This window comes from Terrisporobacter othiniensis, assembly GCF_000808015.1.
In the GTDB taxonomy this organism is placed as follows: domain Bacteria; phylum Bacillota; class Clostridia; order Peptostreptococcales; family Peptostreptococcaceae; genus Terrisporobacter; species Terrisporobacter muris.
Window position 1 is genome coordinate 57,672 of record NZ_JWHR01000064.1, and the last position, 115,343, is coordinate 173,014.

The 115,343-nt window shown below is 29.1% G+C and carries 113 protein-coding genes, 1 pseudogene and 1 riboswitch (2 of these 115 cut by a window edge); of the genes and pseudogenes, 10 read left to right on the top strand and 104 right to left on the bottom strand.

Features of this window, described 5'->3' with window-relative positions; translation table 11 throughout:
- From QX51_RS06235 to QX51_RS06270, 8 genes are all read right to left on the bottom strand, one after another.
- On the bottom strand, window positions 1–268 hold the 5' end (the start) of the coding sequence (locus QX51_RS06235) for a DUF6179 domain-containing protein (protein WP_039679042.1). It extends 1,043 nt beyond the left edge of the window; the window shows 268 of its 1,311 coding nt (coding positions 1–268); the start codon lies at window positions 266–268; its stop codon lies beyond the left edge, outside the window.
- Window positions 261–716: a DUF6323 family protein gene (locus tag QX51_RS06240; RefSeq protein ID WP_039679043.1), complete on the bottom strand. Its 456-nt coding sequence runs from the start codon at window positions 714–716 to the stop codon at window positions 261–263. Before QX51_RS06240 ends, QX51_RS06235 begins: the two co-directional genes overlap by 8 nt.
- Before the next feature lie 227 nt (window positions 717–943).
- Window positions 944–1,792 (bottom strand): L,D-transpeptidase family protein, encoded by an 849-nt coding sequence (locus tag QX51_RS19885; protein WP_074079747.1) that lies wholly within the window; start codon window positions 1,790–1,792, stop codon window positions 944–946.
- 229 nt (window positions 1,793–2,021) lie between these two features.
- Entirely contained in the window at window positions 2,022–3,647 is a 1,626-nt protein-coding gene (locus tag QX51_RS06250) for an amidohydrolase (RefSeq protein WP_039679044.1), read from the bottom strand.
- Window positions 3,648–3,803: 156 nt separating this feature from the next.
- The gene (locus QX51_RS06255) at window positions 3,804–4,889 is read right to left on the bottom strand and encodes a PucR family transcriptional regulator (protein ID WP_039679045.1); all 1,086 of its coding nucleotides are present in this window, start codon (window positions 4,887–4,889) and stop codon (window positions 3,804–3,806) included.
- A 124-nt stretch (window positions 4,890–5,013) separates the two neighbouring features.
- A complete protein-coding gene (locus QX51_RS06260; protein ID WP_039679046.1) occupies window positions 5,014–5,451 on the bottom strand; it encodes a hypothetical protein in 438 nt (145 codons plus the stop codon).
- Between the two features lie 150 nt (window positions 5,452–5,601).
- The gene (locus QX51_RS06265; RefSeq protein ID WP_039679047.1) at window positions 5,602–6,645 is read right to left on the bottom strand and encodes an acyltransferase family protein; all 1,044 of its coding nucleotides are present in this window, start codon (window positions 6,643–6,645) and stop codon (window positions 5,602–5,604) included.
- Window positions 6,646–6,911: 266 nt separating this feature from the next.
- Window positions 6,912–7,172: a PqqD family protein gene (locus QX51_RS06270; protein ID WP_039679048.1), complete on the bottom strand. Its 261-nt coding sequence runs from the start codon at window positions 7,170–7,172 to the stop codon at window positions 6,912–6,914.
- A gap of 331 nt (window positions 7,173–7,503) precedes the next feature.
- On the opposite strand from QX51_RS06270, the gene QX51_RS06275 reads away from it, so the two are divergent.
- Complete coding sequence (locus tag QX51_RS06275) at window positions 7,504–7,737, top strand: hypothetical protein (RefSeq protein ID WP_052232911.1); 234 nt, start codon at window positions 7,504–7,506, stop codon at window positions 7,735–7,737.
- Window positions 7,738–8,257: 520 nt separating this feature from the next.
- On the opposite strand, the gene QX51_RS06280 is transcribed toward QX51_RS06275, so the two are convergent.
- From QX51_RS06280 to QX51_RS06290, 3 genes are all read right to left on the bottom strand, one after another.
- Complete coding sequence (locus QX51_RS06280) at window positions 8,258–8,518, bottom strand: PqqD family protein (RefSeq protein ID WP_039679049.1); 261 nt, start codon at window positions 8,516–8,518, stop codon at window positions 8,258–8,260.
- 462 nt (window positions 8,519–8,980) lie between these two features.
- Complete coding sequence (locus QX51_RS06285; protein ID WP_039679050.1) at window positions 8,981–9,814, bottom strand: hypothetical protein; 834 nt, start codon at window positions 9,812–9,814, stop codon at window positions 8,981–8,983.
- Window positions 9,815–10,002: 188 nt separating this feature from the next.
- Entirely contained in the window at window positions 10,003–10,479 is a 477-nt protein-coding gene (locus tag QX51_RS06290; protein WP_039679051.1) for a S26 family signal peptidase, read from the bottom strand.
- Between the two features lie 255 nt (window positions 10,480–10,734).
- Here QX51_RS06290 and QX51_RS06295 point away from each other — a divergent pair, with 255 nt between their 5' ends.
- A complete protein-coding gene (locus tag QX51_RS06295) occupies window positions 10,735–11,751 on the top strand; it encodes an LCP family protein (RefSeq protein WP_039679052.1) in 1,017 nt (338 codons plus the stop codon).
- Between the two features lie 72 nt (window positions 11,752–11,823).
- Here the strand turns inward: QX51_RS06295 and QX51_RS06300 are convergent, their stop codons facing one another.
- On the bottom strand, window positions 11,824–12,918 hold the full coding sequence (locus QX51_RS06300) for a DUF5050 domain-containing protein (RefSeq protein WP_039679053.1): 1,095 nt from the start codon (window positions 12,916–12,918) through the stop codon (window positions 11,824–11,826).
- 168 nt (window positions 12,919–13,086) lie between these two features.
- A riboswitch (SAM riboswitch) is annotated at window positions 13,087–13,186 on the top strand.
- A 152-nt stretch (window positions 13,187–13,338) separates the two neighbouring features.
- On the opposite strand from QX51_RS06300, the gene QX51_RS06305 reads away from it, so the two are divergent.
- From QX51_RS06305 to QX51_RS06315, 3 genes are all read left to right on the top strand, one after another.
- Entirely contained in the window at window positions 13,339–13,887 is a 549-nt protein-coding gene (locus QX51_RS06305; RefSeq protein ID WP_039679054.1) for an ECF-type riboflavin transporter substrate-binding protein, read from the top strand.
- Window positions 13,888–14,141: 254 nt separating this feature from the next.
- Window positions 14,142–15,827: an ABC transporter ATP-binding protein gene (locus tag QX51_RS06310; RefSeq protein ID WP_039679055.1), complete on the top strand. Its 1,686-nt coding sequence runs from the start codon at window positions 14,142–14,144 to the stop codon at window positions 15,825–15,827.
- A gap of 10 nt (window positions 15,828–15,837) precedes the next feature.
- On the top strand, window positions 15,838–16,665 hold the full coding sequence (locus QX51_RS06315; RefSeq protein WP_039679056.1) for an energy-coupling factor transporter transmembrane component T family protein: 828 nt from the start codon (window positions 15,838–15,840) through the stop codon (window positions 16,663–16,665).
- 84 nt (window positions 16,666–16,749) lie between these two features.
- Here QX51_RS06315 and QX51_RS19405 read toward each other — a convergent pair whose 3' ends face one another.
- A complete protein-coding gene (locus QX51_RS19405) occupies window positions 16,750–17,286 on the bottom strand; it encodes a VanZ family protein (RefSeq protein WP_052232912.1) in 537 nt (178 codons plus the stop codon).
- A gap of 243 nt (window positions 17,287–17,529) precedes the next feature.
- Here QX51_RS19405 and QX51_RS06325 point away from each other — a divergent pair, with 243 nt between their 5' ends.
- The gene (locus QX51_RS06325) at window positions 17,530–18,528 is read left to right on the top strand and encodes an LCP family protein (RefSeq protein WP_039679057.1); all 999 of its coding nucleotides are present in this window, start codon (window positions 17,530–17,532) and stop codon (window positions 18,526–18,528) included.
- An 88-nt stretch (window positions 18,529–18,616) separates the two neighbouring features.
- Here the strand turns inward: QX51_RS06325 and galU (QX51_RS06330) are convergent, their stop codons facing one another.
- From galU (QX51_RS06330) to QX51_RS06520, 42 genes are all read right to left on the bottom strand, one after another.
- A complete protein-coding gene (gene galU / locus QX51_RS06330; RefSeq protein ID WP_039679058.1) occupies window positions 18,617–19,504 on the bottom strand; it encodes a UTP--glucose-1-phosphate uridylyltransferase GalU in 888 nt (295 codons plus the stop codon).
- Window positions 19,505–19,777: 273 nt separating this feature from the next.
- Entirely contained in the window at window positions 19,778–20,812 is a 1,035-nt protein-coding gene (locus tag QX51_RS06335; RefSeq protein ID WP_039679059.1) for an SDR family NAD(P)-dependent oxidoreductase, read from the bottom strand.
- A 52-nt stretch (window positions 20,813–20,864) separates the two neighbouring features.
- Window positions 20,865–22,316: a flippase gene (locus QX51_RS06340; protein ID WP_039679060.1), complete on the bottom strand. Its 1,452-nt coding sequence runs from the start codon at window positions 22,314–22,316 to the stop codon at window positions 20,865–20,867.
- A gap of 13 nt (window positions 22,317–22,329) precedes the next feature.
- The gene (locus QX51_RS06345) at window positions 22,330–23,238 is read right to left on the bottom strand and encodes a glycosyltransferase family 2 protein (protein WP_052232913.1); all 909 of its coding nucleotides are present in this window, start codon (window positions 23,236–23,238) and stop codon (window positions 22,330–22,332) included.
- 1 nt (window position 23,239) lies between these two features.
- Complete coding sequence (locus QX51_RS06350; protein ID WP_039679061.1) at window positions 23,240–24,148, bottom strand: ATP-grasp fold amidoligase family protein; 909 nt, start codon at window positions 24,146–24,148, stop codon at window positions 23,240–23,242.
- Window positions 24,149–24,196: 48 nt separating this feature from the next.
- Complete coding sequence (locus tag QX51_RS06355; RefSeq protein ID WP_039679062.1) at window positions 24,197–25,435, bottom strand: hypothetical protein; 1,239 nt, start codon at window positions 25,433–25,435, stop codon at window positions 24,197–24,199.
- A 1-nt stretch (window position 25,436) separates the two neighbouring features.
- Entirely contained in the window at window positions 25,437–26,591 is a 1,155-nt protein-coding gene (locus QX51_RS06360) for a glycosyltransferase family 4 protein (protein ID WP_039679063.1), read from the bottom strand.
- A 16-nt stretch (window positions 26,592–26,607) separates the two neighbouring features.
- Entirely contained in the window at window positions 26,608–27,087 is a 480-nt protein-coding gene (gene pssE / locus QX51_RS06365; protein ID WP_039679064.1) for a PssE/Cps14G family polysaccharide biosynthesis glycosyltransferase, read from the bottom strand.
- 10 nt (window positions 27,088–27,097) lie between these two features.
- Entirely contained in the window at window positions 27,098–27,571 is a 474-nt protein-coding gene (gene pssD, locus QX51_RS06370; protein ID WP_039679065.1) for a PssD/Cps14F family polysaccharide biosynthesis glycosyltransferase, read from the bottom strand.
- A gap of 466 nt (window positions 27,572–28,037) precedes the next feature.
- Window positions 28,038–28,700, bottom strand: a complete 663-nt coding sequence (locus QX51_RS06375; protein ID WP_039679066.1) for a sugar transferase — start codon at window positions 28,698–28,700, stop codon at window positions 28,038–28,040.
- 265 nt (window positions 28,701–28,965) lie between these two features.
- Window positions 28,966–30,003, bottom strand: coding sequence for an acyltransferase (locus QX51_RS06380; protein WP_039679067.1), 1,038 nt, complete (start codon window positions 30,001–30,003; stop codon window positions 28,966–28,968).
- Window positions 30,004–30,332: 329 nt separating this feature from the next.
- Window positions 30,333–31,499: a nucleotide sugar dehydrogenase gene (locus tag QX51_RS06385; RefSeq protein WP_039679068.1), complete on the bottom strand. Its 1,167-nt coding sequence runs from the start codon at window positions 31,497–31,499 to the stop codon at window positions 30,333–30,335.
- A gap of 510 nt (window positions 31,500–32,009) precedes the next feature.
- Window positions 32,010–32,903 carry a DUF368 domain-containing protein gene (locus QX51_RS06390; protein ID WP_302466947.1) on the bottom strand — a complete coding sequence of 298 codons (894 nt, stop codon included), beginning with the start codon at window positions 32,901–32,903 and terminating at the stop codon, window positions 32,010–32,012.
- A gap of 118 nt (window positions 32,904–33,021) precedes the next feature.
- A complete protein-coding gene (gene galU, locus QX51_RS06395) occupies window positions 33,022–33,939 on the bottom strand; it encodes a UTP--glucose-1-phosphate uridylyltransferase GalU (protein ID WP_039679069.1) in 918 nt (305 codons plus the stop codon).
- Window positions 33,940–33,954: 15 nt separating this feature from the next.
- A complete protein-coding gene (locus tag QX51_RS20590; protein ID WP_161791906.1) occupies window positions 33,955–34,149 on the bottom strand; it encodes a hypothetical protein in 195 nt (64 codons plus the stop codon).
- A gap of 44 nt (window positions 34,150–34,193) precedes the next feature.
- Window positions 34,194–35,147 carry a peptidoglycan recognition protein family protein gene (locus QX51_RS19410; protein WP_052232914.1) on the bottom strand — a complete coding sequence of 318 codons (954 nt, stop codon included), beginning with the start codon at window positions 35,145–35,147 and terminating at the stop codon, window positions 34,194–34,196.
- 84 nt (window positions 35,148–35,231) lie between these two features.
- The gene (locus QX51_RS19890) at window positions 35,232–35,375 is read right to left on the bottom strand and encodes a YvrJ family protein (RefSeq protein WP_082007800.1); all 144 of its coding nucleotides are present in this window, start codon (window positions 35,373–35,375) and stop codon (window positions 35,232–35,234) included.
- Window positions 35,376–35,390: 15 nt separating this feature from the next.
- Complete coding sequence (locus QX51_RS06405) at window positions 35,391–35,615, bottom strand: DUF2922 domain-containing protein (RefSeq protein WP_039679070.1); 225 nt, start codon at window positions 35,613–35,615, stop codon at window positions 35,391–35,393.
- Between the two features lie 159 nt (window positions 35,616–35,774).
- A complete protein-coding gene (locus tag QX51_RS06410; protein ID WP_039679071.1) occupies window positions 35,775–35,996 on the bottom strand; it encodes a DUF1659 domain-containing protein in 222 nt (73 codons plus the stop codon).
- Window positions 35,997–36,136: 140 nt separating this feature from the next.
- Window positions 36,137–36,391, bottom strand: a complete 255-nt coding sequence (locus QX51_RS06415) for a Mor transcription activator family protein (RefSeq protein WP_039679072.1) — start codon at window positions 36,389–36,391, stop codon at window positions 36,137–36,139.
- Between the two features lie 18 nt (window positions 36,392–36,409).
- Complete coding sequence (locus QX51_RS06420) at window positions 36,410–37,159, bottom strand: ATP-binding protein (RefSeq protein WP_074079772.1); 750 nt, start codon at window positions 37,157–37,159, stop codon at window positions 36,410–36,412.
- Entirely contained in the window at window positions 37,107–37,583 is a 477-nt protein-coding gene (locus tag QX51_RS20595) for a hypothetical protein (RefSeq protein WP_039679074.1), read from the bottom strand. The genes QX51_RS06420 and QX51_RS20595 overlap by 53 nt, the downstream gene beginning before the upstream one ends.
- Window positions 37,584–37,789: 206 nt before the next feature.
- Window positions 37,790–38,173 carry a hypothetical protein gene (locus tag QX51_RS06430; RefSeq protein WP_039679075.1) on the bottom strand — a complete coding sequence of 128 codons (384 nt, stop codon included), beginning with the start codon at window positions 38,171–38,173 and terminating at the stop codon, window positions 37,790–37,792.
- 2 nt (window positions 38,174–38,175) lie between these two features.
- Entirely contained in the window at window positions 38,176–38,625 is a 450-nt protein-coding gene (locus QX51_RS06435; protein WP_039679076.1) for a phage antirepressor KilAC domain-containing protein, read from the bottom strand.
- Between the two features lie 151 nt (window positions 38,626–38,776).
- Entirely contained in the window at window positions 38,777–39,895 is a 1,119-nt protein-coding gene (locus QX51_RS06440) for a hypothetical protein (RefSeq protein ID WP_039679077.1), read from the bottom strand.
- A 41-nt stretch (window positions 39,896–39,936) separates the two neighbouring features.
- Window positions 39,937–40,098 (bottom strand): hypothetical protein, encoded by a 162-nt coding sequence (locus tag QX51_RS20600; protein WP_161791907.1) that lies wholly within the window; start codon window positions 40,096–40,098, stop codon window positions 39,937–39,939.
- 28 nt (window positions 40,099–40,126) lie between these two features.
- Window positions 40,127–41,179, bottom strand: coding sequence for a hypothetical protein (locus QX51_RS06445; protein ID WP_039679078.1), 1,053 nt, complete (start codon window positions 41,177–41,179; stop codon window positions 40,127–40,129).
- A gap of 317 nt (window positions 41,180–41,496) precedes the next feature.
- Window positions 41,497–42,063 carry a COG2426 family protein gene (locus tag QX51_RS06450; RefSeq protein ID WP_052232915.1) on the bottom strand — a complete coding sequence of 189 codons (567 nt, stop codon included), beginning with the start codon at window positions 42,061–42,063 and terminating at the stop codon, window positions 41,497–41,499.
- A 67-nt stretch (window positions 42,064–42,130) separates the two neighbouring features.
- Window positions 42,131–43,099: a UTP--glucose-1-phosphate uridylyltransferase GalU gene (galU, locus tag QX51_RS06455; protein ID WP_039679079.1), complete on the bottom strand. Its 969-nt coding sequence runs from the start codon at window positions 43,097–43,099 to the stop codon at window positions 42,131–42,133.
- A 41-nt stretch (window positions 43,100–43,140) separates the two neighbouring features.
- Window positions 43,141–43,527, bottom strand: coding sequence for an NAD-dependent epimerase/dehydratase family protein (locus QX51_RS06460; protein WP_330376047.1), 387 nt, complete (start codon window positions 43,525–43,527; stop codon window positions 43,141–43,143).
- Between the two features lie 441 nt (window positions 43,528–43,968).
- Complete coding sequence (locus tag QX51_RS06465; protein ID WP_141660811.1) at window positions 43,969–44,655, bottom strand: hypothetical protein; 687 nt, start codon at window positions 44,653–44,655, stop codon at window positions 43,969–43,971.
- Window positions 44,656–44,703: 48 nt separating this feature from the next.
- Window positions 44,704–46,278: an AAA family ATPase gene (locus QX51_RS06470; protein ID WP_039679081.1), complete on the bottom strand. Its 1,575-nt coding sequence runs from the start codon at window positions 46,276–46,278 to the stop codon at window positions 44,704–44,706.
- 55 nt (window positions 46,279–46,333) lie between these two features.
- On the bottom strand, window positions 46,334–46,735 hold the full coding sequence (locus tag QX51_RS06475) for a GtrA family protein (protein WP_052232917.1): 402 nt from the start codon (window positions 46,733–46,735) through the stop codon (window positions 46,334–46,336).
- Window positions 46,736–46,908: 173 nt separating this feature from the next.
- The gene (locus QX51_RS06480; RefSeq protein ID WP_039679082.1) at window positions 46,909–47,376 is read right to left on the bottom strand and encodes a VanZ family protein; all 468 of its coding nucleotides are present in this window, start codon (window positions 47,374–47,376) and stop codon (window positions 46,909–46,911) included.
- Between the two features lie 106 nt (window positions 47,377–47,482).
- A complete protein-coding gene (locus QX51_RS06485) occupies window positions 47,483–47,863 on the bottom strand; it encodes a hypothetical protein (RefSeq protein ID WP_039679083.1) in 381 nt (126 codons plus the stop codon).
- A gap of 347 nt (window positions 47,864–48,210) precedes the next feature.
- Window positions 48,211–50,577 carry a fibronectin type III domain-containing protein gene (locus tag QX51_RS06490; protein ID WP_039679084.1) on the bottom strand — a complete coding sequence of 789 codons (2,367 nt, stop codon included), beginning with the start codon at window positions 50,575–50,577 and terminating at the stop codon, window positions 48,211–48,213.
- A gap of 206 nt (window positions 50,578–50,783) precedes the next feature.
- The gene (locus tag QX51_RS06495) at window positions 50,784–51,488 is read right to left on the bottom strand and encodes a LytR/AlgR family response regulator transcription factor (protein ID WP_039679085.1); all 705 of its coding nucleotides are present in this window, start codon (window positions 51,486–51,488) and stop codon (window positions 50,784–50,786) included.
- Window positions 51,489–51,724: 236 nt separating this feature from the next.
- Complete coding sequence (gene ortB / locus QX51_RS06500) at window positions 51,725–53,158, bottom strand: 2-amino-4-oxopentanoate thiolase subunit OrtB (RefSeq protein ID WP_039679086.1); 1,434 nt, start codon at window positions 53,156–53,158, stop codon at window positions 51,725–51,727.
- A 99-nt stretch (window positions 53,159–53,257) separates the two neighbouring features.
- A complete protein-coding gene (gene ortA, locus QX51_RS06505) occupies window positions 53,258–53,566 on the bottom strand; it encodes a 2-amino-4-oxopentanoate thiolase subunit OrtA (RefSeq protein WP_139045009.1) in 309 nt (102 codons plus the stop codon).
- A 102-nt stretch (window positions 53,567–53,668) separates the two neighbouring features.
- Entirely contained in the window at window positions 53,669–55,096 is a 1,428-nt protein-coding gene (locus tag QX51_RS06510; RefSeq protein ID WP_039679087.1) for a Na+/H+ antiporter NhaC family protein, read from the bottom strand.
- A gap of 449 nt (window positions 55,097–55,545) precedes the next feature.
- A complete protein-coding gene (locus QX51_RS06515; protein WP_039679088.1) occupies window positions 55,546–56,904 on the bottom strand; it encodes a sigma-54-dependent transcriptional regulator in 1,359 nt (452 codons plus the stop codon).
- Window positions 56,905–58,941, bottom strand: coding sequence for an ATP-binding protein (locus tag QX51_RS06520; RefSeq protein ID WP_161791908.1), 2,037 nt, complete (start codon window positions 58,939–58,941; stop codon window positions 56,905–56,907). It lies immediately after the preceding gene.
- A gap of 152 nt (window positions 58,942–59,093) precedes the next feature.
- On the opposite strand from QX51_RS06520, the gene QX51_RS06525 reads away from it, so the two are divergent.
- On the top strand, window positions 59,094–60,380 hold the full coding sequence (locus QX51_RS06525; RefSeq protein ID WP_039679090.1) for a hypothetical protein: 1,287 nt from the start codon (window positions 59,094–59,096) through the stop codon (window positions 60,378–60,380).
- A 120-nt stretch (window positions 60,381–60,500) separates the two neighbouring features.
- On the opposite strand, the gene QX51_RS06530 is transcribed toward QX51_RS06525, so the two are convergent.
- From QX51_RS06530 to QX51_RS06540, 3 genes are all read right to left on the bottom strand, one after another.
- Complete coding sequence (locus QX51_RS06530; RefSeq protein WP_039679091.1) at window positions 60,501–61,835, bottom strand: amidohydrolase; 1,335 nt, start codon at window positions 61,833–61,835, stop codon at window positions 60,501–60,503.
- A gap of 45 nt (window positions 61,836–61,880) precedes the next feature.
- On the bottom strand, window positions 61,881–62,987 hold the full coding sequence (locus QX51_RS06535) for a M20/M25/M40 family metallo-hydrolase (protein ID WP_039679092.1): 1,107 nt from the start codon (window positions 62,985–62,987) through the stop codon (window positions 61,881–61,883).
- A 71-nt stretch (window positions 62,988–63,058) separates the two neighbouring features.
- Window positions 63,059–64,624 carry an AbgT family transporter gene (locus QX51_RS06540; RefSeq protein WP_039679093.1) on the bottom strand — a complete coding sequence of 522 codons (1,566 nt, stop codon included), beginning with the start codon at window positions 64,622–64,624 and terminating at the stop codon, window positions 63,059–63,061.
- A gap of 353 nt (window positions 64,625–64,977) precedes the next feature.
- On the opposite strand from QX51_RS06540, the gene QX51_RS06545 reads away from it, so the two are divergent.
- Complete coding sequence (locus QX51_RS06545) at window positions 64,978–65,745, top strand: LCP family glycopolymer transferase (protein WP_039679094.1); 768 nt, start codon at window positions 64,978–64,980, stop codon at window positions 65,743–65,745.
- Between the two features lie 68 nt (window positions 65,746–65,813).
- Here QX51_RS06545 and brnQ read toward each other — a convergent pair whose 3' ends face one another.
- The 5 genes from brnQ to QX51_RS06570 form a co-directional block, all read right to left on the bottom strand.
- Window positions 65,814–67,127 carry a branched-chain amino acid transport system II carrier protein gene (brnQ, locus tag QX51_RS06550; RefSeq protein WP_039679095.1) on the bottom strand — a complete coding sequence of 438 codons (1,314 nt, stop codon included), beginning with the start codon at window positions 67,125–67,127 and terminating at the stop codon, window positions 65,814–65,816.
- Window positions 67,128–67,354: 227 nt separating this feature from the next.
- A complete protein-coding gene (locus QX51_RS06555; protein ID WP_039679096.1) occupies window positions 67,355–68,713 on the bottom strand; it encodes a protein kinase domain-containing protein in 1,359 nt (452 codons plus the stop codon).
- A 481-nt stretch (window positions 68,714–69,194) separates the two neighbouring features.
- On the bottom strand, window positions 69,195–70,574 hold the full coding sequence (locus QX51_RS06560) for an alanine/glycine:cation symporter family protein (RefSeq protein ID WP_039679097.1): 1,380 nt from the start codon (window positions 70,572–70,574) through the stop codon (window positions 69,195–69,197).
- 27 nt (window positions 70,575–70,601) lie between these two features.
- Window positions 70,602–71,588 (bottom strand): PHP domain-containing protein, encoded by a 987-nt coding sequence (locus QX51_RS06565; protein WP_039679098.1) that lies wholly within the window; start codon window positions 71,586–71,588, stop codon window positions 70,602–70,604.
- 136 nt (window positions 71,589–71,724) lie between these two features.
- On the bottom strand, window positions 71,725–73,014 hold the full coding sequence (locus QX51_RS06570; RefSeq protein WP_039679099.1) for an MFS transporter: 1,290 nt from the start codon (window positions 73,012–73,014) through the stop codon (window positions 71,725–71,727).
- A gap of 282 nt (window positions 73,015–73,296) precedes the next feature.
- Here QX51_RS06570 and QX51_RS06575 point away from each other — a divergent pair, with 282 nt between their 5' ends.
- Together QX51_RS06575 and QX51_RS06580 are read left to right on the top strand one after the other, a co-directional pair.
- Entirely contained in the window at window positions 73,297–74,103 is an 807-nt protein-coding gene (locus QX51_RS06575; protein ID WP_052232918.1) for a DeoR/GlpR family DNA-binding transcription regulator, read from the top strand.
- 209 nt (window positions 74,104–74,312) lie between these two features.
- A complete protein-coding gene (locus tag QX51_RS06580) occupies window positions 74,313–75,320 on the top strand; it encodes an LCP family protein (protein WP_039679100.1) in 1,008 nt (335 codons plus the stop codon).
- 65 nt (window positions 75,321–75,385) lie between these two features.
- On the opposite strand, the gene QX51_RS06585 is transcribed toward QX51_RS06580, so the two are convergent.
- The 41 genes and pseudogenes from QX51_RS06585 to QX51_RS06780 form a co-directional block, all read right to left on the bottom strand.
- The gene (locus QX51_RS06585; RefSeq protein WP_039679101.1) at window positions 75,386–75,850 is read right to left on the bottom strand and encodes a S24/S26 family peptidase; all 465 of its coding nucleotides are present in this window, start codon (window positions 75,848–75,850) and stop codon (window positions 75,386–75,388) included.
- 23 nt (window positions 75,851–75,873) lie between these two features.
- Entirely contained in the window at window positions 75,874–77,103 is a 1,230-nt protein-coding gene (locus tag QX51_RS06590) for a nucleotidyltransferase domain-containing protein (protein WP_039679102.1), read from the bottom strand.
- A 137-nt stretch (window positions 77,104–77,240) separates the two neighbouring features.
- Window positions 77,241–77,501 carry a PqqD family protein gene (locus tag QX51_RS06595; protein WP_039679103.1) on the bottom strand — a complete coding sequence of 87 codons (261 nt, stop codon included), beginning with the start codon at window positions 77,499–77,501 and terminating at the stop codon, window positions 77,241–77,243.
- Between the two features lie 31 nt (window positions 77,502–77,532).
- Window positions 77,533–78,651 (bottom strand): radical SAM/SPASM domain-containing protein, encoded by a 1,119-nt coding sequence (locus QX51_RS06600; protein ID WP_052232919.1) that lies wholly within the window; start codon window positions 78,649–78,651, stop codon window positions 77,533–77,535.
- A complete protein-coding gene (locus QX51_RS06605) occupies window positions 78,651–79,523 on the bottom strand; it encodes a hypothetical protein (protein WP_039679104.1) in 873 nt (290 codons plus the stop codon). The genes QX51_RS06600 and QX51_RS06605 overlap by 1 nt, the downstream gene beginning before the upstream one ends.
- 90 nt (window positions 79,524–79,613) lie before the next feature.
- A complete protein-coding gene (locus QX51_RS06610) occupies window positions 79,614–79,871 on the bottom strand; it encodes a hypothetical protein (RefSeq protein ID WP_039679105.1) in 258 nt (85 codons plus the stop codon).
- 31 nt (window positions 79,872–79,902) lie between these two features.
- A complete protein-coding gene (locus QX51_RS06615) occupies window positions 79,903–84,072 on the bottom strand; it encodes a VWA domain-containing protein (RefSeq protein WP_039679106.1) in 4,170 nt (1,389 codons plus the stop codon).
- A 160-nt stretch (window positions 84,073–84,232) separates the two neighbouring features.
- Window positions 84,233–85,033, bottom strand: a complete 801-nt coding sequence (locus tag QX51_RS06620) for a hypothetical protein (protein ID WP_039679107.1) — start codon at window positions 85,031–85,033, stop codon at window positions 84,233–84,235.
- 223 nt (window positions 85,034–85,256) lie between these two features.
- Window positions 85,257–87,017, bottom strand: a complete 1,761-nt coding sequence (locus tag QX51_RS06625) for an ABC transporter ATP-binding protein (protein WP_039679108.1) — start codon at window positions 87,015–87,017, stop codon at window positions 85,257–85,259.
- A 202-nt stretch (window positions 87,018–87,219) separates the two neighbouring features.
- The gene (murJ, locus tag QX51_RS06630) at window positions 87,220–88,764 is read right to left on the bottom strand and encodes a murein biosynthesis integral membrane protein MurJ (RefSeq protein WP_039679109.1); all 1,545 of its coding nucleotides are present in this window, start codon (window positions 88,762–88,764) and stop codon (window positions 87,220–87,222) included.
- 396 nt (window positions 88,765–89,160) lie between these two features.
- Window positions 89,161–89,787: a DUF6198 family protein gene (locus QX51_RS06635; protein ID WP_039679110.1), complete on the bottom strand. Its 627-nt coding sequence runs from the start codon at window positions 89,785–89,787 to the stop codon at window positions 89,161–89,163.
- Window positions 89,788–90,145: 358 nt separating this feature from the next.
- Entirely contained in the window at window positions 90,146–91,021 is an 876-nt protein-coding gene (locus tag QX51_RS06640; protein WP_052232933.1) for a metallophosphoesterase, read from the bottom strand.
- Between the two features lie 112 nt (window positions 91,022–91,133).
- Window positions 91,134–91,220 (bottom strand): annotated as a pseudogene (locus QX51_RS21775) (peptidoglycan-binding domain-containing protein); the annotation flags it as partial.
- A 15-nt stretch (window positions 91,221–91,235) separates the two neighbouring features.
- The gene (locus QX51_RS06645) at window positions 91,236–91,511 is read right to left on the bottom strand and encodes a hypothetical protein (protein WP_039679111.1); all 276 of its coding nucleotides are present in this window, start codon (window positions 91,509–91,511) and stop codon (window positions 91,236–91,238) included.
- A 33-nt stretch (window positions 91,512–91,544) separates the two neighbouring features.
- Complete coding sequence (locus QX51_RS06650; protein ID WP_039679112.1) at window positions 91,545–91,730, bottom strand: hypothetical protein; 186 nt, start codon at window positions 91,728–91,730, stop codon at window positions 91,545–91,547.
- A 6-nt stretch (window positions 91,731–91,736) separates the two neighbouring features.
- Complete coding sequence (locus QX51_RS06655; RefSeq protein ID WP_039679113.1) at window positions 91,737–92,174, bottom strand: hypothetical protein; 438 nt, start codon at window positions 92,172–92,174, stop codon at window positions 91,737–91,739.
- Between the two features lie 296 nt (window positions 92,175–92,470).
- A complete protein-coding gene (locus tag QX51_RS06660; protein ID WP_039679114.1) occupies window positions 92,471–92,740 on the bottom strand; it encodes a hypothetical protein in 270 nt (89 codons plus the stop codon).
- A gap of 281 nt (window positions 92,741–93,021) precedes the next feature.
- Window positions 93,022–94,008, bottom strand: coding sequence for a glycosyltransferase family 2 protein (locus QX51_RS06665; protein WP_039679115.1), 987 nt, complete (start codon window positions 94,006–94,008; stop codon window positions 93,022–93,024).
- 28 nt (window positions 94,009–94,036) lie between these two features.
- Entirely contained in the window at window positions 94,037–95,359 is a 1,323-nt protein-coding gene (locus QX51_RS06670; protein WP_052232920.1) for an ABC transporter ATP-binding protein, read from the bottom strand.
- 18 nt (window positions 95,360–95,377) lie between these two features.
- Window positions 95,378–96,223, bottom strand: a complete 846-nt coding sequence (locus QX51_RS06675; protein WP_039679116.1) for an ABC transporter permease — start codon at window positions 96,221–96,223, stop codon at window positions 95,378–95,380.
- Window positions 96,224–96,285: 62 nt separating this feature from the next.
- Window positions 96,286–97,221: an SP_1767 family glycosyltransferase gene (locus tag QX51_RS06680; protein ID WP_052232921.1), complete on the bottom strand. Its 936-nt coding sequence runs from the start codon at window positions 97,219–97,221 to the stop codon at window positions 96,286–96,288.
- Window positions 97,222–97,231: 10 nt separating this feature from the next.
- Window positions 97,232–98,248 carry a glycosyltransferase family 2 protein gene (locus QX51_RS19415; RefSeq protein ID WP_052232922.1) on the bottom strand — a complete coding sequence of 339 codons (1,017 nt, stop codon included), beginning with the start codon at window positions 98,246–98,248 and terminating at the stop codon, window positions 97,232–97,234.
- 16 nt (window positions 98,249–98,264) lie between these two features.
- Window positions 98,265–98,747 (bottom strand): hypothetical protein, encoded by a 483-nt coding sequence (locus QX51_RS06690; protein ID WP_152607218.1) that lies wholly within the window; start codon window positions 98,745–98,747, stop codon window positions 98,265–98,267.
- A 79-nt stretch (window positions 98,748–98,826) separates the two neighbouring features.
- Complete coding sequence (locus tag QX51_RS06695) at window positions 98,827–99,141, bottom strand: glycosyltransferase family 2 protein (RefSeq protein WP_039679118.1); 315 nt, start codon at window positions 99,139–99,141, stop codon at window positions 98,827–98,829.
- A gap of 23 nt (window positions 99,142–99,164) precedes the next feature.
- Window positions 99,165–100,115 carry a glycosyltransferase family 2 protein gene (locus QX51_RS06700; protein WP_052232923.1) on the bottom strand — a complete coding sequence of 317 codons (951 nt, stop codon included), beginning with the start codon at window positions 100,113–100,115 and terminating at the stop codon, window positions 99,165–99,167.
- 16 nt (window positions 100,116–100,131) lie between these two features.
- Entirely contained in the window at window positions 100,132–101,298 is a 1,167-nt protein-coding gene (locus QX51_RS06705) for a polysaccharide pyruvyl transferase family protein (RefSeq protein ID WP_039679119.1), read from the bottom strand.
- Between the two features lie 4 nt (window positions 101,299–101,302).
- Window positions 101,303–101,617 carry a hypothetical protein gene (locus QX51_RS06710; RefSeq protein WP_152607219.1) on the bottom strand — a complete coding sequence of 105 codons (315 nt, stop codon included), beginning with the start codon at window positions 101,615–101,617 and terminating at the stop codon, window positions 101,303–101,305.
- Window positions 101,618–101,706: 89 nt separating this feature from the next.
- On the bottom strand, window positions 101,707–102,126 hold the full coding sequence (locus QX51_RS06715; RefSeq protein WP_052232924.1) for a glycosyltransferase family 2 protein: 420 nt from the start codon (window positions 102,124–102,126) through the stop codon (window positions 101,707–101,709).
- A gap of 24 nt (window positions 102,127–102,150) precedes the next feature.
- Window positions 102,151–103,158, bottom strand: a complete 1,008-nt coding sequence (locus QX51_RS06720; RefSeq protein ID WP_039679121.1) for a glycosyltransferase family 2 protein — start codon at window positions 103,156–103,158, stop codon at window positions 102,151–102,153.
- Between the two features lie 2 nt (window positions 103,159–103,160).
- Entirely contained in the window at window positions 103,161–103,910 is a 750-nt protein-coding gene (locus tag QX51_RS06725; RefSeq protein WP_039679122.1) for a glycosyltransferase family 32 protein, read from the bottom strand.
- A gap of 2 nt (window positions 103,911–103,912) precedes the next feature.
- Window positions 103,913–105,100, bottom strand: a complete 1,188-nt coding sequence (locus tag QX51_RS06730) for a glycosyltransferase (protein WP_039679123.1) — start codon at window positions 105,098–105,100, stop codon at window positions 103,913–103,915.
- A gap of 183 nt (window positions 105,101–105,283) precedes the next feature.
- Entirely contained in the window at window positions 105,284–106,408 is a 1,125-nt protein-coding gene (locus QX51_RS06735) for an EpsG family protein (protein WP_039679124.1), read from the bottom strand.
- 3 nt (window positions 106,409–106,411) lie between these two features.
- Window positions 106,412–107,296, bottom strand: a complete 885-nt coding sequence (locus QX51_RS20325; protein ID WP_039679125.1) for a glycosyltransferase family 2 protein — start codon at window positions 107,294–107,296, stop codon at window positions 106,412–106,414.
- A complete protein-coding gene (locus tag QX51_RS20330) occupies window positions 107,297–108,391 on the bottom strand; it encodes a glycosyltransferase family 1 protein (RefSeq protein ID WP_039679126.1) in 1,095 nt (364 codons plus the stop codon).
- Window positions 108,388–109,476, bottom strand: coding sequence for a glycosyltransferase family 4 protein (locus QX51_RS06750; RefSeq protein WP_039679127.1), 1,089 nt, complete (start codon window positions 109,474–109,476; stop codon window positions 108,388–108,390). The genes QX51_RS20330 and QX51_RS06750 overlap by 4 nt, the downstream gene beginning before the upstream one ends.
- A 26-nt stretch (window positions 109,477–109,502) precedes the next feature.
- Window positions 109,503–110,120, bottom strand: coding sequence for a sugar transferase (locus QX51_RS06755; RefSeq protein WP_242842698.1), 618 nt, complete (start codon window positions 110,118–110,120; stop codon window positions 109,503–109,505).
- Window positions 110,104–112,011 carry a polysaccharide biosynthesis protein gene (locus QX51_RS06760; RefSeq protein WP_052232926.1) on the bottom strand — a complete coding sequence of 636 codons (1,908 nt, stop codon included), beginning with the start codon at window positions 112,009–112,011 and terminating at the stop codon, window positions 110,104–110,106. Before QX51_RS06760 ends, QX51_RS06755 begins: the two co-directional genes overlap by 17 nt.
- A 48-nt stretch (window positions 112,012–112,059) precedes the next feature.
- Window positions 112,060–112,752, bottom strand: a complete 693-nt coding sequence (locus QX51_RS06765) for a CpsD/CapB family tyrosine-protein kinase (RefSeq protein ID WP_039679128.1) — start codon at window positions 112,750–112,752, stop codon at window positions 112,060–112,062.
- An 11-nt stretch (window positions 112,753–112,763) separates the two neighbouring features.
- Complete coding sequence (locus QX51_RS06770) at window positions 112,764–113,501, bottom strand: YveK family protein (protein WP_039679129.1); 738 nt, start codon at window positions 113,499–113,501, stop codon at window positions 112,764–112,766.
- On the bottom strand, window positions 113,485–114,288 hold the full coding sequence (locus QX51_RS06775; protein ID WP_039679130.1) for a WYL domain-containing protein: 804 nt from the start codon (window positions 114,286–114,288) through the stop codon (window positions 113,485–113,487). Before QX51_RS06775 ends, QX51_RS06770 begins: the two co-directional genes overlap by 17 nt.
- 158 nt (window positions 114,289–114,446) lie before the next feature.
- A protein-coding gene (locus tag QX51_RS06780; protein WP_242842699.1) for a BCCT family transporter crosses the window boundary here: on the bottom strand, window positions 114,447–115,343 show its 3' portion. 681 nt of this gene lie beyond the right edge of the window; the window shows 897 of its 1,578 coding nt (coding positions 682–1,578); its start codon lies beyond the right edge, outside the window — the gene reads right to left on this strand; it ends in the stop codon at window positions 114,447–114,449.

The following is a 115,343-nucleotide window of genomic DNA, read 5'->3' on the forward strand; positions in this document are numbered from 1 at the left end:
CAAAAGTATTCATATAAGCATCTATTGTATACCATATTCCAATTATAAGTTTTTCTGCTTTTTCAACTGTAACTGAGCTACTTTCTCCTTTTGTATACTTTAATATTAAATCTTTTAAAATTTCTCCTATCTTAATTTGTGCATTATATAGAAAAGCTTTAGGCAAAATTTTACATCTTACACATTCATTTATTAAAGATATAGTATATTGATATTTTGAAAGATTACCAGAGTTAAAGTCTTTACTAATAAATTGTAAGTTATTCATCTTCACCCATCCTTCCAAGTCGGAAATCTAATGCATATTTTTCCGCTAAGTTTTGCACATTGTCAATTCTTCCACTAGTTTCTTCATAAAATTCACCAATAATATCTATAATTTCATTATCACTTATTTTATCTAAAGTTTCATTTTTTAGGTAATAAAAAATATCTTGTAAATCATTAATTATTTCAACATAATCATCTTTATCCGTATATTGTGATATATATATTTTATTTATAATCTTTTTTGTTGCATCCATATTAAGATCTATTCTGCCATAAGTTTTTAAGCTATACCCTCTTGATTTAATTATCTCTTCCACATTTTCAGAGGTTAAAATTAATCCATAAACTGATGATTCTTCATTGATTTTTAAGATTTCATTTTTTACTATATTCATAGATTTATCTTGTAATGAACTTAAAATAATATTTTTTGTCAATTTTATCATCTCCTTTTTTTACAAAACCACTTGACTTTTGTCTCACTTTATGTTATTATAATATTGGTATGCATTTTATCGTTCATAAAATCTAACTTTTAGTATATTACATTTATATTTTTTTGTCAATAAATCAAAAGTAGTTTATCTACTCTTTTTTTATGCAAAAATATATAAAATATAAATTATTTACAATTAAAATAAGGCAAGATTATAATCACCTTGCCCTTCTTATATTAATAAATCACGACTGTAGTTGTATCTAACACATTATCATAAATCCATTGAGCATTTTCTACTGCCAATCTGATACATCCATGACTTAAAGCTTCACCCAATCTATCGTCAATTATCTCAGTTCCTTCAGCATTAAAAAGAATTGAATGATAATAGTAGCTGCCTCTAATTCTTGTAGCATATTTTACTCTATAAGTATCAGAGCCAAAATATGGCTTTCTACCTGTTATATAAAAAGTCCCTGTAATAGTTGGTGTACTAGGCTTACCTACAGTACAACTCCACTTATAAATCAACTCCCACTGATTATTTTGACCTTTTTTAAATACATAAGTTAATCTATTTTTCAAATTAGTAGTTATTAAATTTATAGTTGGACTTTTAATATTATTATCATTCACAAACTTAACCATATCTGTATCAAAATAAGTAAAATCATATCCACCTGGTTCCATGCCATCATTACTTAAAAACACATTAAATATATATCCCTCTTTATCATTATAAATAACTCTACTCCAATCTCCATTTACATCTAAAACTTGTACCCTTGATTTGGCTGGAACTATCGCTACTGGATTTGATGCTGAGTCTGGATAAGATCTTAATATGGCATCTGTCCAAGTATATTGTGTTTTTGATAAATATTCGTTATAAACAAACCCTCTTTGACCATTATAAACTACTTCATACCAATCTTCTTCTGCATCAATAACTTGAACTTTTGAACCTGCTGGTATAACTGTTATAACATTACCTTGTGTAGACTTTTCGTCTCTTAAGTTAAGATTAGCAAGCGTATATTTTACACTATCATTTGGATTCACTTGTCTTTTATTTCTATGCATATACCCACCCCATAATAAATAGTTTTACAATATTTTATGAATTCTTAATAGTAATTGTTCTTTTATTAGTATATAAAAAATTCGCTTCGCTCATGTCGCCAACGGCTTCGCCCGTTGCTCAAGTAATAAAGTTGGAAATTATATGTTATCCACAGAACAGATAACATATAATTTCCTTACAATTAAAAAAACTCCTAGATGTGGACTTACCACTTCTAGGAGTTTAAAATTATATAGCAAAGATAGTTTTACCTTCTTTAATTGTTTCTACAACTTTTATAGTATCTAATTCTTTTGCTGGTATTTCTAATGGGTTTTTATCAAGTATTACCATATCTGCTAACTTACCAACTTCTAAAGATCCTTTTACATCTTCTTCAAAGTATTGATAAGCTCCATTTATAGTAACAGCTTTTATAGCTTCCATTACTGATATTCTTTGGTGTTCACCTAAAACTCTTCCACTTTCTGTTGTTCTGTTTACAGCAGTGTGTATACCTATTATTTGGTTAGGTAATTTTACTGGTGGATCTTGATGTAGTGTGAATTTTATACCTTTTTCTAATGCCCATCCTATTGGAGATATATTTTGAGCTCTTTCTGGTCCGAACACTTTATCGTGGTGTAAATCTCCCCAGAATCTAACGTGATCGTTGAAGAATGTAGGCACAGCATTTAATGCTTTAACTCTATCTAATTGATCATATCTTAAAGCTTGGCAGTGAACCATAACTGGTCTTAATTCAGTTCCGTGTCCTGTTATTTCAACAGCTTTTTCGTAACATCTTAAGAATTGTTCACAAGCTTCATCTCCGTTAACATGTACGTGAACTTGAAGATTCATGTTTATACAATCAACAAAATAATTAGTTACTACTTCATCAGTTTGAGTTCCATATCCACAGTAGTCAGCAGGTTGTCCCTCTGGAACTACATGATATGGCTTACTTAACCAAGCAGTAAATCCTTGTGGAGAACCGTCTAACCAAGTTTTAGCTCCACCTAATTTATAGTGATTGAAGTATTCTCTCTTTGGAGTTCCTTCATTTTTCATTAAGTTTTTAGTTGATGGTTGAGTAGCAAGCCCTACTATATCTATGAATAACATATTGTTTTGAGCACAAGCCCCTAACATGTGATTGTAGTGATTAGCTTCTTCTACAGATGCATCTTGAGTAGTTGTAACTCCAAGTGAAGCATATATTTTTTGAGCTCTAACTATAGCTTTTAATACATCTTCAAATCCTGGACTTGGTACTACTTTTTTCTTTTCACTATCTAATATAGCATTTTCTTCTAATACACCATTTGGCTCTTTTGAATCAGGAGATACAGTTCTTACAACTCCACCTTCTGGTACTATGTAATCATCTCCGCAGTATCCGTAAAGCTCTAAAGCTCTTGAGTTTACAGCCGCTAAGTGTCCTGAAGCATGAGAAACTGTTATTGGTATTTCTTTGCTTACAGTATCTAAATCAAATTTAGTTGGATGTTCTCCACCTTCAAATTTAGTATTATCATAACCAAACCCTATTAGCCATTTTCCTTCTTCTACTGGGTTTTCTTTTAATTCTTTTCTTAATCTTTCTAATAACTCTTCTTTAGAAGTTACATCTCCTAACATAACTATCATTAAAGTTTGAGCTATAGCAACTATATGACCATGTGGATCTATAAATCCTGGTAATACCGTTTTCTTATTTAAGTCAATTCTCTCTGCCTCTTTATCTAATGCTAAAATTTCATCATTAGTTCCAACAGCTTTTATTTTGCCATCTTCAATTAAGATAGCTTCTGCAACAGTTTCATTTTGGTCTACTGTTATTACATTTCCATTAAAATATATTTTTTTCATACGTCAATCTCCCTTTTAGAAATTTGTCTTAATTTCAATAAATTAAACATACTTTAAAATTATTATCACATGAATAAAAACAGCAGACCATGTTTATTTTTACATAAAATTTTATGCATTTGCACAATTGACTTTTATAATACAACACGTCACGAATTATAATAAATATTTAATAATAGTACATAAGTAAATTTTACTTTTATCGCTTATATCATCTAAATTTATATCTAAAATCTCTTCTATTTTATTTACCTTATAATTGAGTGTATTCCTATGAATAAATAAAGCACTAGCTGTTTCATTCATTTTACAATTATTTTCATAATAAGAAGTTATAACTTTTAAATAATCAGTATTGTTCATATTATCATATGCTTCTAATACCCCCAAATTATTTTCATAAAATTTCTTTAAATTTTCTTTACTGTCCATATCTAAAAATAATCTATATACATCTATATCACTAAATCTAATATTTGATTTTTCATTTCTAAGGATCTTATTAATTTGAAGTATTTTTTTACTTGCTTCATATCCATTATGAAAAGTTTCTAATGTGCAATCTTTTTTATCCATTCCCAGATAAAACTCTAATTCTATAAATTCTTTCATTAGCTTAATATAAAAATTTCTCCTTACATAATTCAGCTCTACATCTATAAAATTAGTAACTTGTATCATTTCAGCATTTAAATCAATATTATCAATATCCTTTGAGTTTACTTCAATTATAGTTACATAGTAGTTCCAGTTTGGCTTATACCCAACTTTACTAAATACAGGCATAAATAGATCTTTATGATCAGGTAAAAATATAGCATCTTTTATAGCATTAGATAGCTCTATATAATTTTTTTCTGACTCAATAATACGAGCAGACAAATACCTCATAGTATCTCTCATCTCTACTCCCCAAGAAACAGAAAAAACAGGATAATCATTTTCATTACAGTAATTTATTATTTCTTCATCAACTTCATCAATATACTTTCCTATATATATGATAATTCCACTAGCTAACATCTCATGAGTTTTTTTAACAAGATTAAATAAATCGTCCTTTGATGTCATTGCTAATCCGGTAGTAAAAAGTAATTCTCCACCTTGTAAAAAACTAGCTACTTCTACACTCTCAACTAATTGAGTCCATCTCACTTTGTTTTTTAATCCGTTTTCTCCTGCTAGGAGTTTTACTTCATGCTTTTTTATTTCATTATATAGATATTTCAATCCTACTGACATTTCCTTCTCCTCTGATTCTTAATTTTTACTAATCAACTTGTATTATATTACAAAATATGAAAACAATAAAGTTTTGTCATTTTAATAGGCTTGATACCAAACCATTAGTACCAAGCCCTTTTAATTATTTATTATTTACTTTTTTCATATTTCTTTTCATATCTTGTATATTTTCTTTTACTGATGCTTTAAGTTTTTCTCCCTTTTCTTTGGTAATTACTTTTTCACTTACCATTTTATCAATTTTTTCACATTCAGCATTATAAATCTGTTCTTTAATTTCATCCTTTTTAGCTTCTCTATCTTTGATCATATAAGAGTCAATTCTTTTAACATCATCTTCTGTAAGCACTCCACTTTCTTTTAATTGACTGATACTTTCTTTTAGTACCCTTCCGCCTCTTGGACAAGGGCACTTAGGAGATGAATTATCCTCACTATATGTAGATGTAGTTGTTGTGCCTTCAATAGCATCAGCTTTCAAACTACCCCCACATAAAGCTCCAAGTATTATAGATAATGTAAATATTGTTAAAGCTATAGTCTTATTATTTTTTTTCATTTCTTACCTCCTTTTTGTTTACAAAAGTACTTTTGATTATACTTACTTTTCCCAAAAAGCTTAATTAAACCTTAATAATCTAATTTTTTTGAAAAAAATACCTACATAATTTTAATTTATGTAGGTATTTTGTAAATTTATAATACGAGTTTATCTACCACCAGTTAGTACTCCGTAAACTTTTCTCATATATTTTCTCATAAATATTGCAACACATGAACATATTGTTATTGTTATTATAGGTGCCACAAAAAATATTATTAAACTACTCATAGAGCTTATTGGCATTACCTTAAACCATATTTTTTTAATAATAGATTGCAACGGAATATGGAAGAAATAAATGAATATCCCGTATTTTGCTAATCTCATTTCTTTTCCTAAATCAAACTTATTCTTAAATCTTTCTCCTACTACATCATATAAAAACCATGCAAACGGAACACCACATAAGATTATTATATTTTCTGCAAGTAGCAATACATAATCATAGTATGGAATTTGAGGCATATATATTAAAACAGTTTTTAGCACTATAGCTAGAATATATCCTAATCCAAATAAATATCCTTTATCCTTATATTTCTTAAAGTATAAATCAAAATTACCTATGGCAAAACAAGCACCTACGGCAAACATTAATATAGGATAGTAAATTACATCAAAAAACCAGAATACTGTTATTACTAGTAAAGCTTTATCCTTTAATTTATCTATTATATAGTAGATTATTGGTGAAATTACTACATTTATCATTAATGCTCTAATATACCAAAACTGATATGGCAAAGGATAAATATAAGTATTTTTAAATAATTCTACTGCATTATAATCAGCTATTATTCTATCTGAGAACATGGCTCTACCAAAAGCAGTAAGTTCTACTAAGTATAATATGATAAGCCATCCTGTACACCATATAAAATAAGGTATAAATAAGCTTTTAAATCTTTTTTTGTATTTTGATATAAATGCCTCTGTTGATGGTTTAAATTTATAAAAGAATAGATATCCTGAAATTACAAAGAACATAGGTACAGCTATTCTTACGATTCCTTGTCCTATAACATTTTGTACTAATGTATTTACATTAAGTACAGATGAGTTTTCCAAGTTGTTAGAATGAAGAATAACAACAAAGAAAGTCATAAATAAAGACATATTTTTAAGTTTATTACTAAGGTATTTGTCCATAAGTTCCCCTCTTTCTGCATTTTAACATTTATTTTGCTAATTTTCTAATTGTCTACACTTTAAAATACCATAATTTCTTTTTTTTATCAATAAAACTAATATTACATTTATGTTATATTTCTAAATATTTCATATTATATATCTAAAAAATTTTCTTTCATAACTTAATCATAAAAAATATATATTAAAGTATAAAATTCTTATCATTAAAAAAAGTTGTACTATTTATTTATAGACAACTTTCTTTTATCTTATTCTTATATGAGTTATATTATATTCACATCCTTTAAGTATTTTATAAAGTCATCTACATCACTTCTGGCTTCATTCAACCCTAGACCATATTTATCCATAATCATAAAAACGATTTCTTCTTCATTTTCAACATTTTCAAGATTGTTCCAAATAAAACTTCCTATATTATTTACCTTTATTATTCCTTTAAAAGATGATGCTGTCTCACCTATTGGAACTAAAGCATTTTCTCCACAAATAGTTCTCATACAAAATTCTTTTTTTATTTTCATAACGACTTCCCCCTTAAAGCTATTATTCATATTAAAGTAATAGCTTTGTTAAAAATATATTGATATTCTATAAATATTATATTAATTTTAAACCCATGTCAATGTAAATATAAAAACATTTTCCCAGCTATAAAATTCATTATTTTTACTACTTAATTCTTTTTAGCCAAAATCATATAAATAATTAAAGAAATCTTACCATAATACTTTAATTATCATTGGTCAAAAATGTAACTTATCCAATTCCAAAAAGTTAGAATATTTTAAATATTTTCACTTAAATTATATATAATAAGAGGAGGTAAATATGACATGCACACTTTAGAAACCTTTGTACAAAATTTATGTGGTGAATTCAACAACAATGAACAGTTTAAGGCAAACCGACAGTAACATAATAACTTACCCTAAGGCCTGTCATATAAATGGCATATGTAATACTAAAATCAAAAACTTACCTAAAGATTTTAAAGAATATTTTGTAATAAAAGAGAGCTATTATGAGCAAGGTGGTAGAATAAATGCACTACCACATTTATTTCTATTTACTCTAAACAAAAAATAAAGTAGTTTTAGATTCCTACGAAATCCCAAAATCAATCTCCAACAAAGATTTTAGAAATAATAATCAAAATTTTATATTTTATAAATCAAATAGCTATAGTTTAATTTATTACATGAAAAAAGAAGGTGATAATAGGAGTCACCTTCTTTTTTCAAAACACATGTTATCTATATATTTAATCTATTTTATCTATTTTATCTATTTTATTTTATTACTACAAAGTAACAACTTGTATGTCGGTTACGATTTGTTATATTATAAGAATACCACCTTTAACTAATTATTTCAATAATATTTTTTTATTTTATTATAATTATATATATGAATACACATTAAATTTTTCACATTTTCTTACAATTATATTCGTACTAAAACAAAAAAATGATGCAATACATCCCTCTTAGCATTTATATGGGTAAGAGTTTACTATAATAATATCCTTTTACCTTTTTATTTCTACACAAATAAAGACAGGATTTCACATCCTGTCTTTTTTATATGTTATTTATGATTTATTCGCCTATATTATCTCTGCTTCTTCTAACTGCTTTAAAAAATCCCCCAAATCTTTTCTAGCATCTGATTTTTTTACCATGTACGTTTTTGTTATTAAAGATAAAATTTCTTCTTCACTTTTACATTCCCCTAAATTTTTCCAAACTAAAGCTTCTACTTCACTTAGACTAATTAGTCTGTTGCAACCTTTTTCTGATGTATTTTTGGGCATAAGAATATATTCGCCAGCAAATTTACGTAGATTAAAATCTTTTTTAATTTCCATAATTCCTCCCCCTTATATTCAAAGTTTTCCATCATCACATTATATGTCTTTTGTTAAATAAAATTTGCATAAATCTTTTCAGAAAAGTAGCCACCAATTAAATTCTACTTTAGTGCTACTTTAATGTCAACAAGCGAATCATACTTTTTTAATACATTTCTTTACAAAATAAAGCATTGTATTAAAATAATTTATTTGTTTTTGTTATTTATCAATTAATTTTATAACAAAATAAAGAAAGTAGTCACATTTTGCGACTACTTTCTCTATTTTGTGGAAAACTTCTAGAATTAATTAATATTAACAAATATTGAGATGTAAAAAATTAATTTTTGAGAAACAGAGTTGCCTGAAGCGGAGCGAAGGCATCTCATTTGAGTAACGGATTTATCCGAAGTGGTAACGAGGATATATCGTTGACGATATGCTTCTCAATTTTAGCGACATAGCGAAGCGAATTTTTTATTCTTTTACGGATTCTACTTTTAAAATTTCACTATTTGTATTGGAAAAATGTATCGTATTCGTACTAACACTTTTTCCAGCTTCAACTTTTTCAAACTTAGCACGATAAGTTATTCCACCTAGATAACAATTCCCCGGCGAAATAGTTTTATAATATACATACACTGTATTTAAATTTTTATCACTTAAATTTTCTACAGTAATTTTTTTATTTTCAGTAGTTATAGCTACTTGAGATTCCATAGTTGATAGATTACTCACCATATTATTTTTTGAGTCTAAGTATACATATTTATCCTGTGAATTAAATTCTATCTTACCACTAGATTCCATTGCAAGAGTACATGCACCTGGTTTCAAATTAGTAATTTTAAATTTTATAGTATCAGTTTTACCTGTTATTTTCATAGTTATTTCACCATAATCAATAACCTCTTGCGAAGTATTCTTTACTATTATAGCTAATACATTCTCTTTATTTACATCACTACCATCTTCTATAAACTTCCCAGAATATTCACCAATACTTACAATCTCCATGTTTTTATATGGAATAGAATAAGGAATACTCATTCCACCTACAGTTGTATTTTGTCCATTATCTTCACTTACTTCACCTTCACCTGAAGTATAACCTTCTATTTTATCAATATCCAGTTTATTTATATCAACTACTAATTTTTCTTCTTCAGCAATCGGATCTACTTTCTCTTCTACTTTTACATTAGTTTTTTCAGCTGCTTTATCTTTTTCTACATAGTATCCTATGACGCCTAAGCCCGTTAGACATATTAAGATAGCAGATATTATAATTATTAATATCTTCTTCAAAATAACCTCTCCTCATCTCCCATTTTTTCATAATAATTGTCTTTATAATAGCATTTATTTTAATTAAATTCCCTTTGTTTTATATAATAATTTTATTGTATCTTATATTAGTAAGTTTTTCAAACAAAAAATAAGCTTCATTTTGTAATATTACTAAAAAAAAGTTGCTAAACACAGCAACTCTTTATCTATGTTAACAACTTAGATTTTACATAAACTACACCCTCGTATATTTTCAACAAAATCCCTCTTATAGGAAGTAAAACCATCCACACTTTGAAAACATTTTCCCAAAAATAAGAATAACAATCTAACACTCTTCCTTTTCTAATTATCTTTCGAGCTACCGCCACCACATTACAAGGCCTAACCCATCCATCAAACTGTAAGTTTCCATCACCAATAGTTAAGTATCCCAAGTCTGATATGTCATGAATTCTATGAAGTAAGTATTTGCCATGCTTTGACTTGAATAATATAATTTCACCTTTATTTAATTTAGTAAAATTTCTTTTTTCAAGTATTACTTTATCCCTATTTTCTACTATTAACGGTGACATAGACTTACCTTTAACTGTGACTATTGCTTCATTTACTTTGCTTAATAATTCTTCAATATTAGGATATAAATCCTGGTTAGAAAATTTATTTATATTTCTAATCATAAGACTTCCTCCTTTACTTAAATATCAGCGATACCCTTATAATATAATTCTACTAATAGATTCCAAATCCTTTATTATAAATATGATTTCTAAAATATTGTTAATAATTACAAGCATTAACAATTCATAATACTTTTAAACCTTCCACATTATTTTATAAATACGCATAGTTTTTATTTTATAGAGTCTAGTTTTACAATATTTGTTATAATACAATTATGAATTTCAATTAAACATAGAAAAGGGGGAGAATTTTTGACGCAAAAAAATAAAAAATTCAAATTTGCAAAAGTAGTAATTATATTATTAGCATTATTAATAGCCATTCCAGTTTTTACATTCTACTCTTTTTACAATAAGTTAAATACAACAAGTGCAAGTGTTGAAGATACTTATGAATCTAAATATGAAAAAGTAGATGGTATAACAAACATATTATTATTGGGTACTGATGGAAGAGAAAAGGAGCTAGCTTATCGCTCTGACTGTATGATGATTGCCACTATTGATTCCAACAATAAAAATATAAAATTAACTTCTCTTGCTCGTGATACTTATGTAGATATTCCAGGTAAAGGGAAAGGTAAACTAAATGCAGCTTATTTTTGGGGTAAAGAAAAATTATTATTCCAAACTATTGAAGAAAACTTTGAAATAAAATTGGATAAATTTATTCAAGTTGACTTTGATAATTTGATGAACATTGTGTTTATATTAGGTGGAGTGGAAGTAGACGTTAAAGAACATGAGGTCGATATAACTAATAAATATATTGTACCTTCATATCAGCAATGTACTTATTCTAATAAAGGGGACATGAAGCTTTTAAGTTCACCTGGCAAACAAGTGCTAAATGGATATCAAGCTATTGCTTATACTAGAATAAGAATTACAGATAGTGCTATACATAGAGATCAAAGACAACGAACAGTTATTCTTTCTATGATAGATACTGTAAAAGATATGGATTTTTCTAAATATCCTCATTTATTAAATACATTACTTCCATATGTATCTACAAACCTTACTCCACAAGATATAATAAACATAGCTTTTACAGCATATAATTTTAAACCACTAACTATAAAACAAGGACAATTCCCAATAATCGATAACGTCCATGTTAAAGGCGGTAAATATAAAAACGCCGGATGGGTTTGGCTATATGATTTAAACTCAAGACAAGTTTTACAAGACTTTATAAATAATGATATTGATATGGATAAGCACGAATATTTAAAAGATAATAGTAATGTACAACTTAATTATTAAATTTAAAAGATAATACAAAATGCTGTAGCATAGGTTTAGTCACTTATGCTACAGCATTTATTTATAAAAAAGTTACATCTTAACCATAGATGCACCTGTTAAAGTCGTTCTATATATATTATCACTAAGCACTCCTTCAAATGGATCATATGAATCAATTACAACTCTTCCAAAATACATTCTACTATTCGAAGTATTTATACTGTAATACCATTGATTTTTACTTGCTTTTTTTATAGTCTTTCGGCTGCTTCCATCTAACTTCATTGAGCATATACTACCATTTGTATTGATATAATACATTTTATTATTATATAAATTTATGCCTTTAGTAAAATGCTTTGATAAACGTTTGTTATTTTTTCCAGTAGAAGATATTTTGTATACTTGGCAAGTATCGTCATTTTCATCATAAAGATTTTTATCATTATAAATTGTATAGTATATATTTCCTTTATAATAAACCATATCATCTATACAAGACTCTTCTTTTTTGCCTGATTTATATTTATAAACTGTTGTTCTAGACTTAGTTTTTTTGTTTATTTTGTAGATTATAGAAGTCTCATCCCCTATAGCTGATATGTATATATAACCTCCAGATAATGACATGTCACCTATATATCTAGATGTTGTAGTATATAAAGTTGATACAGTTTTCTTAGTTGATAAGTTATAACGACATAAAGATGACACTTCATCATAATTACTATTCGTTGTTTCCTTTATGTAGTATAAGTAATTATCTTGTACAATAAATGAATTATATCCGTAGTTTCCTATTAATTTAGTTTTTCCTGTACCATCAGTTTTAACTCTATATATTCCATAGTTGTTACCTGAATCATATACTCCCACATAATATATATAATTTCCAACTACATTTATGTATGGCTCTTCTGCTGCATTATTTACTATTTGTTTTTTTGTACTTCCATTTTTATAAGTTCTGTAAATATAATAATAGTTTGACTCTTCAGTTTTTTTGTATGTCTTACTGCTTCTTACATAAGAGTAGTTCCCTCTGGTCGCTGAGTAACCTCCGTTACTTATGTTTGAATTGCTGTTACCATATACTGAGGCTGCATCAACATTCTTTGTAAAACCACAAGTAATTATTGTGCATACTACTAATACGGCAGATAAAATTTTCTTTAATTTACTCATATATTCCCTCCATAATCCTTATATAAGTTTAATATATCCCAATATAACCTTTTTCCTCTATATTTCTTATTAAGTTGTAATCTATTTGTAAATTATCTAATTATATTTTTGAACTTGACAAATTTCGACTTTTTTTATAAAATATACGCTGGAACTTAAATAAAATATTCCTTATCAAGAGAGGTGGAGGGACTGGCCCTATGAAACCCAGCAACCGGTCGAAAGACAAAGGTGCTAATTCCTACAGAAGAATTCTGGAAGATAAGATTACGTATATAATCTCTTTCTTACCGGAAAGAGATTTTTTTATATAAAATTTTAATCAAAACTCATATTTTAGTTAAATTATTTCTGATTTAAAATCAAATTATAAGGTAATAAAATAAATAGAATTAAAGGAAATGGAGAAATACAAGTAATATGATCAAAATAGATACAAAAACAATAGTGACAATCGGCGTTGCTGCTGCTCTTTATGGAGCCTTAGGATTTGTTGGAATTCCCATTGGTCCCAATACACAATTAAAACCTGCCATAGCACTACTTGCAATCTTTTCTGCTCTATTTGGTCCATTAGTTGGATTTTCAATGGGCTTTTTAGGTCATATGCTGACTGACATGATTGCTGGTTGGGGAATCTGGTGGGGCTGGGTAGCAAGCTCTGGTATTATGGGTCTTTTTATGGGCCTAGTTTTCAGATGCAAGAAATTTAGCATAAAAGATGGTTTATGCAATAAGTTCCACGTTTCATATCTTGTAATTACAGGTATGATTGGTATTATCTTAGCATTTATATTTGCTGCTGGTTTCGACGTAGTTGTTATGGGTGAACCTTTAGACAAAATGAAAATTCAAGCTGCTCTTGCCATATTTACAAATGGAATAGTATTTTTGGGTATTGGAGTTCCAACTATACTAGGTTTTGTTAGAGCAAATAAAAAAAATAGTGGATTAAAGATTGAGGACTAAAGTCTCAATCTTTAATCCACTATGGCGCCAACGATATGGCTTTGCTCGCGCTTCAGCCATCTCCGTTGCTTAAAATTTTTATAACATAGCGCCAACGATATGGCTTTGCTTACGCTTCAGCCATCTCCGTTGCTTAAAATTTTTATAACATAGCGCCAACGATATGGCTTTGCTTACGCTTCAGCCATCTCCGTTGCTTAAAATATCAATCTAAAAATCGAGGACTAAATAAAGTAAAAAATAAGGAGAATATAATGATAAGTTTTAAAAACTTTAGTTTTAAATACAACAATGTAGTTGATAAAACTTTAAAAAATATAGATATAACTATAAATAAAGGTGAAAAAGTCTTAATAGTAGGACCAAGCGGTTCTGGAAAATCTACTCTTTCTCATTGTATAAACGGACTTATTCCTTTTTCATACAGTGGTGAAATTGAAGGCGAACTTATAATAGATAATATTAAACCTTATGAAAAAAGTTTATCGGATGTAAGTAAAAAAGTCGGTACAATAATGCAAGATCAAGACTCTCAATTTATAGGCCTTTCTGTTGGGGAAGATGTTGCATTTAACTTTGAAAATGACGCCATACCAGTTAAAGAAATGAAAGTTAAAGTTGTAAATGCACTCGAATTAGTAAACATGGTTGATTTTATTAATCACAGTCCTTATGAATTATCCGGAGGACAAAAACAAAGAGTCTCATTAGCTGGAGTTCTTGGCAATGATGCTGAAATACTTCTTTTCGATGAGCCTTTAGCTAACTTAGATCCAGCTAGCGGAAAAGAAGTCATGGAGTTAGTTAATAGTATTCATGAAAAAACAAACAAAACTATTATAATAGTTGAACATAGAATTGAAGATGTTCTAGAACAAGCTTTTGATAAAGTTATTGTTATAGACAGAGGTGAAGTTAAAGCTATTGGTGCTCCTGATGATATCTTAAAGTCAGACATATTGTCAAAAAGCGGACTTAAAGAACCTCTTTATGTATCTGCTATGAAATATGCCAATTGCAATCTAGATAAAATAAATAACTTAAGAGACTTCAATAACTTGGACGAAGACTCTAAAGAAAAAATTAAAAATTGGTTCAACAATGAATCTACAAATATTTCTATGAAGAACAATAATAAGGAAGAAAAAATTCTAGAGGTGAGGAACTTAACATTCTCTCATGATAAAAATAAAAATACTTTAGAAAATGTATCTTTCCACCTTAATAAAGGTGAAATTCTAGCTGTTCTAGGAAACAATGGTGCAGGAAAATCTACTTTATGCAGAGTTATAACAGGAATATTAAAATCTAAAGAAGGTAATATCTTCTTAAAAGACGAGTGTATAGACTCTTGGAGCATAAGTAAAAAAGGTTCTTCCATAGGATATGTGATGCAAAATCCAAATCAAATGATATCTCAACATATGATAAAGGACGAAATTGCCTTAGGATTAAAATGCAGAGGGTATTCAAAAGAAGAAATAGATACAAAAGTTGAAGAAGTTCTAAAAATTTGCGGTCTATACCCTTATAGAAACTGGCCAGTTACAGCACTTAGCTACGGTCAAAAGAAAAGAGTAACTATAGCATCTATTTTAGCAATAAATCCAGATGTCATAATTCTTGATGAGCCAACTGCTGGACAAGATCACAAACACTATACTGAGTTTATGGAGTTTATAAAAACTTTAGCAAACAAAGGAATTTCTATAATCCTTATAACTCATGATATGCAATTAACACTAGAGTATTGTGATAGAGCCATGGTACTTTCTGCTGGTAAAAAAATAGCAGACAATAAACCATCATGTATTTTAACTGATGAAAATATTATAAAACAAGCAAACTTAAAAGAAACGTCATTATCAACTTTAGCAAAAGCTATTGGTATAGAAACTCCAGATGATTTTGTACAGTTCTTTATAGATTATGAAAGATAGGTGAAAGACAATGAGTAGAGCCCAAACTCTATATATTGAGGGTGACTCTATTTTCCATAGATTAAGTGGTGTAAGTAAAATATTATTATTCCTTACTTGGACAATGATAACAGTAATGTTTCTTGATATAAGAGTGTTCTTAGTTATGGGAATAATTAGTACAATCATGCTTTATTTTGCACAAATACCATCAAAAACATTAAAACCACTACTATGGATAATGGTTGTTTTCAATATAATAAACGTAATTTTTATACTACTAATAACGCCACAGTATGGAAGTGAATTAGTAGGAACAAACACAAAACTAATCAACATAGGATATGCATATATAAACAAAGAGACTCTATTCTATGTTTTAACTATATCATTAAAATATGCAGTACTAATGCCAATAACTGCTATTTTTATATTCACAACACATCCAAGTGAATTTGCCAGCAGTTTGAACAAAATAGGTATACCATATAAAATTGCTTATGCTGTAAATATAGCATTTAGATATATCCCTGATGTACAACGTGAGTACAGAGATATTCTAGATGCTCAACAAGCAAGGGGACTAGCATTCCACAAAGGCGAAGGTAGCATCGGCGAGATTTTAAGAAATTACACTACAATATTCGTACCATTAGTTTCTTCTTCTATTAAAAGAATTGAAACTGTTTCAAATGCTATGGAACTAAGATCTTTTGGTAAGAAAAGAAAAAGAACTTGGTATAGTTATGAAAAGCTAAAGGGCGTGGACTTTGCTTTTATAGCAGGATGTATTATAGTTTTTGCTATGGCAATTTATCTAAAAAACAATATAATAACTGGATTTTATTATCCTTTATAAAAATAACCTGGGTTCATATAGTATGATTACCCAGGTTATTTTTATAACATTATAATTTATTATCTATTTAACTAAAATTAGCATTTAATTTTCAAACTTTTCAAGACTATCATCTGCTTCTCTAAATCTTTTAAATATACATTTAAACCCTTTTCCAAATAAAAATATAAATGATAGTATTAAAATCGACAGTAATGCTCCTGATGAATCTATAAATACATCTGTTAAACTACCTTCTCTGCCTAAAATTTGTAGTTGTCTTCTTTCATCATATACTGCATATAAAAGTGTAAGGGTAAATGAAATACATGCCGAAAATATTACTTGTCTTGATAGTATGTATATTACTATCATCATAAAGCCACCTATTATAGCATACATGGCAAAATGAGCTGCTTTTCTTACTAAAATATTTTTACTATGACCTTTTAATGCATTCTTTATTCCATCTTTTATTTTTATTAGAGTTTCATTTTCTAGAGTTACTCTATCTCTTATTTCTTCCACTATATTAACTACAGTATTAGACTGTATTGAAGAAGACTCTCCATCTTGGCTAGAAAAATAATACATAGTTCCCATACTTACTATTAACAGCAGTATACATATGACTTTTTTCATCTATGTCCTCCTTATTAATCTGCATTATACACTTTTCTACATATACTAATATATTCTAACATACTCATTTTTTTCTTACAATGTTTATCACATACATTTTATTACAAAAGTATAACTTTTATTTTTTTATTATTTACGGTATAATTATACATATGTTTACACATTTAGATAATAATCTTATTTTTTACATGTGTAGATAAACAAATTAAATATTAACTAGCAAGGTCAAGAAGGGAAAAAGAAATGTCAAAACTAAAAAAAACTATAATAGCACTTTTATGTCTATTAGTGGCGGTTCCTCTGTTTGTATTTGGATTTATTTACTTTAAATTAGGTTCAATACATGAAAGCACTGATTATATTTCAAAAATAGATGAAGTTAAAGGTGTAACTAATATTCTCTTAACTGGTATTGATGCTAGACCTGGAGAGACAGCATCAAGAACTGATTCTATGATGATTCTTACTATAGACAATAATAACAAAAGTGTTAAACTAACTTCACTAGCTCGTGATACTTATGTACAATTACCAGGACGTGCTCCAGGAAAACTCAATACTGCCTATTTCTGGGGTAAAGAATCTATGCTTTTCGAAACTATAGAAAATGAATTTGGTATTGGACTTGACAAAATAATTCAAGTTGATTTCAATGCTTTAATGAGTATTGTTGATGTACTTGGAGGTGTAGAGGTTAATGTGCCTGCTAACAACTTAGCTGAAATTAATAAATATGCAAAAAAATGTTATGGTGTATATACTTCATCAAGTAAAGGTGAGTTCCAACAAATAACATCGCCAGGAAAACAAACTTTAAATGGTTATCAAGCATTAGGTTTTTCACGTGTTAGAAAAGTAGACAGTGCAATAGATAGAGATGAAAGACAGCAGGAAGTACTTATGGCAATAACTGATAAAGCTAAATCAATGCCTATAACAAAATATCCCCAGCTATTAAATACTATACTTCCTTATGTAAAAACTAACTTAAGCAGTTCGGAACTATTAAATTTAGGTATAACTGCATTAGGAATAATAAATAGTAGTGATGATATTAAAACCGCAGAATTCCCAATCATCGATGATGTTCATGTAAAGGGTGGTATCTATAAAAATGCTGGATGGGTTTGGCTATATGATAAAAACTCAACAGTTGTACTTCAGGACTTTATATATAAAGATATAGATATGGAAGATAATGAATATTTAAATGATAATAGTAAAATACAACTTAACTACTAAATCTATGAATTTTACTCACCAACAAAAACTAAATAATCAAATAAAAAAGTAGGAAATATAATATAATTTTCCTACTTTTTTGTTTAATCTATTTAATTGATATAGAATAGTCAGATTTACTTCTTAAAAACTCTATAAAGTCATTCCTAAGTTCTGGTCTTTTTAGTGCAAAATCAACTGTAGCTTCTAAAAATCCTAATTTATCTCCAACATCATATCTTCTTCCTTCAAAGTTATATGCATATATAGCCTCTTTTGTAGCTAAAGTTTGAAGTGCATCAGTAAGTTGAATTTCCCCACCTTTTCCTGGTTCTTGATTTTCTAATATATTAAATATTTCAGGTGTTATTATATATCTTCCTAATATAGCTATGTTCGACGGAGCCTCTTCAACCGATGGCTTTTCAACCATATCTTTAACTTTATAAACTCTATCTTCTATATGTTTAACATCAAGTATTCCATACTTGTCTACATTTTCTCTTGCAACTTCTTGAACTCCTAAAATTGAAGTTTTATACTCATCATAAGCCTGTATCATTTGCTTTAAACACGGAGTTTCAGCATCCACTATATCATCTCCTAGTAAAACCGCAAATGGCTCATTCCCTATAAAACTTTTAGCACAATGTACTGCATGTCCAAGTCCCTTAGGCTCTTTTTGTCTTATATAATGTATATTAACCATGTTTGATATTTCTTGAACCATACTTAGCATTTCTTTTTTTCCTTTTTGTTCAAGCTCTAACTCTAATTCTACAGATCTGTCAAAGTGGTCTTCTATAGATTTTTTATTCCTACCTGTAACTATTAATATTTCTTCTATTCCAGACTCGATAGCTTCTTCTATAATATATTGAAGCGTTGGCTTATCAACTATTGGTAACATTTCCTTTGCTTGTGATTTAGTAGCAGGTAAAAATCTAGTTCCTAATCCTGCTGCCGGTATAATTGCTTTTCTAACTGTTTTGTTCATCTTTTTCTCCCATTTTACTACTATCTAATTTTAATCACTATAAATTCCATATTATAGTATATCTTAATCTTCTATATCTGTACATACTTTCTCTGAAATAAAAAATTTGCTTCACTCATGCCCAATGATGTATTTTTACTTCACTTTAGATGCATCTGGAACTCCATTTAAATAGATTAAAATTTATAATTTGTCTACAAATAATATAAATTATAAATTCCTTTAATGTAAAAAAGCCATTCCTATATAATATAGGAATAGGCTTCTATACAATTAACTACAATAATATTCTTTATACCATCTGGCAAATTTTCTTAAGCCATCTTCCAAAGAAGTAGACGGTTTAAAATTAAAATCTTGAACTAAATCATCTACATCAGCATATGTTTGATAAACATCTCCTGGTTGCATTGGTAAAAACTCTCTTTCCCCTTCTTTTTCTATTATACCTTCCTCAATCAAACATTTTTCTAAAGTTTCTACAAAGTATAACAATGATTCTGGTTGATTATTACCTATATTATAAACTTTATATTTAGCACCATCTTCAGTTTCATCTGGTATTTTCCCCATTACATTTATTACACCTTCTACTATATCATCAATGTACGTAAAGTCACGTCGCATATCCCCATAATTAAATATTTGAATCTTTTCACCTTTAACTAATTTATTCGTAAATCCAAAGTAAGCCATATCTGGTCTTCCCATCGGCCCATAAACAGTGAAAAATCTAAGTCCTGTACAAGGTATTTTGTATAATTTTGAATATGCATGCGCCATTAACTCATTAGATTTTTTAGTAGCTGCATAAAGTGACACAGGGTTATCTACTTTATCATCTGTCGAATACGGTACTTTTTTATTTGCACCATACACAGATGACGACGATGCATAAACTAAATGTTCTACTGGATGTCTACCTTCATCATAAGAGTGTCTACATGCTTCTAATATATTGAAAAATCCAGTCATATTTGAGTCCATATATGCCTTAGGATTTATTATGGAATAACGAACACCAGCTTGAGCGCCTAGATTAACCACTATATCTGGTTCATAGTTTAGGAATATATCATTTATAAATTTATCATCTGCTAAATCACCTTTAACAAATGTATATTCTTTATAATTTTCTAATTGAGTTAATCTGTCTTTTTTTAGTTGAACTTCATAATAATCATTCATATTATCTATGCCAACTACCTTCATTCCTTTTTCTAATAATTCTTTTGATAAGAAGTAACCGATAAATCCAGCTCCTCCTGTTACTAGTATTGTTTTTTTGATATTTAATAAATTATTCATTTTTTCACCTATACTTTTACAATTAATATAATTAGTAATAATATACCTATTTTTATCTTTGAAGAAGCATTCTTTTTTTGATTTTTTTTGTAGTACTCATTATTATTTCATCTTTAGTAATTAGTAAATATAAAGCTCCTAATAATAAGTATGTTACTCCTCCTACTACAACTTCTACTATCAAAGTTAATATTGAAGCTCCCATATAATTTCCTATCATACGAACTACTAAATACATTATACCACCTGGTATTGTAAATAGTATAAAACTTCTAATATATGATACAATAGGTAATTTTTTCCTCACATAAAAAGCTTGTACTACACATACAGATATCTCTGCAAATACTGTTCCAATCACGGTTCCCATAGCTTGTAACCTACTAATTAATAATAAGTTTATTATAACATTCACTATAGCACCTGTAAAAACAGATACTATATATATTTTATCTTCGCAACTAGGTATCAAATATTGTGTTCTTATTATGTTTGCAAATGCTATAAAAGGAACTGTAATGGCTAGTACAGTAATTAAAGGTCCGCAGACTAAAAATTCATCACCAAAAAATACTGGAACAAACTCATGAGATATACTCGCTATTCCAAATCCTAAAGCAAAAGCTATAAACATTATATACTTCATTGATATCTTTATATACTTTTGTGTTTCCTTATTATCTCCCTTAGCAATCATATTCGACATTCTAGGTAACATTACAGTTCCAAATGCAGTTATAATCGTCATGGGTATATTAATAATCTTTTCTGAGTTTTCATAAAAACCAACTTGAGTCTTTGTTGCAAGACTACCAAGCATTATTTTATCCATAACTTTATATAAACTTACTGCAATAGCTGGTATAAATAATACCGCCATTGGCTTTAGATGTATTTCAACTTCTTTCCATGTAGGTTTTACAAAAGATACATATCTTCTTAGGAAGAACCACACTATAGATTGACTTATAAATGACCCTAATGCCATTATAGTTACATATATCCAAAGATCATTTTTTGATTTTACAAAAGTAAATATTAAAACTACTGTAAGTATTTTTATGATTGTATTTCTTGTTACGGTAAGCTTAAACTTCTCTATTCCAAAATAAAACCAGTTTATATCAAATAGTGCTCCAAGTACGTAAGTCCCTTGGATAAATACATACAGTCTATTTTCTTTTACTATGAATAATGCATAAAATATATAAGCAAATATTACAAATACTGATATCAATGCATGTAAACAAAATATACTACTAAATGTTCTATTTAAATCCTCTCTATTGTCCCTTGATTTAGCAATCATACGATTACCATAATTTTTTATTCCTAGCATAGCAAATAAAACAAAGTAATTTGCTATAGAATAGGTATATGAATATATACCTATTTTTTCAGCGCCTAAAACTCTTGATATATACGGTGATGTTACAAGAGGTAACAAAATAATTAATAATTCATAGGCACTTTGATATATAAAATTCATCTTTAATTTACTCATAACTACTCCTAATTTATCTTTGAATAACTATATTACACAAGGATTGTAAGCACTTTAAATTGAACTTGACTTTTGTTAACATATAAAATGGATCTATTTTTAGTCCTTGTAAATAAGCTGTTTTAGCCTTAGTGAAATCCCTATTATTAATATATCTAGGCACTAAATTTGAAACTTTATGAGCTTTTAATCTTTTATTATTTTCATAATACTCAGCATAAATACTATTTACCATTTCTATTCCTTGTATTTTTTTTGAACTATCACTAGATATCCTGTCACCTTCATGAATGTAATAATGAAGTAATTCTTCATCTACAAAGTCCACTTTAAATTCTTTAGCTATTCTTAACCACATTTCATAATCTTGAGCTGCTAGTAGCTTGGTATTAAACATTCCTACTTTGTCAAAGCAATTTTTTTTAATCAATGCTACTGATGTTGGTCCTATAAAGTTACTCCATAATAATTTTTCAAAAACATTCCCTCTATATAACTGATGTTTTTCCATTTTATCCTTTTTAGCTACTTTATCATGTATTAGCTTTTTACAGTAGACAAAATCACAATTAGATTCAATCATTTTTTGTACTTGTTTCTCTAACTTAGTATCATACCACTCATCATCATCATCTAAGAAGGCTATATATTCTCCGTTAGACGCTTTTATACCAGTATTTCTTGCTGCACAAGCACCTTTATTGGTTTCATGTTCAATATATTTAATTCTGTCATCCCCTAAAGAAATTACCATGTTTTTAACATTATCTCTATCTGCAAAATCATTAGGACTATCATCCACTATAAATAGTTCAAAATTATCATAAGTTTGAGTCAATATACTATTAATTGCTCTTTGTACCATTGTAGATTCTCTTTTATAAGTAGTAATAATAATACTAACTAATCCCTTATTCTGCATATTATTTTACCTCCATTTTAGGTAATTCTATCCAACTACCTAACATCTCATCCATTTCAAGTTTTTTTATTCCACACCAAGGATAGTAGGTAATTTCTCCAAAATATATTTTCCCATTAATATTATAAAAATCTACTCTTACAAATGGATCCTCCTTAGATAATAGCTTACTTAACTCCAGCATCTTTTCATGTTGTTCAGGCCTTTTAACCGGTGAATGGTTTATTAGATCTTCCTTATCAATAATAGCAGTCATATTCCAATCATTATCATAAAAATCAACTTGAGCTATCCCTTCTTCATCTCTCATTTGACAAAATAATACTAATTTTGGTTCCCCATTAAAGCAAAAGTATTTATAATCTGGAAGGTCATTTAGCGTTTCATCTACCATAAATTCTTCACAAATAATTCTAGGTTTAACATTTTTATATGGCCATTCTCTTCCAAACCAAAACCAACTTTTTTTCATCCATTTATTAAGTTTAGCTTTTGATTTTTCTATATCCAATTTATTTTTATCTTTACAAACAATATTACAATGAGAGCCATGAGTACATTTTAATACAAATTTTTCAGGTAATTCATCCCAATTAATTTCATCCACACTATTATATACTCCTATAAGTGGTATTAAATATTCTTCACCTAATTTTTCAGTTATATATTCTCTAACCTTATACTTATCTACTCTATAAGCAAATTCATTTTTTCTATAATATAACTTTAGCCACTGTAATTTTTCTGTAAAAGTCTTTGGGTTTTTCAAATCTAGTTTTTTACCTAACTCTGTTCTATATAAAATTTTTAAATACATTTTATCACTCATCCAATTAAATAAACCTCTATCCCCTAAAGGCCTAAATAATCTCCATGGTGAAACAATATATTTCTTTATTTTGCTAGACATTTCATATTCTCCTTTTTATACTTCTCTTAATTTATATTTCAAGGTTGTTTAATTGCTTATTTTTTTATCTGAATATATAGCTATAGCAAATAATAAAAATAATACATTATACGGTAGATTAAATATATATACTTCTGTTATTCCAAATAATATATAAATAAATATACATATTAATGCTTTAATATTTTTTTCTTTGAAAGCTTTTTTTGCAACTAAATAATATCCTATAACAAAAACAATTAATATTATTATTCCATATCTAACAGCTATATGACCATAAGCATTATCCAGTGCTGTAGTATCATATAAGGCTGTTTTTTTAGAAGCATATGTTGATATAATTTCTATTTTTTGACCTATTATAGAATACCCTTGATTAATGTAATAATCATGAAGCAACTTTATCCTTCCACTAAGCAGTTTATTTATTAAAAAGTAAATCTTATTATTAGGATCATATAGTACACCTAGTGCTATACTTACAACCGAACTCATTATAATAGATATTTGAGTTCCAATATATATAGCTTTATTCAATATATCAATTCTTTTTATAGGTTTATGCTCAAGGTATTTATAAATAGCTACCATAATTATAAGAATAAAAATTAATAAAGAACTTGTTCTACTATCACATACCTTAAGAATAAACAAACCTAATAGTAATAGTATTAAATAATCTTTGTAGTTGAACTTTTCCCATCTAATCCATACACTAATAATAATTAATTGTAAAATTTGACCTGCAAATGCATTTGGATGTGTGAATCCTAAACTATATCTTATATCTCCGTCACGTCTAGTAAAAATTCTATTTTCTATAACTCCACTTAAAGCTAACATTACAATAATAGAAATACACAAAATTTGTATAAATAAGGTTAACTTAATAACTTTATTTATATCAATATCTTTGGCAGCTACAATAAATATAAAAGCTGTTAGCAACAATTTAACACCACTAAAATACGCTGATATAAAAATAAGGGTTCCTATTAAAACAATTTTTAATATCTCATTTTTTTTATAATTTTGGTAACAGATTACCTTTATAAATAAAAGTGCATATAATGGATAAATTATAATTTTAGCCAACAAATCAGGATCTACTCCGAAAAAGCTTTTTAATGTAGTAAATTTAAAGAAAAAGTTCACTACCATAAAAGTTATATATGAGAAGTAAAAAAGATGTTCAGGAGATATATTAACTTCGTTATCTAAAAACGGCATTGTTTTGTTTAATAATTTATTAAACAATTTCAAAGGGTCTTTTATAAACTCTTTCATTCTATATATCCTTTCTTTCACTTATAAATTTAATAATATTTTCAGCTCTTTTTTCTAACGTCAAAGTCTTAGCCTTCTCTATACTACCCTTAGCTAGACTATCTCTTAGTTTTTTATCCTCATGTAGCTTTTCAATAGCCTGTTGTATTTCTTCCACACTTTCAGGATTTATTTTGATAGAACATGTTTCATCTAATATTTCATTGTTGAAAGGTTTATCAGATGATATAACTGGCGTACCACAAGCTAAGGCTTCTATTATAGCATTACAACACCCTTCATTTAATGTTGGAAGCACAAAAACATCAACAGCACTGTAGAAGTATGGTAATTCTTCGTTATTTATGGGTTTTGCAAATAAACACTTACTGCTAGTCGGAACTAGCTTACCCTTTCCTGCACATGCAAAATTTACATTTCTTGTGTTTTCAACTGCTTTTTCCAGCCTTAATACTCCTTTACGATCGTCAAAGCTTCCTACAAAACCTACTATAAAGTCATCTTCTTCAAATCCAAACTTTTCACGAGATTCTTTTTTATCTCTTGGATAGAATCTTTCTTTTCTATATCCATTTGGAAACACTTTTATCAAACTTTCTGTAACTATTCTTTCATCCAATAATAAATCTTTATTTCTTCCTGATACAGCTACTACTCCTGCTAAAGATTCTAACTCTTTTGCCACCTCACTAGCACCAAAATTCTCTATCGACCAATTTGTAGATTCTCCATGTGCCATAAAAGATGGTATATTCAACTCTCTGCCCATTCTAGCCGCAGTAATTCCTGCTGGCGTTACGAAATGACCATACACTACATCTGGTTTTTCCTCCATTTTAGAAATAACTTTTCTTACAGATTTAGTAAATAAGTTTGTAGTAAGAGGTGCTGGACTCTTTCCCAAAATCCTATGAGATTGACCGAAGCCAATAAATTTAGGGAAATAAACTTCTACTTCATTATTATTTTCAGTCATTTCTATTTTTTTATATGGAATCCTTGAATATTTAAAATTCAAGTTTACTGATAGAGGACATATTACAGACATTTTAATTCCTTTATCTGCCATTGCCCATACTAATTGTTGAACAAATACTAAACCACTTGGATCAACTTCATTGGGATATTTATTAACTATAACACAAATATTTTTCATCCTTAATAACCTTTCTCTAAATCTCTTCAATAAACTCTATCAACGAATTAATAATCGTATTAGTATTTGATATATACTTATTAAAGTTCATATTATCAATATTTTTCACTGCTTCTTCCAGTTGGTCGCAATCTTCACATGAACATATTAAATTCATGCTATCAAATTGTTTCATTAACTGTAGTTGATGGTTGTCTACATGTTCTCCGTACTTTGCAAGACGAGCAACAGCAATAACCTTTTTGTTTTGCTTTAATGCACCTACAATAGCACCTGTTCCTCCATGAGTTATGACTTTATCACATGAATTCATAGTACTAATAAATTCTTCTCTTCCTAAAAATTTTTTACATTTAAAGTTTCTAGGCGTATAGTCACTGTAACCTATTTGTGCAAAAACTTCTTCTCTTATAATGCCTGCTTCTATTAACCTATCTATTTCTTTTAATAGTCGATTAAATTGAAACTTCTGTGAACCTAGAGTTACAAATATCATTATTTTCCTCCTAATAAATGCTTCCTTTAAAAATTGCATCGGGATATACATCTAGCATTTGTTCCCACTGAACATAGAATCTGTCTGCAAACTTATATATAAGTTTACCTGTTTCAGTTCCTGAGGTAACTTTTGCAAATGACTCAATATAAATTAATTTTTTCTTAAATAATTTAGCTATCAAACACATAGGTATCATAGCTAATACCCCTGTGCAAATCACCACATCTGGTTTTTCTTTTATATATATTTGTATAGTTTTAAATAAATTTATAACCATTCTCGGTATAAAAGACAATTCTTTTCTATTAACTTGCTTTAAATAATATACTCTTTGACCTTGTACATCACAACAATAATCTGTTCTTTCTGTAAGTATAAAACTATCATATTTTTCTATTAATGGCCTTAGCATTAATAATTGCTCATAATGTCCTCCTGAAGATGCAGCAAAACAAATCTTTTTTTTACTACTTTTTTTCATAAAGTATAAATCCTCCAATATTTTCATACGCTTCTAACTTCTAGATTGCTCTATAACAATATAACCATTTTATATTATATAACAAATTTTATTAATTTTGTTATTTTTGTTAATTCCATATTATTTTTTATTTATTTTCATTAATTAATATATTTTTATTTTTATATCTTGAATAAAATATTATTAATACAATTACTATTAAAATAATTATTGTTAAATTTCCTAAAGAAATATTTCATATAAAATAAACATATATATGGTTCAATTACATAGCTATTCCTAAAGGTATGGCACCTTTCAATTCTATTATAAGTACCACTGATAATAACATTAACTTAAAATATTCCAATCGTTCATTTTCCCTTAAACACGAATAAAACCATCAGATAATAGTTAATTATTATACTGATGGTTTTTAATTTTTTCACCGTCTACATTAAACAGTTTTAGTTATTTATTAAACTAACTAAGATGCTGTCTCGTCACCTAACAAAACTTTGAATGTTTTAAATATCAGCTTCAAATCAAGGATTAAATTTCTGTTTTCTATATACTGCAAATCCATTTCTACCCACTCATCAAATCCGATAGTGTTTCTACCGCTAACTTGCCATATACAAGTTAACCCTGGCTTTACAAGTAATCTCTGAATTTGATACTGGTTATATTGTTCTACTTCAGATGGTATAGGAGGTCTTGGTCCTACAAAACTCATATCTCCCTTTAGAATATTAAAAAGTTGTGGCAACTCATCTATACTTGTTTTTCGTATGAATTTACCAACTTTGGTTATTCTCGGATCATTTTTTATTTTAAATACCGGTCCATCCATCTCATTAAATTCTTGTAAATTTACTAATAAGTCCTCAGCATTAGTCACCATACTTCTAAATTTATACATGGAAAATAATTCTCCATTTTTTCCACATCTAGTTTGTGCAAATATTACTTTGTCTTTAGGATTCTCTATCTTAATAAGTAGAGCTACTATAAAAAATAATGGCGATAATATAACTAACCCAACAAAAGATGCTATAAAATCAAAAGTTCTTTTCCAAAGTAAATAAAAAAAGCTTTCATATGGTTTGATTTTTTTACTAATTTTATGATTTATTATACTTTTTTCCACTAAATTACCTCATTCCCCCGTAATTCTATTTTTATACTCCATCGATATAAATATATATAAAAATCTTTTTACCTAATATCTCTCACTATAATTGGTATCATTCAATAAAGTATATTAATTATACTATCACGGTATATTTTTTTATACAAGTATAAAATTACACATTTTGACTAATACATATAACTTTTTCTATATATACTCAAAAATCAACAATTTAAATAGCTGTGTACAAGTACTTCAAACTTTGTAACACAGCTTATTTATATTATAATATTTTTTTCAATAAAGGTATTTTTTTCAAAGTCAAAATAATTATACTTCCAATAATAATTATTAAAGTAACAGTTACTAAGCATGCTGGCATGGTTTTAATAAATGGCTTTAATAAATATATAAATTTGTATAAAAACAATCTACGTAAAAATTCCTCAATTAAGTATATACCAAATGTACATCCACCAATAGTGCATAATAAATTACTAGTTTTTTCATTCACTGTAATTTTATCAAATATGAGTTTCACAAACAAATAAGTGAAAATAGTTGGAACTGCTATGAAAGCACCTAACCACTTTTGTGTTTTAAAATCACCTGTCATACTTATTTCACTCCACGTAAAATATGCACTAATTATAACACATAATATAGAGAATAAAAAAACAACTATTAACACATTTTTTCTTTTATAATCTTCAAAATAATTTTCACAATAATAACCTACTATAGGGAAAAATATACTATCTTTTAAAAACGTACAAGTTAATCTAGCGTTTATGGATAAACCCACTTGCTTTTCAATAATACTTGTAATAAAGGTAAACAATATCCATATTCCAAATAAATATTTATAATCTGTCTTATCCATATTTTTTACCATTTTTCTTAATAAAGGTAGAACTACTAAAAACGAAATATATGAATATAAATACCAATATGGAGTAACTATTGGTGACTTATAAATTATTTTCAAAAATTCTATTATATTAAAATTGCCTATATTAATACGTATAGAATATATATATTGTAAAAAAGAAAATAACAATAATACAATCAATATTCTATATATACGCTTTTTATACAGATCTGATATAGACTCTTCTTTACCTAACAATAATGCTCCTGATATCATAAAGAAAATAGGAACTGCAATTTTACATATTATAGCCATAAATAAATATATTATGTATAGTATTCCACTATTTGTTTTTAAATAAGCCTGAAACCCAAAAGTACCAGTATGATTAAATATTACTAAAAAAATTGCAATTATTCGTAAGGCCTCTATATGTAATTTTTTTGTCAAAGTATTCCCCCCTAATCAGTGATGTTTTCACAACATTCATAAATATACTTTTTAACATTTTATTATAGTAAATATACCATAACCATCTTTAACGCTGGTATTTTATAATGAAGCTAAATTTCCCATTCAAAAAGCCTATGCAAATTACATAGACTTTAAAATTTGTATTTAATTTTAAAACTTGTTCTTTACCATGGATATAAGTCAACTTATTGCTTACATCATAATTTAATATTGACAGTTATAATCAAAATAGTTTTTTAAATCTTATTCTATTTAATTAATTATTTATCTGAAACCATTCTTATATTTATCCTTTATTAATACATTTAATCTCTTTTGAATAAATCTCTAGTATAAACCTTTTCTTCCACATCATATAAATCTTCTGATAATCTATTTGAAACTATGACATCTGATATAGATTTAAATTCATCAAAATCTCTTATCACTCTAGAATTAAAGAATGTTTCTTCTTGTAATACTGGCTCATATACTACTACTTCAATACCTTTAGCCTTAATTCTCTTCATTATACCTTGTATAGAAGATGCTCTAAAGTTGTCAGAACCAGTCTTCATTGTTAATCTATTTATTCCTACTACTTTAGGATTTCTTTTTATTATTTGATCTGCTATATGATCTTTTCTAGTTCTATTCGCATCAACTATAGCACCTATTATGTTATTAGGTACATCTTTATAATTTGCTCTTAACTGTTTAGTATCTTTAGGCAAGCAATATCCGCCATACCCGAATGATGGATTGTTATAATGTCCACCTATTCTTGGATCTAAGCCTACCCCTTCTATTATTTGTTTTGTATCTAATCCTCTAAGTTCCGCATATGTATCTAACTCATTGAAGTATGCTACTCTAAGAGCTAAATACGTATTCGAGAATAGTTTTACAGCTTCTGCTTCTGTAGAATGTGTAAACAGTACTGGTATTTCTTCTTTTATAGCACCTTGTTTTAAAAGAGACGCAAATTTTTCTGCTCTTTCTGATTGCTCCCCAACAATTATTCTTGAAGGATATAAATTATCATATAGCGCTTTACCTTCTCTTAGAAACTCTGGTGAGAATATTATATTCTCAGTTTCAAACATTGCTCTTACTTTTTCTGTATATCCAACTGGTACTGTTGACTTTATTACCATAGTAGCATCTGGATTTATAGATAATACATTGGCTATAACAGCTTCTACAGTTCTTGTATTGAAATAATTCTTTTCCGGATCATAATCTGTTGGAGTTGAAATTATAACAAACTCAGCGTCCTTATATGCTTTAAATGCATCTGTTGTTGCAACTAAGTTCAACTCCTTATTTGCCAAATAATCTTCTATCTCTGCATCTACAATTGGAGATATTTTATTATTAATCATGTCTACTTTTTCTTGTATTATATCTACTGCAACTACTTCATTATGTTGTGCTAATAGTATAGCATTTGATAGTCCTACATACCCTGTTCCTGCTATTGCTATTTTCATTGTCTTTTCCCTCGCTATATTTCTTATATTTTATCTTTTTATTATACAATTACTTACACTAATTTGCAAATTTTTCTTGTATTATTCTTATATTTTTTACCTTTTATACATTATGTAACTTTATATATTTTTCATTAATATATCCTATTTTATTATTATACTTAATCTTATATAGCTTACCACTTTTTAATATATTAACATAAAATTCTTTAGGTATTCTTCACACTGTACTACTATTAATACTTGAGACAAAAAAAGCTGTCACACAACATTTTTTATTGCTTGTGAGACAGACTTTTTCTCTTAATTAATAAACTCTATACTATTATAATAAATTCGGTGTACTATATACTTCAAAAATCACTTACGATTTTCACTTATAATAATATACCCTATAAAGTAAGTATATTTTTTCTACTTTGGTATGATAATTTTATAAAATCCATTTGAACTAATCTATACTACTTTTCCTATTTACCTATTATCAATATGCTCACATCGAATTTCCTTTTAAATACACTCTGTCTTCGCCTCATCTTCTGATACTACGCTTTTATTTTTAAGTACAATCTTAAGCATTTCCAAAGCTGGAACTAATGTACATCCTATAGTAAAAAATGCTATACTAAAACTCCCTATACTCATTGGAACTTGTGGTATTTCCAATGATGCCGGTCCCATAATAACTGCATATGTAGATCCTATCATAAGACCTATGATGCAATATATAGTCTGTGACCTAAACTTCCTAAGTAACGCTCTTACACTTCTTACAGTTACTAAAACACCAACTAAAATTCCTACCCCAAATATAATTATACCTGGTAAATATTCAAAATTTAATTTAAGTATTCCTTTTATCCCGTTAAGTATTGGTGTATAAAGGCCAAATATTAATAATATGGTAGAACCTGATATTCCTGGTAAAACCATAGCTGATATGGCTATCATGCCAGATATAAATATATATGCTCCAAAACCTACACTTAAATTCTCCAACTTAATAGAAAAACTCAAACCACTACCTGTCATTGGATTAAAGTAAGTTATTGCACAAACTAAAATTATTCCTATTATTAAAAAGAGCATATTTTTTTTATTACCTTCTAGTATTTTTCTTTCCGATTTAATTATTAGCGGAATAGATGCTATTATAAATCCTAAAAATAATGAGCTTATTTCATATATATTTTTTTCAAATATAGATGTTATAAATAGAACTGATAATATAAAACCAGTTACCCATCCAACTCCTATTTTAGATAAAAACTTAAAAGCTTTTATTCTATCTGTTTTACCTCTAGATATCAAATTATTTAAAGAATTTACAAAATCATCATAAAACCCTAGTATAAATGCTACTGTACCTCCTGATACTCCAGGAACACTGTCTGCCAGTGCCATACAGAAACCTCTGATAAAATTTAATATATATATAAGATTCACCCCTCACATTCTATAAGTATTTTAACTAAACGCAACTTTACCCTTGGTCTTATGAATTTTTGTGGTAAGGTCAAAATTATTCTGTAGTCATAGCCACTTCTAATTCCACAGCTCTATCATCTCTCTCTTCTGATTTACGTTTTAAGAATGATATGAAATCATCTCTAAGCTCAGGTCTTTTCAATGCAAAATCTACAGTTGCTTGTAAAAATCCTAATTTATCTCCAACGTCATATCTTCTTCCTTGGAAGTTGTATGCGTAGATAGCTTCCTTAGTAGCAAGTGTTTTAAGAGCATCAGTAAGTTGGATTTCCCCACCCTTTCCTGGCGCTTGATTTTCTAATATATTAAATATTTCTGGAGTTATTATATATCTCCCTAATATTGCTATGTTAGATGGTGCTTCATCAACTGCTGGCTTTTCTACCATATCTTTCACTTTGTATACCCTGTCTTCTATGTGTTTAACATCGAGTATACCATACTTGTCCACATTTTCTCTAGCAACTTCTTGAACACCTAAAATAGAAGTTTTATACTCATCATAAGCACTTATCATTTGCTTTAAACAAGGTGTCTCAGAATCTACTATGTCATCCCCTAGTAATACTGCAAAAGGCTCATTTCCTATAAAGCTTTTTGCACAATAAACAGCATGTCCTAGACCTTTTGGTTCTTTTTGTCTAATATAGCAAATATTTACCATATTCGATATATCTTGAACCATATTTAGCATTTCTATTTTACCTTTTTTCTCAAGTTCTAACTCAAGCTCTACACTACGGTCAAAATGATCTTCTATAGATTTCTTATTACGACCAGTAACTATTAGTATTTCTTCTATACCTGACTCAATTGCTTCTTCTATTATATATTGTAAAGTTGGTTTATCTACTATTGGTAACATTTCCTTAGCTTGTGCCTTAGTTGCAGGTAAAAATCTAGTCCCTAGACCTGCTGCTGGTATTATTGCTTTTCTTATTCTCTTTCTCATACTGCCCCCCAAAATTTATTTTCCATAAGTTTTGCATATAGTTTCATCAATTATTCTATCATAAAAATTTATAACTGCATATATAGAAAAATGTGCAGCTTTTCTTACAACAACACCTTTCTTGTATTTAGTATGAGCTATGGCCAAACTGCATCTACAGGACAACAAGTTGGAATAATAGATACTACTAATTAAGTTTCTGGAAAACATCTTTACTTTATTATTTCTATATTGTTTAACTAATTTTCACAGACTCAATCATTAACAATAGCCCTATGAGTATCAACCCCAGCATATCCATCTGCACTTAGCCCCCTTGATTTTTGGTAAGATATTACTGCAGCCTTTGTTTTACTTCCAAAACTTCCATCAACCTCAACCCTATGTCCTCTATTAATCAATGCCTTTTGCAGCCAAACTACGTGATCACCCTTGCATCCTATTTTCAAATAATATTTCTTAACAGCAGATTTAGTAGCCTTTCCATAAATACCATCTACAGGCAAGTTACATTTATATACATTATTAAGAGTAGTTTGCAGATATCTAACTATATATTTTCCTTCATTAGATTGCTCTTTTGATATACTTCTGTTTGACATGTAATTTTTTATAAGAGGATAAAAATTATTAACAAAGGCACTTTTTGAATTTCCAAATCCCATGAAGTTTGTTCCTGGACAAGTTTTTCTAGATTTGCTTGCATAGTAATCCCCTAGATATGTTCCACCACTTGTAAACCATGCATGTGGTCTAATTGTAGAAGTGGAAGGAATTAGATTTAACTTTTCACATAGTATGCCATACACTGCTATGACAGCTTCTTTTTGCGTTGCCTTCATTATATCTTTATTTTTATCAAAATCTCCATAAATTTCAATACAAATTTTACTAGTATTCCAACCTGTTATACCTACTGGAGTTTTATTAATATCCCTTCCTGTTGTTATCTTTCCATTGGGAAAAATATTAAAATGCTGTGCTATACATGCCCACCCTATACTTTTGCCATAAGAATTAAGATTTATAGTTCTTGTTAATTCATCTTCTGTATTTCCATTTGATTTATAGAAACAATCATAATTAGGTAGTGCCATATGATGAACTTGCAATCCATTTACTTTGCGTGCTATTTTTAGATTTTTTATATAACTTTCAAATTCACTTATAGTATCAAATCGTGTAAAGCTACCTCTTGTTTCACTCATATTCAACAACCCCTTACTTTTTTATTTTTTACAAAATAAACACCCTAGATGATTTACTCTAGGGTGCCTATTTTTAGTTAAAAATTATCTTATATTAAGAATATTTTTTGATAATTCATTTATACTATCTGTCAAACCTTGCATCTTAGATTCTATGCGAATCAATAAATACATTGATATGGCAATTGGAAGCCCCAGGTTCGCAATCATAGTAGCTATATTCTCCATATACACACTTCCTAACTATACTTCTAAGTCGTACTCAGTAGTTGTAGAGTCAACTACTTTAGCAGATACACATTGAGCTATGTCATATCCCTTTGGTTGGAATATGTTTTTGTCCTTAATTAAGTTCATAGCATCTATGATCTCTTGCTCTTGTAGATCTTCTCTAGGATTATCCACAGTTATAGTGAAACTATTACCTAAAGTATTTTTAAAAGTCATTAAAAGCCTTTTCTCTTTCATAACCTAACCTCCTAATACATATATTTTTAAGCAACGGAGTTACCTAAAATGGTAATGAAGGTAACTCGTTGGCGCCATGAGCATAGCGAATTTTAAGCAACGGATATACCTGAAATGATAATGAAGGCATATCGTTGGCGCTATGAGTATAGCGAATTTTTACTCTGACAACGATGAGTTATCCAATCTATTTGTGCCAGCTAAAGTATGTTCTTGTAACCCTGCAAGAGCAAGGACCACAGACATAATATTATCATTTGAAGCACCAGATTTTATGCTTGAATAAGTCTTTGTTTTTATAACTCTATCTCCATTTAGATCTGTTCCATGGTCAAATTTAACTTTTATAGATGAAGCATTGGGAGTTGAAACTACTGCCATAATATTACCTCCTTTTAATATAGTTAAGTAAGCTAGCTAACCTTCTTAACTACATAGTATACGAAAATCTTTGTATGCGTTAGTAACGCATGTATAGAACATTTTCCTAAAACATTTGTCTAAAATATTTACCCATACATTTAGATTTTACTTCTAGCTATTCGGTGAATTTGGCTTACAGATAGTTCATAAACTTGAGATAGCTCTTTGGCATTAAATCCATCATAGGCTATACTGATTTTTCTATTTCTCTCTTGTATTTTTAATGATTTGTATGTAGGTATGTAAAGTGTATCACCTCCGTATACTTTAACAATTTCTATAAAATCTTCCATACCTACAATCTCCACCATAGGCCTCAAAATCGCTGATACATCTTCCTTTTTTATTTCCATAACAACCTTCCCCCTTTATCATTGATCATAAATTCTATAATTCAACTTATGCCCCCTAAGTTCAATCCCATAGTCTTTGGTCATTTCTAGAATCCTACTACCTATTGCCTCATCAATTTCCAACAGCTCACTGCCACACTTTTCTGTACTAATAATCATGGCTAAATTATTGAAATATCTATAGTTCACTATCTCAAATATTATATTTATATCGCTAGATGTGATATTTCCTTTAAACAAATCATCAATCAACAGGACCTTACATTCCTTATATCTGTTCATGATTTTTTCATATACATCCATATTCATAACATTTTGCTTGATTTTCATAATGCTATCTCTATATCCCATATAAATCACACCTACACCATTTTTCATAAGTGCATTGGCTATGGCAAAACTAAGGTGAGACTTACCACCACCTACACTGCCCATAAAAATAACACTGTTCTTGCGACTATCTTTAATACTTTCAAAGTCCTTCACATACTGTCTAGCTATGTTATAAGAATTAAGAACTTGCATATTCCTAGCATAATCAAAATTGTCAAAAGTCTTATTAGCAAACTCTTTACTTATGCCACTTTTTGCAAGTATTCTTTCAGCTTCTCTTATATCCTTACAACTACAAGGAACTGCTCCATCATCTGTAAGTATATATGTGACGTCTTTACACTTTGTACACTTGTACTTTTCTGTACAATCTTCTTCGCTATTAGCTATAGAGCTCTTTAACTTTTCTAAGTTGCTCTTCGCTTGGTTTTTCATAGAGAGAATCATCTTCTCCTTTAACTGGGCTGGCAAATTTGACCTTTGAATATACTCCAAATCCATATTTCTTCCCCTCTCCCTTTTTACTCATATCCGCTCTCTTGTTACCTTTTTTATTTTCTCTTATTTCTCCTTTTCCTTCTCTTTCCCCTCGTTCTTCCCTTTCTTTTCTTTTTTTTCTTTCTTCTCTTTCTTTTATCTCTTTTAAAAATAAATTCTTAATCTCTTCCCTAGTAATATCAGCCAAAATAATCTTCAACAGCGAAGCATCCTCTACTCTTTTTAATTCTGAGGAAATACAATCAATAATAGGCTTTCCCCCCAGCTTATTCATATTGTACTTTGCCCAGTGAACAATGGCTATTTCATGGGTATTTTTATTGTATTTTATCATATGGTATTCATTTTCAAGCTTATCCATTAACATATCCACCTGGTTAGTACTAATCCCTGTAAAAAAAGATATCTCCTTCATAAGAATCTTATATATACCTATCTGAGTTGTATTTCCATTAGTTAAAAAAAAATAAATAACAACTTCTCCTCTATACTAAATCGCTCCATAATTTTATCATCTTTCCAAAAGGATAAATAAACATGCCTATAAATAGCCATCTAAAAAACCTCCTATCTAATTTTAAACATTCTGCTGCTACTAATTTTTGAGTACTTCTTATAAATCTCTGGCTCCTCCTCTTTCAAACTCTTAGTATCAAGAGAAGTCCTCACTGATTTTTTCCAAGTGATTTTTCTATTTTTCACATAAGCTATTTCATTCTCCTTCATAAGAGTCATTATGCTATGTTCTATTATGTCCTTTTCACTTTTCAACTTAGAAATAGAATCCACTATCTCATCATATCTAGACAAACTCTCATGCAAATCATCACTTAATACTACAGCTTCACTTACTGTATCCATATAAGCCTCTCTTATAAATTTCCCATACTCAGCACTTCCTACAGGTGCCCCTATCTTATTTCCTTTGTTTTTCCCAAACACTTTTTTCATCCCTACATCTCCTCAATATTAAATTCTCTAAGTATTTTTTCCATAAAATATGCCACACCCTGTGGTGTAAGGTATATGGTCTCCTTAACATCAGTGCCATCTTTACTATTTCTCACATAACGTTTCACTTCAAACAGTCCCTTAGCTATATACTCATCCTTAGCATAGTTTCTATCATTTTCCCTGTAAGTATATCCCCTATTATTGAACCAGCTATGTACCTTGTTTCTGCCATAGGGTACACCTCTACTTTTTATCATTTTTGCAAAATCACCAATCTTCACCACTGTGCTACTAACATTAGCTTCATCTGTTCCTATTTCTTCATTGTCATCAGCACTTTCCATCTTGTTTTCTAGAAGTTTTAGATATTTCTCTTGAAAAGTCAAAAGCTCTTTTTGAGACTGAATATTTTTTAGTAAATACTCTAAATTACTCTTGTAGAAGTTCATGATAATCCTCCTTATTTTAATCTAAGTTTTAAGACTTATTTCTTAAACTTATATCTAAAGTATATATTTTTAAAAATTGAAACTTTGCCAAACTCCAATTTTTTTATATTATTCATTAAAAAAGCTGTGACAAATGCCACAGCTTAGTGTTTTAAATACATAGGCTTATAAATCCCTTTAATAATAAATTTTTCATAGCCTCTTCTATATGATTTTCTGATAAACTTTGATATTTTCTGCATAAATATTGGTGGATTTTTTTAATGCTACCATCTAGATTTGCATCTTCTTTTTCTGCTAAATAAGAAAATACATCTCTTTCTAAATCATCATCTATCATAGATTTAAACTCTTGCATATAAGTTAATATTTGAGCATCACTTTTCATAATCATCCTGAGAGATAGTTTAGTTTTGGATAAAATAGTTCTGTATTCACAAAGATTAGTAGGTAGCAAAAACATATTCATAACATCCCTAAAACAGCTTCTATCTACACAGTAATAAGTAAGTTCCCCCATATTAAACTTCTTGTTTTCTTTATAATATAATAAAAATTCCATAATCCTATTTTCTCTATTAGTATCTAATTCCTTATTACAATTAACAGTATGCTCAAATGCCACGGCTATATTGTAATCTTTCATGTTTTTTATATAGTTTTCCATCCACTCATGTTCTTGTAAAAGCATATCATAAGCAATTAATTTTTCCATATTTTTATCATCTCCAAAAGATACATACTCCCTCATGGAGAAAATCATCCTGAGACCAACATTCCAATCTCTATTTTCTACTAGGATTTTTGTCCTGCAGATATGTGTCTTTATAATCTCCTCATTGTTTAAATTATAAAGATTGTCGTATATATTATTTATATTTTCAGCTACTTTTTCCATATCAAAAGCTTCTATCATATGTGAGTTATTCTTTAATGATTGATTAAAGTTAGATCTATACATTTGAGTTATGTCATAAATTTTTCTGTCAATTAACATTTGATTAGTAAGTGTCTCAATTGCCTTTAGGGCTTCTGTTTTCTTTCTCTGTATTATATATGTGGATAAATTGACTTTCCTATCTGGATAGTATTGATTAAAAACATCCATAGCTCTTTGTAGTGAACCTAGCTTAATACTGATTTCTCTAAGTATGTCATCCTTAGGTAAAAATAAATTTTCTTCTGTAGTTCTTATGATTGTTGCCATTTTAGTAATGCTGTTGATTACATCCTTCGGTAAGTTATTATATTTTTGGTTTCCCCTTATCATATGTAGTACCATATCCCCCTATGGTTTTTTCTTTTTATTTTTTACTTTTCATTTTCATTTTCATTTTGTTCACTTATGGTGTACGATTCCATAACGTTACGTAATCTAAGCATATTTTTTGATAGAGTATATATATCTATTTCTTTAAGGTTAGAGTCACGAAATAAATATAATAATAGTAGCTTATCTTTATTTTTAGCCATATATTTTTAAATCCCCTTTATATTATATTTATTTAATATAAATATATCCCTTTATAAGTAAGGCAAATAAAGCAATCTTATCATTTTCATAAAATACTTTTCTCCTTATATTATCAAAACCATAAGATAAACCACCTATGGAAGCTATTTGATACTTACGACTGAAATCATTTTCATTTTCAATCTTAAGAATTTGCTCAAATACACGCCACTCATCCCCTGTGAGTGTGCTTTTTATTTCTTCTACAGATTTTTCATAGTGACTGTCTATATCATCTTCACATGTGATTTTCAAATCATGCCTGTATATATTAAGCGTCTTATCATATTCATAATTTGTAGTTTTATTATTTATATCCATAATAACTTTTAGAAATTCCTTAGTATTGCTTAAAACTGTACCATAATTAAAAAAGCTATTCTTGCACTTTATATATTCACAAGTGTTAAAGATTTCTTCCATATTAGAATGCATCCATCTTCTATCATTTAAATAGTATGTAATATTATTTATGGTCATATTATTTTTATTATAAAAATGCTCAAACTTTAGACGTTTATATATGTCATCATCCTCAAATTTTTTCCCAAGGAAATTCTCATTAAAATCTATTATTGCTTTAGGTTCATATATATCTACATCTTTAATTTTTGGATAAATAAATATGTCCCTCCTAAAAGTTTCCTTAAACAACTTATTCACATTAATTTTAGATATAGATACATCATCCTTCTTCATACATAAATAACAAAATCTATACTTATTTACTATGTCTAAAAGTATAGTTCTTCTAAAAATATAGTATGTATCATATTTATCCTCCTTATATATAAAATTACTTCTTCGTAGCAAATTTTCTTTGTTTTTCCTCCTTTTTATATAAGCACGTATAGTTTCCTTATACCCTTTGTCAGATATATAAAAGTTTTCTATCATCTTGTTTAATATTTTTTCAGAGTAACCCATTTCTCTAAAAATTCCTAGTATATTTTCTGTTGAATATGATAATTTATCTTCTATTATATCTAAACATTTATCAAACTCTTCTATTCTATGTACTCTTCTTTTAAATTTTGACATGTATTCTCCCTTCTAGCTATATTATAACATCTTATGTAGTGCAATTTTTCTCCCTTTTTTTGAATAGATAAGTATAAATTTGGAAGTTTTTGGTATTAATTATCTGGTGTAAATAAAATACCCCCTAGAGAAAAATCTCTAAGGGGTTCTTATAAGTGTTTTATATTATTCAGCGCTTACTACCACTTCTTCTATTACGCCTTTATATCCATTAGGATTATTACTTTTCCATCTCCATGCGTCTTATTAATCTAAAATACTCTATCTTCATTTCTCCATAAGCTCTAAATTATGACTCTGTAAAACCTATATTCACTTTATGCTTCTACTCTCTCATTGTCATTAAAACTAGCATTCAACTTATTATTTCTTTTCTTCTTAATAATAGCAAAAATCCCAGCTATGACAACAACTAAACCTATTAATAAAGTCCCTATATTAATTCCATCTGATAAATGTAGAGAGACAGTCATCATAATCACACCTGCTATGGCATTTCCTATAAATATACCTAAAAGTGCATCTTTTATTCTCATCTTAAAAATAGATGCTAAAGCAGCTCCAGACCATGACCCTGTTGTAGGAAGGGGCACACCAACAAAAATTATAAGCCCTATTATACTAGCTGCTTTTAACTTCTTAGCCCTACCTTCGATTTTTCTATCTACCCATCTAATTACTTTATTAAAATATTTTCTATGTCTAAAAAAATCTATAGCTTGTCTAAATAATAAAACTACTGGTACTGCCACTATGGAAGAGCCTATTACACAAGTTATATATAGATAAACTGGGTTTAAATCCATTGCTATTCCTAATGGTACTGCCCCTCTTAGCTCTATTATTGGTACCATAGATAAAATAAACAATTTAATATAATCCATTAATTATAATTCCTCTCTTTAAATATATAAATAATACCCAGGATTTTATATCTGGGTATTATTAAATCTATTCAACAGTAACTGCCACTTCTTCTAAAACCTTCTCTATTTCATTTTCATTACTTTCTTTACTGTCCTTATTAACCTTCTCTTCTTTACTTATTGTACCAGCTTTACTTTTTAAAAAATCTATAAAATCATCTCTAAGTTCAGGTCTTTTTAGCGCAAAATCAACAGTAGCTTCTAAGAAACCTAGCTTATCACCTACATCATATCTTCTTCCTTCGAAGTTGTATGCATATATAGCTTCCTTAGTAGCTAATGTTTGAAGAGCATCTGTAAGTTGGATTTCTCCACCTTTTCCTGGCTCTTGATTTTCTAATATGTTAAATATTTCTGGAGTTATTATGTATCTTCCAAGTATAGCTATATTAGATGGCGCTTCCTCTACAGATGGTTTTTCTACCATATCTTTTACTTTATATACTCTGTCTTCTATATGTTTAACATCAAGTATTCCGTACTTGTTTACATTTTCTCTATCAACTTCTTGAACTCCTAGTATAGAAGTTTTGTATTCATCATAAGCATTTATCATTTGCTTTAAACATGGAACTTCTGCATCTACTATATCATCTCCAAGTAAAACTGCAAAAGGCTCATCCCCTATGAAACTTTTTGCACAGTGAACAGCGTGTCCCAGTCCTTTTGGTTCTTTTTGTCTGATGTAGTGAATATTTACCATGTTAGATATGTTTTGAACCATATCTAGCATTTCTTTTTTGCCTTTGTTTTCAAGTTCTAATTCTAACTCTACACTACGATCAAAATGATCTTCTATGCATTTTTTGTTACGCCCTGTTACTATTAGTATTTCTTCTATGCCTGATGCTATTGCTTCTTCTATTATGTATTGTAGCGTTGGCTTGTCCACTATTGGTAACATTTCTTTTGCTTGGGCTTTTGTTGCAGGTAAGAATCTAGTCCCTAATCCTGCTGCTGGTATTATTGCTTTTCTTACTGTATTTCTTTTCATTTTCTCCCCCATAAATATCTGCTTATTATTTATATATTTTATTATAGTATACTATTATTTAAAATATATTTTTTATTAATTTCCTTTTCTATACATTGGCAATATTCTTCTATATTATTTTCATCTACCTTCTCTTTAGATAATGTTGCTCTTAAACCATACTTATTATTATATACTTTAACTAATAAATCTCCAGCCAATCTAGATGCCAAATATGAAGGTATCTTTTTGTTACATAATTCACCATATGCTTCAATAGTAGAAACTTGATGATATCTACTTACATTACATTCTACACTCGCATCAAGCAATATTTGAGTGCCTATTATATTAGTTATCGTAAAAATATTTTGTAAATCTACATATTTTTCTATATCAGATTCATTCGCACAGTTTATAACAACATCAAACATTTCTTTTTCGAAAATCTATTCCAGGGAGGACTTATTATTTTCATATCTCATTGTATCCATTGCTGCAAAGGTTATTTTTTTTAAGAAATAATATGAATATTGTTACATTTTTAATTTCTTTGCACTATAATTATTTTAGGCTCGAATGATAACTATATGATATAGTCCATTCTTTAAGTTACATATTATTTAATATTAAAGGACAACCTCCCCAAGGTTGTCCACTTTTCATGTCTATTTCGAACAAGGTTGTTGCCTTAATCGATAACAAAACCATTCGCAAACACGTTGTTCAAATACACTTTCCTAATTCATTTTGAGCAACGGACTTATCTGAAATTTCATGGCGCCCACACAGTGGCTTAAAGCAGTAGCAAAATGATTCGCTAACACGTTGCTCAAAGATAAGTCGTTGGCGACATGAATTAAAAAAGTGACTTAAGCTAAGCCACTTTCTTAATTCATTTTAAAATAAAGATGAAAATTACAATATCTATTCAAAGAGTTACAATCTTCTTTGATAAACTGCCAAGTCTCCTTATAATCTCCAGGAGTAGTAAAGTCATTCTCGCTTAAGAAGTCCACAAAGCCATTTTCCTGACCCACATATTTATCCACAAAATCATAAGAATATGCACGTTTTTTCTCATAAGCTGTATTTTGGCAATTGTGAAGCACATGTTCCAGGTTACATGAGAAAAAATAAACTTTGTAGCCAATTCGCCCAATATGGCTAGTTTGATAAAGTTTATTTAAAATCCCGCTTTTTCTTTGGTTTCGCTCCACAATCAAATCTCTTTTATTTGTAACAATGGAATTATGTGTGTAGAAAGTTTTTTCCTGATTCATATCTTCCTTAACAAAATCTTCCTTAATAAAAGCCCCATCTGTATCAACTAAGTGAATTATTTCTTTTATATCTGTTTTTTTTAAACCATTATTCTGTGCTAAAAATTTCTTTACTTGGCTGTCAATCTTTCTAATAATATTTTGACAGTTTGAATTAAAATCAGCTGTAATATCTTGATTTATTACGTGAAATTGAACACTGCTGTCTTGTACTAATTTTGAAAGAATTAAACTCAGAGACATTTCATCGGTGATTCCTTCTACTATAAATAGTACTATTTTCTTCGTCTTCATCATCTGCTGCTATCCCTGCCATGTCTATTCGCCTCATCTCTTTTCATCTTAACTATTACCATTTCCAAGCATCCATGCCTTTCTAAAAGCGTAGTTTATCTCATATTTATTAGTCTCATCGTACAAGTCTTCTTTCTGTCCACCAAGCATAATACCTCTATAATAAAAATCACGAAGGTTGTTACCAACCTTTGCATTGTTTAAACTTATGTATCTATTGTTTTCGTTTGTCGTCGTAAACACAACAAGCTCTTTATTCAATTTTTCCAAAGCTCTCAGATTATGAGATGTAAAAATCAACTGTCCTTTGGCACTTTTACTTAAAATTTCAAGAATTTCTCCTAATAAATATTCAAAAATACCTGCATCCAACTCATCCACAGCAACTAAAATATTTTCATTATTATACATTCCTATTAAAACACTTAAAATAGAAATAATTTTCTTGATTCCGTCAGATTCGTACTTTAAAGGGATCTTTCTTCCATTTCTCACTGACAAAAGCTCCACCTTAAATGCTTCTTTTGAATTATTTAAAGTTTCCTTACCATAATTTTTTATTTCTATCTTTAATTTTGGAACTAAAGTATTCAACACCACGTTAATTTGTTCCAAAATTTTCTTCACTGTCTCCAGTTTATCCATATCAATAACAGATAAACCAAATAAGTTTAGTCCAATATTACCTCTCATATTTACCTTCTTGTTTTCCAACATAAAACTAAGAGGTATCATCCTATTACTTGTTATGGCTCCCAACTCATCATTTTGTATAACAAAGATGTTAAATATTGCAAAGTTTCTTAAAATAGCTAGAATTTTACTATTCTCTGGGCTAGTTTTTGCAAAAGATGTTAGCAAAAGTGAGAAGGTCTTTGGACTAAAAATAAAGGATGTGGAATTTTCCTGAGAAAGTCCTTTCGCAATACCAAGCCCCACCTTTTTATCAGTAGAATTTGCTGCTTCTCTGTAATTCTTTATGGGTCTAAAAGTATAGTCCTCATCATCCATATCATAATCCACGATGGTAATGCTCTTTCTCCACTGATTTTCTTCCCATTTTGAATAGCTCAACTTCTCCCTAAAAACTTCAACAGTTATATCCTTGTCATCATGTACACTTATAATTCTGTGTTCATCCATTCCTAAAACTTTGTCCTTCTCTAAGTTCATTTCACTGTTATTATTAATATCCGTAACTTTATTGTATTCAACGTTATTGCCAATATTTTCACTTAAATCTAGCATTTCATTATATTCCATACTTAAATCATCTGGAAAAGCTCCACTTTTATAAGTTTTTCTTAACTCAAATTTATAAAAGACCCTATAAGTTTCACCTTTATCAATTATCCTAAATTCAAATCCAAGGGCTGCTGAGTTCTTCTCACAAGAAATAAAGTTACAAAAATTAGGATTTAACTTTTGTCCAGAAATCACCATTCTAAAAAGATAAAGGGCGTTTATTACAGAAGTTTTACCTGAGCCATTTTGACCATAAATACCCAAAATATTAGATATCTTTCCTGTCTCTCTATCTTCTTTAAAGTCAATCTTTCCATACTTTACATTTTTAAAGTTTTCCAACTCCAACCCCTTCAACTTCACAATCCTATCTTCCATAAAATCACCTCCACAGTACAACAAAACACCCAATCTCCAGGATGGGTGTTTTGTTTCATTTTTTTATTACATATTTCATAACAAAAAAAGTAATTGGAGTGGCAACTATTGCTGTAATCACTGGTGCCACCTTACTACTCATATTTAGCCTATCCACCAACAAAATTATTCCTAAATATTGAATAATAAAGTTAGGTATATAAGTTAGTGGAAAAATTAAAAACTTCTTCACACTAGGCTTTTGTTTATATGTAAAATAAGTATTCAAAAAATAAGATCCTAGGATACTAACTACATAACCCAAAACAAATGAAATTCTATATGCAAATTTAAATATATCCATAAAAACCAAGTAAGATAAATAGTAATCAGCAGTATTAATACACCCAACAATGGCATATTTCACAAATTCAACTAAATTACCTCTATCTTTAATATTTATAAAAGTTCTATCCATAAAACTGTCTCCTTCTTTTAATGATTTGACTATTCTTTATGGTTATCTTTTATTTTGCAGTTTTTATGCTAATTTCATTCTTAATTATTTGATATATCATTATATTTCAATACTTTTTTAATATTTTTGTGAATTATATCATTAATTCTTTGTTTATTATTATATTTTAATACTTATTTTGTTAATTTTTTTCTTCCTTTTAAAATTTTTATACACAATAACACTAATACAATACCTACAAAACTTCCAGATGAGTCTATCATCACATCTCTCACTTGTCCTGCTCTTCCTGGTACAAAAAGTTGATGAATTTCATCTGAAATGGCATAAACTACACATAGTAAAAATGCAAACTGAGGCTTTTTATTTATTTTTTCAAATTGTAAAAATGTAAGTATTGATAAAATACCCAGTATCATATATCCAATAAAATGAGCACTTTTTCTCGTTATAAATTGAAGATTTTCCACTACGTTTTCCTGAACTTCTTCTGGTTGCTCATTAAAATTCGGCACTGCCGATAAAATCATTTTAATAGTGCCTCCACTTGTATTTGATGATACTTCTGAATTTTGTGATGACATTGAAAATATAAATGCCATCCAAATTACAAGCAACACGGCGAAAATACTTTTTTTCACTGTTATTCTCTCCTTTCTCAAATTATATTATAGTCCATTTTTATATTTTTGTACAAAAATAGGACCATCTCTTTTGAGATAGTCCTTTATCAAGAATATGAAAATCTTATTTTCTCTTCTTCTTTTTTTTCTTTTTCTTCTTTTTATGTATACCTTTTTTATCTGGTTCTTCTGTTTTCACAATTTTGCAAGACTTACGTATGTTGTAGTACATAAATGCACCTATTATAAATAACACTGCTATGCTTGCTTTGTCTAATGCATTCCCCACCTTGTTTCCCATGGTAAAATATCTGGCAACTAGTAATATAATTGAGACAAATCCATACGCCATAATGTGAGTTCCTGCTACTTTTGCCACTTTCTTATTATCATATTTTTTCTCATTAACAAAAATTATGTAGCGCCCTAGGTTGTATCTTAGTGTTGCATAACCTAGGCCAATGGCAAGTATGCCTATAATTAAATCCGTATATAATCCCGTCATATTATCCCCTCCTTGTCCAAATACATTATATCATTTGTTGGAGGTAAATCATAACAATATGATTATATAAATATATATTAAAAAATTCGCTTCGCTCATATCGCCAACGATATGCCTTCGCTAGCGCTTCAGGCAAATCCGTTGCTCAAAAATTACCTTGTTCAAAACTTCATTTGGTCACCTCGTCGACTATATACCCTCGTTATCAATTCGGATACATCCGTTGCTCAAAATTTCCTTTGGTAATATCGTCAACGATATATCCTCGTTACCACTTTAAGCCACTATGTGGGCGCCATGAAATTTCGGATATATCCGTTGCTCAAATTCCCTTTGTTTAAAATTTTCTACTTAACTTTTATGTTTTTTACGTTACTGTAGTAGCTATATATGTTGCCACAGTCGGCAGTTCTGTAGGCTCTCACTTTGTAATAATATATTTTTCCTGTTTTCAAACCTTCATCTATAGTATTTAAAGTGGAACCACTTGTGACAGTTTCTATTCTTTTATAACCACCTGTTTTACTGTCTGCTCTGTATAATGCGTATCCATAAGCTCCAGTGATTTTCTTCCAGCTAATTTTTACCTTCCCTGTTTTAGTTGTATTTCCTGTATTCTTCGATGAAGTTGAAGATACTGTAATAACTGGTGTGTTACATTTTGTGCTGGCTTTTAATTTTGTAGAATATGAACCATAGTCCCTACTATTCCCAACTTTTCTGTAGGCTCTAACTTTATAATAGTATGTTTTTCCTGTTGATACATTTTTATCTGTAAAATTATTATTAGTTCCTCCACTAAGTTCTCCTATTTTTTTGTATGTTCCATCTTTACTAGTTGCTCTATATACTCTGTATCCACTGGCATAACTAGCTTTGTCCCAACTCAATTTAATTAAAGTTTTATAAGATGAATTCTGTTTTAGATTTTTTACCTGTGATGGATATTTAGTTTTTCCATAAAAAACATTTGAGTAATCGCCATAAAGATTTTCATCACCCACTGTTTTATATGCTCTTATTTTATAGTAATATGTTTTACCACTAATTAGTCCTCCATCTGTATATGTATTTGAAGATTTATTGGAAACTGTGGCTACTTTAGTATATTTTCCATCTTTTGATGTAGATCTGTAAATTCTATAACCTGTTACACCGTATTCTTTGTCCCATCTAATTTTCAAAGAATCAGTGGTATTACTTAAAATTCTTACCCCAGAAACTTTACTTGGATAAATTTTAAATGTTGCCATTTTTTGACCAGTATAACTGCCTATGCCTACTATATTTATAGTTCCTTTTCCACTTGATATATTTTCTCCATAATCTAAAGAATAATCTTTGCCTTCTTCAAGAATTTTATTATCATATGTAGCTGTAATACTTGGTTTTAAATTTCCACTGTAGGATATGAATTTTTCTCCATTTCCTATTTTTGTAATTTTACAATCATTAATATCATATCTAACTTTCACACTACAACTTGCCTTTTTACCCTTTTTAGTTGTAGCTGTAATTGTTGTATGACCTAAACTTATACCTGTTACTTTTCCTTTTGAATCTACTTTTGCCACGTTTTCATTACTACTGCTAAAAAACTGAATTTCATCATTATCATCCAGTTGAATTCCATATAATTTAAATGACTTTCCCATACCTATTGTTTTTTGTAGCTTATTTAAAGAGAATTTTTCACCATAATAATCAACATCTTTGTAAGAAGTCTTTGACATTGGATAAGCTAAATTAAACTCCTTTGTAGTAAATTGTGAATCTCTTTTGTGGTCTTCGAATTCTACATTATTTCTCAGGAAATATGTATAATAAACATAATTATCATCGCTGTTGGAAGCATCCCAAGTATTATCTATGTTGTACCACTTCGTCCCTATTTTTCCAATGTTCCATGCATGATAGTCACTGCCTGCATAACCTGTGATACATCTTACACCTAATCCCAAATCTTTCATCATTTTATATGTTAAAGCTGCATACCCATTGCATACCACATTTTTTGAAACAATACCGTCATAGGCAGAGAATTTCGTTAAATCATAATCATATACTATATTTTCAGTAATAAAATCATGTACAGACTTAGCTTTAGTATATTCATCTGCATTGTAAACATCTAACTCATCTAGTACTTTTTTTACTTCGTAGTCCACACGTTGTTCTTGTTTATAAGTAGAGAGATATTCCATTTGAAAAATAAATTTAGTTTCAGTGGACTTACTGTCATTCCAGTCTACATAAAAATTACTCCAGTGTCTAAAAAGATAGTCTCCCTCACTGGAATTAGCGTTGGCATTATCTTCTACTGCCATGGCAAATAAGTCTGCATATAAAGTGCTATAATTCTTCTGCTTTATTGTAAATTCAATAGTTCCACTTCTCTTTACCATCTCTCTTCTTAAATAATTTGCAGCATCTTTCTTTGTATAAAAAACATTAGTTGAGTATGGTGTTACTGAAGATTTTGGCGAGTAGGTTTTTACATTCACTCCTTGGTACAAAGGATTTACTACTTTTCCATCTTCCTCTTCTATAACCTGAAGTTCATCTTTTGAACTTCCAATAGAAATAACTTTTGGACTTGTTTCATAAGCAGAACTTAAATTTTCTGCAAAAATATTAAAATCTCCTATTGAGATTAAGTTAAAAATCAGTAAGGAGCATAAAAATAAACTTATTGTTTTCTTTAAACCTTTCATATCATATCCCCCAGAATAATATATTTTTAAAATTGGAGTAAAATTTCCTCATTCTTAATTATTCTGCTATTTGACCAAAATTCCTTTTTATGTCTATTTTTTTGCACAACAAAAAGGAACACTAATTTTCAATTAATGCCCCTATTTCCCATTTACAGTTTCCTACAACAATTACAAAGTTAATTATGTAAGAAAATATCCCAATCTCATATACTATCTCCCAAATAATTCAAAAATTTTTCCTTTGTATCTTTATATTTAGACTGACTAACAGGAACTTTATCACCGCTTTTTAAAATGAATTTATTTGTAGTTAGAATATTTACTTTCTCCATGTTTACAATATAACTTTGATGACATCTTATAAATTTCTCTGGTAAAATATTTTCTATTTCGTTTAATTTTTTGTATATAGTTTTTTTGATTTTATCACAATGGATTATAACAGTTCTTAAATGGCTTTCCATATAATTCACATCATTTAAATTAATTGAGACAACCTCTTTCTTTATCTTTATATTTAAAATTTCTTCTTTATTGACCTTTATAACTTCCATAGCTTTATTTAAAGCTTTTTTTAGTTTTTCTTCATTTATAGGTTTTGTAAGATAATCCAAAGTTTCAACTTCAAATATATCCTCCACGTAAGATGCATTCCCTGTTATAAATATGATCTTTATATTATTAAATTTTTGTTGAATTTTTTTCGCAATATCAATGCCCAAATGATCTTTTAAATCTATATCTATAAAAATAATATCTGGATTACTTATATCACTATTTATATATTCTATTAAATCATACCCGTTTTCAAAAGTTGTAATTTGACAATTGTCCTCTAATACAATTTCTATTTTTTGCTTTAAATATTGCAAGATATTTTTATCATCGTCACATATGGCAATATCCAATTTAATCCCCCCCTTATACAAAAATAATCACTACCCCTAGGATATTTTTTCTTTACTTGTATTAATATTCTCTTAAAGTTTTTTATTCCCTTTTTTTAGTAAAAATACTATAATTTTCATCAATAAATAACATGAGAGTAGTAAAAAGCTCTCAATAAGCCTATTATCTGAGAGCTTTTTATAATATTGGTTTATGGGTTTTTACAGAGAGTATATAGTTAATTGGGTATTGATACCTAAACTGTAACTTTATTTATAACTTTTACGCCTAGTTCTTCCAAACGTCTCACAACAAAATCTCGGTCTTTATTTACTTCCTCCATCAAATAAGCTATATCTTCTTCATCAATTTCTTTCAGCTTATTATTAACAACTGCATTTTTTATAAAATTATTTTTTAATCTATCTATATCTAAATCATTAGATTGAATATCACCTATGTTCCAAGGAATTACTATATTCTTGCCTGGAATGTTTTCAACAGGATTTCCTCTTCTTACTTCTATACCATTTTGTTTTGCAAAAGTAAGCTGTGGCATTGGGTGTTTTCCAGCTCCTGTGTATTCTGTTTCTTGTACTACTATTATTTGATCCTTATCCATTTCTTTTGCTATGGAAATTGCTGCTGCAAGAGAAGTATTTCCTGCCGGTCCTCTTTCTATTCCTTCCACTTGAGCTAATGCTTCTGTTACATAGAAAACTTCTCCTTGCGTAACGGTTACATATCTGTCCATATATCTAAGAACCCTCGCTGCATTTCTTGGTACGTCAGATCTATCTGGCCAAGTAGCAAATGGGACACCAAATCCTGTATGACCTGTTGTGAAAGATTTTTTGTTAAATGCATGATCAGATGCCATGTGTAATCCACTTAAATCAACAGATGCTCCTACTATTTTAGTATCTTTTGCTCCAGCTAAATTTAAACCTCTTGCTGTACCTGTAAGATTTCCTCCACCTGCATGTGTTGCCACTACTACATCTGGATATTTACCTTCCATTTCCATCATTTGATTAGCTAATTCGTATCCTAAACTTTCCACACCTGCTATCCCAAATGGAGTATATAAAGAAGCATTGAAGTATCCTGTTTCTTCTAATAATTTTAAGAATGTATAAAATAGCTCTGGTCCAACTGTTAATTGTATAACTTCTGCACCTAGTGCTTCACATTTTCTTGTTTTTTCTAGTATTTCTGGTTGTCCTACTTTTTTAGAATCAAATACTTCTTGAACTATTATACATTTTAGTCCAAGTTGAGCTGCTTGTGATGCTACAGCTGCACCGTAATTTCCACTAGTTGCTGCTATTACACCTTTGTATCCCATTTTTTTAGCATGATAAACAGATATAGCTGCTCTTCTTGCTTTAAATGATCCTGATGCATTTGCTGCTTCGTCTTTTACAAATATCCTAGCTCCCTTACCTTCTTTTGAATATTTTCTAACTAAAGCAGTTATATTTTTAAGTTCAACTAAAGGTGTCCCTCCTACTTTTGTTTCTTTTTGTATTTTTATTATATCTTCTATTGAGTATCCAACTGATGCCATCATTTTTTCATAGTCAAAAGCTATCTTTCCATGTTCAAAAACACTATAATCAAGTCCTACTGCTTGCTTCATTATGTCATTTTTTCTACCCATTACGGCTAAGTAAGACATATCCTTCATATCTACATCCCCTTCTCATTAATTAAATCTTTCTTAGAAAATTTAATAGATTTAATATCTTTATATTTATTAAATAAACTTTTCTTTATATTTTTAATTTTATTTGTTTAGCTCTTCAATCTCTTTTCTAAGTTCCATTCCTACTTGAATTAATTCCTTTACTGGTTCACCAAAATCATGCACATGTCTAGGATTAATTGCGCATAATTGTCCTCTAACATTTCTTCCTATTATAGTTTCTATCTCTATTTCATCACCTATAGTTGCTTCTTCTGTCATCATCAATCCTCTTATCCATTGAACTAAAGGCACTTCTTTTGTATCATCTGGTACTTGAGGTGCTCTTTCTTCTGGCTTCAAAAGTACTTCTTGAATCTCTACCCAATCACCTTTTTTTGCTAAAATCATTTTCTACTATCTCCCTTCTCAATTTAGACATCCTATATTTCATAAACTCAAAGCCTATAATTTGTCAGAATAGACCCTGAGTTTAATTAGCATCTTAAATTTTTAAGCTTCTGCTTCAGCTAAAGTCTTTACTTCTTCACCTTTACTATTTACATACATTCTTCCCCAGCCACTTATCATGGCAAATAACATTACTACAAGCAATGCCCAACAGTAAATTATCCATGGAGACATTTGAGTTGTTGTAAGTGCAGGCACCATACTACCAAATTGTTCACTAGCTTGAACTGACAAGTTTTTAGTAAGTAATAAAGCTGGTGTCCAAGGTAGGGAGTAAACTAATGTACAAGCTGTTGCATCTAATAAGTTCGCCCTTCTATATGGAGATATTTTATATTTTTCCCCTAAAGGCTTAGCAAAAGATGTTCCTATGGCAAGGATTGGTGGTGCATTTAATCCCATTATTCCTGACATTGCAAGCGCCAATCCTCCTATACTCATTTCAACTCCACGAGCAGTATGTACAAATTTCTCTGTCACACCTATTAAGGCTTGATCTCCTCCACCTTTTTGCATAATTCTAACACATGCTAAAACTAAAAGAGCCAGTATACAAATATCAACCATTCCACCAATTCCATCTACTAGTAAACCTTGAACTGTACCTTCTTGTATAAATAACAAGTCTGATGGGCTTATCATTCCAAGTCCACATCCAAATATTGCAGCTGCTATTGTTCCTATAGTTGTTGCTGCTATTATATGATAGCCTTTAATTGCCAAAGTAATTGTTATAGCTGCTGGTATTAACATAAACAATCCTTTTGGATTCATATATTGAGAAACTAACTCATAAGGAATATCTTGAGCTACTCCCCCACCACCAAATAACATAATTACTACTAAAGTAGCTGCTCCAGCCACCAAGGAATATTTTAATCTTGATTTTACAACTCCACCCACATCTGCTCCTTGGGTTGCTGCTGAACATATTGTTGTATCAGAAAGTGGTGCCAAGTTATCTCCAAAAGCTCCTCCACCAACTATGGCACCTGCCATAACAACTGGGTTTGCTCCAAGTAAAACACCTGCTGGATATAATACAGACATCCCTGCAACTATTGTTCCAAATCCTGTTCCTGCTGCTGTTGCGAATAATGCACTTGCTATAAATGTAATTGCCACGAAAATTCTTCCACTAGCTCCAATGTTATATGCAAGCCAAATTATCCCTTCAACTAAACCAGATGCTCTTAGAACTGATGCAAAAACACCTGCAAATATCCAACATGCTATTGGTGTTACTGCTATTGGATCTGCCATACCTTCTATTACTGTATCACAGTAAGTTTGTTTATCCTTGGCAAAGAAATATGTTGCCATGATTCCTAATAATGCGCCAATCCACATCCCCCTTATATCTGGGGCGTTAAGTAGTGATATATAAATTGCTATGATTATAAATACTCCAAAAGGTAAAAAGGATGTCCATCCTCCTCCATAAAACTTAAGCTCCTTTTTCTCTTCCATATATAAAACCCTCCATTTTATAATTGATTATTATATCTGTCTTTATATTTAAGCAAGTTATATGCCAAGTTTTGGTTTTTCTTGGAAAATAATGTATTTTTGAATAAAATTGAAGGATTATTCTATAAAATGCTTATAGTTGACTAGTTTTTATTTTGATAAAGTATAAAGTACTTACAATAAAAAATTCGCTTCGCTCATATCGCCAACGAGATGCCTTTGCTCCGCTTCAGGCAACTCCGTTGCTCAAAATTTACTTTTTTACTATTTCTCAAACGTATCTCTATTACTTAGATATAGGAGTTTTCCACAAGCGTAAGAGTATTATAATATGCTAGTAAGTAAAAAAGGAAAAACACTTCCAGCAAGTCTCACATTTTATCAAATAAATGTGCAACTTTTTTCCACCTAGAAATATTTTTCCTACTAAGTATGTAATTTTTTTCACACTATAAATCTTCTTTTACGTTATACTCCACTATTTTATTAAAAAGTTGTCTTCTACTAATTTCTAAATATTCAGCACTTTTTGTAATATTACCATTAAATCTATCTAGTACCTTTTTTATATAATTTGCTTCTGCTTCTTGTTTTATTTCTTTTAAAGGTTTAATATCTTCCAATTTCAAAAAGTTGCTACATTCATCCTCTTTATTATCTAAAACATTTGTGGATACAAGTTCCTTTCGAATAATTCCATTGTCTGATAAAACCACAAGTCTGTCTAAAATATTTTTCAACTCTCTTATGTTTCCCTTATACTCATAATTCAAAAGATAATTCATCACATCCCCTTCCACCTTTACAATTTTTTTATTGTATTTGGCAGAAGATTTTTTCAGAAAGAAGTTAATTAACATTGGTAAATCTTCTTTTCTTTCTTTCAATGATGGTAAATGAATAGAAATAGTATTTATTCTATAAAATAAATCTTCTCTAAATTCTTTGTTTTCTATGGCCTCTCTAATGTCCTTATTAGTAGCACAAATTAATCTAAAATCCACATCTATAGGTTTATTGCTCCCAATTTTTTCTATAGTTCTATTCTCCAAAACTCTAAGCAGCTTTACTTGAGTATTTAAATCAATTTCTCCCACTTCGTCTAAAAACAAAGTTGCACCATGTGCTTCTTCGAAACGACCTATTCTTCTATTCGTTGCTCCTGTAAAAGATCCTTTTTCATGACCAAATAATTCAGATTCTAGCAAAGAACTTGATAAAGATTGACAATTTACTGCCACAAATTTTTCATTCTTTCTTTTACTATTTTCATAAATAAACCTAGCCATTACTTCTTTTCCTGTTCCTGATTCTCCTGTTATAAGCACATTTACATCGGCACTGGCTGCTTTTTGAGCAATTTTTATGATTTTTCTAAAATTATAGTTTTTAGTATCTAGTAAAAACTTATCATTTACTTTTTCAACTTTCTCAACACTTTCACACTCTACTTTAATTTTTTCAATTTCCCTTAAAAGCTCTCCTGGGTTATTTCCTTTTATAAAATATCCAAAAGCTCCCTTTTTCATTGCCTCCACAGCATTTTTTATAGTTCCAAAACCAGTAATTAACATAACATAAGTATCCACATAATTATTTTTTATTTCTTCCAACAAATGAATTCCATCCATTCCATTCATTTTTAAATCTGTTAAAACTAGTTGAAATTTCTCTTTTTCTAGTATTTCTAAAGCTTCTTCTCCACTATTGGCCACTTTAGTTTCATATCCTTCACTTTGCAAAATCATATTTATAACTTCTTGATATTGTACTTCATCATCTACCACAAGTATTTTAAATTTATACATCTAAATCAAATCCCCCTTTATAGGTATTTCAATTCTAAATGTTGTCCCCTTATTTATTTCACTTCTAGTTATTTTAATACTTCCACCAAGTTTTTCCACCTCATTATAGACTATAAAAAGTCCTAATCCCGTTCCCTTTCCTGGATTTTTAGTTGTGAAAAATGGATTAAATATATTATCTAAATTATGTTTTTCAATACCAATCCCCATATCAGTAATATCAATTTGTATAACAGGATCTTTATTAATACAAGTAACTTCTATAATTCCACCATTTGGCATGGAGTCAACAGCATTAGTAATTAAATTTATAAAAATATGTTTTAAGCTTTCTTCATTAGTATTAATAAATATATTTTCACAAGATAAAGTTGCTTCTATATTCATCTCTTTCATTGATTTTTTTTCAAGTTGTAAAATGGAAAGCAAAAACTCTCTTATATTAATTTCTTTAAATTCATCTCCTGAAATAGCAGAGAAATTAAGAAGATTGTCTATAATACCACTGGCTCTTTCTACTGATAATTCAATATTATCTATACTTTTCTGATAGATTTCCTCATTTTGCCTAGCATTTTTCCCTTTTAGAAGATAACAGTAATTTCTAATAACGCCTAGAGGATTTCTTATTTCATGGGCAATACCAGCAGCAAGTTGACCAATAGCCGCCATTTTTTCTGATTGTAACAATTGCTTTTCTGTGGCCTTTCTATTTGTAATATCCTCTACTGTGATTAGCATATCATAAGCTTTATTTTCTTCATCTTTATTATTTTTTAACTGATCTATATCCTTTATATTTCTTACATGAATTGTATAAATTCTATTATTATAATTAAATTCAAAAGGTATTTCTTTGTTATTTTTCACATCAATAGTCTCCCAAACATATTTAAACATATCATCTATTTCATATACCCTCTTGCTAGAAGACTCTTCCTTTGTAAAATTACAATATTCATAAAAAGCTCTATTTCCATTTAAAATACGCCCTCTACTATCTACAATAACAATATTCCTATTAAAAACATCAAATGCTGCCTGTAGCTCATTTTTACTTCTATTAAGTTCCTTTGTTCTATCAGTAACTGCATTTTTCAAAGATCTATTAATCAAACAAAATAAATATGTGAATAAGATAAAAATAAAAATTATACTTAGTACGATCTTAGCTGAATAAGTTTCCTTTTCTCCTGTATAAGTCATGGTTGCAGAAATACCGAACCATTTTTGTTGCATTTTTTCCATTATGTTATTTTTATTTAAAGAGTAAATTCCCTTATTTATAATATTAACTAACATTTCATGACTTTTAGGAACTGCCAAAACCACATCATTTTCATATATTGCTTTTTCTACTATTTTTAAATCATCTTTATAATTATTTTCCTGAATAAAATAACTACAAACTGGTTCATCACCAACTACAGCATCAGCCTCTCCATTTTTTAATAATTTCAAAGCCTCATTTATATCTGCTACATAAATATACTTAGCATTTGTCACATTGTCTTCTAAAAATTCATTTGTATAGTCTCCTAACTGAACTGCTATTGTTTTATCTTTCAAATCCCCAATATTTGCTATATCTTTATTACCCTCATTAGTTACAATAACTCCTCTTAACTTATAAATCGGATTACTAAATAAATAATTTTTTGACCTTTGTATACTTGGAAACATATCACATATATCTGTATTTTCGTTTTTTAACTCTGCTAGTGCCTTATGCCAAACTAAAGGCCTTACCTCAATTTGCAAGCCACTTTCTATGGATAAAGAGTTTAAATAATCAATAAAAATCCCTTTATACTGATTATCTGTATCCACATATCTAAGAGGTGGTGCATTTTTATCTGCTCCATAAATTATATCTCCATGATTTTTCAACCATTGTTGTTCCTCTTTTGTTAATGGCTTTGATATAGTAAAATATTCAACTAAATTTACACCATATTGAGTTTCTACTATATAATTAATTAGATTTAATATGAAAATTAATATCAAAACTCCTAGCATATAAATCTTTTTCTTCATAATAACCCCTTTTTCTTCTTTTTTATACTCAATATAATTATATAGTTTATACTCAATATAATTATATAGCATTTTTTCAAACCATCTAATAATAGTTTTCAATATATGGTAAAATAATATATGGACGTAAATTATTATTAGGAGTGAAGTCAATGATAATAGGAATAATTGGTCCTTTATTTTCAAGTACAAAAATAAAAGACTGCTTAAAAGAGATAGATCCACACATGGAAATTAAAATATATATTAGAGAAAAAGTTGAAGACACTTTAGAAGTAATTGCTGATTGTGAAAATGAATGTGATGCCATTTTATTTACTGGATGTGCTGTAAGTGAATATGTAAAAGAGCATTACGATATAAAAAAACCTTATGATTTTGTATCCAGGGGTGGTACAAGTATTGTAAAAGCCTTATGGGAAATAAAGTTAGATAATGCTAACTTTGACAAGATAAGTATAGACGTTATAGAAAATGAAGTATTAGAAGATATAATAAAAGATTTTTCCATTGAGCCTACTAACTTATATAGTAATCCATTTAGTGAACAAAGAAATGAAAACCAAGCTATTCAATGGCATAAAGATTTGTATAATCAAGGTAAGACTGATGTAATGATTACTGGTTTTAGTGATGTTTATAGCGAGCTAAAAAAAGAAGGCTATCCTGTATATAGATTGGAACCTACTATCCCTTTAATTAAAGTGGCCTACAAACAACTAAAAAGTAAATATGCCTTAAATAAAGCTCAATATTCTCAAATTGCAGTGGAAATCTTAAGTTTTTCAGATAATAAAAATGATATAGAATACTACTATTCTAATATGATAAAAAAATCAGATATGGATAAATTTATTATAAATTATGTTAGAAGTATCCAAGGTTCATTATTTCCATTTGGCCGTAATGAGTATATAGTATTTGCCAATAAAGGTGCTATTTACGATAAAGAAAACTACAACAAGTTATTGGAATTATCTAAGGATATTAAAAATATTGGTTTTTATCTTAACATAGGTCTTGGAATAGGTACAACTTCTTATCAAGCTGAAACAAATGCAAGAAAAGCTCTGATTAAATCTATAGATTCCAAATCATCTCATATATATATGGTAGACGAGAATGATACTATGATTGGACCTTTAGGTAAAGAAAAAGAGTTAAACTACTCTCTTAAAGTATCTGATGAAAAACTAATACAAATATCTGAAGCTACTGGACTTAGCTGTGAATCTATTGTTAAAATCATGGCTTTAAATGAAACTAGAAAAAGCAATATATATGATTCAAAAGAGCTGGCTGATTTGTTAGATTTAAGCGAAAGAAGTGCCAGAAGAATTCTACAGAAAATAATATCTTGTGATTTGGGACGAGTTATTGCCAAGGAAACTAGCCATGGCAAAGGAAGGCCTAAAAATCTTACAGAGATTTTATTTTAATTCTAAATCTATAAAATAAAAAAGGGCTTTGCACAATTCATTTATGTGAGAGCCCTTTTAATATTCTATCTTTCATTATTTAATATATAATACTTAAACCACTCTATATTTATGGGGTAATTAGTTCATATAATCAAAAGTGTAAGTATTTGTATTTTGTTCCATAAAGTCTAGATAACTATCCTTTGTGAATTTTGGGGTAAAACCTTTGATTATATTTTTTGCTGTTTTTGCATCATCATAAAGTAAATCTATTAATGTCATTGCCATGGCCTTAGCTGGAATTATATAAGCTAACTCTTCGTCATCCATTTTGTAATCCTGAGTATGAAGAGCTCCACTTACACCACCTATCCAAGGGTGAACAACTGGCATTAATTGTGATAAATCACCAAAATCAGTAGAACCAGCAGTTACGACAACATCTGTTATTGTACTATCATCTCCACCCATTAATTCTACGAAATTCTTTTTGAAAACTGAGTCCATAGTATTGTCAGAATCTAATGGTAAAAATCCTATGGAGTCTTCTATTGTAACTTTACCTCCAAGAGCTAAAGCTGCTGCGTGTAAAGATCTATTTACTTTTTCATTTGCATCCATCATAGCTTCTACTGTAGCTGCTCTAACCATAAACTCCATAGTTACTCTAGAAGGAACAACATTTACAACATCTCCACCATGATTTATTATTGAACTGATTCTTACTTTATCTTCATCTTTAAAAGTATCTCTTTGAGAATCTATATTATTTGTTGCAAGTGTTGCCATTTTTAAAGCATTTACTCCTAAATGTGGAGATATACCTGCATGAGCAGACTTACCTACAAAAGTTGCTGATTTTGCAATAAAACCATTTGTGTATGATTTTATTATGCAGTTTTTGTTATCTTCAAAATTTTGAGCATGGAACATCATTGCCATGTCCACATTGTCAAAATATCCTCTATATAAAAGTTCTTGTTTTCCACCTACATATTTGATTTCATTTTTGTCCTGTAATGTTTTTCTAAACTCTAAATCTATACATTCTTCTGCTGGAACTGCCATAAAGTCTATTTGACCATCTAAATGTTCTAAAACACCAGAGTTTACAATACCTAAAGCACATCCTAACATTCCAGCCACTTGTATGTTATGACCACAACAGTGCATGTTTCCTATTTCACTAGCATCTTTGTGTTCAGGGCACATTACAGAGTCTAACTCTCCCATAACAGCTATCTTAGGACCATTTTTATCTTTATTTAAAGAAGTCATACATCCTGTTACTGCTATGTTTTCCTTAATATCTACACCTAAGCTTTTGAAAAATTCGCTTGCTGTTTTTGTAGATTCAACTTCTTTGAATCCAAGCTCTGGAGTAGAATAAATCTTTCTCCCAGCTTCTATTATTTTATCTTTATTTTTGTCTATTTCTTCTAAACAACGTTGTTTTAATTCATTTATGTTCATTATATTTCTCCATGTCTTTCTAAAAATTTTATGGCAATATAAACCCTATAAAGCCATCATATGATATACCATTTGTGCAGCTTGGTACATTTCATCTGTATTAACATATTCATTAACTGTATGAACTTCATACATTCCAACACTTAATATTGCACATCTATATCCTAAATTAGCTATAATGTTGGCATCACTTCCTCCACCTATTATCATAGGATTTGGCTCTATACCAACTTTTCTTATTGCTTCTTCACTTAATTTAAATACATAGCTATCCTTGCTTAACTCAAAACTTGGATATGCATTTTCATTTATAAACTCACAAGTTGCATTGAATTTTTCTGCTGCATCCACACAACATTTTTTCATATGTTCTATTTCTTCTGCTAATCTTTCTGGTACATGAGATCTTATTTCCGCAGTGAAAGTAACTTCATCTGTAACTATATTTGTAGCTCCTCCACCTTCTATTCTACCTATGTTTGAAGTAGTAAGTTCGTCAAGTCTACCTATATGCATATTGCTTATAGCATGAGAAGCAACTACTATTGCATTTATACCCTTTTCAGGCTCTATACCTGCATGGGCTTTTTTTCCATGGAAAGTAACTTTTATAGTTTCTTGAGCTGGTGCTTTGTAAGCTATTACACCTGTTGCTCCACCTGCATCTAAAATTACCACATCTTTGCATGGTAGATTTTCTGATTTAAAGTTTTTCGCTCCATTTAATCCTGATTCTTCACAAGCTGTGAATAATAAGTATATATCCCTGTGAGGAACTTTATCTTCTAACACACACTCAAGTGCCTCTAATATAGCTGCTATTCCTGCTTTATCATCTGCTCCTAAAGTAGTAGTTCCATCAGTTTTTATTAAATTTCCATCTATTACAGGCTTTACTCCTAAGCATGGCATAACTTGGTCCATGTGAGCAGCAAAACATATAGGATTTTCGCTATCTTGTCCTTTTATATGAGCTATTACATTTCCTGTATTTCCGCCAAATCCTTCTCCTGCATCGTCTATTTTAGCTTCTATTCCTCTTTCATTAAGGTAGTTTACAAGGAATTTAGCCATTTCTAGCTCTTTACAAGAAGGACTATCTACTTTAACCATTTCTATAAAATTGTTAATTAATCTATCTTTATTTAACATAATCTTCTCTCCTAATCTATTTAAAACAAGGGCATGTGAAAAAACACAGCCCTTTTTAAAATTTATTCAAATTACATTGCATATGTAGGTAATGCTCCTGGTCCAAGTGGTAATCCAAACATCATGAATATTGCTAATAATACTGACCAAACTACTAAGAAACTTAGAGAGAACGGTATCATATTTGACATTATTGTACCCATACCTGCATTTTTGTCGTACTTTCTTGCAAAGGCTAATACAACTGGGAAGTATGCAAATAATGGAGATATTGGGTTAGTTATACCATCACCTATTCTGAATGCCATTTGAGTTAATGCAGGAGAGTATCCTAACATCATAAACATTGGTACAAATATCGGTGCCATTATAGCCCATTTTGCTGATGCACTACCTATGAATAAGTTAATTATACAACATAGTATTATAAATCCTATTATTAGTGGTACTCCACTTATATTTGCATTTTGTAAGAATTCAGCTCCTTTTACTGATAAAACTATACCTAGATTACTAAGTTCAAATAATTTTAAGAATTGAGATGCTGCAAAAGCAAGTATTATGTAACTTCCCATGTCAGCCATAGATTTACCCATTAAAGAAACTATATCTTTATCATTTTTTATAAGTCCAGTAACTTTACCATAAACTATACCTGGTATGAAGAATAATAATGCCATTATTGGAACCATACCCTTCATAAATGGTGCGTTATTTGATAATAAATCTCCTGTTTCAGGGTCTGCTAAGAATGAATTAGTTCCACCTATTGATAATGCTACTAAAACTGCTACACATGCTAATAATGCAAATCCTGCTAATTTTAAACCTTTTCTTTGTTCTTTTGTTAAATCTGAATTTACATCTAGGTTAGCTTCACCTTTGTACTCCCCAAATCTTGGTGCTATAAACTTTTCAGTTATTATTGTACCTAGTATTGCTAATATGAATGTTGAAGCTATCATAAAGTATAAGTTCATTGTTGCATTTCCAGTGTAATTTGGATCCATCATTTGAGCTGCTGGTATAGTGAAACTTGCCACTAATACGTCAACAACACTTATTATAACGTTTGCTGAGAATCCTAAAGTAACTGCTGCATATCCTGCGAAAAGTCCTATAAGTGGATGTCTACCAACCCCTAAGAATGCTATTGCAGCAAGTGGTGGTAATAATATAGTTCCTGCATCTGATGCAAGGTTAGCAAGCATACCTAGTATCATTACTACTAAAGTAACTGATTTTCCAGATATTTTACTAGCACATGCTTTTATAGCAGCTTCCATAAGTCCAACTTTGTCACACATACCTGCACCTATCATAACTACTAAAACTAATCCAAGTGGTGCAAATCCTTGGAAGTTAGATACTACACTAGCTAAAAGTAATTGTAATTGTTCTTTGCTAAGTAAGTTTACTACTGCTATTGTTTCTCCTGTTCCTGGGTGAACAACTGATAATCCATTTCCAGTATTAGCAATTATACTTGAAGCTATTAAAACTACTATACTGAATCCTAAGAATATTGTAACTGGATCAGGTAGTTTATTTCCCATAACTTCAATTTTGTTTAGAAATCTGTTAAAAAAACTATCTTTTTCTTCTTTTACTTGTGGTGATTTTAAATTTGCTTCCATAATCAAACTCCTTCATAATTCTTTTTTGTCATGTCCATAACTTGTCCTTAAATATAAAATAACCGTTTTCCTTTTTGAAGTCAATACATTTTTATACATTTTTCTACATTTTTTTAATTTATATATAAAATTTTAATATTTAGAAGTGTTTTTGCTATTAACTTAATTTTTCGTGTTAGTTATTGATAAAAATAGAGATAATTCTTTAAGCTAAAACTATATATAAATTTTGTCTGAGCGACATGAAATTTTAGGCAAGGATTTTGAGCAAATAAATATCTAAAAAGTGTTATATAATTTGAGATTTTTTCCCATAATCCTATTACAACTATTTGTAAGAGGAGGAAATTACCTTGTCAAAACTTTTAAAAAAAATAAAATTTATCATTATATCAACGAGTTTAATTTTTGTAATAATAGGAGTTGTAGCTTATGCAGATTTATTTTCACAGAAAAAATCTAATAGCTTACCTTCTTCCACAGAGGTAAAAGAGGATATTGCTAATAATAACTCAAATATAAGTTCATCTAAAGATGAAGTTTCAAAAGATACTACAAACATCCTACTTCTAGATGATAAATCTGACTCTATGGTAGTTGCTTCAGTAGATACTACCAATAAAAATATTCAATTAACACCAGTTACAAACACAGGCTACTTTGACAGAAGTAATATGGAAGATTTGCTAAATAATATTGAAAAGAATATAAATATGAATTTAGATAAGTTTTTGCAAGTGGATACATCAGAATTAATGGATGTGGTTTCAGTTTTAGGTGATATTAATGTTAATATAAAATCAGAAGATATGAAGCTTATTAATAACCTAATCCCCAAATTTTATGCAGAGTTCCAAGATAGTTCCAAAGGTGAAATGAAATTGATAACTTCACCTGGTGAACAAAATATAAACGAATATCAAGCAATGGCTTATGTTAGTGCTGTTTCCAAAGATAGTAATAAACAAAAGGAGGCTATTCTTTCTTTAGTTAAAAATATAAAGGATTTAGGTTTTAGCAAATATTTTGAGATTTATAATAAGATAAAACCTTATGTGGAAACTAATTTAACTATCCCTGATATGTTAAAAATTGCTTCTACTGATTATGAGTTTAAATAAAAATTTATCTAAATAGCCTGAGAATATAATCCTATTCTTAGGCTATTAAATTTATTGTATAGTATTTATTACTGTGCACTATCTAGAAGATCACACTCTGGCTCATTCTTCTGAGGTATAAAATTACCTAATAAAGCTCCGATTATAGCTGGAACAATCCAGTTAAATCCTAAGTCATAGAATGGTAATTTTTCTATTAACGAAATATTAATTCCCATTCCATCTACAACAGTAAGTATGCTCACTAATAATGCCATATATGTTGCCCCTTTGAATGAATTATCATTCTTAATTTTATGTCCGAATAAAGTCATTATTATTAGAACTATAGTAGCAGGATAAATAATTGATAATATTGGTTCTGCAAATGATATTATAGTACTTACTCCAAAATTAGATACAAATGCGCTAAATACACAAACAGCTATTACTACAGCTTCATACTTTATCATTCCTTTAGAAATTTTAGTAAAGTATTGAGCTGTTGCAGAAGTAAGACCTATGGCTGTTGTCAAACATGCTAGTCCTACAATTATTGCAAGTATTACTTTTCCTGGTTGACCTAGTAACTGCTCTGTTATACTAACTATTAGTGATGTTTGATTTATCTCACTTGGACTAAAACCTTTGAATTGATGTGCCACAGATGAGCCTAAATATGTAAGACCTCCATAAACTATGAATAATGCTACACCTGCCACAATTCCTGCTTTTAATGTTAATTTTACTTTTTCAGATTCATCATTATATCCTTTTTGAGAAAGTGATATTATAACAACTGCAGATAATGCTATGGCTCCAAGAGGATCCATTGTTTGATATCCTTGAGATATACCTTCTGCAAAAACTTGATTTATAACTGCTGGTTCATTTAAATTTCCAAGTGGATGTATTACACCCATTATTATTAAAAATATTAAAGCAATTAATAAAGCTGGAGTTAAATATTGTCCTATAATATCTACAACTTTGGATGGTTTTATTGTAAGTATTAATGTCAATCCAAAAAATAATATGGAGAATATAACAGGATTAAAACCCGCAAAAATTGGTTCCATCCCCATTTCAAATGTTGTTGCTCCTGTTCTAGGTATTGCTAAAAGTGGACCAAGGCAAATCATTATTGCTGTCGCTAATACGAATGATAACGTTTTACCACTTCTAATTAAGACTTTGTTGATATCACCTTGGCACTTAGCTGATGCTAATATGGCTAGTAATGCTAATCCAACATCTGCCAAAACAAAACCTGTAAAACCTACTAACCAGTCACTTCCTGATACTACTCCTAAATAGGGAGGAAATATTAAGTTTCCTGCTCCAAAGAACATAGCAAATAATGCAAATCCTACTACTAAGATATCCTTATTCTGACCTTTCATGTTAGTACCCCCTTAAACATTGAAAAATTTTATGTTTAAGTTGGATTATATATCATTAGAATTTAAATAGTATATAAATGTACTGTTTTTTAACATATTTTTATCATTCGGGGAAAAATTTAACCTAATTTTTACAGAAACGATATAATATTTAATTTATATTAGCTACTTTATAGTCAAAATAAAGTAAGAGTATCATTAGCATAATACCCTTACTTTATTTTTATCTATTCAGTTTCTGATTCTAGTCCTATATCACTGTCTCCTGAATCTGGTGTTGGCTCTGGATTAGGATCTGGCAATGGCTCTGGTGTTGGAGTTTCTTCCCCTGAACCGTCTCCTGGATTGTTTGTATCACCACCTGGATTATCTGTATCATCTTCTCCTGGGTATTGTCCTCCACTATTGTTTCCAGTATTACCAGAATTATTTCCGTTATTATTGTTGTTATTATTATTACTATTCCCATTGTTTGGATAGTAATCATTCGATGTATCATTGTTATTGGAATTATCATCAGTATTATTATAAACTGGTTCACTATAATTATCCTTGTCATTTGAGGCTGGTTTAACTTCTGTAGCTTCTTCATCTACTGGTTCTTCATCTTCTAGTATTTCCTCTTCTAGCTTAGTAACAACAGGTTGTACAGGTGGTTTAGCACTTGCAGTTTCCTCTTTCTTTTTATTATTAAATAAACTTCCACCATTAATAGTTGTTGCCAATATTAAGAATACTAAAAGACAAACTCCTAACCTTATTATTAGTTGTAATGGTGTAGTTTTATAAGAATTTTTCTTAATTTCTACTTCGTATTCTTCATCATCTTCTTCAATTAGAACTTCCTCTTGCGTATCAACAGCAGCACCTTCCTTAATATACTCTAAGTAAGCATCGGCATCTGCTACAAATTTATTTAAATCTTCATATATACTAAATTTTTTATTAGTGCATTTATCAATTATATATAATAAGTCCTCGTCATAAATTTCATTTTTACATTTTCCTGGTTTAAAATTAGTATTTTTAGTTAGTAATTCAAATAAAATAACTCCTAAAGAATAAATATCTTCTTCTTCATTGAACTCTTCTTCTAAAGGTTCATTTAAAATTTTTTCCTCTAAGTAAGCTAGAGTATCTATTTTTACAGTACCATTTTCATCAATATATATATTGTCACAACTTAACTTTCCATAAACAATACTTTTGAAATGAAACTCTTTTAGCCCTTCTGCAACCTGTTTAAGTATTTTAATAGCTTCTACTCCACTAAGCTTTCCAGCTTGTAATTTTTCTTTTAAACTTATGCCAGGGAAATTTTCACATTCTATATAAGGATACGAGTTTTCTTCCCCTACGATGCTTCCCACAGTATTTATGCAAATTAAATTAGGATTTTCCATATCTTTTAGGATTCTTACTTCTTTTCGTAGATCATCTATATATTCTTTATTATTGCTATTATTAACTATAACTTTTAAAGTAATTATATCCTGTGTTATAGAATTTACAGCTCTATAAGTATCTGCCCATTGACCTCTTTTTATAATCTGCCTCTCACCATATTTTTCATTAAAATTATTCATTTCTTCCCCCTTTTCATAATTATTTCACAATACCCCATATAATAAATTATGTCTAAATTTACAATATTTGTAAATATAAAAAGGCGTATCAAGTAATTTTTCTAAAAAAATATCAATATATGTTTAATAATTCATATATTGATATTTTATTTTATAATTTATTCAATTTTATTTTCTTGCTTTATATTATTATACAATATCATTTTTCATTATATTTTTTATAAGTTAAAATCCATCCATTATTTTGCAAATCCTCTAATTCTAAATCTAATTTTCTTAGCTGACAACAACACATTTGTAAATATTACTGATAATATAGCAGCTGCAAAAATAGACATTTTAGCTATTATAAGAAAAATTAGTGTTGCTCCAATTAGAGCTAAGCCTGGTATACACCTCTGATGTCACTATTTTCTTTATATTTTGTATCATAATAAACATCCATATTTTTCAAAAAAGTAAACCTCAATCTAATTGAGGTCTACTGATTTACTGCTTTTTTAGTTTTTATAAAATCTTGTTGAAAATACTCTTTTGTAGCTTGCCTTACTTTTGGTAATAAAACTAGTAGAGCTAGAAGATTTGGTAATATTAATAATCCAAGAGCACAGTCTTGTATTGTCCATACCATTTCTATACTAACTAAAGCTCCTATTATAGTAAACATAGGGAACACATACTTAAAGTTTAGAGCAATCTTTTCTCCAAATACATAATTTAGTCCTACATAACCAAAATACCACTGGCTAATAAGTGATGTAAATGAGAAAGATATTAAACTTACAGATACTACATATTTTAATAATGGATGTATTGTTCCAAAAGCATTAATAACTAATACAGATGGATGTGCTCCACTATCTAACACTCCTGTACATCCTAAGATTAATCCTGTTATTGTACATATTACTATTGTATCTATAAAAACTTCAGTTACTCCAAATATAGCTTGTTCTACAGGATGAGAAACGTTGGCCGTTGAATGTATTACAGGTGCCGATCCTTCACCAGCTTCATTTGAATATAGCCCTCTAGCTACACCAAATCTCATAGCTTCTTTAATTGTATGACCTGCTATACCTCCCACCCCTGCTTCAAATGTAAATGCACTTTTAAATATTTCTGCAAACACACCTGGAACCTTATCTATATTTAATATTATTAAAAATAAACCAAATAAAATATAAAATATGGCCATTACTGGGACAACTTTTTGAGTTACACTTGCTAATCTTTTAAATCCTCCAGATACTATAATAAATATTATTGTACATAATATTACTGCAGTAATTATAGTTGAAACTTCAAAAGTATTTTTCATTACTCCTGAAATAGCATTAGATTGTATAAAATTACCACCTATTATTTGAACTGTCATAAGTATGGCTGTTATACTACCTAATACAGGTAGTTTTAAACCTTTTGAGATGTAGTACATAGGGCCACCTACATACTCTCCTTTATTATTTTTTTCTCTATAAATAATACCAAGGATTATTTCTCCATATTTAGTTGCCATACCTAAAAATGCAGCTACCCACATCCAAAAAATTGCTCCTATTCCTCCTGAAACAAGAGCTGTAGAAACACCAATAATATTTCCACTACCTACACAACTTGCAAGTGCTGCACACATTGCTTGAAATGAAGATACATTTCCTTTAGAATTAGATTCTCCACCTTTTGATTTTTCTCTTATAGGATTAAATAATGTTTGCTTAATAATATATGGGAATTTTCTAAACTGAATAAACCCTGTTGCAAATGAATATAAAACCCCTACTGCTAGTAGAGTATATAGTAGCCAATCCCCCCATAAAAAACTAGCAAGTTGTTTCAAAAAAACTCCCAAATTTTCCATACTTACCTCTCTTAACTGCTATAATTTTTAAATTTCAAAGTCATCCATAAATATTGGATTACTCCAAGCCTTTTTACCGTATTTATCTACACATTCTATTCTTATATAAGTTTCGTTACCTCTTAGTTTGAATTCGGCTCTTGTAAGGCTGTCTTCTTTTGGTTCTCCCCAATAAGAAAAACCTCCATTTATTGCATTTCCTGACATAAAGTGTACATGATTTACTGGAGAGCACTCTACATATGCAACACCGTCTTTTATTCCAAAATCATATATTTCTGGTCCTGAAGAAGAATAATAATTTCCTTCTATTAATGCATTTACTATATTATCATGATCTAGAGACTCTGCATTTACCATTATCCATCCACCAAATGAATCTGGTAAGAAATCTTCGTTATGGTTGTCATCAGATGCAAAGGCAAATACTCTATTTCCTTGTCTTAACATAGTATCCCAGTGAGTAGTATCATAACCAGTATTACTTTCTAGAACTGTTCCATGGTTATATATTTCAAGAGCAAAAATTCCTTTAGTATTTATAAAATCTTCTTGATCTACTCTTGACCATAATGGATGATTATAAGTTGATATGCATCCTTTTTTAGCCATTAAATCTGCTATGTCTTGTGCAGTTTTTGCACCTTCAAAAGGTGGGTGATCTAACGTTTCCATATGTTTAAACAAGTTATCTTTTGCTTTTTCTTGCATCTCACTTGTTCCAAGTATTCCATGTAAATGATGAATTTTCTTTCTTTCGTAATTTTCATCATATAAAACGCTTGAACATTCTATTCCTGGTAATAATATAAATCCTTCACTATTTAATTCATCTCTAAAATCTGTATATATATCATGTTCACTTAAACACATAAATGAATAACCGTTTTCTTTATATAGCTCAACTGCCTCTTTTGGTTCTAACTTTCCATCTGATACTGTTGTATGACTATGTAAATTACCTTTATACCAATTTTTATTTCCTTTAAATCCTTTAATATTTATGCCTGACATAATTTTTCTCCCTCTATGTATTTTTATTATAATATAAAGTATAATTTCTTGTATAATAAAATTTTTATAATAATCGAGCATAAACCTGTGAAAATTTTCACAGGTTATACCCTTACTAAATTTATACCAACTACTATTAAGCAGATTGTTGTTTCTTTTTAATTACATTTACTAAGTAAGAACTTATGAAGAACCCTACTACTGAGAATCCTATCATTGTTATGAATACCATTTTGTATCCTGCAAGTCCTGGAGCTTTATCTAACATACTTCCGTATAAAGTGTATGCAAATGTTGATGGGAAGTATCCTATTAAAGAACCTATTGACATTGCTGCACCACTTATTTCTATTGGAACTTTTATTTCATCCATTGGAGCGAAGAATACTGCTCTCATTGTGAATATTATAGCTCCAAATCCCAATGTTAATGTCATACCTACGTATATATTCATTTTTTCATGAGGTAACATTACTATTACAGTCATCGCAACTGCTGCAACAACGAATGCCGCTCTTATGTATTTAGAAGTAGATTTTGTAACCTTATCAGCTAAAAATCCACCAACTGGTCCACCAACCATTTTTAACCCATATTGGTTTATTATTCCGTATGCTCCAACTAAAGCTGCTGGCATTGCATATATATCACTTAAGAATGGTATGAAGTATGTAAGTCCACAGTAAACACAGTAAACTGAGAATATTGTGAAAGCAACTACCCATATTTCTTTCATTTTTATTGCTTGCATCATACCTTGGAATGCTGCAGCATTTTTACCTATTTTTTCACCTGAATCGTTTGTTTCTCTTATTTCATCATGTGGTACTAAGAAAAATGATATTATTCCAACTACTATAACTACACCTGAGAAGAATAATATACCACCTTTAAGACCTGTAGCACTTGATCCCATAGCTGTGAATATTGCTAAAGCTGAGAATGCTACTATTGTATCAACTACACCACGTCCTGCTTCTAAAAAACCAAATATTCTTCCTTGTTCTTCTTCTGTAGCTGTAAGTCTAACTGCTTTTAAAAGAACTGGCCAATAAACAACTTCACCAAATATTGCAAGTATAGCAAATGCTGCTAAGAATCCTGCATAAGGAGGGAATGTAGATAAATAAATACCTGTTAAACCAACCCCAACTAGTGAGAAAGATATCATATACTTCTTAGAGAATCTGTCTGATAAATAAATTGAAAATATTAGTCCTACTGTTTGTACTATTCCATATACTGATAATGCCATACCTATTTGAGTATGATTTAATCCCATATATTGTTGCATTGGTACGTAAAATGCATCTTTTAATGAACTAAGTTTGAATATAGTTCCTGCACCTAACACTAGTATTGCAAATGTAAACCATCTGTTAGCTGCGTACTTTCCTGTTTGTAAACCTTTTGCGCTTGTCTCCATTGTAAACCTCCATATCGATTTGTAAATCGTTTTCTTTGTTGAGTTTTTTATGTACTCGTCTTTCTATGTTTTTTATTATAATTGGATTTAATTGTCTTTTCAAGTCTTTTTTTGTGTTTTTCTGTGAAAAATTTGTTTTTTAGTGTTAATTATTGTTTTTTATTGGTTTTTAATTATTAATTTGCAATAATCCCTTATATATTTTATAATAAAAATTGAATTATACAATTAAACGCAATTTATTGGTGTTTATCTTTATAGTTTTTTAAATAGGAACATAGATTGGAGGCGGTAAATATTTTAGCAGAAGAAAGATATGCCATAATACTTGATAAATTGAAAAGTGAAGGCATCGTAAAAACAAACGAATTAAAAAAACTACTAAACGCTTCTTCAGAAACTATTAGAAAAGATCTTAAATATTTAGATGAAGTAGGTCAATTAGATAGAGTTCACGGTGGAGCCATACCTAAAGCAAACAAAGAATCAATTGTTAAACAAGATGATGATAACTACATATCATTTGATGTTAGACAATGCCAAAATTCAGAAATGAAACATTCAATTGCATTGGCTGCTGCAGAACTGATAAAAGAAGGGCAATCTGTAGGATTAGACTCTGGAACAACTTCTTATGAGTTGGCTAAGGTTTTAAAACAAAAATTTAATAACCTTACTATAGTTACTAACTCTTTAGTAAATGCCCATGAACTAGCTAATAAAAAAGGGTTTACTGTTATAGCAACAGGTGGTGTACTTACACCAGATGAAAACTCATTTATCTCTGATCTTGCCACTTTGATTTTGGATAAAATAAATCTAGATATAATGTTTTTAACAACTTGTGGTGTATCTTTGGATAATGGTATTACAGATCAAAGAATGGCTGAAGTTATGGTTCATAATAAAATGATGAACTGCGCAAAGAAGGTTGTTGTTTTATCTGACAGTACTAAGTTTGATGAGGTTTCTCTTTATAAGGTTTGTCCTCTGGATGAGGTGGATTGTATTGTTACGGATTCCCATATTGAGGAAGATTTGGTTGATAGGTTTAGGAAAGAAGGACATAATATTATAGTTTCAAATTAATATTTATTGATAAAACTATAATCATTTTATAAAAAATTTGCTTAAGATTAAAAAAGAGCTAACTTATATTAAAATAAATTCATTTTGATATATGGTTGGCTCTTTTTCTTATGTGGTGAAATATAAATAAAGAGTTTACTGTACTTGCCATATAATAAATCATGTTATAATAATGATAAAATTTACTCATAAAAAAAGGGAGGTTTATCTTGTCTCACAAAGAAAAAAATTTCAATTTAAAAAGAATAATTATAATACTAGTTTTGTTACTAGTAACTATACCAATCATTACTTTTTTTGCTATCCAATCTACAACAAAACAGAAAAAAGAAACTTCAACAGCTCAAAGCAATGCCAACAACGGGATTACAAATATTTTATTGCTAGGGACTGATGGTAGAGAAAATGAAGGTAGCTTTAGATCTGACTGCATGATTATTGCAACTCTAGATATGAAACATAATAGTATAAAACTAACTTCACTTGCTCGTGATACATATGTTGATATTCCAGGTGTCGGAAAAGGGAAGTTAAATGAAGCTTACTTTTGGGGCAAAGAAGAATTGCTTTTTAAAACTATAGAAAAGAATTTTGGAATTGAGTTGTATAAATATATTCAAGTGGATTTTGATAATTTAATGAATATTATATTTGAGTTGGATGGGGTCACAGTAAGTGTAGAAGAACATGAGCTAGATGCCGTAAATGCTCTAATTCCAGCATCTTATAAAAGTTGTACATATGAAAACAAAGGTGAAATGAAACTTCTAACTTCAACAGGTAGACAAAAACTAAATGGATACCAAGCCATTGCCTATACTAGAATTAGATATTCGGACAATGCGATAAATAGAGATGGTAGACAAAGAGAAGTATTGATGTCAGTTCTTAGGGATATAAAAAACGAATCACTTTCCAGTTCCCAAGATCTTCTTAATAAACTTTCTCCATATTACTCAACAAACATTACTTCTTCACAAGTTCTTGATATGGCTACCAATGCCTATTCTACTGGAGCTATTAAAAATATTAAACAAGGTCAATTCCCTATTATTGATGATGTACATGTTAAAGGTGGAACTTATAAAGATGCTGGCTGGGTTTGGTTATACGATTTGAACTCTGTGAGTGTGTTACATGATTTTATTTATGATGATATTGATATGAAGGATAATGAATATTTAAAAGATGATAGTAACATAAAGCTAAATTACTAGTTATATAAATTTCAGACTCAATCAGACTTAAGTGCTTTTTTATAAGTCAGGTAGATAACATTAATCTACCTGACTTTTTTTATAAGAGAATTTATATTAAATATAACATGCCTTATAGGCATACACATTTGCCATATTTTTATTATATTTTTATAAATTACGTTGTCACATGATATTTCTTTGTTATCCCTTATAATTTTGCAACAAACTCCTATAACTTGATTCTTTCTCACAATTTCGGTCCACTGCTGTGCGTCTCCATTTATAATAAAGGTATCTTGGTCTATGATTTTCATTACTCTATGTAATACATACTGACCACTTTGCCTTTGTATAAATATTATTTCACCTTTCTTTATTGGCCTATTATCAGTAGATGTTAAAATCACACTGTCACGAAAGTGCTTTAAAATTGGTGTCATGGAGTACCCTGTTACTCTTAGTTTACACTGACCACCATTATTTATTATTTCTTCCATTATAGGTACAATTTCTTTGCCATCTCTAGCATTAAATTCACTATTATTCATTCTCTCCACCTTATTTTATAGTCTCATATTAGTTTATATTCTTTTAATAAATCTATTCTTCGATTTCCCACAGCAATGGTCTCTTTTGCAGTTGTTCCCACACTAGACAAACTACCTCTTTCCTTTGTATAGGTAAAAATCCTACTCCCCCATGCCACCGGTAGCAATATAGGGTATTTTTCCAGGTATTTGTATCGCCCTTTTAGGTTATCTGATTTTGGGAATATTGCTGCCAAGTTTGATTTTATTTTTGATTTTGATTCTTTATTTATAGCATCTAGAGACATGTTTGCTGCATTTAGTCTTGATTGTGTGCTAGCTCCGTAAACTCCACCGTCCATTATGTCCTGGATAAGATTTTCTGTGTTTATATAGTATTTATCTTTATTCTGGTTATACATTATTTTACTTTCTTCCAATCCTAAATAATCTATACCTATCTGTAGAAAATTCATAAACAGAGTATCATAACCAAGGCTAGTTATCTCCTTCCAAATATAATCCCAGTTGATCTGATTGTCATATTTATTTATATACATGGTAATATCACAAACTTGCCTAATTCCAGTACCACATGAGACAAAATGCTTCATTGCGTGGCAAATCACATACAATAAATGCTCGTCCAATGAGAATGTGTTAATTTCCACATTATTTATGGTAACAGTATCTGAATCATCAAAAACAGTGGAAAAAATTCCATCCATTTTTTTGTAAATCTCTGAGTTGTCACCAAACAAAGTAGTGTGTAGTTCTAGATGAAGACCTGTTTTATGACAAAAATAATGATACACATCTTCATCTTCTTCCTGAGATAAAACTCTTTCTAGACCATTGCCTTGTAATATTTCTTCAGCTTTTTTTAAATCTGTTTTTTTGATTAATAAATCCTCGTCTCCAGATATTCTTTCATCTGGAATTGGGTATAGCTCTCTTAATATGATCCCTTTGAATACAAGAATTTTAAGTCCTGCTTTGTTGAATTCTTTGTATAGTTGTAAAAATCTATCACTTCTTTGAATTTGACTGTAGATGATTTGCATGGATGTGGTTTTGAAGTATTTTTGAAAGTTTTGTTCTGTTTTTTTGAATGATTCTGTTTTGTATGATGATTCGTATATTAGTGGTATTACTTTGTGTATGGATGCTAGTTTGAGTGTTTCCTGCCAGTTTGGTGATATTTGTGTTGGTAGTTTTTGGTTTTGTATGCTTGATTTTAATAGTTGTAAAAAATCTTTGTGTATTTTGTTCATATTTCTCCCTCTTGAAGGGGGTAACATTTTTGTGTACCCCTTTATCTCTGTGTAAATTTTCTCTTTTTGTGATTCTACCTAGTTAAATTATAGCACTAGAAAAGGGCAATTTTCATTGCCCTTTTTAGAATAGTTTTTTATATTATATCTGCGTTTTTAAGTATATCTAAGAATTCTTCCATGTCTACTTTTGCTGTTTTTTCATCTACTTCATATTCTGATAGAATTTTCTTTAGCATTTCATCTTGATTTTCTACTGATTCTAAGTTTTCCCAAATAAATGCTCCCACATCATTCATTGTTATAAGTCCATTAAAATCTATTGCTGTATTTCCTATTGGTACTAATATATAGTCCCCTGCTATTTCTCTCTTAATAAAATCTTTCTTAATTTTCACTATAATCCACCTCCCATTTATCTACTCATTTTTATTCAACTGATTTTAACATTTCTTCATATATAGATTTTGTCATATCACAAATATAAGTAGGCTTTTTATCAAATTCACCTGTCTCAGCATATGCCACTGATGGACAAACATGACATATGGATTTCAAATTACATACACTACATTCTTGAGGTAAAAATATTTTATTCGTTTCATCTAATATTTCTTTCCAAGCATTCTCAAATCCAATTTCAAATGGATTTGATTTTGGAAAATTCATCATACCACATGGTGTCATTTCGCCCTTCCAATTTATCCAAAATGTACATCTTCCTGCTCTACAAGACATAGGTATAAGTTTACTCTCCCCTTGTCTTATTTGTTCTTCTCTTAAACTAACCATATTTTTCATGTTTTGTGATTTTTTAATTAACCCAACCTTACTTAATCTTAACTTTTCACCAATAAATTCATAACATGCTGCTTTTTCAGATGACATTCTTTCCCCAACGCCAACCTTACTTTTATCTTTTCTTGCTGGTGGAAAAATATAACTTGTGGTTCTAATTTCAATATTTTTTTCTTTTGCAAATTTATGTATATCTTCCATATCATTAATATTATACTCTGTTAAAGTCATACTAATTTTAACTGGAATATTAGCATTTTTTAATAAGTCTATTGCATTGCTGACTTGATCAAACCCATTTGGATTATTACATAGCTTCTCATAAGTTTCATTTGATGAACCATATACAGTAATATTTATCCTAGATGGAGGTATTTCTCTCAACCATTCTATTGTATCTTTATCAATCATAGTTGCATTTGTATTTATTTTAATAATAAATCCCATCTTAGCTAATTCAGTATAAATTCTCCTAAAATCTTTTAATAAGAACGGTTCTCCTCCCGTTATCAATAAAAATAACATTCCTGCATCTCTACATTTCTTTCCTAATTCTATCCATTCATCTGCAGTCTTTTCTGAGTATCCACTACTTTTTATTTGTTCACTAGACATTCTCACATAACACATCTTGCAATTCAAATTACATCTTGGTGATAATTCAAATGTCCCTGCTAGTGGTATTTTTTTTACACATGCTTTTCTATATAGATATTCGGTTATTTGTGGTTGTGTATTCTGTTCGTGCATCAACTATTCCCCCTTATTTTCCCCAATTCAAGATAATCTCTAAGCAAAATAACTGCATCCACATTTGGAAGACAAGTTAACTCTATTATCTCTATATTATTTACTATATCTTCTACTATATCTGATACCTTCAATACACTTTCTTTATCCCATATATTTACTGTAACTTCACTTATAATTCTCTTATAAGCTTCTATCTTACTTATCTTGCGGATAATATTTTCATTTCCTTGCTTTAAGACTACTATAATTCCTATTGGATATCTTTCATTTTCACAAATGCTAGAAGATCCACAAAACGGTATGCCCATTGAAAAGTATTTATTATCTATTTTTTTAATTAATGCTCTGTCTCCATTTATTATCTTTGCCTTTAGAGTTTCATTCCATAAATTAGCTTGTGTAGACTTTCCTGTCCCTGATGGAGCAGTAAATAATATACTTTTATCTTTAAATAGAATATTTGATGAATGCAGTACTATACTATTATTTTTTAGAAATAAATCTTCCATTACTAATAGTTCTAATAAATGTTTTGTGCTATAAAATGCCTCTTCTTTTCCTTTATAAATATTACAGGTATACTGTGATGAATCTTTTTCAAATTCAACACAAGCATAATCTCCAAATAAATCATTCATACCATATACTCTACTTGTTTTCTTTCCATCCTTATATACTTTCATTTTACTGTTTTTAAATATCATTTTTTCATCTTCAAAAACATAAGGATTTGAAATTTTAACTTTATATAAAGCATCATATTCTTCATCATTTTTTATATATATAAACTTATCTAATATATCATAGTCATTAAATTTCATATCTGAGTCTATTGCTATTAAAATATCCCCTATTTTATATGATTTCATTTTACCCTACTCCCTTTATGAAAGTGTATCTATAAAATATGGCCATGTCAAAAGACATGACCATACCTATTTTTATAGTATATTTAAATTCTATGAAGTAAAGAAGTTTCTATTTTCAGGTCCATGATAACAAACCCCATCAAATTTAAATTCAGGATCATCCATCCAGCCTCCTAAACAATCATCATTTGCCGTGTTAAATAAATATTCTCCACCTATTGTAAGCCATGAGTGACATACATTCCCATCAGCAAAGTTAAGTTTTTCTTCGCATGGACTACCAGCACAAATTTCTGACATACTATAATCCTCTATTAAAATTCTTGGTTTTTCATATTGTTTTTTCATATTTCCCCTCCTTTGTTATTAAGCTAAAAACCTATTTAAACCATTTTGAAAATAAATTTTTAATTGTATTTTTTATAGTATTAGCAACTTTATCAAGGGTATTATTTTTATCATTACTTGGATTTTCATTAGGCTGCTCATCTGTACTATCTTCAGTTTCATTATCATCTTTTGATGAATCACTACCTTCAATACTATTTCTATCTAATGTCATTTTTACAGTATATTCTCCTACCTCTATATTTGACAGTATTGATGGTTGAATTAAAGGTTCTTCATCATAAGTAAATTTAATATTAGTTAAAGATACTATTGCATCACTATCTCCTGTATTTGTAATTACTACATACGCTTCACCATTATCATCAAATACTATTGCATTAGTAACATCGTAATACATATCTGTAGCACTATTTAGTGTGAAATCTTTAGTAGAATTAACATTAGAACCTATTGCAACTTTAGTTGATCCACTTGGTGCTTTTGCTCCTATTTTTATTGATGTAGGAGTTGAAGATTTTAACTTAAATCCTATTGAGTTACCTTTTGAAAGATAAACTTCATTATTAGGTCCTAAATCTTTATAATTTGATATAGTTGGTGTATCTCCTTTTGAGTCCACAAATACTATTCCTGTTGCATTTGTATCTGATGTTAAGCTATCTGTATCAAGTAATAGATTTCTTATTTCTTTAACAATGGCATTGGCTTCTTTGTCATTTTTATATTGATTATTTGCTTCTGCTGCATCTTCTCCATTTGGATCTATTGGATTATATATACGTATTCCATCTATATAAACTGTACTTGGAGTTGTTTCTCCTGCTGAATTAGTTGATTCACTTATAGTTATTACAACTCTATATTCACCATAAGTTAAATTATTTACATTAACTACAGGTATTTGATATAAAGCTCCTCCCTCAGTTTCATATACTGTGTTTCTTGCAATATTTTTAACTAATTTACCATTAGAATTGTATACCCTTACTTTCATCCATCCTGTATTATTATCAGTTCTACTAATTAAATCAAAACCCGTTCCTTTGAATTTAAATTCAGCAGTAGCAGATTGACCATCTTTTGCTGTTACAACATGTGCTGATCCATAGCTAAAAGTTCCATCATTTGAATACGAACTATCTTTACCATATGTTGCATCTGAGCCTTGATTACTATCTTGTTCTTCTTTTTCTGTAGCATTATAAGAAGTATCCTCTGCTACAGTCCAACCACCTCCAAATATGATTCCATTTGTTCCATCTGGATTATCACTACCAAAGTTATCTTCATAGTAAACTGAAGTTGCTGGTATTACAGATATAGAAGAATATTTATAGAAATCATCTTCTTGACCTTCGCTATTAGTAGTTGTTCCTGTTGCTTCGTAATAGAATTTATCAATTCCACTCATATATTTTGATAATGTATAAGTTACATCACCAGTGTTATTTTTAACTTTTGCTGAACCAAATTCTTCATTTGCAGTTTCTAAAAATGCATCATTATGATTTTTTGAAACTCCTGTATTTAATTCAGTGCCTATACTTGTTCCTTCTTGCTTCGCGATACCATTTAATTTAATATTTTTCAAACCATCATTTGATAAAACATTAAATGTTATTGGTTTTCCATAATCAAGAACAATAGAATCTGATTTCAGATCAGTACTTGTCATAACACCAAATGCTACAGATGATGTAGTATATGGTGTATCAGTATTAGATACTTTTGTACTCTTATCGTTATCTGAGTAAGTTCTTACTGCACCAGCTTGACCTACTCCTGTTATCTTATAAAATGCATCATTATTATGTAATGTATATCCATTTGGAGTATTATCTGATGCTTTTATATCAACATTTTGGCCTTTAGTAAGTCCTTTTGTTTCTGATGAAATTGTCTTTCTATATTCATAAGGAACTACTGTGCCTGCACTATTGATAGGTTGACCTTCTTTATTAACTAAATAATATTCAACTTTAACATTTGCGCTCTTCCATGGTAGAGAAGGCTTTGCAAATTCTTTTTCCCATGGTTTATTATTTATATTTGTATAATTTAATTTTGCCGATTCATTAGTATCATAGTTTCCAGCATCTCTAGTTCCTTCCATAGAACCTGTTAAATATACTGGGTAACTTAGTACTATCTCTTCTTCTGTAATATCTCCTATAGTCCAAGTAAATATTTCTGTACTTAAATCATAAGTAAAGTTTTTAGCTACTATCTTATTATCTACAATAATATTTGCATCTGTTTTCTTATCTGATTTTGCAATTTTTCCGTCTTTACTAAAAGTAACTGTTTCTTTAGTAGTAAATTGATTTGTACGCTTACCTTGGTCATCTAGTTTATAACTTAGAACTTTTATTGTTGTATCAAAATCAGTTGGGAATGTCGCTGCAGTTACACCTGATGGATATTGTTGTCCCATTTGCAAATTAAAACTACTACCCATTTTATCTGTTACACTAGCATTAGTACCTGCTTTTTTAATAGCTGTACCTATGTTAACAAAAGCATCATCTAGTTCACTTGCACTTTGAACTGAGTAAAAAGTATCTGACGATGATGCCATCCAATCTCTTAATATCTGCTCTGTTTGCGCTTTTGAAAATCCACTATAATCAGCTAAACCAAATCCAACTGTATACATAGTAGCTGGAAGATTTTTAACATTAGTTGAATATTTGTGAGTTGTTGCTACTCCTGCATTAACTAAGTTATTATATGTTCGATCTGACATTCCAACACCATAGTCATTATACCCATTTTGTGGCGCTCCATCACTTAAGAATAATACAGATTGCTCTCTGTTATATCCACTTTGACTTTTAGCTGTATTTAAAATATTATAAGCAGATTTTACACCTGCATCATAGTTTGTATTACCTCTTCTTACGGTATTGCTCAAACTATTTATTGCATTTTTCAAAGTAGTTTTATCATCACTTAGCGCTACTAATGTTGTTGCATCATCATTAAATGTAACTATAGCAATACGGTTATTTGAAGAACTTCCATCTGCATTATCTTCTAAAACTTTTTCTATAAATTTAATAGAAGCTTCCTTTGCAACCTGAGCTCTAGTTTTATTAGTACCACTTACCTTTGTATTCATACTGTAAGATCTATCAAATACTAATACTGCATCTACGCCTTTTTTAGATGGAACACCCGTAACACCAAGTTCAATTCTTGCAAGACCGGTACTGTCGAAACTTGATTTTGTATCATCAGTAACATCTTTGCTAACTCTTACCGAACCTTGGTTTGGATATTCTGCATCATCTGGTATTGTTGGATCTATCGCTGTTATTGTTGAATCTTTAACTTCTACTTTAAATATAAATGTTTGATTTTCATATTTTACTGTTACAGTTTTTTCTCCTACTGAAGAACTATCAAATCCAGTAACTTCTACACCATCTTCTGTTAAAGATATATCTTGTTTAGTTCCATCATCTCCTGATTTTGTTATTTTTCCTCCAGTTAAATCTATACTTTGTCCTACTTTATATGATGTTTTTGTTGGTTGTGTAAAAGTGTAAGTATAGTTAACTGTTATTGGTATTTGTTTGTATATTGTCATTTTATAAGTTGATTCTGAGGATCCATCACTCTTGATTTGTTTTCCTAAAAACATATTATTTTTATACTGTAAATAATTACTTTTACTAGTTAAATAAGAATAATCATAATATATATTAAAATACTCACCATTCTTAGCTACTACTAAGTCATCACCTTCGATATTCATACTTACAGAGCCATTATTTACACATAACTTCTTTCCTGACATATTACTTATCTTAACATCTGATGCACTACTACTTACTGTCTTACTAAAATTCCATAATACACTATTGTCAACATTAGTAATATCATAAAATCCGTCACTTCTGTTTGTAATACTTACACTTGTATCATTACTATTGCTATCACCTTTATTATTTAATGCCACACTATTACTTCCATAAACAATTAAATAATTGTCACTAGTACTATCTATCTTACTAACTTTTTCATATTTATATGTAGTTGCTGTTGCTGCTAAAGTTTGTGGTCTACTAGCTGCTTTACTACTTTTTTTACTTACCTGATCTGCAAATGATGATACAGAACTAAGAGGAAGTACTGTAATAGTCATAGCTAATGCTAAAAGTGTCGACATGAATTTCTTCATTATTTTCCCCAATTAATTTTTCCCCCTTTTCAAAATCTTTGTTAATTTATCTTTAGAAAAACTAAAAATAAATCCCCCCCTTATTAAAAGATTAAGATAAATCAACCCCATAAATTTTATATAAATATTAAATTATAGATCTAGCTAAAATCCACAATTAATAATATTTATTTTACTCTGATGGAACATTATCCACCATTAATATATGACTTCCATTTTTATAGAAATGAGAAGTTTCAGCTTCCAATATTGCTCCTGCTTTCATATTTTCAAATTTTGCTCTATATGTAATACCACCTAAATATGCGCCCCCATTTTGTATATTTTTGTAGTATACATATACTGTTCCTAAGTCTTTATCTGAAATATTTTTTATTTTTATCTTCTTGTCTTCTGAGCTTACTATTTGAATTTGCTTGTCCATCATTGGCATTTTTTCTATTGTTGCATCCAATGAGTCTACTACTTTATACTTGTCATCTTCTTTATATTCAACTTTTCCACTTGATTCCATAACTAGAGCTGATGTTTTAGGTTCTAAATTTGATACCTTAAAAGTTACTGTATCCTTTTTATTTATTTTTACATTTATTTCTCCATATTGAATGACTTGATCTGAATTGTTTTTAACTAGAATAGAGAGAACATTAGCTGTTGGTGTGTCGCTGCCATCTTCTACAAATGGACCTGTATATTGTCCTATGTTTTCTATTACTAAATTTGTATTCTCCACACTATAAGGTAGCTTTAGTCCACCTACTTTTTCTTTTGTATTTTCGTTGAATCCTGATATGTCTTCTACTTTTGCTGAGTCTGCTTTTGGAATTTCTATAGCTTCACTTTCTACTTCAGTAGAGTTTGAGCCTTTATTTGAATTACTATTTGGTAAATTTTTGTTGTTAAACCACAATCCTCCCCCAAAGATTGTAACTACCACAATAATTCCGGTAACTATTTTCCCCTTTTTATTCAACTTTTTCATCTCCCCATTAAGTTTTCATTATTACTAATATAATAAATTATACCACATTTTACCATTCTAGAAACTCCTATATGTACATAATTTCGTACTTATTTAAAAAACTTACTTTATATATGTATACAAAAATTTTATTTGTTAATTACTTTCAATTGTTTATAATAGAATCTTCTATTTACACAAAAATTACCTCATCAAAACTGAAGCAACTCTTCTTCTAAAAATCCTTTATCAATCTCTCAACTTCCATACAATCAATCTCTGCTACGCTACCTCTATCAATTTTATAAACTCTGTCACACATACTCAGCACACTAGGTCTATGAGTAGTAACAATACAAGTTCTCGCATATCCCATATCCATAATATTTCTAAGAACTTCCCTCTCCGTATAAACATCCAGCGCAGAAGTTGCCTCATCTAGCAACAATATTGGACTTCTTCTAAGCAAAGCTCTAGCAATGGACAACCTCTGAGCCTGACCTTCAGAAAATCCACCACCTCTCTCACCAACTTTACTCTCCAATCCTTCTGGTAACTGCTTCACAAAATCCCATGCACAAGCAGCCTTCAACGCTTCCACAATCTCATCATCAGTGGCATTTTCCTTCACCATTCTCATATTATCACCTATAGTTCCAGAGAATATGGTATTTCCCTGTGGTACATAAGCAAAAAATCTTCTAGTATTTGCAGAAATCTTACACTCCACACCAAAGGCATCTTTCACCACTGCCTTACCTTTTTTAGCATTAATAAGACCCAACAACAATCTCACCATGGTAGTCTTTCCTTCACCAGAAGGTCCAACTAAAGCTACTATTTCTCCTGGATTAGCTTCCACATAAGCCTCTTCAAACACTACTTTATTCTCATCATAATTATACATAACATCTTCCAACTTCACTGAAAGACCCTTATCCAAACCTCCTTTTTCCACTAACTTAACCTTCTCATCATCTATTTTCTCTTCATGAGGCAAATCAAAAAACGCCATCAATCTTCCTGCTGAAGTAGTTGCTGAAATTGCAGAAGGCACCAATCCAACTAGTGCTGAAAAAGTACCTGTCAAAGATCCTGACAACTGTAAAAATAAAGTCATGGTACCATAAGTAATAGCTCCACTCCACAGTCTATACACTCCCCATCCAAAACATGAATAAGAAACCATCATCCCCACCAAGGACATAAAAGAAGAAGTGTATATAGAAAATTTATTGTAATCCATATATACATCTTTGTATTTTTCCTGCATATCTATCAGTCTTCTACTGAAAAGTCCAATCAAATCAAATGATTTAATGGACTGTATATTTTGAAATGATTCTTCATTAAATGCCATTACATCACTGGAAACTTCTCTAGTTCTCTTATTATAAAATCTCATTTTTGTCATAAGCATTTTTGAAAAAATTAGCATAACTGGTGCACTAAGTAGTGCTAAAGCTGCCATGGTTGGATCATAATACAAAATTATACCCAATGCTCCTAAAAACTGTGCCAACTTTGTAATCAAGCTGGGAACCCATCCTAGAACACTGTTTGACACTGTTCCCACATCTGAGTTCAATCTATTAAGTAAATCTCCACTATGGAATTTCGTCATAGACAACCAATCAGTGGTCATTATTTTATCATAAACTTCTCTTTGTATTTCATTATTAACTTTTACACTAATTTTTGCTGTGATTCTAGAGGATACAGCTTTGATAATTACACCTAGTATTGCCATTGCTATAATCAGAAACACGATATATCCTATGTTTCTTTTGTCCACCCCTGTTACTGCATCTATAAGGTATTTGGATGCCACACTTCCACCCAAGCTCATGCCAGTTCCTACTACCCCTAATAAAATGTAGAAAAGTATGGCTATCTTGTATCTCTTTGCATATTGATACATCCACTTGGTTTCTTCCCACATCTCCTGTAGCATACCTTCTTGTATTTTTTTTACTACTTTTTTTATAAAATTCATTAGTCTCTCCCCTATAATTTTTCCCTTGTATTAATGATTGTATTTTAAAATGATACATTGTCAACAATTTTTCATATTTAAACTATACTTTTATAATAAACTTGCTTAATTCATGTCGCTTTGGTAAACAATTAAAATAAAAAATACCTCAATTTTTGGATTTTAATTCAACAATTGAGGTATTTTACATTTAATATTCTATTTAATTACTCTTTTTCAACCTTCTCTTCACAACATCCGTAACAATCCTAATCTCGTCAACCTTAAACAGCATAATCAAACCACCATACACAGCAGCTGCCAAAGTCACAGCCACCATCAGCACAACGAACTCCGTTTCCCCACCAGTGTGAGTAAACCTAATCATGTAATGATAAGAATAATAAGCCACAGCACCCATAATCAGTGAAGCCACCAAGCTTTTCGCTGTTGCCCCCACAATCTTATCCTGTCCAAAGTACCCGATCTTCTTTTTCAAACTTCTAAACAACAACATAATACAAGCCATGGAAGACAAACTAGTAGCAAGGGTCAGTCCTGCCAATCCCCAAAACTTGATAAACACCACGTCCATAATCATATTCATAGCCATGGCAATTACACCATTGACCATAGGAGTTTTCGTATCTTGCAGAGAATAAAAAATCTTACCCAGCACATCTCTCAACCCATAAGCCACCATTCCTATGGAATACATAGCAAGAGCTAAAGCAGTCAAGTAAGTTGCATTTGCATCAAACGCCCCTCTTTCAAACAACACTCTAACAATAGGCAATGCCAACACTATAGTTCCCACAGTTATAGGTAAAACTAAAATTATGACACAGTTTATACTTTTAATAACAGAAGAAGTAAATCTCTCCTTGTTATTTTCACTAGATAATTGTGACAAAATTGGATAAATCACTGATGAAATTGATGTTATAAAAATAGCTATAACAAATGATGTCAGCTTATTTGAATAATTCAGTGCAGACACTGTCCCCACTGGTAAAGTAGAGGCCAGAGTTCTATCCACCAAAGTATTTACCTGATTTACTGCCACTCCGATTAACACAGGCATAATCAGCCAAGCCATCTTTTTAATATATTTATCTTTTATATCAATAATTGGTACATACTTATATCCTGCCTTAATTGCATAAGGTAGTTGAAATAAAAACTCACTTGCCATTCCAATCAAAGTCCCCCAAATCATCAAATAAGGGCCATGCTTGATACTAAGTAAAGTTGCCACAATTATAATCACATTCTTTGGCACACTACTAAGACCTGGCATAATAAAATCATTTTTTATTTGTAAATAAGAAGTCATAACATAACTAAGTCCTGTAAACACAATTCCCAAGATAGTTATTCTAGTAAAATTAATTGCAACTTCCAGTGCCTTTCCCTCATATCCCACAGCAAACACATTTACAATTTGCTCTGTGAATATAAATCCAAGGATTGAAAGGACTATACACGCAATCACAACTAAGTTAAACACGTTATTTATAAACTTAAGAGATCTTTCTTCTCCTTTTTCACTATGTACTTCCATATACATGGGTATAAGCACCGTTGCTAAGGTGCTACCTATTATGGCAAAAATAACCTGTGGTATATTCATAGCTGTTACATAGGAATCACTGTAAATGCTTGTTCCATATCCAGCAGCAAGGACTAATTCTCTCCCAAATCCCAGTATTTTTGCTATTATTGTGGCCACCATAAGTCCAAAAGTGGCTCTCGCTAATTTGCTCATAGTTTTGCTCCTTTATAATAAATAAGTTAACTAGCTTATAATTTACTTTTTTACTTTCACATATATTACATTATAGTATTTTTTGTAAGTTTTTAATACGGTATCCTGATATATTTTTTCATTTAATAACTTTTAACAAGCACATCTATATATCTTACAAAGGCATATGAACAACTTTTGTTTTATAGCTCTAGCAAAAATGCGGTGCTCCAAGTCTTCAAAAAAATAAAGCCAATAGTTAACAAGATTCATTATAACTACTGGCTTAAAACTTTTTATCAATATATAAAGTCTATTTTTCTTTTATTTTAATATTCTTTTATTTTAATATTCTTTAATTTTCACATTCTTTTATATTTGTTTAATTTTTATATTTTTTCCTATATTTATATTCTTCTAAATTGCTTTAGCTGGTTCCATTTTATAATTATATATATAATCTATGGTTTTTCCACTTATACTAACTGCGATCAAAGACCAGAAAATATCATATGTTGATAGATAAGATAAAGAAAGTAAAAGTACCGAAATATCTCCTATGAGATAAACCTTTCCAATAGTCATAGATGTTATTTTAGAAATGATTAATGCCAATGCATCGTCTCCACCAGCTGCTGCTCCAGCCCTAACTACTATACCCACGCCAACTCCTACAAATAAACCTGCTAGCACTGTACCTAGTAATTTGCTGTCAAACACAGGCACAAGTGGCCCTATACTTTCAAATACTGCATAAAAAACAGAAAAACCTATTGTTGCAATCATTGAGTAAATTAAGAATTTTTTCCCAAAGAATTTGTATCCTATTACAAATAATGAAATGTCTATTATTATATTTGCCACAGATGGATTTATATTAAAGAGATTTTTTAGTAATAATAAAACTCCTAAAACTCCACCTTCCGTTATGTTGTTTTGATAATTTAAATTGTAAACTCCAAAGGCTAAAATTATAGTACCTAATAAAATTAACCCTATTTCTTTTCTTCTTTGATTTTCTTTTTCCTTGGTCCGCCTATCCATATTAAAACCTTCCCTTTTTTCAAATTTATTAATATTATATTCCTTCAAAAGGCCTTTGTATAGTCGATTTTCAAGAAGTGAGTATTGTGTAAGGAGTGAGGTTGTTTTCATAGTGTATTTTTTTCATTTTTACTTGTTTTTTATTTATTCTCATATATTTAAGTGTTTGTAATGGCTTTGTTGAGGTATTTTTTCACAAAAGTTTAGGCTATAGTTTTTTGTAGTTTAGTATATATATTTTTAGGTTTATAAAAATTTTTGTTTTACTTAGTTTTACTAAACTTAATCTTAAAGAAGGCAAATGGTAATTTTTTGATCCAACATATGAGTACTATTAATTTGATAGATTTTTATTTTATTATTTTGATAAATGTAAATTAACTATTTCTGGTGGATTATTAAATCTAGGCAACTTCTGCTTACCTGAGCCTAACCCACTAGTTATAAGGATTTTTACTTTATTTAAATCAAAAAATCCCTTATCATACTCTGGAAACCAGCCTTGATCTCCACCATAAAGTCCTCCAACAAAAGGAAGAACAACTTGTCCTCCATGGTTGTGTCCACTTACTACTAGGTCTATGTTCCATACTTCTGATGCATCTCCAAATATAAAACTATCTGGTCTGTGTGCCATCATGATTTTGTAATTGTTTGTGTCTTGGAAGTCTGCTAGAAAATCGTATACTCCTTCTTCCATAGTGTCTTTGTCAACATCATTGTTATCATTTAATCCAAAAGCATATGAATACATTCCACCTATTCTTATGTTATTTCCGTTTACATTTATATCCTTGTACTCATTATCAAGTATAGTAACTCCTACACTTTCTAGCTCTTTTAGTAAATCAGATATGCCTGCTTCTATGTAATCGATATCTGTATTTCCCAAGGAATAAAATACTTTGTGGTTTTTGCAGAGCTGTTTCATAAGGTTTGTGACTATTTTACTGTCTTTTGAATCTGAGTTTACTCCATCTCCTACAAAAAGGATAATATCAGGTGATAGAGAGTTTATTTCATTTATTAAGTCTTCGTTGTTTTCTCCTAACTGATTGTCATGAAGGTCAGATATTATAACTGCATTGACTGAGTTGTTAATTTGATTTGATTTTATATTGTAATCACTTACTGTTATTTTATTATAAGATATGTATACTTCATATATCCCAATTAAGCAAATTATTACAAGCAGTAATAAGGCAAATACTATTCTTTTTGTTTTTTTACTCATATCATTCTCCCCATTTTTTAGTATTCTATCTACTATTTTATACATAAATTTATCTTTTTAAATTATGTCATATGATAAAAAATTTTCAATTATAATTACTTTTTCATAAATACTAATCATTAATAATAGCCGTATGAGTATCATGACCAACATATCCATCTGCACTTAATGCCCTTGATTTTTGATAAGCTATTACTGCAGCCTTAGTTTTACTTCAAAAACTTCCATCAGCCTCAATTGATTTTACTGCTTCCGTTTTCTTTCTCTGTATTATGTATGTGGATAAATTAACTCTCTTATCTGGATAATATTGATTAAAAACATCCATAGCTCTTTGTAGTGAATCTATCTTAATATTGATTTCTCTAAGTATATCATCTTTAGGTAAGAATAAATTTTCTTCTATGGTACTTATGATTGTTATCATTTTAGTAAGACTGTTGATTACATCCTTAGGTAAGTTATTATATTTTTTATCCCTCGTTATCATATGTAGTACCATATCCCCCTATGGTTTTTCTTTTTATTTTTTATTTTTATTTTCATTTTCATTTTCATTTTTATTTTTATTTTGTCCACCTATGGTGCACGCTTCCATGACGTTACGTAATTTAAGTATAGTTTTTAATAGACTATATATATCTATTTCTTTAAGATTAGAATTTTGAAATAAATATAATAATAGTATCTTATCTTTATTTTTAGCCATATGTTTTTATATCCCCTTTATAAGATACTTGTTTAGGTCAAAGATTTCCTCAATATTAGAATTTATCCATCTTTTATCGTTTAAATAGTATGATATATACTTCATAGGTAAATTACAAAAGTTATAACTACATACTATGTCTAAAAGTATATGTCTTTTAATATTAAATGTATCGTATTTATCCTCCTTACATATAAAACGAGTTCTTTTCAGTAAATTTTCTTTATTTTTCCTTCTTTTTATATAAGTACGTATAATTTTATTATATCCTTTATCAGATATATAGAAATTTTTCATCATATTGTTTAATACTTTTTCAGAGTAACCCCTTTCTCTAAAAATTTTCAGTATACTTTCTGTTGGATATGATAGGTTATCCTCTATTATATCTAAACACTTATTAAACTCTGTTATTCTATGTATTCTTTTTCTAAACTTTGACATAAATACCTCCTTTTAGCTATATTATAACATCTTGTACAGTGCAATTTTTCTCCCTTTTTTTGTAGTAAAATACCCCCTAGAGAAAAATCTCTAAGGGGTGTTTTTGCATAACTATTTTATATTATTGTCATTTCTATATTACCCAATCTAAAAAAGCCTATGACTTGTCTGAATATAAGTACCACAGGTATCGATACTATGGATGATCCTATTTATTTTATTCATAATAAAAGACATAACACTATGTTATGCCCTTTATACTTGCTATATTATAACAAAACTTCCTTTTAATTATACTATTCAGCTGTAACTGATTTACTTAATCCTCTTCGATTCTGCTCTATTTTCTCTAAGTTCTCATCTAACAAACTTATAATTGGTTTGTATATTAAATTAATTAAGTAAGATGCTCCTAAACAAAGTACAACTAACCATATAAATATAAGCATTGGATACTTTGGTGCATATACTAAATCTTTAAAGAAGATCATATAGAAAAACATATGCACAAGCCACATATTTGTAGAATGTTTACTTAAATAACTTAGTAAATTATCTAACCACATAGGCTTATCTATTAGATTAAATACTACTATATCCTCCGTTTATTGGATTAGCAGTTAAATCTTATGCTAATACTTGTAATCTTCCTTTGATTTTTTCTAATTAATAACTCTTCACCAATGTTTACTTCAACACCTGCTGAATTGTATCCTCTATATTGTAATTTAGAAAGTCCTTCTACTAGAACTTATGTTACGTATATATTTTTCCAGTAATCTAAGGTTTCATACATATTATATATAATCATATAGCGTTATCTATAAATACACTATATCAATAATCCTTAGCTATTATAATTTTTATACTTCCTTAAGTTTGAAATAAAATTATATACTTTAGGACTAATAGCAAATATTATCCAATTCCTTTTTTCTTTAATACTATAATTTTTTAATCTAAGTAATGTATTTAAGTTAGATATAAAATCTTTTCTTAGCTCATTCAAAAGTTTAGCTTCAGAATTTGTATTTTTATCTATTTCCATGTATAAAGTAAAAAAATTATATTCATATATTTTAGATATATAATTACACATATCTATTAATCCCACTTTTCTACAAAATCTCATCCTATCAGACTGTGAAAGAAGAGCATCTACTTTTTTCTTATATGATATCTTTGACATTATACTTCCTTCTCTTTGTAAATAGTGATATAACTCATTATTTGCATATACTATTTTTCTACATTTATATAATATTCTATGTATTATAAATTCATCTTCATGAATTCTTCCAACTTCATAGCGAATATCATCAAATAAATGCTTACTATATAACTTATTCCAAGGCACAACTAATCTGACACCTATTTCTTTATCATACAAATTATTTATTGCCTGAATATTATCCATTTCTATAACTTCGGTTTGTTCTATATCTGTATTATATTCAGTATATAGACTATATATATTTTTATAGTTGCAACATGAAATATCAGCTTTATGTTTTTTTATTAAATCATATAATATCTCATACATTCTAGGATGGATACTATCATCACTATCAATAAACCCTATATACTTTCCACAAGCTATATCTAATCCTGCATTTCTTGCTGATGATTGGCCTCCATTATTCTTGTGAATAACTTTTATCCTGCTATCTATTTTCTCGTACTTATCACATATTTCACCACTTTTATCTGTAGATCCATCATTTACAAGTATAAGTTCATAATCTTTAAATGTTTGATTTAATATTGATTTTATACAGTTTCCTAAATATTTCTCCACATTATAAACTGGTACAATAATTGAAATCTCTGCCATGTATACTCCTTATAACTTTATTTTTCTCTTATATATAATTAACTAGTGATTTTTCTCTTGTTTCATACGTTTCAACTTCAATCATATCTAAGTCCTTTAATTGTATATGACCCCATTGTTTACGATTCCATTCAAATACATAGTCATTTAATTTAGAATTAACTACTTCAAATACACATGCTGGATAAACTCCATCAAAATCTCTATATCCACCAAGTTCTCCTATTTCACATAAAACAACTAGTAATTGATATTTTCCTGTAACTAACCTACTTATATCTAGTTCCACTTCGTATGTTGTTTCTGTATCTTTATAACAAGAAAACTTTTTAGAGCATACTGATGCAGCTATTGGAGTATCATCTATAGTTCTAATCTCAAATCTTAATTGAACATCATGTATATCATCATAATTTTTCCAATTTATATTACATCTAAATTTTTCACCATCTACAAAAATATTATTATCTTTATCTAATAACTCTAAATAATTAAATTTAGCTTGTGGTTCTTTGGGTAAATATCCTTCTCTTTCTTTTTCAAATAAATTATTATATATACTAGATCCTTCACACTTATTATTTAAGTATATACTTATACCCGTTTCTACATTTCCATCATACTTTACAGTGCCTTTATCTAACACAACAACCCTATTACATAACTGCTCTATAGTCTGCATATTATGACTTACATATAGTATAGTTCTTCCAGAATGTGCGACATCCAACATCTTATTTATACATTTCTTTTGAAACTTCATATCTCCAACAGCTAAAACTTCATCCATAATAAGTATCTCCGAATCAAGATGAGCTGCTACTGAGAACGCTAATTTTACAAACATACCAGAAGAATATCTTTTTACTGGAGTATCAATAAACTTTCTACATTCAGAGAACTCTATGATATCCTCAATCTTAGAGTCAACTTCTTCCTTACTCATTCCAAGAATAGCTCCACTAAGGTATACATTCTCTCTTCCTGTAAGCTCTGGATGAAATCCTGTTCCAACTTCAAGCAAACTAGAAATACGACCTTTAATTTTTAAACTTCCTTTTGTTGGAGCAGTTACTCTTGATAATATTTTTAATAATGTAGATTTACCAGCTCCATTACCACCAATAATTCCTATAGTATCCCCCTTATTAATTTGTAAATCTACTCCATTAAGAGCCATAAAAGTTTCATTTTTTCCATAAGTCTTAGCCCCTATCTTAGTATTAGGATCTTCCTTTCCTCTAACCTTTGCCCACCAACTTTGTAAATCAGCAGTCAAAGTACCCCCACCTATGGCACCAAGTCTATATTTTTTATGTAAATCTTCTATTTTGATAACTACTTCACTCATATCAAACTCTCCCATCTATTAAACTGTATCCATAAAAGTCTTTTCAACTCTACTAAATAAAACCACTCCTACAAATAAAACCACTAAAGTAGTAATCACACTTATTCCTAAATAGTTCCATGGAATTGAACCACTTCCTAAAAATGCATATCTAAATGTCTCCACTATTGGAGAAACTGGATTTAACATCATTAAAGTTTTTAATTTGCCACTTATTTGAGATGCTGGATAAACAACAGGTGTTGCATACATCCAAAGTTGAACACCAAATGTAACTAAAACTGCTAAATCTCTATATTTTGTTGTTAATGATGAAATAATTATTCCGAATCCTAAAGCAAGAGCTGCCAATTGTACTAACAAGAATGGTGTCATTAGAATATATAAATTGGGATGAATTGGTGATCCTTTTATCATAAAATACCCCATAAATCCTAAAAACATTAAAAATTGTACGCTGAAGTTGATTAATCCTGAGATGACTGTTGATATCGGTGTTACTAACCTTGGAAAATATACTTTTCCAAATATAGCTGCATTTCCTGTAAATGTAGATGATGTTTTAGTTAAACACGATGAGAAGTATGTCCACACCGTTGTACCTAACATATAGAATACTATCTGTGGCATCCCATCTGTTGATATATTTGCAATATTCCCAAATACTACTGTAAACATTAACGTTGTTAGTAGTGGACTTATTATAAGCCATAGTGGTCCTAGTATTGTTTGTTTGTATAATGTTTTAAAATCTCTTTTTACAAACATTACTATAAGGTCTTTATATTGTATTAATTCTTTTAAATTTATATCAAACCATCCTGTTTTAGGTTTGATTACAGTTGTCCAATTTTCTCCCTGCATGAATAATAATCTCTTCCTTTCTAATCATAATTTTGTATTTTCTATATATTTAAATATTTAGTTTATATAATTTTTGAAATAATCTCATTTAAATATTGTTCATCTTTTATATCAGATGTACACTTGCCATCTTTTGATTCTGCAACATATTTACTTTTTATAGGTATTTTTTTATTAGCCTTTTTTATAAACCACTCATACTCAATATCTACATGCCCTATATCTATTGCCTGATATCCTAATTTTGCTAAGTCGTATGCTAGAACAGTAGCTGTTGGTCCAAGTGCCAAAAATATAATACTATTTTTATCAATCTTTTTAATTTCAGTTAAAATTTCTACATAATAGCTATAAGCATCTTCTTTAGGACATAGTATTCTTTTTATAGATTTAGCATTATCAAATAAATCATTACCTACTCCTAATCTACTATATTGTCCCTCAACTATTATAATATCTTTATTGTTCCATAAATTTTTAATCAACTTAAAATAGTAATAACTTTTGCTTTTATCCTTAAAAGCTAAATAACATCTACTAATAAATGCATTTATGTAAATTTTATCCTTTCTTAAATTGAGAATCCATTTTTTCCTATAATATAATAAATTTTTTCCCCAGTATACTTTATGTCCATATGTATATTCATTTAAAAAACCAAAAACATTTGGTATCCCAATCATATGGTTATTAGTATCACTATTTAATACTTCTTTTAGTCTCATACTTAATTCAGATGAATATTTTTGAAAAGAAATATCACTCCTATAAATTAATTTCATTTCTCCATCACCAAATCTACTAAGTGAAACTTTATTGTCAAGTATATAGTTGATAGATTCTTCAATAGTCATAATTTTAGGTCTATTAAATAAATTAATAATTTCATCTATAAAAATCAAACTATTAATGGGTATATTATATAAATTATTATATATGCATACTAGTATTGGCTTTATCTTAATAAATATTTTATTTTTCTTTATTTTCTTAATCATTTTTATTCACCTATATATTTATCGTATTTTTATTCTTTAATCTAATTATTATAATTAAATGTTTTAAAGCTGTATACAATCTATATTTAAGTAATAATTTTATCAGTTTATAAACTCTTGTATCTCCTGTATTCTTTAAGTTAGAATATTTATATCCATCACTTATCATTTCTGAATTTCTTATACTTTTTAATGAATTTCTTATATGATTTATTTCATCATACTTATATACATCATCTATTAGTAAATCTAACATATGTCCTAAAGAATAATCATATACATCTTGTTTATGTTCTTCTAAATTTTTATTAGTAAATAAATTTATTTTTTCTATATATAAATCATTTAAGTTATGTAATAAATTATCTTTCTTTGTAGACATTACAGAGTTTGTATTAGATATATAGTGATAAAATTGATTATCCAAATAAAAAACACTTACATTATTAAAGTATGATTTCAAATTATACAATGTATCTTCACCATATTTTAAAGTATATTTAAAACTTATTCTCCTTTGTTTTTCACTATTTTTAAATAAACTCCTAAATGGAAATGGTAATAACATATCTGTACTGCATTTTAGTAATGCTTTATTTAACTGCGTATATTCTAATTTAACATTAGGTGGCAAAGATGACTTTACAATTTTATTATCTTTATAAAAATTACATATTACTATATCTACTTCATTCTCTTTGGCTATACTATACATTTCTTCTAATCCCTGTATATCCATATAATCATCACTATCCACAAAATAAATATATTGCCCTTTTGCCATGTATATCCCTTGATTTCTAGCTTGTGAAACACCTTTATTTTCGCTATTTATAACTATTACTCTAGGATCTAATTTTGCATATTCATTACATATATCTAAACTATTATCTGTTGATCCATCATTTATCAATATAACTTCTATATCTTTTAATGTTTGATTTACTATACTATCTAAACAACGTACTAAATATTTTTCACTATTATATATAGGAATTATTACCGATACTTTAACATTATCTCTCATATTATCTCCTTATATATTATCTCAATCTATTTTTTATTATAAAATAAGATAAATTATAACATTTTATATCAACTAAAATTTTTATAAGTGTATATAATCTTAACCTTCCTTTATTATGCGTCAAAAAATTACAAAAATCATTATCTTTACATAAGTGTTTTAATACATTATTTCTATCTGCTTTACTTATATTAGATTCCTCTAAAATTAACTTTTGAAAAACTAACTTATAATGTTCTATAAATGAACTCTCAATAAAATCTTTTAAACCTTTATTATATTTCAATTTGCTTAAAAGTTTATTTATTTCCTTATGATAACTTGAAATATCATAAACTAAGTCAAATTTTTTTCTTTTTTTTATTCCACCATTTCCTATAATTCCCCTAAAATGATAATTAATTATTTTAGAAAAAAAATAAATTTTGTTATTTCTTATAATATCTGCTTTATACATTTTACCCCATGGTGATAAAAAAGGTCCTGGCATAGTTCTCATTATATATTCAAGATAGACATCTAAATTCTTAACTTCTATAAGTTTTTCTTCTGATACACCTGCTACTTCATTGCATATTTTATTTATATAAATATTTAAAATAATTTTTTTCTATATAATCATCACTATCACAGAAAACTATATATTTACCTGTAGACTTATCAATCCCTTCATTTCTAGCTGATGATACACCTTCATTATTTTTATTAATTAAAACAATACGTTCATCTTTATCTATGTACTCTTTGCATATATCTAAACTTCCATCACTTGATCCATCATTAATTAATATCAGCTCAAAATTTTTATAACTTTGATTTAATATTGATTCAATACTTGTTCTTAAGTATTTCTCTGAATTAAATATCGGAACTATAATACTAACTTTATCCAAATTTATTTTTTCTCCATTTCTTATTAATTTATTAAGCTATTTATAATTATTTTTACTAATGATTTTGTGTCATTCTTTCTTAATAATCTATATTTAACCATCTTAAAGTATTGTTTCAGTGCTAACTTAATATCTGTATATATAATTGACACATCAAAAATATCAACAATGCATATATTATAAAATATCTTCAAGTACTTTTCACGTTCATAATTACTCATATTTATTCTATATAGTGTATTTTCTATTATTTCATAATGTTCATTAAAACGTCTAACCCTTTCTTCTTTTGATGTATCTAATGAAGACATACTTGATTTATATATAATATAATTATACAGACATTCATCTAAAAATCCTCTCTTATACTTATAGTATACAGGCAATAACATTTGCCAATTTTGACCTCTTTTAGCAGGAAATATTTCTCGATTAGGATTTACATCTAAAAAAGCTTCACTTCTTATCATATGACAACCACAACAAAATATAGATTTCGCTCTTAGGTGGTACTCAAATTGGTCTTCACACTTATTATCACTTGATCTATCACCTACCTTATATAAAGGAATATCTAAATTACATTCATCATATACATATGCATTACTAGTCACACAACCATATTGTAAGTTTTTATTTAAAAATTCAACTCTTTTTTCTACTGATTCTGAATGGAAAAAATCATCTGCATCTGCCCAACATAAAAAATCTCCTGTAAAATACTTTAGACCTGTATCTATAGCACCTCCAAGACCTTTATTTTCTTGTTTTATATAAATTAATTTCATGCCAGATTTTTCAAATGATGATTTATATTTTAATACAACTTCCTCTGTATTATCAGTTGATCCATCATTAACAAATACAAGCTCAATATTTCTATAGGTTTGATTTAATACTGAATCTAAATACCTACATATAACTTTGCCTCCATTATAACAAGGAGTTATTATACTAACTAATTGATTGTCCATATATTTCACTCCCAACTTATATAAATAATTCTTCTATTTCTTTCTTTGCTTCTAACCCTTTTCTCTTATAGTCAGGCATAAATTTATTCAAGTGTTCCTTTATATTATCTTCATTTTTATATATCCATTTAAAAGAGTTTATTAGGTCATCACTATTTTCTAAGCTTTGAACTGGTATAACATAGTTCTCATAAGTTCCAAATATATCTTTAGCTATACCTTTTGCTTTTACTGAGTATCCAACAACTAAAGTTGGTACACATGTGGAATACGCTGCTATAGTAGCATGAGTTCTCGCTCCAATAAATAATCTACATCTGCTAATATATCCTTTTAATTCTATACAATTACAGTCATCTATCATAACCACCCTGTTAGTATGCTTAAATCTTTCATACAAATTACTAAGTGGTTCTCTATCGTCATTATGATCCCATACTACATGAGGAATTAATGCAATTTTCATATCAGTATTATCTAATATATACTGAATTAATTTTGTATAGTTATCTAACGTAACTCCTTCTTTATTTTCTTTTCTGATTATTAAAGGACTTACATTTATTCCAACTGTATTATTTTCTTCAAATAATTCTGGTAATGGTAACTCCACTTTATCTAAATTAAAGGCTGGGTCTGGATATAATTTAGTATTTTTATTAGTTTTTTTTAATGCTTCATAAGAAATGCTCTCTCTTGTTATTATCTTAGAATAAGCTGCTAAATCATCACATACTCTTTTATCCTCTAATAATTTAGGCTCTACTGAACATCCCCAAAGTACTGTTTTACTGGCTTTTTTACCGTACATTTTATGTATCTCTACTTGATTATACACATCTGAATAACAGTATGTATCTCCTCCTATAGAAATTGCTATATTATCATTATCTATATTTTCTAATCCTATTTTAAACTGTAATGCATCCATCTTTGATGTATCTTTTTTTAATTTTAATGTTAAATAAGATTTAAAAAAGTCAATAGAATTTTTATCTATACTTGATTTACCTACTTCAACCTCAACTATATTATCTATTCCATATTTTAAATCTTCATCTTTAGCGTGAGATAATAACTTTATATTACCTACTCCCTCTAATATTTTAGCTGTTCCTCTAACTATAGCTTCACAACCATGGTTTTTACTACCACTGTGTGAATATAGCACTATATTTTTCATAATCTTATTCCTCCCTAGGTACTATAAATCTAACTATATCTCTCATTACTTTTCTTATATATAAACAGTTATAAACTAGGTTATATCTATTTTTTCTTATAAATCTTATCACTATATTTTTAAATGATAGTGTTAGTTTCACTTGGATACTATTCATTATATTTTTATTTTCATATAATTTTTTCACCTTATTTTTAATGTTAGACTTATCTAACTTTGTATAAAAGACTACATAAAAAATATAATCTACAATTCTGTAATTTAATATATTTTTATTTTCTCCTTTATAGTACCCGCTCTGTATTATAAAATCTTTCATTTTTAAATTTATTAATAACTGCATATAATAATCTAAATTATCATATAATAAACTTGAAGAGTTTTGTGCTTCTTGTAAATAATTAAAACTTATCTTATGAAAAAAATAATATTTAGCTGAATATTTAATATATTTCCTTCATGGTCTACTTTGTTATATGGCGAAAATATAATATCATATTTATCTTTATTTAATATTGATATATATTCATTAAAAACACCTTCATTTATGCAGTCATCACCGTCTATAAATTGAATGTAATCACCTGTAGCATGTCCAATACCTATATTCCTTGCATTAGATACACCACCATTTTCAATATGATATACTCTTACCCTACTATCTTTCCTTGCATATTCATCACAAATATTTTTACTACTATCTGTTGAACCATCATTCACTATAATTAACTCAAAATTCTCATAATCTTGCTTTAATATAGCTTCTATAGTATTTCTTAAATATAATTCTTTATTATATACAGGCATTATAACGCTTATTTTTATCATAATTTTTTTCCTCCTAATAATAAACTAAGCACTTTTTGCCCTAATTATCATATATATAAAAGCCATTTTATGTTTTAACATTAATATACATAGCTTTAATTTCATATTTACATCTGGTAGTGTAAAGTTGTTAAAAGCTCTTCTTATTTCTTTCTTTATCATAGTATCCTTAATTTTTTTATACTTTTCTTTAAATGTTAGATTACTTCCTATTACTTGATTAATATAATTAAAAGTATAGTAAATCATATGTAAGTTTAATTGCCTATTAAAGCTAAATTCTTTACAATTATAAAATTTATTGTATAATCTATTATTCATTTCTACATATACACTAAGTGAATCTTCCTTATATGTTGTAGATATTGAGTTTGGATTATATCTATAGTTATAGAAATAACTTCCCTTCATATAGTAAAAACTCTCTGATTTATATCCTACTGTAGAACTAAATAAATTATCTTCAGAATATTTTACAACTTCATCAAAAGATATATCATTATTTTTTAGAAAACTATTTTTATATAAACAATGCCAAACTGCTAAAAGTGGTCCATAGTCAATATTTTCTTTCATTATAAGTTGAGGATAGATTATATTCTTAATTTTATTTTTATTATAAAGACCACCATCAATTATAGCTGACACTTCTGTTTTATTAGTTTCATGTACTTTATAATAATCACTCATAACAAAGTCAACATCATGCTCTTTTGCAGTATAATACATTTTTTCATACATATCATATTCTATGTAATCATCAGAATCAACAAATCCAATATACTCTCCTGTCGCAATTTTCATTCCAGCATTTCTTGCTGAACTAAGGCCACCATTTTTTTTATGTATTACCTTTATACGACTATCTATTTTTTTATAATCATCACATATTTTAGGGCAATTATCCGGAGATCCATCATTAACTAGTATAATTTCTATATCTTTCAATGACTGACTTATAATACTATCTATACATTGTCTTAAATATTTTTCAACTTTATATATAGGAACTATAACACTTACTTTAGGCATGGCTATTCTCCTTTCATTATCCCCAATATCTTATTACGAAATTTTTTTGTATTTTCTAGACCTATAAATCTAACTATACATCTTTTTAAATTTCTTTTAAAAAGAACTTCTTTTGATTGCCAAGAAACATTAAAATGATGAACGCAGTAAGATTTATCTGTAATCTGATATATTCCATACGGATAAACATATGGTGAGAAATATTCTTTTGGATAAATACTTATATTCTCTTCTATTTTTTGATAAACATTTTCTCTCTTTAATCCCTTTTGTTGTAACAATTCTGTAAGTTTTGATACATTTGTACCTTCTATAATATTTCCTTCACTATCTAAAAAAGATATATTTTTATATAATTCTATAAATTCTTTTATCAATGGATATTTAGGAACTGTAGCCATCATACTAGTGGCAACATATTCTTCTTCTTCAAATCCAAGGACACAACTATTATTTAAAATATCATCAAAACTTTTAAAAGCTTCCACATCCGTATCAAAGTAAATTCCACCATATTCATATAAAGCTTCTATTCTAGCTACATCACTTACAAATGCATATTTTTTCATTTCATATGCTTGTTTAGTGTATTTTAATTTATTTACATCAAAATTGCTCTCATTCCACTCAATTATTTCATAATCAGGCATATGAGTTTTCCAAGAGTTAATATATTTTTGTATTTCTTCACTTTTAGGATTGTTCCCAAACCAGCAATAATGTATTATCTTTGGTATATTTTGACCATCCATATCTATCCCTCCAATAATGCATAAATTTTTTCTAACTCTTGCTTATTTGTATAATCTGTTATTTTTGTATTATCAATTAATTTTTGTTGAAGCTTTTTATCTTTGATTACTTTATAAATTCCTTCTGCACACTGTTCATTGTTCATCGGAACTATAATTCCATCAAAGCCATCTGTAAGCTGACTTTTTGAGGTTTCAAAGTTAGTTATTACAACTGGTTTATTCAATATCTGTGCTTCCCTCACAGCTACTGACTTTCCTTCATATCTTGAAGGTTGTACATATATATCGCAAGCCTTTATATATGGATATGGATTTTCTTTTTTACCTAACAAAATTACATTATCCTCCATAGAGAACTCTTTAATTTTTTCTTTTATTAGTTTTTCATCCGTTCCAAATCCAATAATATACCACTTTATATCAATACCTTTTTTTAAAATATTACTACATATCTCTGGCACATTATCAAAATTCTTTGCATTATCATACCTTCCAATCGATAATATTTTTATAGTATTCTTATTATGAATATTAAACTTTTCATCTATTATTGGCTCGTTTGCTTGTTCTCTAATAAAACATTCTGATAAAACATTTTCAACTACTAAACACTTATCTTTAAGATCTTCGTATACAGATAAAAATTGCTTTTGACAAGTCTCAGATACATTAGCAATATAATCTATTTTTGAATATACATTTAAATCTAATTCTTTATCTGGAATTAGTTTGGTATAATCTGTATGAATCCAAGCAATTTTTTTATCTGCTTTAACTTTCTCCATAAGAACTTCAGATGGATTTAAAAAATTTATTGCTAAATCATACTTATTTTTTATATCAGGTAATAATGGTATCAATCTATGTGATATATACTGCAACGAGCTCCATACATTAACTTTATTTCTTCTTTTTATATCTATTTTGGCTTTTAATCTCGCAATACCATATCTATATTGTCTACTAAACAACACATCTTTTATAGGTCTATCAAAGGTTGTATATTCATCAATTTGTGGCAACAAGTTTACTTCTTTAGGTATAAACTTTAAAAATTCACCTTCATGCCTATATAAAAATAAATCTATTTTATATTTTGAATAATCAATTGAATCCAGAAATCCAACTAAGCTTCTTTCTGCTCCTCCTATAAACATTGAGGGCATTAATATTAATATTTTTTTCATTAACGATTCTCCCTTATCATTCAATATATATATCATGTTATTTAAAACTTTAACAAAGCTATTCTGTCTTTTGATATATATTAAGAATATATAAGTATATTTAAGTTTATATTTTTTATTTTTAATTATACTGTAGAATACAATATACAATAAAATTATTAATACTATTAATAACTAATCATTTTAGTAACTTAAATTTAATATTGTACTGTTATATTCCATACCACCCCATGCAACACACATCTGATAATAGAAAAATCCAAAATAGCAAACTATCATTGTATAATAAATTAAATTTTTCTCTTTCCCTTCAAATATCGTTTTTATAAGCCAAGGTAGAAGTATCAAATTATACATGGAAAAATATATAGGCAATCTACCAAGAAGTATTCCACTTCTAGCCACTTTAGATATTACGTAAAGTCCACTTGCAATTAATGACATATTTATACTCAACTTAATAACTGGCGTCAACTTATCTTTTATCCTATCTCTATATATAAATGCTATAATTACAGGTACTGATTCCACCAATATTCTAATTACACTTGTTCCATCATCAGTGTCTTTAAATTCATTAACTGATGTAGCATAATCTGTAGTTTCAACCACATCTGTAAGTAGATTAGTAAACTTATCTGCAAATACCATTGCCAATATAATAACTCCAATAAACATCATAGTTCTCTTGTTCCATGGTTCTCCTTTAGCTATAAAATACATTGGTATTAAAATCAATGCAGATGTATGAATTGTGGATAATATACATACAATAAATATATATAAAATAGTTTTATTTCTAAGAATAAGTCCAGTACAAGCAAATATAATCGATGCAACTAAAAATTGTCTCATACCATTAAACATCCATGTAAACTGACATGATGCCATAAATAAAAATGCACTTATACCAAAATTACATGAATATTTATAAAGTGGTACCATCACACATATGCCACTTATTATTGCAATTATCCAAAGCCAAACACTATAATTATTTGATATATAGGTCTTTATTAATATAGAAAATAACCTAAACCCGGGCTCTCTGGCACTGCTATCAAAAATAATATCATGAGCTTCTGAAAATAACGGGTAATCATCAAACATTTTTATATATGCCGTTGTATCAGCCACGTAACTTCTCATACCAGCAAAAAATATAATCACAGAAAAAGTAGCTAGTGCCATAAATAAATTAGCTCTTGCTTCATATCTGCCTTCACCTATACAAACATATTGAGCTCTCATCTGAGACATCATCCCAAACATAATTACCCATGCTAACATAAACCAATATATTTTCATATCTTATACCCTTTCTCTGTTATTATATTTAATTAATCCATAGAGACAAACTCCAAAAGGTATGGCAAGAACAGTTAAGAACTTATTATGACTTTCGCTAACAAAACTCTTATTCTTACTAATAAAGCTACTCGATACATAATGAATACAAGTCTTAAACTTTTTCACCAATCCTTTGTCATACTTCATATGAACCTTTCTCATAAAAGCAAACCCTCTAGGATTTTTATAATACTGTCTAAGCATGTTCATACTAGAGCCATCTTCCATATATTCTACTGTACAAGTGGGTTCATTTAATATAAGTAATTCATACTCCTGATCTGCTAGCAAGTATTTATAATCTAATGGCACAAATTTTTCACCTTCAAACTCTGGATATGGCGGATATTTTTTCATAACTTCTGTTCTATAAATTAAATTTTTATCACCTTTTCCACCTTGATCATAAAAATCACAAAGTTTTATTGACTTTTGACATGGAAATTTAGTTCCTATTATATTTCCGTCTTCATCATTATCCAAAGATGCAATTCCAGAGTACTTATCACTTCCATACTTTTTCCAAAATTCTGTTATAAGCTCTACTGCATTGTCTGGCATAAAGTCATCTGAATCTATACATACATTTAGTTCCGTATCTATCAACTCATAAGCCTTATTATGTCCTGTATGCATACCGCTATTTTCTTTATACACATACTTAATTTCAAAACCATTATCTTTTTGTATCCATTTATTTACTAATTCCTTGGTATTATCCGTAGAACCATCATCTATAATCAACCACATAAAATCTTTACTTGTTTGTCTGCATAAACTTTCATAACATCGATGAAGAATATATGCACGATTATATGTTGGTGTAAATACTGTCAAAGTTGTCACTTATACACTCAACCTTTCTATATAAAAGTTTTCTAGCCATTTTGCGTTTGATTTTATATCATATTTAGATTTCTCTATATCTTCAATTCCTTCTTTTCGTTCTGATTTGCTAGATAATATTTCTTTTGCCCAAGTGCTAATATCATCACCTAAACTTAATTGTTTAACTTTCTCAGAAATTATAGCATCGGTTGGAATACTCTCTGATATTACACATTTCAATCCAGATGCTTGAGCTTCTATAAGCACTATACCAAATCCCTCATATAATGAAGGTAATATAAATACATCCATAGCTTGCATCAAGTCATTTACATCATCTCTAGAACCAAGAAACTTTACCTTATCTTCTAATCCTAAATCATGTACCTTCTTCTTTATCTCTTCTTCCAAAGGTCCATCTCCTACTAGTAGTAGAATACTGTTTGGTTCTTTTTCACAAACTTCTTTAAAAATATCTATAATAAAGCTATGGTTTTTCTGAGGTCTAAATCTTCCTACATGACCTACCACAAACTTATCAGTAACTCCTAGTTTTTCTTTCATTTCTAGTGATTTTTCTTCATTATATATATACTTTTTAGTATCAATTGCATTATTTAAAATTTCAAAATCTGATGTGTTAAACATCCACTCTCCAGCTTCTTTACCACATGCAAATAAGTGATCTGAGTATTTACATATGTTTTTCTTAGCAGCTAACTTAACTAGATATTTAATATTTTTATCTTGATTAGCATTGTGACTATGGGCAATTGTAAGAGGTACACCATTTTTCTTCGCATATTTTAATGGAATTCCACTTAAGCAATCTTGATGACAATGAACAATCTTATATTCTTTATGCTCTTTAAAAAATCCATCTAATGCCTTTATGTAATTAGGATTAAATGGATTTAATCTTGGTAAACGATATATTTTACCACCTAGCTTTTCAATTTCATCATCATAATCCCATCTTTCTTCTCTATGAGTTAGAAAGTCAAATTGAACCTTGCTTCTATCAATATTTCTATAGTAATTCATAATCATAGTTTCAAGTCCTCCACGACCCATATAAGTTACTATATGCAATATTCTAATTGGTTCGCTCATCTTCCCATTACCTCCATAGTTTCTCTTACAACTCTCTTCTTATCAAAAACATATTCCATATGCTTTCTTCCAGCCTTACCCATCTCAACTTTTTGTTCAAAATCCATATCAACAAACTTTTTAATCTTATCGTAAAGATCTTCACTATCTTTTACCTTACACTTAAGTCCAGATACACCATCAACTATTGATTCTCTACATCCTGGTATATCTGTAGCAATGATTGCTCTACCTAAAGCTGCTCCTTCAAGAAGTACATTTGCCATTCCCTCATGATATGATGGAAGTATTACACAGTGACTATTTTTCATAAAAGGTATAACATCATTTTGATATCCATAATATCTTATTATCTTTTCTTCTTCTAATTGAGTCATTATGTCTCTATAATCTTCTTCAAACCACCCTATAAATGTAAACTCCACATTGTCGTATTCTTTTCTTATTTTTCTAATTGCTTCAAACAGTTCGTTTACACCTTTTTCTTCCATTACTCTGCCCACAAATATAAATCTGATTACTGTATCTTTTGGCATTTCACTGTATTCAAATCTTTCTAGATTTACTCCAGCTCCATTGAGTACTACGGCTTGTTCCTTTTTTATTGCTTTTTCATCTATCATTACTTGAGCATTGGCAGTATTTTCAAAGAATACACCTTTAGCATTTTTTAGACCTATTTTATACAAATTACTTACTATACTTTTTATAAATCCACCTCTGTAATAAGCACTTCCTAGTCCTGTCACATTTGCCATAAATGGAACGTCATATAATCTACATGCAATGCCTCCATATATATTGCATTTGATTGTATATGCTAAAACTAAATCTGGTTTTTCTTCTTTGATTATTTTTTTATAATCATTTAATAGTTTCAAATCTTTCATAGGATTTACACTTTTCCTATCAACTTTCGTATCAATTACCTTAACCCCCAGGTCCTTGATTTTTTCTATGTCCTGTGAAAAGGGAAGAGATATAGCAACCTCATATCCCTCTTCTACAAGTTTAGAAACTAATTCTTTCCTAAATTTATAAATAGTAGCAAAATGATTTGCTAGTATTAGCAGCTTTTTCCCCATATTAAAACCCCTAAGTAAACGTATTTTTACTTTTCCAATTTTCCTTCAACAACCCCATCTTTTTTTAACACTTTAAATATAGTCAAAAAGAAACATTTAATATCAAATAACAAGTCCATCTTCTCTACGTATTCCCCATCATACATAGCTTTCATGTATATTGGCAACTCATCTCTACCGTTGATTTGAGCCCATCCTGTAAGACCTGGTACTACGTCATTTGCACTGTATCTGTCTCTTTCTTCTATTAAATCAAATTGATTCCAAAGAGCTGGTCTTGGACCAATTATACTCATTTCCCCCTTTATAATATTGATAATCTGTGGTAATTCATCTAAGCTTGTTTTTCTCAAAAATTCCCCAATTTTCGTGATATAAACTTCTGGATTATCTAATAAATGAGTAGGTGTATCTTTTGGTGTATCAATTCTCATTGTTCTAAATTTTAAAATGTTAAATTCTTTCTTATTAACTCCGATTCTTCTCTGTTTAAATAAAACAGGTCCCCTTGAATCCAATTTAATTAATAAGATAATTACAAGAAATAATGGTGATAAAATTACAATTCCTGTTATAGAAATTACGAAATCTAAAAATCGCTTAATCTTAGGGTAAAATGGTTTAATTTTACCCTGTGATTGCAACCTTATCCACTCCTCTTTCTTCCTTTATTATATAAGTAGGTACTATCCCCTTTACTACATACCTAACTTCTTCTTCATCGTTTTTACCTGCAACTTCATTCAAATATCTCAACTTATCAAAGAAACCTTCTTCATCAACTTCGATAGGTTGCCCAATATAAATCTGGCTTTTCACTGTTTCTCTCAAGCCTTCCTCATCCATAAGTATCTCTTCATAAAGTTTTTCCCCAGGTCTAAGCCCTGTAAATTCAATCTTAATATCCAAATCAGGCTCCAAACCACTAAGAGAAATCAAGTTCTTTGCCAAGTCCAAAATCTTCACTGGTTCCCCCATGTTTAGCACGAATATCTCGCCACCCCTAGCCATCGTTCCTGCTTCCAATACAAGTGAAACTGCTTCTGGAATTGTCATAAAAAACCTTGTTATTTCTGGATGAGTTACTTTTACTGGTCCTCCTTCTTCTATTTGTTTTTTAAATAGAGGAACTACGGAACCGTTACTGCCTAGAACATTACCAAATCTTACTGCCACAAACTCTGTTTCACTACTTTTATTCAGTGTTTGTACTATCATTTCACAACATCTTTTTGTTGCACCCATTATATTGGTTGGGTTTACTGCTTTATCTGTAGAGATTAATACAAATCTTTTTACCCTGTGTTTGGCTGAAAGCTCTGCCACGTTCAACGTTCCGAATACGTTGTTTTTTATGGCTTCACAAGGACTATCTTCCATAAGAGGTACGTGCTTGTGTGCTGCTGCATGGAATACTATTTCCGGCTGGTAGTTTATAAAAATTTCTTCCATTCTATTTTTATCTCTTACAGATGCAATCAAAACTTTTAAATCCAGATTTTCATATTTTCTTATTAATTCTTGTTGAAGTTCGTACACATTGTTCTCATAGATATCTACTAAAATCAGTTCCCTAGGATTTAGTGAAGATATTTGTCTACAAAGCTCTGAGCCAATGGAGCCCCCTGCTCCTGTTACTAACACTTTTTTCCCCTTTATAAAGCGAAGTACTTCTTTGTCTCTGATTTGTACACTTTCCCTCCCTAACAAGTCTTCTATTTCCACATCTCTGATTTTTTTTATGCTTACTCTTCCATCAATAAGTTCATAAATTCCTGGTATAGTCTTTATTTTGCACTTTGTATTGTTACAAATTTGCATTATCTCTCTTTTTCTTCTTCTTTTTATTTTAGCTATACTAAAAATAATCTCATCTATTTCTAGATTTTTAGCTATCTGCTCTATATCATTAGTTGTTCCTATTACAGGTACGTTGTAATAAGATTTTCCTAGCTTATTTTCATCGTCATCGATTATTCCCACAGGACACATGTTGAGCTGTGGATTTTCAAACATTTCTTTTAAAATAAGCTTACCAGCTGAGCCTGCTCCAACTATCAATACTTTCATTCTATTTTCCATATTTTGATTTAATCTAAAATAAAGTACTGCCCTTCTTGCTGCTCTATATAAAATTCTCATACCACACATTCCCAAATGCGTAAGTAATATATTTACAATATAAAAAATACCGTAATAATCTATTTTTCCTATTTTAAAAATAACAAAATATGTAAATGTTGAAATTATAGTAGATATTAAGATCATTATGATTTCTCTGTCCACACTGGTGGACCACAATGTTCTATAAATTCCAAGGATTGAAAATATTGTTAAACATACTGCTATCATTATAAAAAATGGTAACAACATGCCTTTTCCCAAATACGAAATGCCCATGGTCACTGATAAAGATATGATAAAAGCCCCCATCAAGATTATGATGTCTGATATTAATAAGACTACTTGTCTATATCTAAAATCACCATACTCTCTGCTGTAGTAATTAATTTTCTCTAAAATTTTAGCCCCCATTTAGCCATCTCCCCTTGTAAATAACTCATCCATACCCCTATAAATCAGTTATCTTCTTTTTCTTTTTTTAAAAAATGACTTTTTACCTTTTTCCTCTTTGTAATATCCATAATATTTATAGTATTTGTGGTCACCTGCTTTAAACTTGTTAAGTATTACCCCTATAACATTTGCATTAACTTTTTCAAGTTTATCTCTTGTGACCTTTGCCATTTGTTGATCTATATATTCTGATGCATTTACTATTATTGTTCCATCTAAGTATCTAGCTAATATGGCTGCATCATTCAGTCTTCCCAGTGGTGGTGAGTCTATAAAAATGTAATCATAATCACCTTTTAGACTCTCTATGATGTCTCTAAATTTTTTTGATTCTAATAATACTGAACTGTTTGAAGGTGACACCCCACATGTCAACACATCAAATCCTTCCACCTTTTTTATACATTCTTTTCTGTCCATATCATTCATGGTCATGTCTGCTATTCCTTTTTTATTTTCTATTTCTAAAGTTTTAGCCACTGACTTCTTCCTAAAATCGCAGTCTATTAGGAGAATTCTATGATTTTCTAAATCAGAGAAACATTTTGCTATGGAACATACTGTAGTAGTTTTACCTTCATCCATTTCAGCACTTGTAAAAACTATAGTTTTTATATCAGTGTTTAACGAGATGTTAGTTCTTATTTCTCTATAAGCTTCATTAATTTCAAAACTACCACTATCATATAGCCCTAACATATTTAACCCCCTTATTTTTTCTTACCATGTTTTCCCTTGGAAGAATCTTTGTCTAAAGGAATAGTTCCTATTAATTGATAATTCCAGTATTTGTTTACATCATCTGGTGTAACTATTTTTGTGTCCAAACATTCTCTAAGTAAAACAAAGAATATGGATAATACCATTCCTATTGCTGCAAATTTTAATAAAGTTAAATCCCTTGATCTTCCTATTAATGCTGGTTCTGATGCATCATATACAACTTCTACACAATCAATCCCAATAAGTCTTACTAATTCTTCGTTAAAAGCTTCTGGAATTTTCTTCGCTGCATCTTTTGCTATTTCTGCTTTTCTACTAATTATAGAAATATCAATAAATTCAGCCATTTCCTCTCTAACTGTAGCACTTATACTTCCCACCTCTGCTGATGAGATTTTCAAAGAGCTTGCCACTAAACTCTTAACATTGCTCGATGATGCCAAAGAATAATATGTCCCTGCAATATTTTGATTTTGAGAGATGTTGTAAGTTGAATATGGGTCTGTTTGTGTTGAATTTGTACTGCTACTTTTACTTTTTTTCACTTTTTTGGCTGTGTTAATTCTTACTGTTACTGTAGATCTGTAAGTCGGAACATAGTTAACATAATTCTTATAAGTCTTGTACCCACCAAGTCCTAAACATATAATCATTATTAAAATAACTATAAGTTTTCTTCTTTTGAACATGTCCACATATTCTCTTAGGTTAATACTTTGTTCCATCATTCCCTCCAATTTCCACGTACTCTTTTAAATCTTGTGCAATAATTGTTTCCATGTTATCGGAAGCATTAAGCCCGTAACTAAAATTTTCAATAAAACTTAGGTCCTTAATTTTCTCTTCCAAAATTTCTATGGATTTCATATTTTCTATCCTATAATAAGTGATTTCTTCTAAGTTGTCCTGAATAGATACTAAATAATAGTTTTCATGGTTGTTTACCATGCTTATTGGATTGACTTTTAGATGTCCTTTCCCATTGTCATCTTTTTCATTGCAACCTATCCCCTGGTTACAGTCATTCTGACAATAGTTAAAAGTAATTTTTTTATTTTGTGTGATTGCCTCATTGATAAGATTAAGATTGTCATAGATTTTCTCGTTGATATTTTTACCAGTGTCATCAATAAATACATTACTTTCTACAATTCTGCCTCTGAAAATAAAATTTAGTGTACTTATTTTTTCTAGAAGTTCTTCAGTTTTTTTCTTGGTGATAAACTTACTAGCCTTAACTGAATCCATTAAAAGCTTCAACTCATACTCTTTAAAAAAGAAGTCTTTAAGGAAATACCCCTCTTTTTCCTTATCGTAATCACTGACTTCTAGACCAATGTTCCTCATATCTTTAATATATGCATACATGGTCCTTCTGTCTAAAGTGATACCCAGCTTTTTTTTCATATGATAGTTTATTTCTTTTATGGATATGGAGACATCTTCACTAGAATAAGTTCTCAAAATATTAATAAATGCGCAGAATTTAATATTATTGCTTACTTTTTCCATCCCAATCCTCCTATAATCACAAATATAAAAAAGCTTATATCTTTTTCCCAATTAATTGAAAACTCTGCTAGTTTATATTTAATATAATTATATATATATTCAAAAAAATGTACAACGAAATTGTACATTTTTTTGGACAATAAATTTTCTGGCTTTTTCTACATTTTACTACATTTTTCTTTCCTAAGCTCTTTCACCAGAGCTACCCCAATAGCTATAATAATAATCGCAAAAGGAAAAGACACCACTATGGCAAATCTTTGCAGTATATCCAGCCCTCCCAGCATTATAAACACAATTGCAAATAGTGCTTGAATAACACCCCATACAATTTTATTTATATTTCTAGGGTTTAAACTTCCCCTAGAAGTAAACATACTCAGTACATATATGGCTGAGTTTGCAGAGGTAATAAAAAAAGTAAACAACAAGAATATTGCTGTTATAGAAAATGCAAATCCACCTTTATACTGAGATAAAACTTTAAATAAACTTGTATCAGTGCAAGTAATAGCATCCTTAGCAAACTCATACCCCAAATCCATACCCATCATTCCAAAAATTACAAACCAAAGCATACATATAATAGAAGGAACTATAATAACTCCAAGAACAAACTCCCTAATAGTTCTCCCCTTGGAGATCCTTGCAATAAAAACTCCAACAAAAGGTGACCAAGAAATCCAGTAGGCCCAGTAAAAAATCCTCCATTTATATACCCATTCATTGCTTGTAATTGGATTTATAAACAAGCTTTGTGACACAAAATAATTAAGATAATCTCCCACACCATTTACAAAAGTATTCATGATTTCTGATGTTGGTCCCACAAAAAAACATCCCACTACTAAAATAGTAGCCAAAGCCAAGTTTATGTTAGATAATTGCTTCATTCCTTTGTCCAAACCACCCACAGCTGTCCATATGTAAATTACGGTTATTACTAATATGATAAGAAGTTGAAGTTTGAAACTGTTTTTTATTCCAAATAAATACTCCACTCCTCCTCCAATTTGCATAGTTCCCAGTCCCATAGACGCTGCCACTCCTACTAC

Coding starts and splice junctions, on each gene's coding strand:
- QX51_RS06240 (WP_039679043.1), bottom strand. CDS start 716: ATGATAAAATTGACAAAAAATATTATTTTAAGTTCATTACAAGATAAA.
- QX51_RS19885 (WP_074079747.1), bottom strand. CDS start 1,792: ATGCATAGAAATAAAAGACAAGTGAATCCAAATGATAGTGTAAAATAT.
- QX51_RS06250 (WP_039679044.1), bottom strand. CDS start 3,647: ATGAAAAAAATATATTTTAATGGAAATGTAATAACAGTAGACCAAAAT.
- QX51_RS06255 (WP_039679045.1), bottom strand. CDS start 4,889: ATGTCAGTAGGATTGAAATATCTATATAATGAAATAAAAAAGCATGAA.
- QX51_RS06260 (WP_039679046.1), bottom strand. CDS start 5,451: ATGAAAAAAAATAATAAGACTATAGCTTTAACAATATTTACATTATCT.
- QX51_RS06265 (WP_039679047.1), bottom strand. CDS start 6,645: ATGGACAAATACCTTAGTAATAAACTTAAAAATATGTCTTTATTTATG.
- QX51_RS06270 (WP_039679048.1), bottom strand. CDS start 7,172: ATGAAAATAAAAAAAGAATTTTGTATGAGAACTATTTGTGGAGAAAAT.
- QX51_RS06280 (WP_039679049.1), bottom strand. CDS start 8,518: ATGGAAATTAAAAAAGATTTTAATCTACGTAAATTTGCTGGCGAATAT.
- QX51_RS06290 (WP_039679051.1), bottom strand. CDS start 10,479: ATGATTAGAAATATAAATAAATTTTCTAACCAGGATTTATATCCTAAT.
- QX51_RS06300 (WP_039679053.1), bottom strand. CDS start 12,918: ATGAGTAAATTAAAGAAAATTTTATCTGCCGTATTAGTAGTATGCACA.
- QX51_RS06305 (WP_039679054.1), top strand. CDS start 13,339: ATGATCAAAATAGATACAAAAACAATAGTGACAATCGGCGTTGCTGCT.
- QX51_RS06310 (WP_039679055.1), top strand. CDS start 14,142: ATGATAAGTTTTAAAAACTTTAGTTTTAAATACAACAATGTAGTTGAT.
- QX51_RS06315 (WP_039679056.1), top strand. CDS start 15,838: ATGAGTAGAGCCCAAACTCTATATATTGAGGGTGACTCTATTTTCCAT.
- QX51_RS19405 (WP_052232912.1), bottom strand. CDS start 17,286: ATGAAAAAAGTCATATGTATACTGCTGTTAATAGTAAGTATGGGAACT.
- QX51_RS06325 (WP_039679057.1), top strand. CDS start 17,530: ATGTCAAAACTAAAAAAAACTATAATAGCACTTTTATGTCTATTAGTG.
- galU (WP_039679058.1), bottom strand. CDS start 19,504: ATGAACAAAACAGTTAGAAAAGCAATTATACCGGCAGCAGGATTAGGA.
- QX51_RS06335 (WP_039679059.1), bottom strand. CDS start 20,812: ATGAATAATTTATTAAATATCAAAAAAACAATACTAGTAACAGGAGGA.
- QX51_RS06340 (WP_039679060.1), bottom strand. CDS start 22,316: ATGAGTAAATTAAAGATGAATTTTATATATCAAAGTGCCTATGAATTA.
- QX51_RS06345 (WP_052232913.1), bottom strand. CDS start 23,238: ATGCAGAATAAGGGATTAGTTAGTATTATTATTACTACTTATAAAAGA.
- QX51_RS06350 (WP_039679061.1), bottom strand. CDS start 24,148: ATGTCTAGCAAAATAAAGAAATATATTGTTTCACCATGGAGATTATTT.
- QX51_RS06355 (WP_039679062.1), bottom strand. CDS start 25,435: ATGAAAGAGTTTATAAAAGACCCTTTGAAATTGTTTAATAAATTATTA.
- QX51_RS06360 (WP_039679063.1), bottom strand. CDS start 26,591: ATGAAAAATATTTGTGTTATAGTTAATAAATATCCCAATGAAGTTGAT.
- pssE (WP_039679064.1), bottom strand. CDS start 27,087: ATGATATTTGTAACTCTAGGTTCACAGAAGTTTCAATTTAATCGACTA.
- pssD (WP_039679065.1), bottom strand. CDS start 27,571: ATGAAAAAAAGTAGTAAAAAAAAGATTTGTTTTGCTGCATCTTCAGGA.
- QX51_RS06385 (WP_039679068.1), bottom strand. CDS start 31,499: ATGAAAATAGCAATAGCAGGAACAGGGTATGTAGGACTATCAAATGCT.
- QX51_RS06390 (WP_302466947.1), bottom strand. CDS start 32,903: ATGGCACTGGCAGACAGTGTTCCTGGAGTATCAGGAGGTACAGTAGCA.
- galU (WP_039679069.1), bottom strand. CDS start 33,939: ATGAGAAAGAGAATAAGAAAAGCAATAATACCAGCAGCAGGTCTAGGG.
- QX51_RS20590 (WP_161791906.1), bottom strand. CDS start 34,149: ATGTTTTCCAGAAACTTAATTAGTAGTATCTATTATTCCAACTTGTTG.
- QX51_RS19410 (WP_052232914.1), bottom strand. CDS start 35,147: ATGAGTGAAACAAGAGGTAGCTTTACACGATTTGATACTATAAGTGAA.
- QX51_RS19890 (WP_082007800.1), bottom strand. CDS start 35,375: ATGGAGAATATAGCTACTATGATTGCGAACCTGGGGCTTCCAATTGCC.
- QX51_RS06405 (WP_039679070.1), bottom strand. CDS start 35,615: ATGAAAGAGAAAAGGCTTTTAATGACTTTTAAAAATACTTTAGGTAAT.
- QX51_RS06410 (WP_039679071.1), bottom strand. CDS start 35,996: ATGGCAGTAGTTTCAACTCCCAATGCTTCATCTATAAAAGTTAAATTT.
- QX51_RS06415 (WP_039679072.1), bottom strand. CDS start 36,391: ATGGAAATAAAAAAGGAAGATGTATCAGCGATTTTGAGGCCTATGGTG.
- QX51_RS06420 (WP_074079772.1), bottom strand. CDS start 37,159: ATGAAAAACCAAGCGAAGAGCAACTTAGAAAAGTTAAAGAGCTCTATA.
- QX51_RS20595 (WP_039679074.1), bottom strand. CDS start 37,583: ATGGATAAGCTTGAAAATGAATACCATATGATAAAATACAATAAAAAT.
- QX51_RS06430 (WP_039679075.1), bottom strand. CDS start 38,173: ATGAAAAAAGTGTTTGGGAAAAACAAAGGAAATAAGATAGGGGCACCT.
- QX51_RS06435 (WP_039679076.1), bottom strand. CDS start 38,625: ATGAACTTCTACAAGAGTAATTTAGAGTATTTACTAAAAAATATTCAG.
- QX51_RS06440 (WP_039679077.1), bottom strand. CDS start 39,895: ATGATAAGGGGAAACCAAAAATATAATAACTTACCGAAGGATGTAATC.
- QX51_RS20600 (WP_161791907.1), bottom strand. CDS start 40,098: ATGGCTAAAAATAAAGATAAGCTACTATTATTATATTTATTTCGTGAC.
- QX51_RS06445 (WP_039679078.1), bottom strand. CDS start 41,179: ATGTCAAAATTTAAAAGAAGAGTACATAGAATAGAAGAGTTTGATAAA.
- QX51_RS06450 (WP_052232915.1), bottom strand. CDS start 42,063: ATGGATTATATTAAATTGTTTATTTTATCTATGGTACCAATAATAGAG.
- galU (WP_039679079.1), bottom strand. CDS start 43,099: ATGAAAAGAAATACAGTAAGAAAAGCAATAATACCAGCAGCAGGATTA.
- QX51_RS06465 (WP_141660811.1), bottom strand. CDS start 44,655: ATGAAGACGAAGAAAATAGTACTATTTATAGTAGAAGGAATCACCGAT.
- QX51_RS06470 (WP_039679081.1), bottom strand. CDS start 46,278: ATGGAAGATAGGATTGTGAAGTTGAAGGGGTTGGAGTTGGAAAACTTT.
- QX51_RS06475 (WP_052232917.1), bottom strand. CDS start 46,735: ATGGATAGAACTTTTATAAATATTAAAGATAGAGGTAATTTAGTTGAA.
- QX51_RS06485 (WP_039679083.1), bottom strand. CDS start 47,863: ATGACGGGATTATATACGGATTTAATTATAGGCATACTTGCCATTGGC.
- QX51_RS06490 (WP_039679084.1), bottom strand. CDS start 50,577: ATGAAAGGTTTAAAGAAAACAATAAGTTTATTTTTATGCTCCTTACTG.
- ortB (WP_039679086.1), bottom strand. CDS start 53,158: ATGAAGGATATGTCTTACTTAGCCGTAATGGGTAGAAAAAATGACATA.
- ortA (WP_139045009.1), bottom strand. CDS start 53,566: ATGATTTTAGCAAAAAAAGGTGATTGGGTAGAGATTCAAGAAGTACTT.
- QX51_RS06510 (WP_039679087.1), bottom strand. CDS start 55,096: ATGGAAGAGAAAAAGGAGCTTAAGTTTTATGGAGGAGGATGGACATCC.
- QX51_RS06515 (WP_039679088.1), bottom strand. CDS start 56,904: ATGTATAAATTTAAAATACTTGTGGTAGATGATGAAGTACAATATCAA.
- QX51_RS06520 (WP_161791908.1), bottom strand. CDS start 58,941: ATGAAGAAAAAGATTTATATGCTAGGAGTTTTGATATTAATTTTCATA.
- QX51_RS06525 (WP_039679090.1), top strand. CDS start 59,094: ATGATAATAGGAATAATTGGTCCTTTATTTTCAAGTACAAAAATAAAA.
- QX51_RS06530 (WP_039679091.1), bottom strand. CDS start 61,835: ATGAACATAAATGAATTAAAACAACGTTGTTTAGAAGAAATAGACAAA.
- QX51_RS06535 (WP_039679092.1), bottom strand. CDS start 62,987: ATGTTAAATAAAGATAGATTAATTAACAATTTTATAGAAATGGTTAAA.
- QX51_RS06540 (WP_039679093.1), bottom strand. CDS start 64,624: ATGGAAGCAAATTTAAAATCACCACAAGTAAAAGAAGAAAAAGATAGT.
- brnQ (WP_039679095.1), bottom strand. CDS start 67,127: ATGAAAGGTCAGAATAAGGATATCTTAGTAGTAGGATTTGCATTATTT.
- QX51_RS06555 (WP_039679096.1), bottom strand. CDS start 68,713: ATGAATAATTTTAATGAAAAATATGGTGAGAGGCAGATTATAAAAAGA.
- QX51_RS06560 (WP_039679097.1), bottom strand. CDS start 70,574: ATGGAAAATTTGGGAGTTTTTTTGAAACAACTTGCTAGTTTTTTATGG.
- QX51_RS06565 (WP_039679098.1), bottom strand. CDS start 71,588: ATGTCAGGCATAAATATTAAAGGATTTAAAGGAAATAAAAATTGGTAT.
- QX51_RS06570 (WP_039679099.1), bottom strand. CDS start 73,014: ATGGAGACAAGCGCAAAAGGTTTACAAACAGGAAAGTACGCAGCTAAC.
- QX51_RS06585 (WP_039679101.1), bottom strand. CDS start 75,850: ATGAATAATAGTGAATTTAATGCTAGAGATGGCAAAGAAATTGTACCT.
- QX51_RS06590 (WP_039679102.1), bottom strand. CDS start 77,103: ATGAACAAAATACACAAAGATTTTTTACAACTATTAAAATCAAGCATA.
- QX51_RS06600 (WP_052232919.1), bottom strand. CDS start 78,651: ATGCACGAACAGAATACACAACCACAAATAACCGAATATCTATATAGA.
- QX51_RS06605 (WP_039679104.1), bottom strand. CDS start 79,523: ATGAAATCATATAAAATAGGGGATATTTTAATAGCAATAGACTCAGAT.
- QX51_RS06610 (WP_039679105.1), bottom strand. CDS start 79,871: ATGAAAAAACAATATGAAAAACCAAGAATTTTAATAGAGGATTATAGT.
- QX51_RS06625 (WP_039679108.1), bottom strand. CDS start 87,017: ATGAATTTTATAAAAAAAGTAGTAAAAAAAATACAAGAAGGTATGCTA.
- murJ (WP_039679109.1), bottom strand. CDS start 88,764: ATGAGCAAATTAGCGAGAGCCACTTTTGGACTTATGGTGGCCACAATA.
- QX51_RS06635 (WP_039679110.1), bottom strand. CDS start 89,787: ATGGATAGGCGGACCAAGGAAAAAGAAAATCAAAGAAGAAAAGAAATA.
- QX51_RS06640 (WP_052232933.1), bottom strand. CDS start 91,021: ATGAGTAAAAAAACAAAAAGAATAGTATTTGCCTTATTACTGCTTGTA.
- QX51_RS06645 (WP_039679111.1), bottom strand. CDS start 91,511: ATGATAACGAGGGATAAAAAATATAATAACTTACCTAAGGATGTAATC.
- QX51_RS06650 (WP_039679112.1), bottom strand. CDS start 91,730: ATGGCTAAAAATAAAGATAAGATACTATTATTATATTTATTTCAAAAT.
- QX51_RS06655 (WP_039679113.1), bottom strand. CDS start 92,174: ATGTCAAAGTTTAGAAAAAGAATACATAGAATAACAGAGTTTAATAAG.
- QX51_RS06660 (WP_039679114.1), bottom strand. CDS start 92,740: ATGTGGTTAGATAATTTACTAAGTTATTTAAGTAAACATTCTACAAAT.
- QX51_RS06665 (WP_039679115.1), bottom strand. CDS start 94,008: ATGGCAGAGATTTCAATTATTGTACCAGTTTATAATGTGGAGAAATAT.
- QX51_RS06670 (WP_052232920.1), bottom strand. CDS start 95,359: ATGAGTGAAGTAGTTATCAAAATAGAAGATTTACATAAAAAATATAGA.
- QX51_RS06675 (WP_039679116.1), bottom strand. CDS start 96,223: ATGCAGGGAGAAAATTGGACAACTGTAATCAAACCTAAAACAGGATGG.
- QX51_RS06680 (WP_052232921.1), bottom strand. CDS start 97,221: ATGATTAAGAAAATAAAGAAAAATAAAATATTTATTAAGATAAAGCCA.
- QX51_RS19415 (WP_052232922.1), bottom strand. CDS start 98,248: ATGAGAGATAATGTTAAAGTATCGGTAATAATTCCTATATATAATAGT.
- QX51_RS06690 (WP_152607218.1), bottom strand. CDS start 98,747: ATGAGAACTATGCCAGGACCTTTTTTATCACCATGGGGTAAAATGTAT.
- QX51_RS06700 (WP_052232923.1), bottom strand. CDS start 100,115: ATGGACAATCAATTAGTTAGTATAATAACTCCTTGTTATAATGGAGGC.
- QX51_RS06705 (WP_039679119.1), bottom strand. CDS start 101,298: ATGAAAAATATAGTGCTATATTCACACAGTGGTAGTAAAAACCATGGT.
- QX51_RS06710 (WP_152607219.1), bottom strand. CDS start 101,617: ATGAAAGATTTTATAATACAGAGCGGGTACTATAAAGGAGAAAATAAA.
- QX51_RS06715 (WP_052232924.1), bottom strand. CDS start 102,126: ATGATAAAAATAAGCGTTATAATGCCTGTATATAATAAAGAATTATAT.
- QX51_RS06720 (WP_039679121.1), bottom strand. CDS start 103,158: ATGCCTAAAGTAAGTGTTATAGTTCCTATATATAAAGTTGAAAAATAT.
- QX51_RS06725 (WP_039679122.1), bottom strand. CDS start 103,910: ATGGATGGTCAAAATATACCAAAGATAATACATTATTGCTGGTTTGGG.
- QX51_RS06730 (WP_039679123.1), bottom strand. CDS start 105,100: ATGAAAAAAATATTAATATTAATGCCCTCAATGTTTATAGGAGGAGCA.
- QX51_RS06735 (WP_039679124.1), bottom strand. CDS start 106,408: ATGAAAATATATTGGTTTATGTTAGCATGGGTAATTATGTTTGGGATG.
- QX51_RS20330 (WP_039679126.1), bottom strand. CDS start 108,391: ATGAGCGAACCAATTAGAATATTGCATATAGTAACTTATATGGGTCGT.
- QX51_RS06750 (WP_039679127.1), bottom strand. CDS start 109,476: ATGGGGAAAAAGCTGCTAATACTAGCAAATCATTTTGCTACTATTTAT.
- QX51_RS06760 (WP_052232926.1), bottom strand. CDS start 112,011: ATGGGGGCTAAAATTTTAGAGAAAATTAATTACTACAGCAGAGAGTAT.
- QX51_RS06765 (WP_039679128.1), bottom strand. CDS start 112,752: ATGTTAGGGCTATATGATAGTGGTAGTTTTGAAATTAATGAAGCTTAT.
- QX51_RS06770 (WP_039679129.1), bottom strand. CDS start 113,501: ATGGAACAAAGTATTAACCTAAGAGAATATGTGGACATGTTCAAAAGA.
- QX51_RS06775 (WP_039679130.1), bottom strand. CDS start 114,288: ATGGAAAAAGTAAGCAATAATATTAAATTCTGCGCATTTATTAATATT.